The 115,343-nt window shown below is 43.4% G+C and carries 108 protein-coding genes and 1 other RNA gene (1 of these 109 running past the window's edge); 45 read left to right on the top strand and 64 right to left on the bottom strand.

The annotated features are described in order from the left end of the window. Together T360_RS15800 and T360_RS0109230 are read left to right on the top strand one after the other, a co-directional pair. A protein-coding gene (locus tag T360_RS15800; RefSeq protein WP_155949461.1) for a hypothetical protein crosses the window boundary here: on the top strand, nucleotides 1-326 show its 3' portion. Its footprint begins 31 nt before the window's first position; only the last 326 of its 357 coding nucleotides appear in the window; its start codon lies beyond the left edge, outside the window; it ends in the stop codon at nucleotides 324-326. 10 nt (nucleotides 327-336) lie between these two features. Beyond that, nucleotides 337-777 carry a hypothetical protein gene (locus T360_RS0109230; protein ID WP_231488139.1) on the top strand — a complete coding sequence of 147 codons (441 nt, stop codon included), beginning with the start codon at nucleotides 337-339 and terminating at the stop codon, nucleotides 775-777. On the opposite strand, the gene nth is transcribed toward T360_RS0109230, so the two are convergent. Next, entirely contained in the window at nucleotides 767-1,402 is a 636-nt protein-coding gene (nth, locus tag T360_RS0109225; protein ID WP_028912525.1) for an endonuclease III, read from the bottom strand. The genes T360_RS0109230 and nth overlap by 11 nt on opposite strands. A gap of 1 nt (nucleotide 1,403) precedes the next feature. Next, nucleotides 1,404-2,282: a UbiA prenyltransferase family protein gene (locus T360_RS0109220; RefSeq protein WP_028912524.1), complete on the bottom strand. Its 879-nt coding sequence runs from the start codon at nucleotides 2,280-2,282 to the stop codon at nucleotides 1,404-1,406. A gap of 240 nt (nucleotides 2,283-2,522) precedes the next feature. On the opposite strand from T360_RS0109220, the gene T360_RS0109215 reads away from it, so the two are divergent. The 7 genes from T360_RS0109215 (at nucleotide 2,523) to T360_RS15045 (ending at nucleotide 11,951) form a co-directional block, all read left to right on the top strand. Then, a complete protein-coding gene (locus T360_RS0109215) occupies nucleotides 2,523-3,332 on the top strand; it encodes a hypothetical protein (protein ID WP_028912523.1) in 810 nt (269 codons plus the stop codon). A gap of 257 nt (nucleotides 3,333-3,589) precedes the next feature. Continuing rightward, nucleotides 3,590-5,656: a DUF4842 domain-containing protein gene (locus T360_RS0109210; RefSeq protein ID WP_081772761.1), complete on the top strand. Its 2,067-nt coding sequence runs from the start codon at nucleotides 3,590-3,592 to the stop codon at nucleotides 5,654-5,656. An 11-nt stretch (nucleotides 5,657-5,667) separates the two neighbouring features. Next, a complete protein-coding gene (locus T360_RS0109205; protein WP_036929312.1) occupies nucleotides 5,668-7,515 on the top strand; it encodes a DUF4842 domain-containing protein in 1,848 nt (615 codons plus the stop codon). Nucleotides 7,516-7,657: 142 nt separating this feature from the next. Beyond that, nucleotides 7,658-8,899 carry a sialate O-acetylesterase gene (locus T360_RS0109200; RefSeq protein WP_028912520.1) on the top strand — a complete coding sequence of 414 codons (1,242 nt, stop codon included), beginning with the start codon at nucleotides 7,658-7,660 and terminating at the stop codon, nucleotides 8,897-8,899. A gap of 210 nt (nucleotides 8,900-9,109) precedes the next feature. Further along, nucleotides 9,110-9,511: a nucleotidyl transferase AbiEii/AbiGii toxin family protein gene (locus T360_RS15050; protein WP_051523492.1), complete on the top strand. Its 402-nt coding sequence runs from the start codon at nucleotides 9,110-9,112 to the stop codon at nucleotides 9,509-9,511. A 338-nt stretch (nucleotides 9,512-9,849) separates the two neighbouring features. Next, the gene (locus T360_RS0109190; protein ID WP_051523491.1) at nucleotides 9,850-10,833 is read left to right on the top strand and encodes a DUF4422 domain-containing protein; all 984 of its coding nucleotides are present in this window, start codon (nucleotides 9,850-9,852) and stop codon (nucleotides 10,831-10,833) included. Between the two features lie 146 nt (nucleotides 10,834-10,979). Further along, nucleotides 10,980-11,951: a glycosyltransferase gene (locus T360_RS15045; protein WP_051523490.1), complete on the top strand. Its 972-nt coding sequence runs from the start codon at nucleotides 10,980-10,982 to the stop codon at nucleotides 11,949-11,951. A 45-nt stretch (nucleotides 11,952-11,996) separates the two neighbouring features. Here the strand turns inward: T360_RS15045 and T360_RS15795 are convergent, their stop codons facing one another. The 19 genes from T360_RS15795 to T360_RS0109090 form a co-directional block, all read right to left on the bottom strand. After that, nucleotides 11,997-12,905, bottom strand: a complete 909-nt coding sequence (locus T360_RS15795; RefSeq protein ID WP_051523489.1) for a carbohydrate deacetylase — start codon at nucleotides 12,903-12,905, stop codon at nucleotides 11,997-11,999. A gap of 6 nt (nucleotides 12,906-12,911) precedes the next feature. Continuing rightward, the gene (locus T360_RS15790; RefSeq protein ID WP_051523488.1) at nucleotides 12,912-13,892 is read right to left on the bottom strand and encodes a glycosyltransferase; all 981 of its coding nucleotides are present in this window, start codon (nucleotides 13,890-13,892) and stop codon (nucleotides 12,912-12,914) included. A gap of 6 nt (nucleotides 13,893-13,898) precedes the next feature. Further along, a complete protein-coding gene (locus T360_RS15030; RefSeq protein WP_051523487.1) occupies nucleotides 13,899-14,678 on the bottom strand; it encodes a glycosyltransferase family 2 protein in 780 nt (259 codons plus the stop codon). A gap of 8 nt (nucleotides 14,679-14,686) precedes the next feature. Further along, nucleotides 14,687-15,649 carry an alpha-1,2-fucosyltransferase gene (locus tag T360_RS0109165; RefSeq protein WP_051523486.1) on the bottom strand — a complete coding sequence of 321 codons (963 nt, stop codon included), beginning with the start codon at nucleotides 15,647-15,649 and terminating at the stop codon, nucleotides 14,687-14,689. A gap of 154 nt (nucleotides 15,650-15,803) precedes the next feature. Then, entirely contained in the window at nucleotides 15,804-16,952 is a 1,149-nt protein-coding gene (locus T360_RS0109160; RefSeq protein ID WP_028912517.1) for an acyltransferase family protein, read from the bottom strand. A 144-nt stretch (nucleotides 16,953-17,096) separates the two neighbouring features. Further along, nucleotides 17,097-17,570, bottom strand: coding sequence for a hypothetical protein (locus T360_RS15785; RefSeq protein ID WP_051523485.1), 474 nt, complete (start codon nucleotides 17,568-17,570; stop codon nucleotides 17,097-17,099). Between the two features lie 70 nt (nucleotides 17,571-17,640). After that, nucleotides 17,641-18,681, bottom strand: coding sequence for a hypothetical protein (locus T360_RS0109150; RefSeq protein ID WP_028912516.1), 1,041 nt, complete (start codon nucleotides 18,679-18,681; stop codon nucleotides 17,641-17,643). Nucleotides 18,682-18,757: 76 nt separating this feature from the next. Beyond that, nucleotides 18,758-19,507: a hypothetical protein gene (locus T360_RS15020; protein ID WP_051523484.1), complete on the bottom strand. Its 750-nt coding sequence runs from the start codon at nucleotides 19,505-19,507 to the stop codon at nucleotides 18,758-18,760. A gap of 19 nt (nucleotides 19,508-19,526) precedes the next feature. Further along, nucleotides 19,527-20,399 (bottom strand): DUF4422 domain-containing protein, encoded by an 873-nt coding sequence (locus T360_RS15015; protein ID WP_081772760.1) that lies wholly within the window; start codon nucleotides 20,397-20,399, stop codon nucleotides 19,527-19,529. A 6-nt stretch (nucleotides 20,400-20,405) separates the two neighbouring features. Beyond that, nucleotides 20,406-21,674, bottom strand: a complete 1,269-nt coding sequence (locus T360_RS0109135; protein ID WP_028912515.1) for an ABC transporter ATP-binding protein — start codon at nucleotides 21,672-21,674, stop codon at nucleotides 20,406-20,408. A gap of 12 nt (nucleotides 21,675-21,686) precedes the next feature. Continuing rightward, nucleotides 21,687-22,538 carry an ABC transporter permease gene (locus tag T360_RS0109130; RefSeq protein WP_028912514.1) on the bottom strand — a complete coding sequence of 284 codons (852 nt, stop codon included), beginning with the start codon at nucleotides 22,536-22,538 and terminating at the stop codon, nucleotides 21,687-21,689. A 72-nt stretch (nucleotides 22,539-22,610) separates the two neighbouring features. Further along, complete coding sequence (locus tag T360_RS0109125; protein ID WP_028912513.1) at nucleotides 22,611-23,783, bottom strand: glycosyltransferase family 2 protein; 1,173 nt, start codon at nucleotides 23,781-23,783, stop codon at nucleotides 22,611-22,613. A 23-nt stretch (nucleotides 23,784-23,806) separates the two neighbouring features. After that, nucleotides 23,807-24,949, bottom strand: coding sequence for a glycosyltransferase family 2 protein (locus tag T360_RS0109120; protein ID WP_028912512.1), 1,143 nt, complete (start codon nucleotides 24,947-24,949; stop codon nucleotides 23,807-23,809). A gap of 13 nt (nucleotides 24,950-24,962) precedes the next feature. After that, nucleotides 24,963-25,880 (bottom strand): glycosyltransferase family 2 protein, encoded by a 918-nt coding sequence (locus T360_RS0109115; RefSeq protein WP_028912511.1) that lies wholly within the window; start codon nucleotides 25,878-25,880, stop codon nucleotides 24,963-24,965. Next, a complete protein-coding gene (locus tag T360_RS0109110) occupies nucleotides 25,864-27,402 on the bottom strand; it encodes an O-antigen ligase (protein ID WP_028912510.1) in 1,539 nt (512 codons plus the stop codon). Before T360_RS0109110 ends, T360_RS0109115 begins: the two co-directional genes overlap by 17 nt. After that, nucleotides 27,403-29,583, bottom strand: a complete 2,181-nt coding sequence (locus T360_RS0109105) for a hypothetical protein (protein ID WP_028912509.1) — start codon at nucleotides 29,581-29,583, stop codon at nucleotides 27,403-27,405. Nucleotides 29,584-29,594: 11 nt separating this feature from the next. Continuing rightward, nucleotides 29,595-30,605, bottom strand: coding sequence for a TolC family protein (locus T360_RS0109100; protein WP_036929309.1), 1,011 nt, complete (start codon nucleotides 30,603-30,605; stop codon nucleotides 29,595-29,597). A gap of 15 nt (nucleotides 30,606-30,620) precedes the next feature. After that, nucleotides 30,621-31,814 (bottom strand): sugar transferase, encoded by a 1,194-nt coding sequence (locus tag T360_RS16635; protein WP_028912507.1) that lies wholly within the window; start codon nucleotides 31,812-31,814, stop codon nucleotides 30,621-30,623. Between the two features lie 10 nt (nucleotides 31,815-31,824). Continuing rightward, entirely contained in the window at nucleotides 31,825-32,190 is a 366-nt protein-coding gene (locus T360_RS0109090; protein WP_013063705.1) for a response regulator transcription factor, read from the bottom strand. 187 nt (nucleotides 32,191-32,377) lie between these two features. Here T360_RS0109090 and T360_RS0109085 point away from each other — a divergent pair, with 187 nt between their 5' ends. Further along, nucleotides 32,378-33,868: a xylulokinase gene (locus T360_RS0109085; protein ID WP_028912506.1), complete on the top strand. Its 1,491-nt coding sequence runs from the start codon at nucleotides 32,378-32,380 to the stop codon at nucleotides 33,866-33,868. Nucleotides 33,869-33,888: 20 nt separating this feature from the next. Here T360_RS0109085 and T360_RS0109080 read toward each other — a convergent pair whose 3' ends face one another. From T360_RS0109080 to mltG, 7 genes are all read right to left on the bottom strand, one after another. Further along, nucleotides 33,889-35,064 carry a GDP-L-fucose synthase gene (locus tag T360_RS0109080; RefSeq protein ID WP_028912505.1) on the bottom strand — a complete coding sequence of 392 codons (1,176 nt, stop codon included), beginning with the start codon at nucleotides 35,062-35,064 and terminating at the stop codon, nucleotides 33,889-33,891. Beyond that, nucleotides 35,054-36,145, bottom strand: a complete 1,092-nt coding sequence (gene gmd / locus T360_RS0109075) for a GDP-mannose 4,6-dehydratase (protein WP_028912504.1) — start codon at nucleotides 36,143-36,145, stop codon at nucleotides 35,054-35,056. The genes T360_RS0109080 and gmd overlap by 11 nt, the downstream gene beginning before the upstream one ends. A gap of 12 nt (nucleotides 36,146-36,157) precedes the next feature. Further along, a complete protein-coding gene (locus tag T360_RS0109070; RefSeq protein WP_028912503.1) occupies nucleotides 36,158-37,225 on the bottom strand; it encodes a mannose-1-phosphate guanylyltransferase in 1,068 nt (355 codons plus the stop codon). A 95-nt stretch (nucleotides 37,226-37,320) separates the two neighbouring features. Beyond that, nucleotides 37,321-37,944 carry a DedA family protein gene (locus tag T360_RS0109065; protein WP_028912502.1) on the bottom strand — a complete coding sequence of 208 codons (624 nt, stop codon included), beginning with the start codon at nucleotides 37,942-37,944 and terminating at the stop codon, nucleotides 37,321-37,323. A gap of 1 nt (nucleotide 37,945) precedes the next feature. Then, nucleotides 37,946-39,364: a tetratricopeptide repeat protein gene (locus tag T360_RS0109060; RefSeq protein ID WP_028912501.1), complete on the bottom strand. Its 1,419-nt coding sequence runs from the start codon at nucleotides 39,362-39,364 to the stop codon at nucleotides 37,946-37,948. A 10-nt stretch (nucleotides 39,365-39,374) separates the two neighbouring features. After that, on the bottom strand, nucleotides 39,375-41,129 hold the full coding sequence (locus T360_RS0109055; protein ID WP_028912500.1) for a glutamine--tRNA ligase/YqeY domain fusion protein: 1,755 nt from the start codon (nucleotides 41,127-41,129) through the stop codon (nucleotides 39,375-39,377). Nucleotides 41,130-41,179: 50 nt separating this feature from the next. After that, the gene (mltG, locus tag T360_RS0109050) at nucleotides 41,180-42,205 is read right to left on the bottom strand and encodes an endolytic transglycosylase MltG (RefSeq protein ID WP_028912499.1); all 1,026 of its coding nucleotides are present in this window, start codon (nucleotides 42,203-42,205) and stop codon (nucleotides 41,180-41,182) included. A 98-nt stretch (nucleotides 42,206-42,303) separates the two neighbouring features. On the opposite strand from mltG, the gene T360_RS0109045 reads away from it, so the two are divergent. Then, nucleotides 42,304-44,913: a 4-alpha-glucanotransferase gene (locus T360_RS0109045; RefSeq protein ID WP_028912498.1), complete on the top strand. Its 2,610-nt coding sequence runs from the start codon at nucleotides 42,304-42,306 to the stop codon at nucleotides 44,911-44,913. Next, the gene (locus T360_RS0109040; RefSeq protein WP_028912497.1) at nucleotides 44,910-45,551 is read left to right on the top strand and encodes an HAD family hydrolase; all 642 of its coding nucleotides are present in this window, start codon (nucleotides 44,910-44,912) and stop codon (nucleotides 45,549-45,551) included. The genes T360_RS0109045 and T360_RS0109040 overlap by 4 nt, the downstream gene beginning before the upstream one ends. 15 nt (nucleotides 45,552-45,566) lie before the next feature. Here T360_RS0109040 and T360_RS0109035 read toward each other — a convergent pair whose 3' ends face one another. After that, nucleotides 45,567-46,166 (bottom strand): riboflavin synthase, encoded by a 600-nt coding sequence (locus T360_RS0109035; protein WP_028912496.1) that lies wholly within the window; start codon nucleotides 46,164-46,166, stop codon nucleotides 45,567-45,569. A gap of 341 nt (nucleotides 46,167-46,507) precedes the next feature. Between T360_RS0109035 and wecB the strand changes: the two genes are divergently transcribed. After that, a complete protein-coding gene (wecB, locus tag T360_RS0109030; RefSeq protein ID WP_028912495.1) occupies nucleotides 46,508-47,569 on the top strand; it encodes a non-hydrolyzing UDP-N-acetylglucosamine 2-epimerase in 1,062 nt (353 codons plus the stop codon). Nucleotides 47,570-47,577: 8 nt separating this feature from the next. On the opposite strand, the gene rbr is transcribed toward wecB, so the two are convergent. Then, the gene (rbr, locus tag T360_RS0109025) at nucleotides 47,578-48,120 is read right to left on the bottom strand and encodes a rubrerythrin (protein ID WP_028912494.1); all 543 of its coding nucleotides are present in this window, start codon (nucleotides 48,118-48,120) and stop codon (nucleotides 47,578-47,580) included. Between the two features lie 550 nt (nucleotides 48,121-48,670). Here rbr and nrdD point away from each other — a divergent pair. Both nrdD and nrdG read left to right on the top strand, forming a co-directional pair. Then, nucleotides 48,671-50,776 carry an anaerobic ribonucleoside-triphosphate reductase gene (gene nrdD, locus T360_RS0109015; protein ID WP_028912492.1) on the top strand — a complete coding sequence of 702 codons (2,106 nt, stop codon included), beginning with the start codon at nucleotides 48,671-48,673 and terminating at the stop codon, nucleotides 50,774-50,776. Then, nucleotides 50,770-51,237 carry an anaerobic ribonucleoside-triphosphate reductase activating protein gene (gene nrdG, locus T360_RS0109010; protein WP_028912491.1) on the top strand — a complete coding sequence of 156 codons (468 nt, stop codon included), beginning with the start codon at nucleotides 50,770-50,772 and terminating at the stop codon, nucleotides 51,235-51,237. The genes nrdD and nrdG overlap by 7 nt, the downstream gene beginning before the upstream one ends. Before the next feature lie 11 nt (nucleotides 51,238-51,248). Here the strand turns inward: nrdG and T360_RS0109005 are convergent, their stop codons facing one another. After that, entirely contained in the window at nucleotides 51,249-52,286 is a 1,038-nt protein-coding gene (locus T360_RS0109005) for an asparaginase (RefSeq protein ID WP_028912490.1), read from the bottom strand. A gap of 99 nt (nucleotides 52,287-52,385) precedes the next feature. Between T360_RS0109005 and uxaC the strand changes: the two genes are divergently transcribed. The 4 genes from uxaC to T360_RS16375 are packed head-to-tail and all read left to right on the top strand — an operon-like array spanning nucleotide 52,386 to nucleotide 54,920. Further along, nucleotides 52,386-53,792 carry a glucuronate isomerase gene (gene uxaC, locus T360_RS0109000; protein WP_028912489.1) on the top strand — a complete coding sequence of 469 codons (1,407 nt, stop codon included), beginning with the start codon at nucleotides 52,386-52,388 and terminating at the stop codon, nucleotides 53,790-53,792. Next, complete coding sequence (locus T360_RS16730; RefSeq protein ID WP_369793503.1) at nucleotides 53,743-53,856, top strand: hypothetical protein; 114 nt, start codon at nucleotides 53,743-53,745, stop codon at nucleotides 53,854-53,856. The genes uxaC and T360_RS16730 overlap by 50 nt, the downstream gene beginning before the upstream one ends. Before the next feature lie 13 nt (nucleotides 53,857-53,869). After that, nucleotides 53,870-54,766: an RluA family pseudouridine synthase gene (locus T360_RS0108995; protein ID WP_028912488.1), complete on the top strand. Its 897-nt coding sequence runs from the start codon at nucleotides 53,870-53,872 to the stop codon at nucleotides 54,764-54,766. 1 nt (nucleotide 54,767) lies between these two features. Beyond that, a complete protein-coding gene (locus T360_RS16375; protein WP_197019296.1) occupies nucleotides 54,768-54,920 on the top strand; it encodes a hypothetical protein in 153 nt (50 codons plus the stop codon). On the opposite strand, the gene T360_RS0108985 is transcribed toward T360_RS16375, so the two are convergent. Next, nucleotides 54,895-55,551, bottom strand: a complete 657-nt coding sequence (locus T360_RS0108985; RefSeq protein WP_028912487.1) for an HD domain-containing protein — start codon at nucleotides 55,549-55,551, stop codon at nucleotides 54,895-54,897. The genes T360_RS16375 and T360_RS0108985 overlap by 26 nt on opposite strands. Nucleotides 55,552-55,619: 68 nt before the next feature. On the opposite strand from T360_RS0108985, the gene menA reads away from it, so the two are divergent. After that, the gene (menA, locus tag T360_RS0108980) at nucleotides 55,620-56,534 is read left to right on the top strand and encodes a 1,4-dihydroxy-2-naphthoate octaprenyltransferase (RefSeq protein ID WP_028912486.1); all 915 of its coding nucleotides are present in this window, start codon (nucleotides 55,620-55,622) and stop codon (nucleotides 56,532-56,534) included. On the opposite strand, the gene T360_RS0108975 is transcribed toward menA, so the two are convergent. From T360_RS0108975 to uvrB, 3 genes are all read right to left on the bottom strand, one after another. Beyond that, a complete protein-coding gene (locus tag T360_RS0108975) occupies nucleotides 56,531-58,861 on the bottom strand; it encodes a putative porin (RefSeq protein ID WP_028912485.1) in 2,331 nt (776 codons plus the stop codon). The genes menA and T360_RS0108975 overlap by 4 nt on opposite strands. Before the next feature lie 181 nt (nucleotides 58,862-59,042). Continuing rightward, nucleotides 59,043-59,660, bottom strand: coding sequence for a DUF4468 domain-containing protein (locus T360_RS0108965; RefSeq protein WP_028912484.1), 618 nt, complete (start codon nucleotides 59,658-59,660; stop codon nucleotides 59,043-59,045). 108 nt (nucleotides 59,661-59,768) lie between these two features. Then, nucleotides 59,769-61,808 (bottom strand): excinuclease ABC subunit UvrB, encoded by a 2,040-nt coding sequence (uvrB, locus tag T360_RS0108960; protein WP_028912483.1) that lies wholly within the window; start codon nucleotides 61,806-61,808, stop codon nucleotides 59,769-59,771. A 108-nt stretch (nucleotides 61,809-61,916) separates the two neighbouring features. Here uvrB and T360_RS0108955 point away from each other — a divergent pair, with 108 nt between their 5' ends. The 4 genes from T360_RS0108955 to T360_RS0108940 all read left to right on the top strand — a co-directional run bounded on the left by T360_RS0108955 (nucleotide 61,917) and on the right by T360_RS0108940 (nucleotide 64,513). After that, complete coding sequence (locus T360_RS0108955; protein ID WP_028912482.1) at nucleotides 61,917-62,744, top strand: outer membrane protein assembly factor BamD; 828 nt, start codon at nucleotides 61,917-61,919, stop codon at nucleotides 62,742-62,744. A 3-nt stretch (nucleotides 62,745-62,747) separates the two neighbouring features. Continuing rightward, on the top strand, nucleotides 62,748-63,086 hold the full coding sequence (locus tag T360_RS0108950; protein WP_013063820.1) for a DNA-directed RNA polymerase subunit omega: 339 nt from the start codon (nucleotides 62,748-62,750) through the stop codon (nucleotides 63,084-63,086). A gap of 1 nt (nucleotide 63,087) precedes the next feature. Then, a complete protein-coding gene (locus T360_RS0108945; RefSeq protein ID WP_028912481.1) occupies nucleotides 63,088-63,549 on the top strand; it encodes a DUF4293 domain-containing protein in 462 nt (153 codons plus the stop codon). Nucleotides 63,550-63,727: 178 nt separating this feature from the next. Continuing rightward, on the top strand, nucleotides 63,728-64,513 hold the full coding sequence (locus tag T360_RS0108940) for a hypothetical protein (protein WP_028912480.1): 786 nt from the start codon (nucleotides 63,728-63,730) through the stop codon (nucleotides 64,511-64,513). A gap of 67 nt (nucleotides 64,514-64,580) precedes the next feature. Here the strand turns inward: T360_RS0108940 and T360_RS0108935 are convergent, their stop codons facing one another. Continuing rightward, on the bottom strand, nucleotides 64,581-65,939 hold the full coding sequence (locus T360_RS0108935) for a TrpB-like pyridoxal phosphate-dependent enzyme (protein WP_028912479.1): 1,359 nt from the start codon (nucleotides 65,937-65,939) through the stop codon (nucleotides 64,581-64,583). A 141-nt stretch (nucleotides 65,940-66,080) separates the two neighbouring features. Between T360_RS0108935 and T360_RS0108930 the strand changes: the two genes are divergently transcribed. Continuing rightward, nucleotides 66,081-67,514 (top strand): sodium:solute symporter, encoded by a 1,434-nt coding sequence (locus tag T360_RS0108930; RefSeq protein ID WP_028912478.1) that lies wholly within the window; start codon nucleotides 66,081-66,083, stop codon nucleotides 67,512-67,514. On the opposite strand, the gene T360_RS0108925 is transcribed toward T360_RS0108930, so the two are convergent. The 4 genes from T360_RS0108925 to T360_RS0108910 form a co-directional block, all read right to left on the bottom strand. Further along, nucleotides 67,435-69,099: a response regulator gene (locus T360_RS0108925; protein ID WP_197019295.1), complete on the bottom strand. Its 1,665-nt coding sequence runs from the start codon at nucleotides 69,097-69,099 to the stop codon at nucleotides 67,435-67,437. The two genes, T360_RS0108930 and T360_RS0108925, sit on opposite strands and share 80 nt — an antisense overlap. Nucleotides 69,100-69,431: 332 nt before the next feature. Beyond that, on the bottom strand, nucleotides 69,432-70,364 hold the full coding sequence (trxB, locus tag T360_RS0108920) for a thioredoxin-disulfide reductase (RefSeq protein ID WP_028912476.1): 933 nt from the start codon (nucleotides 70,362-70,364) through the stop codon (nucleotides 69,432-69,434). A 3-nt stretch (nucleotides 70,365-70,367) separates the two neighbouring features. After that, nucleotides 70,368-70,919 (bottom strand): glutathione peroxidase, encoded by a 552-nt coding sequence (locus tag T360_RS0108915; protein WP_028912475.1) that lies wholly within the window; start codon nucleotides 70,917-70,919, stop codon nucleotides 70,368-70,370. 86 nt (nucleotides 70,920-71,005) lie between these two features. Next, the gene (locus T360_RS0108910) at nucleotides 71,006-71,260 is read right to left on the bottom strand and encodes a type B 50S ribosomal protein L31 (RefSeq protein ID WP_013064062.1); all 255 of its coding nucleotides are present in this window, start codon (nucleotides 71,258-71,260) and stop codon (nucleotides 71,006-71,008) included. Between the two features lie 150 nt (nucleotides 71,261-71,410). Here T360_RS0108910 and T360_RS0108905 point away from each other — a divergent pair, with 150 nt between their 5' ends. Genes T360_RS0108905 through udk form a run of 3 tightly spaced genes read left to right on the top strand, consistent with a single transcriptional unit; the run spans nucleotide 71,411 to nucleotide 73,643 of the window. Next, nucleotides 71,411-72,454 (top strand): endonuclease/exonuclease/phosphatase family protein, encoded by a 1,044-nt coding sequence (locus T360_RS0108905; RefSeq protein ID WP_028912474.1) that lies wholly within the window; start codon nucleotides 71,411-71,413, stop codon nucleotides 72,452-72,454. Then, the gene (locus T360_RS0108900; RefSeq protein ID WP_028912473.1) at nucleotides 72,454-73,032 is read left to right on the top strand and encodes a uracil-DNA glycosylase family protein; all 579 of its coding nucleotides are present in this window, start codon (nucleotides 72,454-72,456) and stop codon (nucleotides 73,030-73,032) included. The genes T360_RS0108905 and T360_RS0108900 overlap by 1 nt, the downstream gene beginning before the upstream one ends. Then, nucleotides 73,029-73,643, top strand: coding sequence for a uridine kinase (udk, locus tag T360_RS0108895; protein ID WP_013065046.1), 615 nt, complete (start codon nucleotides 73,029-73,031; stop codon nucleotides 73,641-73,643). Before T360_RS0108900 ends, udk begins: the two co-directional genes overlap by 4 nt. Here the strand turns inward: udk and T360_RS0108890 are convergent. Beyond that, nucleotides 73,630-74,277 carry an HdeD family acid-resistance protein gene (locus tag T360_RS0108890; protein WP_028912472.1) on the bottom strand — a complete coding sequence of 216 codons (648 nt, stop codon included), beginning with the start codon at nucleotides 74,275-74,277 and terminating at the stop codon, nucleotides 73,630-73,632. The two genes, udk and T360_RS0108890, sit on opposite strands and share 14 nt — an antisense overlap. Nucleotides 74,278-74,370: 93 nt before the next feature. Between T360_RS0108890 and T360_RS0108885 the strand changes: the two genes are divergently transcribed. Further along, nucleotides 74,371-74,877 (top strand): histidine phosphatase family protein, encoded by a 507-nt coding sequence (locus T360_RS0108885; protein WP_028912471.1) that lies wholly within the window; start codon nucleotides 74,371-74,373, stop codon nucleotides 74,875-74,877. A 2-nt stretch (nucleotides 74,878-74,879) separates the two neighbouring features. Here T360_RS0108885 and T360_RS0108880 read toward each other — a convergent pair whose 3' ends face one another. Further along, entirely contained in the window at nucleotides 74,880-75,713 is an 834-nt protein-coding gene (locus T360_RS0108880) for a hypothetical protein (protein WP_028912470.1), read from the bottom strand. Between the two features lie 157 nt (nucleotides 75,714-75,870). On the opposite strand from T360_RS0108880, the gene T360_RS0108875 reads away from it, so the two are divergent. Continuing rightward, nucleotides 75,871-77,388, top strand: coding sequence for a capsule assembly Wzi family protein (locus T360_RS0108875; protein WP_028912469.1), 1,518 nt, complete (start codon nucleotides 75,871-75,873; stop codon nucleotides 77,386-77,388). Then, the gene (locus tag T360_RS0108870; RefSeq protein ID WP_036929305.1) at nucleotides 77,388-77,828 is read left to right on the top strand and encodes a lipocalin-like domain-containing protein; all 441 of its coding nucleotides are present in this window, start codon (nucleotides 77,388-77,390) and stop codon (nucleotides 77,826-77,828) included. The genes T360_RS0108875 and T360_RS0108870 overlap by 1 nt, the downstream gene beginning before the upstream one ends. A 2-nt stretch (nucleotides 77,829-77,830) precedes the next feature. Here T360_RS0108870 and T360_RS0108865 read toward each other — a convergent pair whose 3' ends face one another. The 9 genes from T360_RS0108865 to T360_RS0108825 form a co-directional block, all read right to left on the bottom strand. Further along, a complete protein-coding gene (locus tag T360_RS0108865; RefSeq protein ID WP_028912467.1) occupies nucleotides 77,831-78,403 on the bottom strand; it encodes a sugar transferase in 573 nt (190 codons plus the stop codon). After that, nucleotides 78,400-78,987: a sugar transferase gene (locus T360_RS0108860; RefSeq protein ID WP_028912466.1), complete on the bottom strand. Its 588-nt coding sequence runs from the start codon at nucleotides 78,985-78,987 to the stop codon at nucleotides 78,400-78,402. Before T360_RS0108860 ends, T360_RS0108865 begins: the two co-directional genes overlap by 4 nt. Next, nucleotides 78,984-80,177 (bottom strand): DegT/DnrJ/EryC1/StrS aminotransferase family protein, encoded by a 1,194-nt coding sequence (locus T360_RS0108855; protein ID WP_028912465.1) that lies wholly within the window; start codon nucleotides 80,175-80,177, stop codon nucleotides 78,984-78,986. The genes T360_RS0108860 and T360_RS0108855 overlap by 4 nt, the downstream gene beginning before the upstream one ends. Nucleotide 80,178: 1 nt before the next feature. After that, the gene (locus T360_RS0108850) at nucleotides 80,179-81,201 is read right to left on the bottom strand and encodes a glycosyltransferase family 2 protein (RefSeq protein WP_028912464.1); all 1,023 of its coding nucleotides are present in this window, start codon (nucleotides 81,199-81,201) and stop codon (nucleotides 80,179-80,181) included. Nucleotides 81,202-81,296: 95 nt separating this feature from the next. Beyond that, on the bottom strand, nucleotides 81,297-82,577 hold the full coding sequence (locus tag T360_RS0108845) for a lipopolysaccharide biosynthesis protein (RefSeq protein ID WP_028912463.1): 1,281 nt from the start codon (nucleotides 82,575-82,577) through the stop codon (nucleotides 81,297-81,299). Next, the gene (locus tag T360_RS0108840) at nucleotides 82,571-83,821 is read right to left on the bottom strand and encodes an O-antigen polymerase (RefSeq protein ID WP_081772758.1); all 1,251 of its coding nucleotides are present in this window, start codon (nucleotides 83,819-83,821) and stop codon (nucleotides 82,571-82,573) included. The genes T360_RS0108845 and T360_RS0108840 overlap by 7 nt, the downstream gene beginning before the upstream one ends. A 16-nt stretch (nucleotides 83,822-83,837) precedes the next feature. Beyond that, the gene (locus T360_RS0108835; protein ID WP_028912461.1) at nucleotides 83,838-85,388 is read right to left on the bottom strand and encodes a Wzz/FepE/Etk N-terminal domain-containing protein; all 1,551 of its coding nucleotides are present in this window, start codon (nucleotides 85,386-85,388) and stop codon (nucleotides 83,838-83,840) included. Between the two features lie 18 nt (nucleotides 85,389-85,406). After that, on the bottom strand, nucleotides 85,407-86,288 hold the full coding sequence (locus tag T360_RS15010) for a hypothetical protein (RefSeq protein WP_051523482.1): 882 nt from the start codon (nucleotides 86,286-86,288) through the stop codon (nucleotides 85,407-85,409). Nucleotides 86,289-86,290: 2 nt separating this feature from the next. After that, complete coding sequence (locus T360_RS0108825; protein ID WP_028912460.1) at nucleotides 86,291-87,091, bottom strand: polysaccharide biosynthesis/export family protein; 801 nt, start codon at nucleotides 87,089-87,091, stop codon at nucleotides 86,291-86,293. Nucleotides 87,092-87,268: 177 nt separating this feature from the next. Here T360_RS0108825 and ssrA point away from each other — a divergent pair. Continuing rightward, nucleotides 87,269-87,668: a transfer-messenger RNA gene (gene ssrA, locus T360_RS16000) on the top strand. Nucleotides 87,669-87,841: 173 nt separating this feature from the next. Here the strand turns inward: ssrA and T360_RS0108815 are convergent. Then, complete coding sequence (locus T360_RS0108815; protein WP_028912458.1) at nucleotides 87,842-90,469, bottom strand: glycoside hydrolase family 3 protein; 2,628 nt, start codon at nucleotides 90,467-90,469, stop codon at nucleotides 87,842-87,844. A gap of 111 nt (nucleotides 90,470-90,580) precedes the next feature. Between T360_RS0108815 and T360_RS0108810 the strand changes: the two genes are divergently transcribed. Together T360_RS0108810 and T360_RS16370 are read left to right on the top strand one after the other, a co-directional pair. Beyond that, entirely contained in the window at nucleotides 90,581-91,252 is a 672-nt protein-coding gene (locus tag T360_RS0108810) for an alpha/beta hydrolase-fold protein (protein ID WP_036929302.1), read from the top strand. Nucleotides 91,253-91,275: 23 nt separating this feature from the next. After that, nucleotides 91,276-91,461, top strand: a complete 186-nt coding sequence (locus tag T360_RS16370; RefSeq protein WP_197019294.1) for a hypothetical protein — start codon at nucleotides 91,276-91,278, stop codon at nucleotides 91,459-91,461. Between the two features lie 31 nt (nucleotides 91,462-91,492). On the opposite strand, the gene T360_RS0108800 is transcribed toward T360_RS16370, so the two are convergent. From T360_RS0108800 to T360_RS0108785, 4 genes are all read right to left on the bottom strand, one after another. Then, nucleotides 91,493-91,753 carry a hypothetical protein gene (locus T360_RS0108800; RefSeq protein ID WP_028912455.1) on the bottom strand — a complete coding sequence of 87 codons (261 nt, stop codon included), beginning with the start codon at nucleotides 91,751-91,753 and terminating at the stop codon, nucleotides 91,493-91,495. A gap of 3 nt (nucleotides 91,754-91,756) precedes the next feature. Then, complete coding sequence (locus T360_RS0108795) at nucleotides 91,757-92,161, bottom strand: ferritin family protein (RefSeq protein WP_028912454.1); 405 nt, start codon at nucleotides 92,159-92,161, stop codon at nucleotides 91,757-91,759. A 135-nt stretch (nucleotides 92,162-92,296) separates the two neighbouring features. Next, on the bottom strand, nucleotides 92,297-92,839 hold the full coding sequence (locus T360_RS0108790) for an FHA domain-containing protein (RefSeq protein ID WP_028912453.1): 543 nt from the start codon (nucleotides 92,837-92,839) through the stop codon (nucleotides 92,297-92,299). Beyond that, nucleotides 92,839-93,936, bottom strand: a complete 1,098-nt coding sequence (locus T360_RS0108785; protein WP_051523480.1) for an SPOR domain-containing protein — start codon at nucleotides 93,934-93,936, stop codon at nucleotides 92,839-92,841. The genes T360_RS0108790 and T360_RS0108785 overlap by 1 nt, the downstream gene beginning before the upstream one ends. A 110-nt stretch (nucleotides 93,937-94,046) precedes the next feature. Here T360_RS0108785 and T360_RS0108780 point away from each other — a divergent pair, with 110 nt between their 5' ends. Together T360_RS0108780 and T360_RS0108775 are read left to right on the top strand one after the other, a co-directional pair. Continuing rightward, nucleotides 94,047-95,366 (top strand): UDP-glucose/GDP-mannose dehydrogenase family protein, encoded by a 1,320-nt coding sequence (locus tag T360_RS0108780; protein ID WP_028912451.1) that lies wholly within the window; start codon nucleotides 94,047-94,049, stop codon nucleotides 95,364-95,366. Further along, the gene (locus tag T360_RS0108775; RefSeq protein ID WP_028912450.1) at nucleotides 95,367-96,140 is read left to right on the top strand and encodes a DUF4738 domain-containing protein; all 774 of its coding nucleotides are present in this window, start codon (nucleotides 95,367-95,369) and stop codon (nucleotides 96,138-96,140) included. Here T360_RS0108775 and nudC read toward each other — a convergent pair. Together nudC and T360_RS0108765 are read right to left on the bottom strand one after the other, a co-directional pair. Beyond that, complete coding sequence (gene nudC, locus T360_RS0108770; RefSeq protein WP_028912449.1) at nucleotides 96,137-96,910, bottom strand: NAD(+) diphosphatase; 774 nt, start codon at nucleotides 96,908-96,910, stop codon at nucleotides 96,137-96,139. The two genes, T360_RS0108775 and nudC, sit on opposite strands and share 4 nt — an antisense overlap. After that, the gene (locus tag T360_RS0108765) at nucleotides 96,907-98,673 is read right to left on the bottom strand and encodes a bifunctional UDP-sugar hydrolase/5'-nucleotidase (protein ID WP_028912448.1); all 1,767 of its coding nucleotides are present in this window, start codon (nucleotides 98,671-98,673) and stop codon (nucleotides 96,907-96,909) included. The genes nudC and T360_RS0108765 overlap by 4 nt, the downstream gene beginning before the upstream one ends. A gap of 132 nt (nucleotides 98,674-98,805) precedes the next feature. Here T360_RS0108765 and T360_RS0108760 point away from each other — a divergent pair, with 132 nt between their 5' ends. Next, nucleotides 98,806-99,489 carry a DnaJ domain-containing protein gene (locus T360_RS0108760; protein ID WP_028912447.1) on the top strand — a complete coding sequence of 228 codons (684 nt, stop codon included), beginning with the start codon at nucleotides 98,806-98,808 and terminating at the stop codon, nucleotides 99,487-99,489. Here the strand turns inward: T360_RS0108760 and kdsB are convergent. Beyond that, on the bottom strand, nucleotides 99,469-100,215 hold the full coding sequence (gene kdsB / locus T360_RS0108755) for a 3-deoxy-manno-octulosonate cytidylyltransferase (RefSeq protein ID WP_028912446.1): 747 nt from the start codon (nucleotides 100,213-100,215) through the stop codon (nucleotides 99,469-99,471). The two genes, T360_RS0108760 and kdsB, sit on opposite strands and share 21 nt — an antisense overlap. A 138-nt stretch (nucleotides 100,216-100,353) precedes the next feature. Here kdsB and T360_RS0108750 point away from each other — a divergent pair, with 138 nt between their 5' ends. Genes T360_RS0108750 through T360_RS0108735 form a run of 4 tightly spaced genes read left to right on the top strand, consistent with a single transcriptional unit; the run spans nucleotide 100,354 to nucleotide 105,186 of the window. Continuing rightward, nucleotides 100,354-101,472 (top strand): phosphatidylinositol-4-phosphate 5-kinase, encoded by a 1,119-nt coding sequence (locus tag T360_RS0108750; protein ID WP_028912445.1) that lies wholly within the window; start codon nucleotides 100,354-100,356, stop codon nucleotides 101,470-101,472. 25 nt (nucleotides 101,473-101,497) lie between these two features. Next, entirely contained in the window at nucleotides 101,498-101,941 is a 444-nt protein-coding gene (locus T360_RS0108745) for a YhcH/YjgK/YiaL family protein (RefSeq protein ID WP_028912444.1), read from the top strand. A gap of 35 nt (nucleotides 101,942-101,976) precedes the next feature. Next, entirely contained in the window at nucleotides 101,977-104,019 is a 2,043-nt protein-coding gene (locus T360_RS0108740; protein WP_036929298.1) for an alpha amylase C-terminal domain-containing protein, read from the top strand. Nucleotides 104,020-104,022: 3 nt separating this feature from the next. Continuing rightward, the gene (locus T360_RS0108735) at nucleotides 104,023-105,186 is read left to right on the top strand and encodes a DUF6057 family protein (protein WP_051523478.1); all 1,164 of its coding nucleotides are present in this window, start codon (nucleotides 104,023-104,025) and stop codon (nucleotides 105,184-105,186) included. A 44-nt stretch (nucleotides 105,187-105,230) separates the two neighbouring features. Here the strand turns inward: T360_RS0108735 and T360_RS0108730 are convergent, their stop codons facing one another. The 4 genes from T360_RS0108730 to T360_RS0108715 form a co-directional block, all read right to left on the bottom strand. Further along, a complete protein-coding gene (locus T360_RS0108730; RefSeq protein WP_028912441.1) occupies nucleotides 105,231-106,892 on the bottom strand; it encodes an AMP-binding protein in 1,662 nt (553 codons plus the stop codon). A 7-nt stretch (nucleotides 106,893-106,899) separates the two neighbouring features. Next, a complete protein-coding gene (locus T360_RS0108725; protein ID WP_028912440.1) occupies nucleotides 106,900-108,558 on the bottom strand; it encodes an AMP-binding protein in 1,659 nt (552 codons plus the stop codon). Between the two features lie 86 nt (nucleotides 108,559-108,644). Continuing rightward, nucleotides 108,645-109,892, bottom strand: a complete 1,248-nt coding sequence (locus tag T360_RS0108720; RefSeq protein WP_028912439.1) for an ABC transporter permease — start codon at nucleotides 109,890-109,892, stop codon at nucleotides 108,645-108,647. A 12-nt stretch (nucleotides 109,893-109,904) separates the two neighbouring features. Continuing rightward, nucleotides 109,905-111,110 carry a pyridoxal phosphate-dependent aminotransferase gene (locus T360_RS0108715; protein WP_028912438.1) on the bottom strand — a complete coding sequence of 402 codons (1,206 nt, stop codon included), beginning with the start codon at nucleotides 111,108-111,110 and terminating at the stop codon, nucleotides 109,905-109,907. A 126-nt stretch (nucleotides 111,111-111,236) separates the two neighbouring features. Here T360_RS0108715 and T360_RS0108710 point away from each other — a divergent pair, with 126 nt between their 5' ends. The 3 genes from T360_RS0108710 to T360_RS0108700 are packed head-to-tail and all read left to right on the top strand — an operon-like array spanning nucleotide 111,237 to nucleotide 113,689. After that, nucleotides 111,237-112,526 carry a hypothetical protein gene (locus T360_RS0108710; protein WP_028912437.1) on the top strand — a complete coding sequence of 430 codons (1,290 nt, stop codon included), beginning with the start codon at nucleotides 111,237-111,239 and terminating at the stop codon, nucleotides 112,524-112,526. Continuing rightward, nucleotides 112,523-112,999 carry a DUF4494 domain-containing protein gene (locus T360_RS0108705; RefSeq protein WP_028912436.1) on the top strand — a complete coding sequence of 159 codons (477 nt, stop codon included), beginning with the start codon at nucleotides 112,523-112,525 and terminating at the stop codon, nucleotides 112,997-112,999. The genes T360_RS0108710 and T360_RS0108705 overlap by 4 nt, the downstream gene beginning before the upstream one ends. Nucleotides 113,000-113,014: 15 nt before the next feature. Further along, nucleotides 113,015-113,689: a YggS family pyridoxal phosphate-dependent enzyme gene (locus tag T360_RS0108700; protein ID WP_028912435.1), complete on the top strand. Its 675-nt coding sequence runs from the start codon at nucleotides 113,015-113,017 to the stop codon at nucleotides 113,687-113,689. Here T360_RS0108700 and T360_RS0108695 read toward each other — a convergent pair. Beyond that, nucleotides 113,661-114,455 (bottom strand): EFR1 family ferrodoxin, encoded by a 795-nt coding sequence (locus T360_RS0108695; protein WP_028912434.1) that lies wholly within the window; start codon nucleotides 114,453-114,455, stop codon nucleotides 113,661-113,663. The genes T360_RS0108700 and T360_RS0108695 overlap by 29 nt on opposite strands. 142 nt (nucleotides 114,456-114,597) lie before the next feature. Between T360_RS0108695 and T360_RS0108690 the strand changes: the two genes are divergently transcribed. Beyond that, nucleotides 114,598-115,203: a DUF4840 domain-containing protein gene (locus T360_RS0108690; RefSeq protein ID WP_028912433.1), complete on the top strand. Its 606-nt coding sequence runs from the start codon at nucleotides 114,598-114,600 to the stop codon at nucleotides 115,201-115,203. Nucleotides 115,204-115,343: the final 140 nt, after the last annotated feature.

Here is a 115,343-nt window from a genome sequence, read left to right as displayed (position 1 = left end):
ATCCGTTCCGTGTTCCAGAAGGGTATTTTGAAAACCTCACTGCTCAGGTTATGCAGAATCTGCCTGAGCAGCCTAAGCGTCGTACAAAGTCTGTATTCATGCGCCCTGTGTTCTATGCGGCGGCCAGCGTTTGTGCTTTGTTAGTGGCTGGTGCTGCTTGGATGTGGCGCCCTGGTGCTGATGCTTCATCGGCTAATGCTACTCAGGCTAATGCTATTTCTCAGTCTCAGCAGCAGGATGCAAGTGGTGAATATTTTGAGGAGGCTGCCGACTACATGATGCTTGATAATCATGAAATCTACAGCTATTTGGCAGAAAGTTACTAAAACGTGTTTAATGATGAAGAAACTACTTATTTCCGCTGTTTTATTGTTGATGTGTGTGATTGGCGTGCGTGCCGAGGAACAGCAGAAGTTCTCGCCTGAAAAGTTTCAGGCCGATTTGGAACAGTATATCACTACCGAGGCAGGGCTTACCAATGATGAGGCTGTCAAGTTCTTTCCGTTGTATCGTGAGATGCAGCAGAAGCAACGTGTTGTATATAACAAGATACACGAGCTGTTTAAGTTGCCGCATGATGAAGCCTCTTGCAAACGTGCCATTCAGCGTCGCGACCAGTTGGAAATTGAGCTGAAGCAGATTGCGCAGACCTATCATAATAAGTTTCTGCGAGTGATACCTGCTTCAAAGGTTATAGGTACGATTATTGCTGAAGACAAGTTCCATCGTCGTGCTTTCCGCAATTTCGGACAGCACAACCGGGCTCCTAAGAAATAATCTTAGCACAATATTGGTTGATTTCGCATTTGTCGCAGTGAGGCTTTCTTGCTGTGCAGACGTATCTACCGTGTAGTAACAACCAGTGGTGCGCATCTGGTATGTCCTTTTCTGGGATATACTTGGTGAGCGCCATTTCTACTTTGTAGGGCGTATTGTCGTTTTTGCTTACCAGTCCTATGCGGTGAGCCACACGATACACATGTGTATCCACTGCCAGTGTAGCCTTACCAAAAGCCACACTTTGAATAACATTTGCCGTTTTGCGCCCAACGCCAGGAAGGGTGAGCAACTCGTCGAGTGTGCTTGGCACTTCACCATTAAACTTCTGCATCAGTACGCGGGCCATCTCTACCAAGTGCTTGGCTTTAGCATTCGGATACGACACGCTTCTAATCCACTCGAATATATCTTCTTCTTCAGCTGCTGCCATCGTCTTGGCGTCAGGGTAGTGGGCAAACAAATCGGGTGTTACTTGATTGATGCGCTTGTCTGTACACTGGGCACTTAGCACCACAGCTACCAACAATTGGAATGTACTGCCAAAGTCGAGTTCGGTAGTAACTATCGGCATTTTCTCACGGAAATGAGCCAATATCTTGTCAAATCTTTCTTGCTTTCTCATTTTACAGGTAGATAATGATGAAGAATGAAGCAATCCATCCCAGAATGCAGAACTGCACGAAGTGGTCTTTTACCAATGATTTTGTTGGACTACCACTCAAGCCAAACACAATCATGTTCTGCAGATAGCGTAGTAAGCCTGCCAATACCCATCCGGATGTCAGATACACATATCGGGTGCCAAGGCGATGAATCACCTCTGGCGACATGGTGTACATGATATAGCAAACTAAGGTGACTGAAGCGATGATGGCTGTTGCCTCGTTGATAAAGGTCTTGTTATAGCCGGTTATCGATACGCGTGGTTTGGTGCCTGTTTGTTCGTATATACGATAGTCGTCGTTACGCTTGGTAAAAGCCAAGAAGAGCGTAACGAGGAAGGTCATCATCACAAGCCAATGTGAAATCCAAATGTCGGTGGCTACACCCCCAACAAGCACTCGCATAACGAATCCTATAGCTATAATCGATACGTCGAGTATCGCAAATTGCTTCAGCTTCAGACAATAGCAAATGTTCATCAGCCAATAGCCTAACACAATCATAAATAAATAGGGCGTATTCGGACTCTGAGCCAATGGTATAAGCGCGAAGGCACCAATCATGCAAAGTATCATCATGGTATAGCCCATCTTTACTGATACAGCACCAGAGGCTATAGGGCGCTTACATTTCTTGGGATGCATGCGGTCTGCCTCTACATCCTTAAGATCATTGAAGCAATAGATAGAACTTGATATCAAACAGAACGATGCAAACACTACCAATGTTGGCCAAAAGAATTCTGGCTTCAGCAGGTTGTTGCTGAAGAAAATAGGCGCAAATACAAACACGTTTTTGAGCCACTGAAGCGGGCGAAGCAACTTGATGTAATGTATCATGGGTACAAAGATAGTGCAATTTTATGAAATGTCCAAATTTACTAAGGTTTTATTTTGTGCGCTCGATATTATTTCGTACCTTTGCAATTGAAAAGATTGTTGTCGGGAAATCCCGAACATTTCTTTAATGCCTATATTTTATAGGCCCTATTCCCTATAAATAGGGCCTTGTATTTATTTAAATATTTAAATTAGGCGTGCCTGTACAGGGCACGCCGATAGAATTAAATTAATTAATTGATGAGACATAAGAATGATATCGCATTAGCCGCTACGAGCGCCCGTAGTTATAATCGTTACTGGCGCGCTCATAAGCTGTCATGGACGGAGATCGGAAAGATAAAATATCTTTTCGATGGTGCTTACGAGTATATGGATGAAGTAACGCTGGCTTATCCCCGTGAGCACTTTAATAAGCTACGAAAAGTGCTCGGCTTTAAACAAGATTCGGAATTATCCGAACTGATAGAGAAGTCGGGGGCCTTTCGTATTGTTCGTCATAAAGAGACTCACCAGATAGAAGCCTTTATGTCGCCTTTTGTGCGCGACCGTTTCGTGCCTTCGGCGAATCAAGAGATTGAGGAACCCGCTATTCCTTATGGCATTTTTTTCTGTAAGTCCAATGCGCTGGCCAATGATAACGATCGCGATAAGATATCTGAGAATCAGCGTCAGCATCGGAATGGCATTGACATGCATGTGCTATTGGCTGGTAATGTGCCAAAGTTTCATGTAGAAGCTAAACCAGAGGCTCATGAGCGGGTGTATGGTATCATCAAAAAAATACTTGACGACAACGTCCAAATGGCTCGCTACTTTGGTGAATGTATTTTTCAGTATACACGGAAGTATAAAGTTGGTTATTCTCAGGCTGATACTGAATTGCGTTTTTTTGTGTTTAACAAATTAGTTGGGCATATGTCTCGCAGGGTAGGAGTTGAGAACTGGCCCGAGGAAAGTATCATCAAATGGCTCGACTATTATTTTGGAGTTAAGCGATTACCACGGGTGATAGCCGAGATACGTGAAGAGTGGCAGAGGAGCGTTTAATTAGGAAACAAGAAACAATTAACTTGTTTCTTTGCAACAATCAAGTTGCAAAATAAATTATTTAAGTTGATTATTCACATTAATCAAGTTGATTATTCACATTATTCAACTTGATTATGATTTCTCAGTGATGTGAGTGTAGGGTATAAAAAATGTTAACGAATGTGCTTTTGTTGGTATTTTCTTTGTGTTTAGGAGAAAAAATAGTTATTTTTGCAAAATAATAACAGTTTAATCGATTAAAATAATAGAAGGAAATGAAAAAGAAACTAACATTTGCGTTTTTTGGATTAGTATTGCTGTCGGGTTGTTCTAAAGGTTTAGATATGCCTGAGCCAGAACCTGCGCCTATACCAGATCCAACACCTGTTGACAATAGAGCAACTCAAGAAGAGATTGATGCCAACGTTAAGAAAGTGTTTGGCACAACCTTTAGTGCCGACCAAAGTTGGAGTTCAACTACTAAGTACACTGTTTCTGTAACAGCTGATGCGCCAATGGCCGACATCGCTAAGGTTCAGATTCTGACAGAGGCTCCCTATTTTAATGAAGATGCCCGTGTGCTAAATGAAATTTCAACAAGTAAAGGTCAGACAGTGCAGCTCACTTACGATTGCCCATCAGATTATACTGATTTGGTGGCTGCGTGTGTTGATAGTAAAGGCATTTACTATGTGGCTCCTTTTAAGGCTGGCGATGCCAGTGTGAAGTTCACTCAGGCCGCTCAGGCTCGTACCAGAGCAGCTTATGATCTGCCAGCTCTGCCAGATACTGCGGGCTTGAAGATGAAGTATAAAAACTCGTATCTCACATATAATGCCATGCGTGCTCAGAAGGCTGGTCAGGAAGATGAAGATACTATCATCAATCCATGGAAAGATAGTCACTGGGATAACGAGCGTATCTGGATGCTGAGCAATGAAGGCGGTAATGGAACCTGGAAGGTGGAGAAATCTGCTATCTATCGTACTGTAACCATGACGGATGCTGAGAAACAGGGTCTTGAAACCATTCTGACTGCATTGGGTGGAAAGAAAGGAAGAGATGGTAATTTTAAGAAAATGAATCTGAACACCATCCGTACATCTCCTGTATATGAGTTGACTAAGAATTATCTCGTTGCTGATGGTAAGGCACCTATCACGGTGGCTCCAGTGCAGATGCTATCTAGCGAGATTAATAATTCCTCTGTTTACTATTATTATTTCAATCCTAATGAGCTGAATGGTAAATCGGAGAAAGAGCAGATTACTTTCTTGAAGAACTTACCAAAATTCAAGTGTATTGATAGTAAACTTACAAAGACGGCTAGTGGCATTGGTTTAGGCGTTGGTGACTATTTTAAGGTTCACGAATATGTCCTTCCTTATTTCGGCGATTTGAAGAGTACTGATACTTTAGATGTTACAGTGAAGAGTTTCGTCATTCCTGAAGGCTACTATGTAGGTTTCATGTTTAGAAAAAATAATGGAAAGGACTGGGCGGATTCGTTCTCTACAGATAACGATGCAATATCTCCAAGTAAAGGTACTGCTTATAGTAAAAAGTCGTATCAGAATGTTGATAATGGAGAAGTTTATGCTGATGGACGTTTGAACAAGGAGATTAATCAGTATCCCCAATTTAGCTCGGCTGTAACAGAGAAGGGCATGAAGTTAGACGATCCTCGTGCAGCCATTTTCGGAGCAAATCAGAGAGCATACTTGATGTTTGAGGAGGGTGTTGATGTTAACTTTGTAGATCTTATAGTTGAAATCAACGGCGGCTTGAAGGAGGTTGATGCTGCACAGCAGATCAATAATAATGTATATACCTTCTGCTTCGAGGACCGCAACTTGGGTGATTATGATATGAATGATGTAGTTATCAAGGCTGAGCGCCTGAACATCACTCAAGTGAAGTATTCAGTTGTGGCCTGCGGCGCACATGATGAACTCTATCTGCGCAATATCAATGGTCAGACACTGAATAGCTCAACCGAGATTCATCAACTTTTTGGTGTTGATAATACCAAGACTTTTATCAATACCCAGAGCAAGAACTATGAGCCTGTTTCAGAGGTGATTACTGTTGACCCATCATTCAGCTTCACCGACTTCTCTAAACAGGTTTATATCTACAACAAGACTCAGAATTATGACGTTAAGATGTCGCAGAAGGGTGAGGATCCTCATGGTATCATGATTCCTAGCGACTTTAAGTATCCTACTGAGTTGACCTGTATTAAGGATGCTTATACACAGTTTAATAGCTGGGGTGAGAATCCTGTAACATCTACAAACTGGTATTTGGATCCTGTAAGTGGAAAGGTATTTGATAAATAATAGAACTAATTATGAAAAAAACTATTTTGTATGCAGTCTTTGGCTCTTTGTTGCTATCTGGCTGCGTTAAAGGTTTTGACGGGACGGAGCCCGAACCAAACCCTGGTGTTACTGACGAAGAAATAAAGAGCCATGCCGAGCAGATCTTGGGCTTCTCGATTCCTGATAATCAGGATTGGAATACCACCACTAGCGGTACGGTAACAATTAATGTTACTTCTGCAGTGACTAAAGTTTCTGTGATGGCTTTGGTGGCTCAGACTGATGGAGAAGGCGAGACCTATAATTCAATGACTATATTGAATCAGGCTGAGACCAATAATCAGTCTTCTGTTTCTTTGAATTACGACGCTCCTTCTAAGAATGAGGGATTGTACGTGGCATTCTATACTAACCAAGGTTGCTATTATAAAAAGGTAGAAGGCAGTAGCGTTTCTTTTGATCAGACTGCTAAAACCAGAGCAGTAACACGCACCGTATCGGCTCCTACCGGTACTTTCGCCATTAGCAAGATTGAGAGTTCTTTTGCCGCAGAAAGGGGATGGATCCCAGAAGAGAAATTGTATATGCTTTCTGATGAAGACTATAATCGTATGCAGATTCCTGTAGACCCATACAGCGCTGAGTATAATGCATTGGTACGAGACTTGGTTTTCGCATATCTGCCCAATAAAGCATATAACAATTTGGATAAGGTGAAAGCTGCTGGTTATACCGATGATAATGCGTATCGTGTTACAACTGGTGAGGATGGGCCGATTGTAATTTCTCCTATCTATAAGAATGATGGTGGTTATGAAGAGGTTATTAATTCTGATTTGTATTATTATTATTTCAAACCAGCAGATTTGGAGAATGCTGCTGATAAAGTTGCTTTCTTGCAGAGCTTGCCAAAATTTAAGTTGATTCCTTTTGGTAATCATTTTGTAGGCGATAAGAATGACGTCGTCGAGAAGACTATTAGCTATGCCTGTCTATATTTTGGTGATAGCAAGACACCTGCTCTCGAAACAAAAGGTACGTTTAAATTCCCAGCTGGATATAAGATCGGTTTTATGGTCCGTGCTAAAACTATTGCGGAAAATAAAAAGAAACAAGGTGAACTTTATTTTGATGGTCGTTTAAATGTCGATATAAATAATTATGATAAGACAAACTTTGCAAGTTCATTCAAAAAGAAAGACCTTCCTCTAGATAGTCCTCGCGCCACATGGCTAAAGATAAATGACCGTAGTATTATGTGCTGGGAGTCTGGTACTGATACAGACTTCAACGATATTCTATTGGAGGTAGAGGGAAGTGTGGAACCTATCTATACAGCCCACGAGTTTGAGTATAATACCTATACATTCTGTTTCGAAGATACTCAGAAGGGTGATTATGATTTGAACGACATCGTGATTAAGGCAAAGCGCATTAATAAAACAACGGTTGAGTATTCTCTTGTTGCTTGTGGAGCTAACGACGAACTGTTTGTTAAGAACGTTAAAGCTGGCGTTATCCAGGATGATGTTGAGATTCATTCTCTCTTTGGAAAGGCACCTGATCAGTTTATTAATACAGATAAAGTGGCAGAGAAACTTCCTGCGATTACGGCTCGCAGAACTGTAAGTGAGTCGTTCAGTTTCTTGGATGCAGAAAACCAGCCGTATATTTACGACGCGACAACAAAGATCACTGTTAAACTAGCAGGAAAGGGCCAGGATCCACATGGTATCATGATTCCATTCGACTTTAAGTATCCTGCAGAGAGAGTATGTATAAAGGATGCTTATAAGGAGTTTAATAACTGGGGCGGTAATCCTGTGCTTTCTACCAATTGGTACACCAAACCGATAGCAGGAAAGGTTTTTGAATAAAGTATAAGCATTCAATAAAAAAGCGTGTGAGGTCCTCCGCCTCACACGTTTTTTATTACGATTTTAATTATTGTATTTGCAATAATCAGAAAAAAGATGTATCTTTGCCCATGTATTTGAACAAAATAATTGTGATTGTTAGATGAATAAGAAGTTTGGACTATATGGTATAATAGGAATAGTGATTTTGGGTATATCCTTATATGTATATAATAAGATGTATCATACTGACTATGGTCATAAGGTCGTAGTTTGTATTCCTGTGTATGGCCAGAGCTATGCCTTGGGTGAGGAAGCCACCCGATTGACGGACTTTGATTCACTCCGTATAAAATACAATGGCAGGATAGTAACAGAGAAGCTTGACTATACGTTTGGCTATTTTGATCATAGTAGTCAATTCAAACAATGGATAAAACGCATTTTGCACTATGACAAAAAGGCTTATGAACTTTCTGTCTATAGTATGGCAGAAGAGTTAGCATCAAAACTTGGAGAAGACACGATTGTTTGTATTTTCCCCGGAGGACATGGTATGAACACCATTCAGCAGCTGATGAAGCCTGCAGAACCATATAATAAGTTTATTGAGGAGATTGCAACTGCTTATGATGAAGCTCAAGACAGGGGCTGGGAGTTTATTGTGCCGGCAGTTTGTTGGATGCAAGGTGAATCCGATATAGTAGAATATCCTGACTATGACTATAAGGAGTATTTCCATCAGATGTATAATAATCTGAAAACGGATATTAAAAACGTTACTCATCAGAAAAATGACATCCGTATCATCTGTTACCAGACGTCAACTATAACAAAGGGCTTACGTTATAAGCCCAACAATTATGATGGAACAGAGGCTAAAGCACCTACAGCCCAGATGGAATTGATTAGAGATGATTCGCTGATTTGGGCGAGTGGCCCTACATATTCTTGCGATTTCGTGAATGAATCTTTGCATATAGATGCGGTTGGTCAACAAACCATAGGCAAGCTCGCAGCAAGATCTGCCTTGGGTATTCTCAGAAATCAGGAACGGAATATAGGCTTGTTGCCGATGGCCTATCATATTGAAGGTAATGACATTCGGATTGATTTTAATGTTCCTTGTCCACCCTTATGTTTTGATACGATTCAAGTAAAGAAGATAGCTAATTATGGCTTTAATGTCATCCGCCGTGATGGAAAGGACATTATTTCTGATGTTGAGATTGATTATAATTCTATTGTTATTCATTGTGCAGAATCCCCCAAGAACTGTAAACTCCGCTATGGTATTAATGGCGAATTCCTCAAAGGTGGCCGTAAGCATGGCTCAAGAGGCAATTTGAGAGATTCTGAGAAGTATATCTCAAATTGGTGTCTGTTATTTGAGTTTATGGTTTGAAATAGCATGGTAAGTCATTTATTTTAAAACATTTATTAATATTTTGCGTTATTCGGTAAAAAATATCGTAAATATTTGCTTTTATTTCTAAAAATCACTATATTTGCAGAGTTTTGGAAACAGAATTGTGATAGATGGACTTTCTGACCTTTAGAGAACGTATGTACCCGATGGGGTGTTTTAACATCAATCAGGTGTTGTTATGGGAAAATGATTTTGACCGTAACAATCTTACTGAAGATTGAAGCTCTGGATCACGGCATAAGATATCAGCAGGAGATTGCAACAGTTAATCGAATGGGCTTCTTTTTCAACATCCAAACACCTCCAACAGATGTTCTCTGTGCAATGAAGTTTACTGCTATTCTGGCGCGCCAGAAGGGGAGGGATTTCTATGATGCGATATTCCTCTTGTCCAAAACAAAACCCAATTTGGAATTTCTACAAGCGCGTGTGGGTATCAACTCCATTGAGCAATTGAAGTCTGTAGTTTGTGATAGATTGAAGGAAATAGACCTGAATCAAAAGAAACGAGATTTCCAGCATTTGCTCTTTAATGAATCTAATGCAGATAGGATCCTATCATTTAGAACTCTAATTGATAGTTTTTGATAGAGTTTCATGTTTTTTAATCGTTGAGGTTAATAATATAGGTGATTCTTTTGAAATGTAGTGAATTTGAATATGGTTCCATTGTTAAGTATTATAACTCCAGTCTTTAATGTTGAGTCATATCTTGATAGATGTGTTCAAAGTATTGTGCTTCATTGCTACTCCTTATTTTCCCTCTCCCTCCCCTTAAAGTGACAACTATTTCTAGCTTAAGTCACGTTTTACGTGAAAAATTTCCTCAAAAAGAGGGAATCACTCTTTTTTTTTTGTACCTTTGCCATGTCATTGATTATTTTGCTTGTTTTGAAATGCAGCGCTAAGGCAAGTGAATAACTGATATGGCAAGGTTTGGGCTAATTTTTAGTTCAGACACTTATAAACAAAGTCAAACTAAAGTGCTGCAGAATTTAGCCCCATTAAAAAAAATATATGATTTGGTGGGGATTATATTGAAAACTTATAAAAAAGTAGGAACAAATTCTATGAATAATAGTAAAATAATTGTATGTTGTCACAAAAATGCTTTATTAAAGCAGTCTGATAGTTATATTCCGGTGCATGTTGGGAAAGCTTTGACTGGCGAAGATTTTGGACTAATTGGAGATAATACAGGTGATAACATAAGTCTTAAAAATTCTAGTTATTGCGAGCTAACAGGAATGTATTGGGCTTGGAAAAATCTTTCTGGCGTCGATTTTATAGGTTTGTGTCATTATAGGCGTTATTTTGACTTTAATCATTATGGAAGAAAAGTCTTTCCAGCAACAACTATTAAAAAAGGCTCTTTAGATGAAGTTAATGTCGAGATAGATGAGTCTAGTATAGATTTTTTGAATAGAGGAGGGGTTATACTGGCAAAGTCTATGCATTTTTATACATCGAACTATTATCAATATTGTGAGTGGCATAATGGAAGTGATATAAGATTATTATTTGATTTGATAAAAAGGACGCAAGAACCTAAATATGTCACGGCTTTTTATAAGTCCATATTTCAGAGCAATATATTTCATCCATATAATATGTTTATTATGAGTTGGCAACAGTTTGATAATTATTGTAATTGGCTCTTCCCTATATTAAGGATGATTGAGGAAGAAATTGATATTACAGAGTACTCGCAATATCAAAAACGTATATATGGATATTTTGCTGAAAGATTACTAAACGTCTATGTAGAAGCTGAGAAATATAAAGTAAAAGAGATCCCGGTATTAATGCTTGATGATGAGACGAATTTGTATGATAAGTCTTACGTTAAGTTCTTTTTAAAAAGGTGTATGCGTGACTTTGCTTTTAGTGTTTTGAGATATACTATTTAATTGTAAGGGTGTAAACTTTTCAGTATACTTTTATTCTATATGTTGAGATTCAGTCATTCAATTGAACGCCTTGTTACTAAGCAGGTTTAGATTCTTAATAATACGGTTATGATCTATTTTATTTTTGAAATGTAGTGAATTTGAATATGGTTCCATTGTTAAGTATTATAACTCCAGTCTATAACGTTGAATCATATCTTGATAGATGTGTTCAGAGTATATTATGTCAGTCTTATTGTAATATTGAGTTAATTTTAATTGATGATGGTTCAACTGATAGCTCATCAAAAAAGTGTGAAGAATGGGCTAGAAAAGATAATCGTATTATTGTTATTCATAAAGATAATGGTGGTGTTAGCTCTGCGAGGAATGCTGGATTGGAAAAGGCTAGTGGGGAATACCTTACTTTCGTAGATCCTGATGATTTTCTTGCTCCAGATACATATAATTTAAATATGGAATATTTATTGGAGCATAGAGATGTCGATATTCTTCAATATCCTTATTGTAACTACATTAGTAATGATGAAATACTTGATTGTCATAAGCCTTTTAGTACATTGTTAGTTGGTTCGGAAAATGTTTTTAGGAATTGGTGGTCTGGAAGTCCTCTGGAATATGTGATATGGAATAAGATTTATAAGCGAAATATCTGGGATGGAATACATTTTAATGTAGGTCATGTGTCGGAAGATACCTGTTTGGTGCCTTTTTTTGTGAATAGGGCCAAGTCTGTTTATATCTCAGAACAAGGCATGTATTATTATCAACGTAACAGGATTAATTCTTATACGTTTGGTGAATATACCTTCGATAAGAATATTGATTTGTTTGAGGCGCATACGGCAATTTTTGAGTGTTTTAAGCAATTTCCTGATATGATTACTGAAAAAGTGTTGGCTTTTACTCGATTATATAGGCGTTTGATAATAGCAAAGCAGACTGAACCGTCTGCAAATATTAATACACAACTGCAATTAATCAGATTGCTATTCCCTTCATGGTTAGATATTCTTAAATCTCGTGATACTGAGAAACTATGGCTTGTGACAGCCAAGATTTTTGGAGCCAAGTTTTTTATTAAAATGTTTCTTAGATACTTAAAATTCATAGAATAATCATTAGTAATAATTTAAAGAAGCATCAACTAATGTTATATATATTTATAAATGGGAGAACGTGGAATTTTTCATTTTTACTAGATCGGCATAGGATATTAGTCTTATGCCATATTTTTCCATCAAAAGATCTTTTGAATAGCATTTTAATGCTTCAAACTCGTTTGTCCTGTCTTTCCATGTCGGATTTCTTTTTCTAAGCTCTTCTGAAAAAGCTGCAGGGTGCACATGAAGTTCACTAACCCCATTCTTGATATTTGAAAATAAAGTATTAAGTAAGTCTTGTTTTTGCTCAACACTTTCGTACAGAGGAGATGCATATGGTATTGTATACACAAATTCAGGACAACGAAGATGGTATAATAAATTCATCCCCCATGCATATGGTTGAATTCTTTTGCCAGGGAAAACACTTCTAACACCATCTATCTCATATTTTCTTGTTGCATGTCTAAAACCAATAATCCTGTTGGGCTTTATGCGATGGAGAGCTTTATAGAAACATTTATATCCTCTAAAACCCAAGTAGTGAATAACACTATACATATGATTGTCGATATGCGTAAATTCAATTCCTGCATTGTTAATCTTCATAATCTGAGAATACATCTCATTGATAATATCTTCATCAGTGGCATTTGATGCAAGATCCCTATATGAACAAAAAAGTATGCCATTCTTATCTTCTAAAGAATGGGCGTGAGTAATACTTGAATAGGTTATTTTGTTGTCATTCTCGAACCCGTCACATGTGAGAGTTAGATGAACTCCGATGTTTTTAATTTTATAATCATGAATGATTCGGATTGCTTCTTCAAATGCTATGCCATTTGCCATTAATGACGTTGATGAAACAATGCCTTGTTTCATTAAACGACATATTGCCTGATTAAATTCTGAAGACATTCCGAAGTCATCAGCATTGATTATTAGATATTTTTTATTGTTCATCATTATTTATTAATTCTTCAGTTTACGATAAAACATGTATAAATATGATGGCAAATACTTTATTAGATAACATCCTAGTTTAGAAAAACCACACTTAGAATGATTTTTTATTAGGATGTTCCAATGCATTCCAATATATTTAATAGCTTCCTTTGTTCTTTTATCATAAAATAAAGAAGGGAATAATGTTATTCTTCCAAGTAGTTCATTAAAATACATGATGTTTTGCAGATATGCCCATTCGATAAGTTCAGGGCATTCTTCATTAACAGTCTTTTCTATTATTTGAGACCGGATAAACCTGTTGTTAATGTATTTATTAATATTCTCTTTAAAGTAGCTGTGGGAAAGGGAGTTTTCTCTATAGTTTATAATATAAAAACATTTGTCAACAACGACACAATGGTTGCATCTCGCAAAAGCCTTGATGTTCATTATGAAATCTTCATCGGTTTTAAGTCCATCATTGTGAGAAATATTGTTTTGAGTTAATAACTCTCTCTTGAATATCTTTGTGACAGATCCTGTATAAATCAAGTCTTTAGAAAGAATATGGCGAAGGGCCTCAACCTTGTCAAATACATAAATGTTTCCACTACAATTGGTATGACTTATTACACCATGAGCATCTGCTTCTTTAAAATTGCAACAGACAATTTCAGAGTTGTATTTTTTTCCAGCACTGATCATCTCATGGAACATAGTTGGTTCTAACTCATCATCACTATCTGTGAATGAAACATAGTCTCCTTTGGCAAGTTTAAGCCCAACATTCTTTGCAGTTGCAGGACCAGAGTTCTTGATATGAACAACATTAATGTTATCATGTATTTTTGCGTAGTTATCACAGATGCTGGAAGATGAATCTGTTGAGCCATCATCAACGAGGATAATCTCCAAAGAAACATTCTCTTGTCGCAATACACTATTGACACAAGCAGCTAAATATTTTTCTGTATTGTATACAGGAATAATAACACTTAAATCCATTGCTTCCTACTTCTTGTTGATTAGATGTAATATTAGATTCGAAAAATGTTTTACCAATTTTCTGGCTCCTACTGTTTGAGTTAATAGGAGAGATTGTTCGAGAAGTTCATCGTCAACGGGGATTAGTTTTTGATAGTCAACAAGTATTCGTGGGGGAAACAATTCTTTAAGAATCTGCTCTCTTTCAATAGGCAAAAGTCCTTTAGAGTTGGAACTGATTCCACCACCCTCATAGTCAGCTACAATAATCTCAACGGTACGAAAGCTACAATTGTCAATTACTAGTGTTTCGAGACAGAATTTCCAGTCGGATAATATCTTGTATTTTTCATCATATGGATGTTTTATTAAGAGCTCTCTTTTTATAAACATTGCTTGATGGGGGAGGCTTATTCTTAATAAGTCTACCAAGGAAATCGTTGGCTTATGATGCCCGCTAGGGAAAGATGATACCTGTCCGCACACAATATCATCTTCATATTTTTCCAATGATTTAAGCACTTTCGAAGAATGGAAACAATCGCCTGAGTTCATGAAGATACAGTAATCACCTTGGGCTTGTGCCACACCTTTATTCATCGCATGATAAACACCATTGTCTTTCTCCGAAATCCAATATGCGACTTGTTTTTCGTATTCTTTGATAATATCAACACTACCGTCTGTTGAGCCACCATCGATAATGATAAACTCGTAGTTGATGCTTGTTTGGTTTATTACACTTTCGATAGTACGTTTAAGTCCTTCTATGTGATTGTAGTTTATTGTTATAATAGAGTATTTCATTTTTGTTGTTATTTTGATGGTTTACCACAGGGAATAGTAATGAAATCATTAGAGATCAGATGTTTTGCATTTTTAGTATGATCATTTGTCCAATGGTCTGGGGATATTACAATTTTATTTGTATTTCTTGATAGATATTGAGCCCACCATGAGAAAGTACTATTTGAAATGATAAAATGTTTACAGCTGTACATCAAACGTAATTTCTCCCATACTGGGTCATTTCCTGATTCATAATAGGAAAGGATGTCTGTATTAATATTCTTTTTTACCCATTCAATGTCATCTGAAAAGAAAATTATAACAGGATTATTAACTAATTGCTTAATCTTATTTAGTGCTAATCTGAAGTAGTTTTCGTCACAAATATAAAATGAGTCAGAATATTGTGTATTGATATAATCCCCTCTTCTTATGGATACACAAACTGAATTGTTACTATTTATGATTTCATATAATTTTTTATTTCTTTCTAATGGGGCGAACTTGGGGGTAAAATCGTTTAATAAGATTGGACGAATGCTATTAAATCGCTCTGGTTCTTCTAAGAAATCGTAGCAAAAGACACATTTAGGAAATAATGCCTTCTTTCTAAGATATTTTATATCCTTTTGAAAGTTATTTTTCTTGTCATTGTAATAATATAACCCTATCCTACAAAATACTAATTGCCACGAATATTTTTCAAACCACCTACGTTTGATATAATGAAGTGAACGGTATAAAAATAACTGTAGTTTGTTGCAAAAATAACTATGAATGTCTCCATTAAAGAGTTCGTAATCATCTACGTTGAAGTATTGCAGTGAGTCTTCAAAACCATCTGTATTCCCGTCCGCTTCCTTCTGTTGATAAACTTTATCAAAGCTAAATGCTAAAGAGCCTCCAACAACTTCCTTGATAGCCCTGCAATAGGCATATTGAAACATCTGGTTCCCGAGTCGTCCTAAAATAGATTTTGCTATAATCATTTTTTTTCTTTTCTGCAAAGGTAGCTATAATTTTGAGATTAGATGCTTTTTTTGCATATTTTATAATTTCAAGGAATAATAGTATTCATTGGTTTAATTAGTATCGTAAATCATACTGTAAAGATTGGCATTTTTGAAATATTGAAAAAATCGTTTATCTATTTCCAATTAATAATCTACAAAAATGTGGCATTATAGAACGTATAAAAGAGTATAGTGAAATACAAATACCTGTTGTAATAATGGGTACAGACAGGTAAAAGAGAAGCCATATGTAAGGATTCCAATCAATATTATGGAATGACTTAAAGGCGAATTTTGCCATATCATTCATAAAGAGACTATGGAATGCGTAAATAAAGAAGCAACTATCTATAAGAATCTGTTTGGGTTTATTATTCCAGTACTCAGCTATATATGATGCAATTATAAAGACAAATGGTATTCCAACTAGTAGACCTAAAGTGTGAATATATAGGCTATAGGTGGATCCTTTTGTAAGAGCATCAGTCATCGCAATAATTAAGTAAAGAATACAAAAAATGTATTTAGCTTCTCGAAATAGGTGTATAAAGTTAATTTGATGTATATTATAAAATGCGCCCCAGGAAAAGAAAAATAGAGCTTGAATAAACATTGGAAAATAATGGGCTTTTGGCAGTAATAAAGGAGTTGTGTACCAAATCAGTGCTAAAACGATGATTGATAGTTTGCCACCTTTCTTAATTATCCAGTATGTCAATGGGCTTAATAATACCATAATCATTAATTCTCGAACATACCATAAAGGTATATTAATCGGGCAGATATCCATTGGTGGGGGAAAATCTGCGGGATACACCAATAAGCCACTATTGTTTGAGTTGTTAAAGAAGGTGCTGAATAATCGTATAAATGAGAATCTAATTTCAATAGGTGGGTAATAATTCGAAACAAAAGGAATGGTACTTTTACACAATATAAAAGCTGCGCCAATTATGTTCCATAGGATAAATGGAATAAATAGGCTTCGTATTCTAGTGCTCAATTTCTGAATGTACAGATCTTTATTGAAATACGCTTCGCGAAAAAAAAGAAATCCAGAAATGAAAAAAAATGAAGGAACACATAATTTTGATAAGACCTCACTTATAAAATTAGTGACAAAGAAAAACCAATCTGGATTATTCAATCCATAGAATATACCGTGTATATTAAGACCTTTAGACAAACTAAAGTGAATGAATACAACACCTACAGTTAGAGGAAAACGTAGGGCCTTTATTGTTTCCGATGTTAAATCTTTGCCTTCTCTTTTATTCATAGGTTATTGATTTAGATTGCAAAATTACAATTCTTTAGTTAAATACGTTTGTTTATTGAGTTAAAAATGGTGAATAATGGTGTCTTCTGTTTTTTAGAGTCTCTATAATAGAGTTATTTCTTGAGGAAGGGAGTCTTTATAGGTTTAAAATTCATTTTCTAGTGTAATAAGCGACAGCGGTAACAAGACAGTCGATAAATGCCAGAGACAGTAAAAAGTGAAGGCGAGTGGCTGCTTGTATAAGATACTGTGATATGGTACGCGATAAATGAGAGACTTATGTAGTTGCTCTGATCTTGTGGCTGTGGTGTTTTCTAGTAACTCAGAGGTTTTTCCGCGTCTATGATAATCTATTATTGCGTAATGCTGATAGAAGTGTCTAGCCTCATGATACATCTGGTATTTCAAATCATAATCTTCATTTTCTGGTAGCATATTCAACCAGTCCAAATTGATAAATAATTTATTGTCTGAAGCTTCGCAGGTAACATCGTTTGTATTAAACCGTTTACCGATACCTTCATATTTAAAAATAATAGACTTGTAATCAATATTAAGTACTTTACTTGCCTCAGTAAAGTAGGTTGTGAGTTTCTTTTTTGCTTTATCTAAATTCATGATTGTATTACTTCTTTATTGTTTGTAATTGTCAGTTATTCGCTATTTGAACTATGGGGATGTTGTATGATTATATGTTTGTTATGTATTGCGTTTTCTCACGACGGATTATATGAATCTTTTGAGCGACGCAAACAGGATATAATTTCTTGATGAAGTTCTTAAGACGGTATTTGTTCTTTTTAGTTACCTGTGTATATGGTGCTTGCGGTAGATTCTGTGAATTTATTTCAACGTACTGCATGGCTTCAATAATATCTTGATATACCTTGTGTTCAGTCGTATCTGCACTCCATTGTTCCTTCAAAAATGAACCATACTTCTCTAGAATGCCTTCTTTGTCTAGATAATCCCTTTGTGTAAAAAACGCGAAATGGGCAACAAGAGCATTAGTATTCCAACAATTAGACTTTCCTTGAGTTGTTGGATAAATGCATGACATATACTCTTCATCATCATTTGGAATGATCCCATCTATTTTTTTTAAATCCTTGCCAAACCATAATATAGAATTTATGGAAAATCTGGTCATTGATACAGGATTCTTCCCATTTCCTAAATGCAGGTGAGAGGTTTTTTGGGGTCTTAAATAATTGTCAATAAACCAGTTATGCAGGTCGGCTGCAAATTTGCCTGATTGCCAAAGGACATCGCTAAATGGATTTGAGTCATGATAATAGTTTAAACGCAATTTTCCATATATTTGTAATAAATATGTGGAAAGAGAGTTGTTGATGACTAATGGTGAAACAAGGAAATAATCCGGATTGTCAATCCTGAATTTAATCATGTTTTTAATCAAATTGTCCTCTAACCAGACGATATCGTCATCAAGTTTAAAATATATAGCATCATCATCAGTGCATTGTTTGTAAAAAGCATTGATAGAGGCATTGCCATTGATTATCCCGTCAGGTTGCCACACAAGATTAATCCTGGAATATTTCTTTGCTAGGATTCTGAAGAACTCAAGGTCTTGTCTGTTCGTTGTATTAAGCCACAAGTCATATCTGTCTACTATATCACATGCAAGAACCTGTGGAATTAAGTACTGCATGTATCTGCGACGTCCTGCAGCTGTATTTACTATTACTTTGTAATTTTTGTACATAGCTATTGATAATTTAAATATTAATAAAATACTTATTGATAATATTGTTTAGAATACATGATTGTGATACACTATATCAGTTTAATCGAGAATTCGATCGGTATCTTTTCTTAAATTTGGACCGAAGAGATGCTGCATATTTTATATATTTAAGAGTATGAGATATGTTATGATTTTGACTTCCGTATAATTTTCCAGTAGTGCCTGACACTCCAACGATGTCTGGCTGTATGAAAAATGGTGAGTAAGAATAATTATTTTCTTTTATGAGAGTATCAAGAAGGGCATGCTCAAAGTAGTAACCTACGGAATCATCTATTGCTTTCTTCAAATTGAGAAGCTTTATATAGAAAGTTGTTGGAGCGATTATGTATCTGCTGTCTGGAAATGATATATCAGAATTAATTGCAAATAAAATTGTGTTTATAGGAAAAAATAAACGGTGTATATTGTTAATTAGTCTGATATTCTTTATAATGAGTCGCCCAGTAATCTTTACTATACGAACTTTTTTGTATCTGTTAATTATAGTTGAATTTTCTAATGCATGTTGAATTATTTCACACTCACCTACACCTTTCCCTCTGTTCTTTTCTTTGTTTCCAGAAAAGGTTAGACATTCAAGCCTTCCAGATTTGATCTCTTTTACAAATAGCGGGCTTATATCGATATTGGAATTCTCAGTAAATACAATTTTGTAATTAGTTTTTGATATATAATAGTTTAGTGCCTTTATATACTGTGCTTTCCGCTCTTCTTGATTGTTAAGAGCAGTAAAAGACGTATTACCAGGATTAATGCATGCTGTTAGAAGTAAGATAATCATAGAATAACTAATTATTAACTTATATTAAATTTGTTAATTTAAATTTATACTCTACTCTCCGAGTAATATTTATTATATTGTTAATGCAACATCCTAATTCGTATTTCCAGGGAGCAATTGTTGACATGTAACTTTCTTCATCAGAGAAAAAAAGCAAAGGATATTCTTTTGTTTTCTTCTTCTCTGCATAAAGCCATACATTGAAGAGACGCTCCGCTAAGAATCCATAAATTCGTTGTTGGTATGGGGAGTAATTTGTTATGTCTATTCTTTTTTCGGCTTCTTCAAGTATATCAAACAACCATGTGCAGTAGGCGTCAAAATTGTCCCAATTCATAATAAACATATTACAGATAGCCATGGTGTTTTCGAGAACCAAAGCTTTCCAAAAAGCTCTAGAGTATTTTTCGTCAAGATTCTTTTTTATGATATCTTTGATTATATACATATCAAAACTCGAGTGTCCATTGCTGTAATGTGTAAAAACCGACATTGGATAATTCTCTTTTCGGGGAATAATAATCGTTCCTTTATTTACTAAGTTAATTATATCATTGGGGATAGAGAGATCGACTTTTGGAAACACTGAAGAGGGGAATGTCGTATATGGTTTGAAATGTTGGCATGCTCGATGAAAATCAAAATAACGGCGATAATGGCATAAACCAATAATATCAGTATTCTTTAGATTTTTCCATGCCCAGTAAATACCTGTTAACTCGCAATAGGAAGGATTTTTATAACTGATATTTTCACCTGTATTATCAACAGTAATACCTAGACTCGTATCTGTGATAGCTTTCCCTAATTGAATTGGGAGATATGGTTCTTGATTTGCCATAATATCGTTTTTATGGCAACAGACCAATATTTTTGTATTTAATCCTTTCATAGTTGTCTATTCTTTTGTGATAAGGCCTAAAAAACCCATTCGATCTTGATGCATAAAATGTCCAAAACCTTCTTGATTTCCTTCGCAATCTAGTATGCAACAATTTGTTGCTAGTAATTGCCATTCTACCATTGGATGGTGCATCATTAAATCGCAATAAAGTTGTCCGTTAGATAAGAATTTTGGAAGAACAATATCCTTATTTATGACAAAACTGCCTTTAGGAATGGTTTGTATCATACCACGATAATGCCCTTCCGCCAATGTGGCAAGAGGTATTCCGTCTTTAGTTCTCATTATAAGCATCACATCTGTTTTTAACTCTTCCTCTGTATATCCTTCTATTCGTAGATTTAAGAGCCCCTGGTTGGAACAAATAGTGCTATGTCGTTCTTCAGTTCCATTTATGAGAATTTTATTAAAATGAATGGAGGGCTTATGTTGCTTTATAGAATTAATAATCGCTCCACTCATATCGGTAGGAATCTCATTTAAATAGAATTTGAGAGCATCATTAATGTTACCTCTAAATGCAATTTCACCATTGTTCATTACTATACCTCTTGTGCAGAGGCTTTTGACAGCAGCCATATTGTGGCTAACGAAAAGTACAGTCCTTCCTTCGTCTTTGCTGACATCTTGCATCTTGCCAATAGCTTTCTTTTGAAACTCGGCGTCGCCAACAGCCAGAACCTCATCTACAACCAGAATCTCAGGCTCCAAATGGGCAGCGATTGCAAAGCCAAGGCGGACCATCATGCCTGAAGAATAGCGCTTGACAGGTGTGTCAACGTATTTTGCTACTCCCGCGAAATCAACAATCTCGTCAAACTTACTTTTGATTTCCGTTTTGGTCATGCCCATGATAGAGCCATTCATAAAGATATTCTCTCGGCCTGTCATTTCTGGATGGAAGCCTGTGCCTACTTCCAGCAGCGAAGCGATGCGACCTTTGATTTTGATATCACCTGTAGTTGGGGAGGTTACGCGAGAGAGAATCTTTAAAAGAGTGGATTTGCCGGCTCCGTTTTTACCAATGATACCAACAACATCGCCTTGTTCAACCTTAAAATTGATGTCACGAAGTGCCCATACAAAGCGGCTGTCGCTCTTCTGAGTGCGATCGTTGGTCTCACCAATTTTTAGATAGGGATCTTCCTTTCCTCGGATATTAGCCCACCAGCGATTGAGATCCTGGCTTAACGTGCCAGTACCGATGGTGCCAAGAATATATTGTTTGCCGACGTTGTTGAATTCGATAACTGTATTGCTCATAAGCCAATTGTATTAGATGACATCCATAAAGTTGCGCTGTACCCGGTTGAAAATGATGATACCAACCATGAGGATAGCGATTGTAAAGAAAAAGCTGTATCCAAAGTAGAACCAATTGAATTCCCCAACGCCTGTGAAGGCATATTTGAAGGTTTCAAGAATGGCTGTCAGTGGATTGGCTACAAGTACCCAAATATACTTAGGATAAGTAACCTTCATAACTGATAGCGGATAGATGACTGGGGAAGCATACATCCAAAGCTGGACACCGAAAGTGATTAGGAATCGTAAATCACGATACTTTGTGGTCATGGAAGATATAATCATTCCAAAGCCTAAACCTAAGCATCCTAACATGATAATAAGAATTGGGACGAGCAGTAGAGCTGCGTTGACTTGGAAGTCTATTCCTGATGCAAAGTAGTAGATGTAAACGACCAAGAATAGTGCAAACTGGATTCCCATCTTAATGAGATTGGAAATAACAATAGACAGAGGTACTACCAGTCTTGGGAAATATACTTTGCCAAAGATGGCTTGGTTTGCATTGAATGTGTCTGAGCATTTACTGAGACAATCCTGGAAATAGTTCCAACATACGAGACCGGCTAGATAGAAAACAGCTTGTGGAATGCCATCTGTAGAAATGCCTGCTATACCACCAAACACAAACATGAACATAATGGTGGTGAACAGGGGCTGAATAATAAACCATAACGGACCAAGGATGGTTTGCTTGTAGAAAGTTACGATATCGCGCTTGACATACATTGTCAGAAGGTCGCGATAACGCCATATTTCACCAAAATCGATGCTCAATAGGTTACTCTTGTTCGTGATTATAATATCCCAGTCTCTTGCCATTTTTTTCTATATTTGTTGCAAAGATAGCAATATATTGTTAGACAACCAAATTTTTTTAAATGTTTTTGTTGCTTATGTTGTATGTTCAGTATGGATGAAGTCTGTGTTCTTACGATCGATGTGGAGAATGTTTTTCAGCATGCGCAGAACAAGTGCAGGGATGGTAAAGACCTTAGAGAAAGAACGGAAACGAATCTCGCTGGGAATAGCTACGAATAGAGATAAGCCCAAGATGATGAGTGTAACCCACCATTTTTCACACCATGCTGGCATCGCGAATGTCATAAAGATAGAGATGGCTGTAACTAACACGATTAGTATAGAGCGAGGAATGAGAGCCTGTTGGATAGTCTTGTCAACGAAGTTGATTTTTCCATGAACCAAAGCTCCTGGTATTTTTGGAAGATTGCTCATCAGGCTTTGAACCTGGGCGGTCATCCAGCGCATACGCTGCTTTTGGAAGTTGTCCTGATTGCTGACCTTTTCGTCGAATACATGGATATCTGGTGCGTATTTTATAAATACTTCCTGGTGGAGGAGGAGAGCTTCCATTTCGCGGTCTTCTCCTGCAGTAGAAAGTTTGAATACATTCTTCCTGAATAGTTCGTAATCGAAGCACATGCCAGATCCGATCAAGGCAGATGACAGGCCAAGACGGTTGTGGGCCTTGCGGAACAGCGTGTTGTTAATCTCTTCGCTGGCACCATCGAGTACAGCCACATCGTTGTTGGCATTCTTTGCGCAGCGATGGCACTGGATGGCGTCATAAATAGAACATAAGATATTCAGTTGTGATAGAAATTCCGGGCGCACCACATTGTCGGCATCAAGCACAACTACATTGTCAAATGTTTCTGGAATTGTATCAATAGCATATTGCATGGCTTTAGCCTTTGAACTCTTTTCAAAGGTGGGCGTCAGTAATGTGATGGGAAGTGAACGGAGATACTCGTTTGTTTCTGGTTGCATGTGGTCAGAGATAACAGCCACTGTATAGAGGTCTGCAGGATAATCCTGTTCCAAAAAACGCTCAACCGCATTGATGATGACACGGTCCTCTTTATAAGCAGGGTATAGAATGAGGAATTTTGTCATACGATTAGTTAGGGCTGCAGCATGTATGGCTACGCGATCTTCTTTTTCATAAAATAACGAGATAATTGCGAAGAATGCCACATAGACTACTGAGCCTAAAATCAGCACCCAAAGTGTAATGTCGATGATGTGTAAAATCTGCCAAATCATAATCTGTAGTTTATTTAGTTGGTTTATTTCTTTTTATGAACTAATTTTGTAGTGATGATTCCCCAAAGCGTAATGAAAGGAGAGCGTAAGAAAGTGCGATCCCACATTTCATCTACCAGATAATCAGGTGTGGCTAAAGCAAAGAAGAACAATGCCAAAGAACCTAATATCCACCATTTGATTGCCATCGTCATATAGATGAAAGGTAATACTAGACTCATTACCATGATGATGCCCATCATGCTAGTACGGGGCATCAGCATCCATTGGACAAGTTTGTCGGCCCAGTCGTATTGCTTACGGAAGACGGCTCCCGGTAGGTATCTGATATTCTTAATCAGATTCTGTATCTGTTGTAATGTCCAACGGCTATGTTGTTCATTCATCTTTGTGGTTGTTCTTTGCTTTTCGCCATATAGCAAAATATTATCAAAATAATCGATAAAGTATCCTTGCTTCAGCAATAACGCTTCAAGTTCTTTATCCTCACCGGATGTCCTCGTCTTCATGACATTGGTTTTAAACCATGTAAAATCATATGCTGTTCCTGAACCGGCTAATGCAGCAGATATACCTAAGTTGATATGGCCTTTGCGGAAGATGTTATTATTGATTTCCTCAAAAATAGAACCCATACGTGCTACAGCTGTATCTCTGTTTCGGGCTATGCGGTGCATTTGGATGGCTTTGGTGGCTGCTGTTTCAAATGCATCATTCACTTTAGTCAGAAAATCTTGCTCTACGATATTGTCGCCATCTAAAATGAGTGCAATATCATAAATCTTAAATTCTGGAAGTTTTATGATTGCATATTGTAAAGACTTCGCTTTCGTGCTTTCTGCAAAATCTGGGGTGAGCAGGGTGATGGGGTATTGCGCTAGGCGCATATTAGTGATTTCTGACTGGTGGTCAGACACTACTACCACATCAAATAAACGCTGTGGATAGTCTTGGCTTAATATAGAAACTACAGTCTGTTCAACAATCTTATCTTGCTTGTAAGATGGAATGATTACAACAATGCGGTTTTGAATCTTAGCTTTGTTTTGGACAGTATCTCTATCGAAAAGAGATGCAATAGAGAAAACACCAAGGTAGAGCACTGTGCCACCTACCATGATGAACAATAACCAATCGATGATATTTAGTATAATCCAGAGATCCATGATCTATTCAAATTTAAAAGTTGAAGATTCTTGCGTCCCGTTGGTAGCAAGCGAGCAAGCTCGAGCGGAAAGATGTGATGCCTTGACAGACGGATTTTACTAGGTCAAATCTGCCTTTGATGGTATATTTTAGAATGTCGCGGGGGGCGACGATACCTATAAGGTATGTATATGATAAGTATTTGTTGATACCTTGATAATTACGTTTTACTAATAATAAGCGATTACGAGTAATGTAATAGGTGCGTAGCGGACTGTTTTGACCCGTTGTTTGGCTTTCTTTGTGAAATACAGTGCATGCAGGCTCATACCAGATCTCATAGCCAGCTCGAGTAAACATCATCGACCAGTCGAGTTCTTCGTAGTACAAGAAAAAACACTCAGGCATCAGTCCCACCTTCTCAATTGCTTCTCGTTTGATCAGCATGGCTGCGCCATGAGCATAAGAGGTGGGATGAGCTGTGTTGTATTGACCATGGTCTTCTTCGCCAAATCCGATGGCCTGGTTCCTAACGGTTATCACAGATAGGGGAGTATAGCCTGCGAACTGGATAGGGTTATTGCCCCATGCAAAACGTAGTTTAGGACAGACAATGCCAACTTTATCCGACGACTCTAATCGTTGAATAAGCGCCTCTATATTATAATCTTTGAAGTATGTATCGTTATTTATAAGAAGAATATATTTTCCCTTAGCTTCTCTAATTCCTAAATTGTTGCCGCCAGCAAAACCTAAGTTCTTGGCGCTTCGGATAACCTTAACTTGTGGAAAACGCTCAGAAATAATGCTGGCTTCATCTATTTTTGAGGCATTATCTACCACTATCACCTCCATGTCATTATTGAAGGGGATGGAATCAATTAGTTCACAGGTATCTTTTACCCCGTTGTAATTGATAGTAATGATAGATAATCTATACTCGTGCTGCACGCTTTCTTTCTAGTTTTAATCGTTTCTTTTCTTCTTGTATTGCTAATCGTTGTTGCTCATATTTAATCCATTCTGGCTCAAGATATGGTAGTAGATATACGATAGCCATTCCTCCATAGAATGTTAATCCGTTAGGATACTGGAATATGACCTGATTAGCATAGCCTCCTAATTGAATGGCGGTAAAAGCTGCACACATGCCAGCTCCAATGCCAATTAATGATGGGCTTTTAAGCTTAAACAATACAATGTATGAGGCACCCATTAGTATTATTATCATACAGAGAGCAAAAATAGATACCCCTATTACACCTGTTCTTACCCAAATGAAAACGTATTCAGAATCTGGAGGAATCTGTGAAACTATTTTGAATTTGTTCCAAGCAGGGATGTCTTTTTCAAACATTCCAATCCCAATGCCCCAGGGTGCATCCTTCATGTATTTTGCAATGGCAGCCTTGTTGATATCACGTACATTCGCTGATGCATCAGACTTATTAAATGCAGATCTCATTCTGCGGATTTGTTGATTTCCATTTCCAATATTTGTAAATATAAGAAATCCTAATAATATTGCCCCCACGATTGCGCTTGGAACCATAATGCGAAATGATTTGGAAAGGACAAGAAATACACCAAACCCTCCCACCATACATAACATGGCTGTACGTGTTCCTGATTGGAACATACCCCATATTACTGCTATCGAAACAATGAAAAAGAAGATCTTATCTTTCCTTATTTTTGTTGTGATTCCAAATATTATAAATGCAAGAGCGGCACTTGCTGCATGACATCCATAGTTGGCTGCATCAGAAAATACTGACCAATATCTGATTAAAGTGCCTGCCTGAAGTAGGTGCGTATTCATGCCTGCGCCATACAAAAAAGAAGTCTCTTCATCTGTTAGTCCAATATTGATCATCTTCCATGTCCAAAATGCAGAAAATAGCGAAAGCCATGCCCATAGTTTTAAGTATCTGATCAGAATTTGTGGAGAGGTCATGTAGAGACTAAATACAACTAATATCCATAATAGTTGAAATGCCATTAGGCGCGCACCTGTAAACCAAGCAGTTAGATTAATGCCAAGACCGCATGTGTTGTTGAAAATTTCTACAATACAGAGTCCAAACCATATTGAGATAGCTAATAACATCATGTTAAATATCCTTCCAAAATGTGCCTCTGTTCGGGTGTCAATGATTGCTATCACAATCAAAAGGAGCTCAATGGCTTCGTCAACAAGTGAAAGTGGTACAGGAATATAGATGTTTACATTTTTAAAAGATACAAAATAATTAGCAATGATGAGTCCCCAAAATGCAGCCATTCTCCATTTGAAAATAGTATAGCCAACAAAGATCAAAATAGGTGATATGCATATAATTGCAAAGGTGTTTAGGCCGCTATGAAGAAATTCATAGATTGCAAGCAAAAATAGGAGAAAGAGCACAATAACTCTTCCTCCGTTTTCATGGGCGTATTCGGATATTCTGTTTGAATAAACTTTATTTACCATTTATTTCGCATGACTATTTTCAACTGCAGTCAGTCCCATCTGCGACATCCTATAGACGAAGTTGTTGAATGATGTGTATGGTGGTAACTGACCTACGAACTCCTCAACGGCGTAACGTTGGCATTCTGTCAGGTACATAAAGAGAGTATTCTTGTTCTCTAAACGTTCATTCAATTCCTTTAACGCTTTCTGATCCACATCTTTCCAGGTGCGGTTAGCACGAGTTACCATTAGGTTGACGGTGCCCATATTGAGCAAGGCTGGAGGAATTGAATTGTCATCCAAGTTTGGATATTCTACGATGGCGATTTCATTAGGGAGCAAGTCAGGGCAGATATCCTTGATATCCTTTGCCATGATAAAGCGGCTATCTTCAGCTAAATAATCTTCGTCGTATGTGATGCGGCGTACCTGCAAACCTATCGAAATCCAATAGTTTTCCAATTCCTGGGCAATATAACTCTTGCCATTGGCTGCATCCGTTGAAATCAAATTGAGCACATTCTGTTTACCTTCTTCGAAGTGAGGAAGCAGTGCCTTGCTTAACTGACGCAAAGCCATGTCGGCGATGGTCTTGTTAAAGCGACGATAACGCAGGTTGCTCTCCTTGGGGAAACAGCCCATGACCGGAATCTTGGTGATATGCTCAGAACGCAAACGATCTCGAAGGGTGCGGTCGAGCAATTCTATAATGAAGAAGTATAATGCAGTGAACATGAAAGTCATTATGAATGCGCCTAATAAGATCATCGATCTATTAGTTGGTTGTGCATTCATTGGGAACATAGGTGGATTGAGTACACGAAGCGTTGCTGTGGACATCTGCAGGTTCTTTTGGCGAAGACGAGCAGAGTTCAGTGCCTTCAACATCTCCATATAGTTTCCCTCAATAAATGCAATATGTCGATCTTTTCTTGCTAATGTAGCACCAATTGGAGCATAATACAGAATCTCATTGTCTAACTTTTCGCGCATGATATCCTGAGCAGATTCTTGCGCTTTGGCTTTTTCCAAAAGTAAAACCTGATCCAACCATCTTCCGACCATATCACTCGCTTTGACACCTGATTCAGTATTGTAATTGCCTGCCTCTATATCTTTTACCAAACTTCTAACATTAGTTGATGCACTCTGAAGCATCCTTTCTGCTTTTGCAAGTTCTAGTTGAGATTCAACTTCATTTCCGCTTCCTCCTTCACTATTCATCAGTCTGAGATTGGAAATACGTGATTGTATGCGGGAAATATCTGTCACTTGGTTGGTGAAATCTTTATTGGCCTTGATGATTTTGGCTCTGTCACCAAGCTGGCGCTCCAGATAGTTCATCAGGGCGCGGGTAGTTGTTTTGTCAATAATAATATTATTGTCTGAAGATTTCTGGCCTGCATCAAGTGATGCCAACTGGCTTGTTTGCTCACCATAATTGATAATTCGTTTCTCGATATTGTAACGAATAAGATCATCTTCTGCATTTGTCAGAATACGATATAGGCGCGCCACTTCGCGCTCGAAGAATTTGATGACATTATTGGTTTCGCCATAGCGGAGTAAGCTGTATTGACGGGCGAAGACTTCGTTCAGAATATCCAACGTATTATAGGCTATACCTGGATCATTACAAGAATAGCCTATATCAATAATATCACTTCTGGATAATTGAACTACCTTTAGTCGGCTGGTAATACTATTTATACCAAAATATTGGTGATAATTAGTCAATCCAAATACATAGTTGTCGGCAGAAGGGCGTTCATAGGCTTTAAGATTGGCGTATGTCGCATTTTCGCTATTGTGATTAATCAATGCTTTTACCTCAGTAGGCACGCTGTTGTATAATTGACGGTAATGCTCGGCTGAAATATAGTTATTATCTTTGTTGGCATTGCCATACATCATACAACGGGCAAACAGGCGCAATGAAACTTCGTGTACTGTGGCGTCTGTCGTGATTAAAAGCATGAGGTTGGTAATGTTTGTTTGCGAATTACCACCCGCTGTACCTGTTCCTCCTTCAAGATTATAGCCAGTAATCATACCGGTATAAATGGTCGTGTTGGTGTCGAAAACACGTTCCATATCACGTGTGGAATACCAAGCAATTACCAATGCAATCATTGGTAAGATGATGAGGTACCATCTTATTTTATTTAAAAATCTGACAATATATCTGAATAGATCCATAGTGGCAATTATTATTTCTTATGTTTTTTTGCTGCTTTGGCAGCAGCTTTGGCAGCTTTGGCCTCGGCTTTAGCTGCTTTTAAATCTGCTTTGGCAGCTTGGGCTTCTGCTTTTGCCAATTTCTTTTCTAAAGCTTCTTCTTTTTCTTTGTCTTCTTTTTCTAATCGTTTGATACGTTTCTCTGTAGCTTTGTTCTCTTTTGCAATTTCCTTGACAGATTTATTGATACTTTTGTCAAGTGTTATTTCTGTTGTTGCATTAGTAATGATTGGGGTGTGAGTTAATATCTCTAATGTTATAATGTCTGTTGTAATTTCTGTCTGAAGTCCTTGATAACCAGACACCTGTCCGCTTTCATACATTTTTGTAGATGCATAAGACGCAATTTCCATATTACCATTTTCGAATTCCTCTTTGTTCAAGGCACCTGCTCCTTGATAAGCGGCAGCTGCTTCGCCTAATGTTTTAAGCGATACTAGGTTGTTGGTGATCTTGACAAATAAAGAAGCAATCTGAAGCTTAAGCTGGTCGTAAGCTATATCTTTTTGAATTACTGCTTGCTCTGCTTCAATTCTTTTACGTTTTACAGCTGCAGTTAAATCCAAGATGTCTTCTACAGGTATAGCTAAGCCAACACCAATATTCCAATAGGATGATTTTGAGCCTTGATATTGATAGATTGTTTGAGAATAGGCTGACTGACTATTACCCCACATGTCTCCAATGCCATAGCTATAGCTGGCATGACCAGTTAAATAAGAGAAAATATGTCTCTTTTGTTTGGCTACCTCAGCTTCTGCTAACTGTCTGGCTTTCTCTAAAGAGAGAATTTGAGGAGTCGATTTCGCATTCTCGAACAATACTGCCAAAGGAGGCAGGTGAAACTCCGAGAAATTGATGTCTTTTTCGTTACTGGAGTCAAAGAATCCCGCACTTATACCGCTCTCGTTGAACTGGGCGAGGGCAGTGGCGCTTGTTGAGGCAATGGCGAGGATAAATATCAATCGTCTGAATCTGTTCATGCCAACAAATTTTAGTTATACATTCTCCTTCTGAACGAAGGCAAAGAAAGTACGGAACAAAATCTTCATATCCAGCCAGAAATTATAAGTCTGACCGTACTTGATATCAAGTTGCTTGCGCTCTTCGGCTGACATCATGCCGCCTTTGCCACGCTCTTCTACCTGCCAAAGACCTGTGAGACCTGCAGGGGCCATGAAACGGTCGATGCTGGTGTCGATGGTGAGTTTCTCAGCTTCGTAGAGTGGGAGAGGACGGTTACCGACAACCGACATGTCGCCTTTGAGAATATTGAAGAGCTGTGGCAGCTCGTCGATACTGAACTTGCGAATGAATTTACCGACTTTTGTAACTCGGGGGTCATTTTCAATCTTGACGAAAGCGTTGGCAATTTCTTCTTTCTTTTCTTTGCTGTAGTCTGTTTCAGAGATGACAAAATCATCACCAACCAGCATGACTTCATCATCTGAAATCATCATGTCGGTATCATCTGAAATCATCATATCGGCTCCCAAACTTGCCATATTTTTAGGTTGCTGTTCGGGTTGTTTGTTCATCTCGGCATACTGATTTCCTGCCTCCTTGGCTACATCTTTCAGACGCTCCTCTGCATCTTGATACATAGAGCGAAATTTCAAGAAATTGAATATGGTGTAGTTGGCACCAACACGCTTTGATTTGAAAATAATCGGTCCTTTGCTCTCCAAACGGATGGCAATAGCCGTGAGTATAAAGATGGGAGAGGTGAGAATGAGCATAATCAATGCAAAGAATACATCAAAAATTCTCTTCCATGCAGGAATCTTGAATCGCAACATGCGATATTTGGCTTGTTGGTCATCAAATAGCATGTTCTCACGGTCGGAGATAAACTGAATCTTCTTGTTAAGCTCTGTGATAGAAGCGTTGCAATCAAGGGTGTCGTTGATGCCGCTCTTCTGATAAACGGAGCGGTCTTCCGGCGTGAAATCCTTGGTGAGCAGAATGATATAAATGTGCTTATTTTTTTTCTTTAAGTAGGTGATAGCATTAATATCAGCGCTTTGCTCACTTTGTTCGTAAAAGACAATAAAATGCTCGTTGCGGACGTGCGTAGAACACGCTGACGCCGCATCTTTGTAGTTTCTTGTGTATTGCACCAGCCGGCCGGGGATGTATCTGAGACGCTCCTCGGTTTTGGGGTTGCTGCCAAGATATACAACACCTATCATATTATTCTATTTAGGGAATAATCTTTTTTACTCGTATCTTTAACTCCATGGGGTTGAAAGGCTTGACAATGTAGTCTTCGGCACCAATCTCCAACAAGCGGATACGCTCACTGGTGGAGTCTTCACTGGAAAGCATGATGACTGGAATCTGCTTAAACAACTCATTCTGCTTAATCCATTCCAAAAAGTCGTCGCCACGCATTCCTGGCATACGAATATCTGAGATGATGAGGTCGGGGGTGTTGCCTGCCTGCAACCACTTTACACCCTGCAAACCATCAGGCAACCACTGCACATCGTAGTCGCTCATCAGATAGATTGAGAGAACCTTTGCAATGGTCTCTTTGTCGTCAAGTATTAATATTTTTTTCTTCATATATGAATTATATTAATTCTGGTAATTATGTTATTCTTTTGTGCAAAGGTAAAAAAAAAAATTAAATTCGATTCAAAAATGCATAAAAAAATCACTTTTTTATCGAAAAAAGTAGTTTTTATTAAATTATTTAGGGAAATTTGCATTTGAAACGTATTATAAATAAAGATTTATAAATCATATAATTATGGCAAATAGATATCTATTAGGTTTTGATGTTGGTAGCTCGTCAGTGAAGGCATCATTGGTAAATGCCGATAGCGGCAAGTGTGTGGCAACTGCTTTTTATCCTGAAAAGGAAGCTCCTATAATGGCTGTTAAGGCAGGTTGGGCAGAACAGGATCCACAGATGTGGTGGGAGAATGCCAAACTGAGTCTTCAGAAGATTATGAAAGAGAGCGGTGCCACTGCTGAAGAAATAAAAGCTGTGGGAATCTCGTATCAGATGCACGGCCTGGTTTGCGTGGATAAGCAGCTTAAAGCTCTGCGCCCTGCTATTATCTGGTGCGACTCGCGTGCAGTGCCATATGGCGAGAAGGCATTTAACGAACTTGGAGCTGATCAATGCTTGAGTCATCTGCTGAATTCACCTGGTAACTTTACTGCTGCTAAATTGGCTTGGGTAAAGGAAAATGAACCGGAAATTTATAGCAAGATCTACAAAGTGATGCTGCCTGGAGATTATATTGCTATGCGACTGAGCGGTGTGGCTAATACTACTGTGAGCGGCCTTTCTGAGGGTATGTTCTGGGACTTTAAAAACAATAAAGTTGCCGACTTCCTGATGAGTTACTATGGATTTGATCATTCACTGATCGCTGACATTGTTCCTACTTTTGCTGAGCAGAGTGTAGTTAGTGCTGAGGCTGCTGCTGAGATTGGATTGAAAGCTGGTACACCAATTACTTACAGAGGTGGCGACCAGCCTAATAATGCATTGTCGCTTAATGTGCTGAATCCTGGTGAGATTGCTGCTACTGCAGGTACTTCGGGGGTGGTTTATGGCGTGTTGGGAGATGTGAACTATGATCCTAAGAGCCGTGTAAATACTTTTGCTCATGTGAATCATACTGCAGAACAGACTCGCTTAGGTGTGTTGCTTTGCATCAATGGAACCGGTATCCTGAATGCGTGGACGCATCGTAATATCACTCCTGAGATTGGCTATGCTGAAATGAATGACTTGGCTGCCAGTGTGCCTATTGGTAGTGAGGGTGTAACTGTTATTCCTTTTGGAAACGGTGCAGAGCGTGTGTTGGAAAATAAGGAGATAGGTTGCTCTATTAATGGATTGAATTTCAATAAGCATAATAAAGCTCATTTGGTGCGTGCTGCACAAGAGGGTATTGTGTTCTCATTCTGCTATGGTATGGAGATTATGAAGCAGATGGGTATGGATATCAAGAAGATTCATGCTGGTAAGGCGAATATGTTCCTGAGCCCATTGTTCCGTAATACACTTGCTGGTGTGAGCGGTGCTACTATTGAACTGTATGATACAGATGGTTCGGTAGGTGCTGCAAAAGGTGCCGGTCTTGGTGCTGGTATCTATGCGAATGCAGCTGAAGCTTTTGCTTCGCTTGATAAGCTTGAGGTGATTGAGCCAGATGCTAAGAATCGCGATGCTTACCGCGCAGCCTACGAGGCTTGGAAAGAAATTCTGAAAAAGAATATGTAAATAAAAAAGTTTGAGCTCGCTTATTGCGGGCTCAAGCTTTTTTTATACCATTCAAACAACTTTTTGACACCATCCTCGATTTCAACTTTGTGCGTCCAACCGAGTGAGTGAAGTTTTGATACATCAATGAGTTTTCGCATGGTGCCATCAGGCTTAGTACTGTCAAATTCAACTGTTCCTTTGAAATCTACAGCCTTAACTACCAGTTCGGATAGCTCGCGAATTGTAAGCTCTTTGCCTGTTCCAACATTGATATGGCAGTTGCGAATCTCGCCAAGTTTTGGAATGGCACCTCCACGCCCAGCAGAGTGGTTGCGATCGACAGCGCCATCTGTTGATGCACCGTAATGAACTGAAGAATATTTCTCGATGCCAATAATGTCGCTGAAATTGACATTAAGAAGCACGTGTATTGAAGCGTCGGCCATATCTTCACTCCACAGGAACTCACGAAGTGGTGTGCCGGTTCCCCAGAGTGTAACCTTGTTGTTCTCAATACCGTATTTGGCCAAAACTGTCAAGATTTCCTGCTGAGAAGCTTCGCCATTAACACCTTCTACGGGGCGCTTGTTTAAATCGATGGCAATTTTGTCCCATGCACCATCATGGATGAGTTTGGCCAGATAAACCTTGCGCATCATTGCTGGCATGACATGACTGTTCTCCAGATGGAAATTATCGTTCGGGCCATATAGATTAGTGGGCATAACGGCGATATAGTTGGTGCCGTATTGCAGATTGTATGACTCACACATCTTTAGACCGGCAATCTTTGCAATGGCGTATTCCTCATTGGTGTACTCCAGTGGTGAGGTTAACAAGCAGTCTTCCTTCATGGGTTGTGGCGCATTCTTGGGATAAATGCAGGTGGAACCTAAGAAGAGTAACTTCTTGACGCCATGTGCATAGGCCTCACTGATGACATTACACTGTATCTTCATGTTCATCATAATGAAGTCGGCGCGGTAGAGTGAATTGGCCATAATACCGCCAACAAATGCTGCAGCCAAAACTACTGCGTCGGGGCGCTCTTCATCAAAAAACTTTTTAACTGCAACTTGGTCAGTCAGATCAAGTTCCTTGTGGCTGCGACCAACCAAATTAGTGTAGCCACGTTGAACCAGGTTATTCCAAATAGCGGAACCCACAAGTCCGTGGTGTCCCGCTACATATATCTTACTTTCTTTACTGAGCATCTTCCATGTGAGCTTTTAGAAATAGTTTCTTGACAAACTTCATGTCGTGCTGAACCATTATCTTAACAAGGTCTTCGAATGAGGTCTTCTGAGGGTTCCAGCCAAGTTTGGCTTTTGCTTTAGCTGGGTTACCTAACAACTGATCAACCTCGGCTGGACGGAAGTACTTGGGGTCAACTTCAACAAGGGCTTTGCCTGTAGCCTTGTCATAGCCTTTCTCATCAACACCATCGCCGCGCCATTCAAGTTCGATGCCTACTTCTTTAAATGCCAGAGTTGCGAACTCGCGAACGGTGTGATACTCACCGGTGGCGATTACAAAGTCATCGGGTTCTGGCTGCTGCAGAATGAGCCACATGCACTCGATATAGTCTTTTGCATATCCCCAGTCGCGCAGTGAATTCAGATTACCTAAATACAATTTGTCCTGATAACCCTGGGCAATACGGGCTGCTGCCAGTGTTATCTTGCGGGTGACGAATGTCTCGCCTCGGCGCTCACTCTCGTGGTTGAATAAGATACCATTGCAGCAGAACATATTGTAGGATTCACGATAGTTCTTCATAATCCAGAAACCATAAAGTTTTGCTACAGCGTATGGAGAACGAGGGTAGAATGGAGTGGTCTCGCTCTGAGGAACCTCTTGCACCTTACCATAGAGTTCAGATGTTGATGCCTGGTAGATACGACATGTGTCGGCCAAGCCGGCAATACGTACTGCTTCCAGCAGGCGAAGCACGCCATTGGCATCGGTGTCTGCAGTATATTCTGGTACGTCAAATGAAACTTTTACATGACTCTGAGCAGCGAGGTTATAAATCTCGGTGGGGCGAATCTTTGAAATGACGCGAATCAGGGAAGAGGAGTCGGTCATGTCTGCCCAATGGAGATTAACAAGGCGGGCTTTCTTCATGTCACGCACCCACTCGTCGAGATACAGGTGCTCAATACGGGCTGTGTTGAATGAAGAAGAACGGCGCATGAGACCATGAACTTCATAACCTTTCTCGATGAGAAATTCTGCCAGGTATGAACCGTCCTGACCGGTAATTCCGGTGATAAGAGCTACTTTTTTATCCATTATTATTCTTTATTAATTATTTCCAGAGAATTGTTTGATGCGTTGCTCCTCTGACAACTTGCAAATGAGCAAAGTGTCGTTATTCTCGGCAACGATATAGCCATCAAGACCTTGAATGACCACTTTCTTTTCCTGCATCGTATGGACAATGCAATTGTGGCTCTCAATCAGGCTGACATCGGGGCCAATGCTTGCATTACCATAGAGATCTTTCTTGCTTTGCTCATGAAGAGATCCCCATGTGCCTAAATCGCTCCAACCGAAATCGGATGGGCATACGAATATTTCTTCGGCTTTCTCCATGATGGCATAATCGACCGAAATGTTCTCGCATTCGGGGAACAAACGATTGATTTCTTCCTGTTCTTTGTCTGTACCGTATATGGGAAGAAGCGACTCGAACAGTTTTGCCATACTTGGCTGATAGATACGGAATGCATTGACAATGGTATTGACATTCCAAATAAAAATGCCTGCATTCCAGAAGTAATAATTCTTCTTGATGTATTCCTGAGCAGTTTCAAGATTGGGCTTTTCACGGAAAGAATCAACTCTAAAAATCTCTTTGTTGCGAAGTGAACTGGTGCTGAGGTCGGCCTGAATATAACCATAACCTGTTTCTGGGCGATTGGGCTTCATTCCCAACGTTACGATAGCATCGGTTTCACTGGTGAACTGCATGCACTCCTTAATAACACGCTGGAACTCTGTCTTGTCGGTTACAATGTGATCGCTTGGTGTTACAATGATGTTGGCTTTTGGATCTTTTGATTTGATGCGCCAACTAACATAAGCAATACATGGGGCTGTGTTTCTGCGGCATGGTTCACAGAGAATGTTTCCTGATGGCATGTCAGGCAGTTGCTTTTTGACAATGTCCTGATAATTCTGATTGGTAACTACCCAGATGTTTTCGGGTTTAACCAAATTGCCGAATCTTTCTACCGTTAACTGAAGTAATGTTTTGCCAACGCCGAGAACATCAATGAATTGTTTGGGGTTCTCGGTAGTACTCATGGGCCAGAAACGGCTACCAACACCGCCTGCCATGATGACCAAATGGTTGTTTGTTCTTGCCATAATCGTTGTTTGCTGATAATATTGCGCAAATATACTAAAAAATGCAGAAAATAAAGCATAATTCGGCAAAAAAATGCTTGTAATGCTGATTTTTCTTAATTTTTCTTAAGTTTTCGCTTTATTACGAAATAGATAACTGCCAGAATCAGTAATCCTAATATCACAAACTTGATGTATTCGGCATATTCGCTGATTTTGTCGTTTAATTGATCCTCTGGTACGATTGCGTGCAAATACCAACCCAACAATGCTAATATGCTATGCCATCCACCTGCACCGATGGTGGTGAACAGAAGGAATTTGCCATAATGCATACGTGCCAAACCTGCAGGGATGGAAATGAGATGACGAATGACAGGGACAAAGCGGCCTGTAAGCGTGGCAGCGATGCCATGGTCATCAAAATATTTCTCACTTTTCTCTACTTTCTCTTGGGTGAGTAGGCACATCTTGCCCCATTTGCTGTTGGCAAATCTATAGATGACAGGGCGTCCCACATATAAGGCTACAAAATAGTTGATGCTAGCACCAATATCGGCTCCTAATGTGGCATACAATATCACTAAGAATACGTTTAATGACCCACTGGCTGCATGATAGGCTGCAGGCGTTACTACAAACTCTGATGGAATGGGTACTACTGTACTCTCTAATAGCATCAGAAAGAAAATGGTTGGATACCAACCAAGCGTGTTGAGAATGTTGGTGATAAATGTCATATTAATCGTCTGGATGTTTTAATGCGTATTCGTAATAATCTTTAGGATTCATATCGTCAGGGAAGAAATCACCTAATACGGCCTTGGCTTCCTCCGGGTTGCAATCGCAGGCCTTCTTCAGATAGTATAGAAACTCATCATTCTTCTTTAATTCATTACAACATAAGGCTAGGTAGGCATAGCCTTCATTGAAATCCTTGTCTACAGTATTATAGAAATCAATGTAGGCATTGTAGGCAGATTCGAAAAACTTGTTGTCGTGGTAAGAGATGATGATTCTGAGTTTAACTCTTGGATTGTTGCCAGAATCTTTCAGTACCTTTGCAAATATTGCCTTTGCTTCTTCATCTTTGTTGTTCATTAGAAGAATGTGACCTTTGGTAATGTCCATTAGAAGATGGTTGCAATCCAATTGATCTGTCATGTCCATGCACCATATGGCTTTATCCATTTGGCCTAATGTGTTATAGGCAAAAGCCATCTCTTGATAAATGTTTGGTAGAAAAACAGAGTCGATTGCTGCTACACTGACGGCTTTTTTGAGTTTTTCTAATCCTTCCTTTACTAAGTGTTTGTTAATCAGACAAGTGGCCTGATGCAAATAACCGGACTCGTCATTAGGGAATTTCTCGGAATATTTTTGGAAATACTTAAGTGCCTCGTCAAGATTCCCCATCGTAAACAGGGTGCTGGCTTTTAATAATATAGCTTCGGCATTTTCTGGATCGATGGCAATGGCATATTCGCTGCTGGTAAGGGCACCCGAGTAGTCTTCTGTCATATACTGAACGCCTGCCAATGCATTCCAGTAATTAGCGGAGTATGGGTTCTTGTCGAGCAGCTCGTTGAAGAGCTTCTCGCTGTCTTTGAATTTTCCTAAGCCGAAAAGTGTGCGAGCCATCAGTTCTTTGACTCCTAAAGAATTGGTGTCGGCGATACGGGTTATCCATTCAAAGGCTTTGGAAAACTGATTGTAATCAAGATACAAATCTACAACGCTTTTCACAAAGTCGGCATATTCTTCCCCTGACAGATCTTTGAGGTATTCTAACAGCAAATTATCGGCGCTATTTATATCTTTTTTCGCAACAAATATTTCGGCGCGTAGATATACGGCTTCTATACTATCTAAAGGGTTTACTTTATCGACATATTCTTCAGCTGTTTTGAAGTCGTTAGCATCTAAGGCCTTACGAGCTTTGTAGAGCATCGGACCAATTGCCTCTGGATTGTATTCTATTGCTAAAGAAATAGCTTCTTCAGCTTCGTCTAAACGGTTATAAAAGCGGTAATAGTCGGCAATGTCAGTCAAGTCATCGGCGTCCATATAGATATGTTCGCCCGACTTGACTGACTCCTCATATTGGCGTAAGATTTCTTTAAAATCCTCGCTTTTGAAATAATCTAAATCTTCTGGCACTATTTAAATTTTATTTTTTCCAAGTGTCCTTGAGCCCTACAGTCTTATTGAAAATTGGCTTCTCGGCTGTAGAATCGGTATCTGGTGTGAAGTAGCCTATGCGCTGGAACTGCATATAGGTAAGCGGTTTCATGTTGGCTGCATATGGCTCGATGTAGCACTTTTTGAGAATATGGAGCGAGTCTGGATTAATAATCTCTTTCATCGCTGTCACTGCATCGCAATTCTTCTCTTCGCGGATAGCTGCCATGTCATCGCGAGGATTCTCTACTTTCCAAAGACGATCGTACAAACGAACTTCTGCCTCTACAGCATGCTTGCAGCTTACCCAGTGCAGAGTCTTGCCTTTAATCTTACGGTTAGAGCCAGGCATGCCGCTGCGGGAATCTGGATCGTAGGTGCAGTAAATGGTGGTTACATTACCATTCTCATCTTCATCGCAAGGATGGTCTTCATTACATTTTATAATATACGCGTTCTTTAAGCGCACTTCCTTGCCTGGGGCAAGGCGCATAAACTTCTTCTCGGCCTCTTTCATGAAGTCGTCACGCTCAATCCAAAGTTCGCGGGTGAACTCAATTGTATGAGTACCGTCGGCTTCGTTTTCGGGGTTGTTGATAGCGGTGAGCTGCTCAATCTGATCCTCTGGGTAATTGGTAATAACAACTTTGACTGGGTCGAGCACAGCGCTGACACGAATGGCACGACTGTTCAGATCATCGCGTACAGCACTCTCTAAGAGAGCCATATCGTTAAGGGCATCAATCTTGGTATAACCAATCTTGTCGATGAACTTAATGATACTCTCTGGACTGTAACCACGACGGCGGAATCCGCATATAGTTGGCATGCGGGGGTCGTCCCAACCGCTAACCATACCATTCTGTACCAATGCCAACAGATTACGCTTTGACATCAGGGTATAATTGAGGTTCAGCTTGTTGAACTCGGTCTGACGTGGACGATTGTCCTCGATGTTATCGGTCTCACCTTTCCACTCCTTCATCCAGGTTACGAACAGATCGTAAAGGGGACGGTGCTCAACAAACTCGAGTGTACACCATGAGTGGGTGACGCCTTCCAGATAGTCGCTCTGACCGTGAGTGAAATCATACATAGGATAAGCGTTCCACTTGTTGCCGGTACGGATATGAGGAATGTTGAGTACACGATAGATAAGGGGATCGCGGAAAAGCATGTTGGGGTGAGCCATGTCGATCTTGGCGCGAAGAACCAGTGTGCCTGGTTCGCACTTACCACTGTTCATAAACTCGAACAGCTTCAGGTTCTCCTCAACAGGACGGTCGCGATACGGACTGTTGGTACCAGGACTGGTGGTGGTGCCCTTCTGCTGAGCTATCACTTCGGCACTCTGCTCGTCAACATAGGCGCGACCCTGCTGAATAAGCCATACAGCAAAGTCCCAGAGCTCTTGGAAATAGTCGCTGGCATAATAAACGTTGGCCCACTTGAAGCCCAGCCATTTAATATCGTTCTCAATGCTTTCAATATATTCTGTATCTTCCTTGATAGGATTCGTGTCATCGAAACGCAGGTTGCACTGGCCGCCATATTTCTTTGCCAAGCCGAAATCAATGGCGATGGCTTTGGCATGTCCAATATGCAGATAGCCGTTGGGCTCAGGAGGGAAACGGGTCTGTAGTCTGCCACCGTTCTTTCCTTCTGCAAGATCATTGATTACTTTCTGCTCAATGAAGCTAACGCTCTTTTTCTCCTCGTTTTCGTTCTTAATAATCTCTTCCATATCTTTAATTCTTCTATTCTTCAATTTTACAATTCTTCAACTTACCAATTCTACTTAATGCCTCGCTCATTCAAGGCTTTGCTATATTTATCGGCATTCTTAAGATGCTCTTGATATGTCTTGGCAAAGTTGTGCGTGCCTGAGAAATCTTCTTTAGCACACATATATAGATAATCGTGGGCTGTACGATTCAGTACAGCATCGATACCTGCAATTGATGCAATCTTTATTGGGCCTGGGGGCAGGCCAGTGTTTTTGTAAGTGTTGTAGGGACTATCAATCTGAAGCATATTGTGGTATATGCGTTTCAAGGCAAAGTCTTTTAATGCAAACTTTATCGTTGGGTCTGCTTGCAGGGGCATGTCAGCTTTCAGTCTGTTCAGGTACATACCTGCAATCATTGGTTTCTCGGCATTGTTGGCCGTCTCTTCATCGATGATGCTGGCAAGTGTGCAGACTTCATTCTTGCTAAGCTTCAATGCTTCTGCCTTGAGGGTTCGTTGCATGTTCCAAAAGTTGTCGTGCTCTTTCTGCATGCGTTTCATCAGATTGTCTATAGAGATGTTCCAATAAACTTCGTAGGTGTTGGGTACAAACAAACATGCGATAGTTGCTGTATCGTAGCCTTGCTGTGCACAAAAAGCGGAATCACTCAGCAGGATGGTTACAGCTAAACTGTCCATCATCAACTTTCGTGAAAGATAACCTGCTAGCCTGTCCATCGTACGACTTTCAGGAATCGTAAGTTTTACAGGCTCTTGATGACCGTTCTTGAGGTTGCGGAATACCTTGATGGTGCTCTGATCGGGCATGATAGCATAGCGTCCGGTACGGATGTTGTCTATATAACCACTATGACGAGATAGCATCTTGAATGCCGATATCCCATGGGCTGATGCTATGGGCTCCAACTTTACGCATACGGAATCAAGATCGTCGTCGTCGTCGATATAAACATATTCAGTGGTGTCGAGTTTTGAAAAACTACCCACAAAATAGTAATATGCAATGCTTAGGATTCCTATTATGCATATAGCAATGGGAACCAGATAGCTTGACTTTTTTATCCAATTCATCTTCATATTCTTGAAAAAACGCTGCAAAGTTACAAAAATCTCTTCACTATTATCGCTAATTTATCATTTTTTTGTAACTTTGCCCTAAAATATGGCTTATGAAACTTAAGTTTTCTATACAATATGGCACTCAATGGGGGCAAAACCTTTATGTGGTTCTGACCTGTTTCGGCATAGACCAGACAAAAAAAACAGAACGGTTGTTGATGACTACCGAAAATGGCTGGGAATGGTCGCTGGAAACAACGGTACTTGAGTCGCGTAAACATCCGATAGCTTCCTTTTCATATCATTACCAGGTGGAAGATGCTGACGGAAATGTACTTAGAAAGGAATGGGATGCAATTCCGAGAACCTATTTCTTTGACTCGGCAAAGAATTATGTGATGGCCGACATGTGGCGGGATGTGCCTTTACAATATCATCTATATAGTAGGGCTTATCTTACTGCCGAGTTTCTTCCTGCTGAAGAGCAGGTGGAGCCTCGTCGTGTGCCTTTGTATAGAAAGACTGTACTGTTTAGGGTTTCTGCACCTCAATTGCAGAAGGGACAGGCGGTTGCTATCATTGGGAGTCATCCTGCGCTTGGTAGCTGGAATGTGGCTCGCTATCTGAGAATGGAGTATATGGGGAGGTTCGAGTGGCAACTTTCCGTGAATGTGGATGCTGTGCTGCTGCCTTTAGAATATAAATATGTTATCATCGAAGATGAGACTCATGCTTTTGTGGCTTGGGAGGAAGGGGATAATCGTACTACAGACGGTTTGTTGCCAGCCGATCAGAGCATGGTGCCTGATGGTACAGTCCTGGTGGCTTATGGTGAGAACTTGAGGGTGAAAGAACGTATCTGGCGAGTGGCAGGTGTTGTAGTACCGGTGTTCTCTCTTCGTAGTACACAGTCGTATGGAGTTGGCGATTTCGGTGATTTGCATAGGCTGGTAGATTGGTGTGTGGCTACAGGAATGAAGGCAATTCAACTGTTGCCTGTTAATGATACGACATGTGTTGGGAACTGGAGTGATTCTTATCCTTATAATATTGTTTCGGCCTTTGCTCTCCATCCTCATTATCTTGATGTAGAGGCTGTTGGTGTGCTAAAAAGTAAGGATAGGATGATTGCGTATCATCGTCAACGCCAGGAACTTAATGCGATTTCTTATAGTGATTATGAGGCAGTAGATCGTGTGAAGCATGCCTATATTGAAGAAGTGTTTGCCGAGAAAGGTAAGCAAACACTTGAGGCTAAAGAGTTTAAAGCATGGCATAACAAAAACCGCCATTGGCTTGAACCGTATGCCAAGTGGCTTGGTGGTAACTATGATTTGGTGTGCTTCACTCAATATCATTTGCATGTGCAACTGAAAAACGTTGCAGATTATGCCCGTTCCAAAGGTGTGTTCTTGAAAGGAGATGTGCCTATTGGGGTGAATGGTGATAGTGTAGAAACTGCGACTCATCCAGACTATTTCCATCTTGATGCGCAAACAGGAGCTCCGCCAGATGCATTTTCGCCGAATGGTCAGAATTGGGGGTTCCCGACATATAACTGGGGGCAGGGGGTCGTTGATTGGTTTCATCAGCGTTTGAAGTGGATGGAGCAGTATTTTGATGCGATTCGTATTGACCATGTACTAGGCTTCTTTCGAGTGTGGGAAATACCAGATAACGCTATCTTTGGCGTGTTGGGGCATTTCTCTCCTTCGTTGCCAATGACTGTTGGAGAGATAGAATACTTCGGACTGCCATTTCGCAAGGATTTGTTTACCCGCGCCTTCATTAATGAGCGGGTCCTGGATAAGCTTTTCGGCGTGCATGCCGGGTATGTTCGAGAGCATTTCTTGATTTCCAAGAGCTATGGACTATATGAATTGAAGTCTGATTATGATACGCAAAAGAAGGTGCGGACAGCTTTTGATGGTCGTACGGACGAGAATAGTCTTTGGATTAGAGATGGCCTCTATCGTCTGATTAGTGACGTGCTCTTCCTTGAAGATTCTCAACAAGCTGGAATGTATCATCCACGTATAGGTGTGATAGGAGAGCCTGTATTTGACGCGCTTAATGCCGAAGAGAAGGATGCTTTTATGCGGCTCTATAATAATTATTATTATCAACGCCATAACTTTTTCTGGGGAGCTGAGGCTATACGAAAGTTGTCTGATGTGTTTGGTACCACTCGGATGCTTTGTTGTGCTGAGGATCTTGGCATGTTGCCGGATTGTGTGGCGCCAGTTCTTGATAAGCTTCGCATTCTCTCTCTCGAAATCCAATCGATGCCCAAGCAGAGTGGTTTTGAATTTGCGCATCTTGATGGTAATCCATATCTTTCGGTTGCAACAATTTCTACACACGACATGTCGCCCTTGCGTCTCTGGTGGTGTGAGAGTCCGGAGCGCACACAACGGTTCTATGTGTCGATGTTGCAGAAACAGGGATGGGCTCCTGAACAGTTACCAGCTCATATTGCTGAAGAAATCATAGCACGGCATTTGTATTGCCCATCAATGCTTTGTATGTTATCATTGCAGGATTGGTTGGCTATGGATGCAGAACTGCGCAATAAGAATCCTCGTGACGAGCGTATTAATGTGCCAAGCGATCCATATAATCGCTGGAAATATCGTATGCATATTACAATAGAGGATTTGTTGAAAGCTGAGAAATATAATAATAAGGTGAAAACCATGATTCAGAGATCTAAAAGATGAAATACAGTACATATATTTTTGACCTTGATGGAACTTTACTTAATACGCTTACTGATTTAGCTGCCTCGTGTAATTATGCTCTTCGTGTGCATGGAATGCCAGAACATTCGGTTGACGATGTTCGACGTTTTGTGGGGAATGGAGTGCGGGTTCTGATGGAAAGGGCTGTGCCAGATGGGGCTGCAAATCCTGGTTTTGAAGCTGTTTTTGCCACTTTTCGTGAGCATTATATGCATCACTCTCTTGACACAACTTGTCCTTATCCTGGAATATCTGAGACCTTGAGCGAATTGAAGAATAGGGGGTGCAGATTAGCTGTTGTAAGTAATAAGATGATGGCCGCAACTGTAGAATTGTGTCATCATTTCTTTCCTGATACAATAGAGGTCGCTATTGGTGAGCATGAAGCTGAAGGCATTCGTAAGAAACCTGCACCAGATACCGTTTTTGCAGCTTTGGCTCAGCTCGGGGTAGAAAAAGAAGGTGCTGTATATGTCGGCGATAGTGATGTGGATGTTCAGACTGCAGCTAATGCAGGTTTGCCTTGCATTTCCGTGTTGTGGGGATTCCGTAATCGTGATTTCTTGGAAAAACATGGAGCGAAGACTTTTATCTCCGCTCCATATGAATTATTGTAATGCTATAATGTGTATTTAAAGTTGCTGCAATCTCGCAATATATTTGCCGAGAATGTCAAACTCGATATTGACGACAGAGCCAATCTGAATGTCACAGAAGTTAGTGTGCTCAAAGGTGTATGGGATGATGGCTACCTGAAAGGTGTTTGATGTGGGGTTGCAAACAGTTAGGCTCACACCATTCACTGTTACACTGCCTTTATCGACGGTGAAATATCCCTTTAATGCCATTTCACGATTCTCGGGATATTCGAATGTGAAATAGGTGGAACCGTTGGCATCTTCGATGGCGATGCAGCGTGCTGTCTCATCCACATGGCCTTGAACGATATGACCGTCTAATCTGCCATTCATTAACATAGAACGCTCTACGTTGACCTTGTCGCCAACTTTGAGCAGACCGAGATTGGTACGGTCTAGCGTCTCTTTCATGGCAGTAACAGTATAGGTGTCATTGTCGATGGCAACTACAGTAAGGCAGACGCCATTATGAGCAACGCTCTGATCAATCTTTAATTCGTTGACAAACGTGCATGTTAATGTGAAATCGATATTCTCGCGATCCTTGTGGATAGCTGTTACTGTGGCAAATTCTTCGATGATTCCGGAAAACATAATTATCTAGTCTTAATTATCAATTGTCAATAATCAATTGGAAAAGAAAGGGTACGTGCCGATGATTTGGTGAAAACTCCTGTTTCACACGATGTGGGGGCTCCCTGCTGTTGTAATCCACCGGCATTGCTGCTCTCCTATAGAGGATAATCGTGGCCCGCCATTGGCAAGAGAAACGATCCCGATTTGTTTTGTTAATGTAGAGTATCCCGATCTATCAGGCACGACCCATTGTTTCTGCTGCAAAGATACAACTATTTTGTGACTTATCCAAACCTTTTGCTGTTTTTCTTGGTAAATAGAAACTTTTTCTATATCTTTGCACACAAAAATAGATGGAAATGGGAAAGACTATATGTATCATTGCAGGGGCTAGACCTAATTTTGTAAAGGTGTCCCCCTTGGTTAGAGCGATTGATAAAAATCCGCAAACAACCTGTTTGCTGGTTTATGCTGGTAGTGAGAATGATCCAACTTTGGAAGCGTCGTTGTTTGATGATTTGCAGATGGCGCGTCCACAATATTATTTAGGTGTAAATTCTACGAGTTTAAATGAGATCACAAGTCAGGTGATGGCCCGGTTTGATGCCTTTCTTGATGAGCACTTGGTTGATGTGGTGATTGTGGTGGATGACCTGGCATCAACAATGGCTGCCGCTATTGTTGCAAAGAAACGAGGTATACGATTGGCTCATCTGGTGGCAGGAACTCGCTCGTTTAACATAAACATGCCCAAAGAAATTAATCGATTGGTAATTGATGCTCTGTCTGACTATCTGTTTACGGCTGGTGTGAAAAGCACCGGAGTGGCAACGCGTGAACAATCTGAAAGTTCGCAGACATATTTGGTTGGAAACATACTGATGGATACGCTGCGCTTTAATTATGACCGAATGAGAAAACCCGTTTCAATCCCGTCGCTAGAAGATAAACAGTATTTGGTGTTTACATTAAACCGTAAAGCACTTCTGGCTGATGTCGAGAACTTGACAAAAATGCTGAAGGTAATGGTGGAATCGGCTGCTGGCATACGTATTATTGCTCCTTTGCGTGGTGAAGCTCGCAAAGTGGTTGAGGCGATGGGCTTGAATATCGAAATCGTTGATCCATTGGGCTATTTGGAATTTGGCTGGTTGACTGCTCATGCTCTAGGTGTTATTACCGACTCGGGTAATGTGGCGGAAGAGGCTACATTTAATAGTGTGCCTTGTATTACATTAAACGATTATACGGAGCATCAGGAAACAGTGAATATCGGTTCGAATGTTCTGGTAGGCGAGGATGCAGACAAACTGAGAGAAGCAATGCAGAAAATGGTTAAGGGAGAGTGGAAAAAAAGCGCTCTGCCTGACCGTTGGGATGGTCGAACAGCAGAGCGCATTGTTCAAATCTTATTAGCTTAATCGTTAGCTTAATAATTTTCGGCTTTTACCTGGAAGTATGCCTGTGGATGATTGCATGCTGGGCAAACTTCTGGGGCTTTCTTGCCGATAACGATATGACCGCAGTTAGAGCACTGCCAAATAACGTCATTGTCTTTTGAGAAAACACACTCTTTCTTGACATTGTCGAGCAACTTGCGATAGCGAGCTTCGTGCTCAGCTTCAATCTTTGCTACAAGCTCGAATTTGATGGCAATCTCATCAAATCCTTCTTCGCGGGCTTCCTTTGCCATGCGAGCATACATGTCTGTCCACTCGTAGTTCTCACCATTGGCGGCTGCTTCCAGATTCTCTGGAGTACTCTTAATAGCGCCACCCTCCAAATACTTGAACCACAATTTGGCATGCTCTTTCTCGTTGTTAGCGGTTTCTTCAAAAATGGCAGCTATCTGTACGTAGCCATCTTTCTTAGCCTTTGATGCCCAGTAACTGTACTTGTTGCGTGCCTGCGACTCACCTGCAAATGCTTCCTGCAGATTCTTCTCGGTTTTTGTTCCTTTAAGATCCTTCATGTTTTTTACTTGTTTAGTTGAATGATAATAATTGTTGGGGCAAAGATACAATAATAAAATGATATCTGCAAATTTTAAATGCTCTTTTTATTTTTATTATAATAAGGTACGCGAGAATAGATTAAAAAGAAGTACCGAAAGTGAACAAAATGGAAAACTTTTGTGGTTTTTAAAAAGGAAAAGTTTTCCAAAAAGAAAACCTCGTGTTTGGATAGGTTTACTTTTTGAGATAATATGTGTGTGATGGCAGCTTTGTTTTTATCGAGAATGTTATGAGTAAGCGGAGTTGTCTTTGAATAATTGTAAATGTATTGTAAATCAGAATGTTACGTTGTGATATTATAGTGTGTTATCTCAATATTAACTTTAATTTAGATAACTTTTATTGGCATTTGGAAACTGATTTTGCGTTTATTTTGTATCTTTGCAATCGCATTCGGTTTTCCTTTTTGGAAAACTTTTCCGAATTAAAAAACAAAAAAGTTTCCCAAAAAGTAAATCTTGAGGATAGATAGAATAACAAAACTTAAATAAAAAAGGAATAATTAAAATGGAAATTAAAAATTTTACCATCACTAAACGAGACGGTTCAAAAGACCTGTTCTCGCTTGACAAAATTATGAATGCTATCGTTAAAGCTTTCGAGAGCGTTCAGGAGCCTGCTGACCTAGCCATCGTATCTAAAATCTTGAATCACCTTGACATGCATGACAACATTACTGTGGAGGATATTCAGAATCAGGTGGAAGAGGCCCTTATGCGTGAAGGCTATTTTAAGGTTGCCAAATCTTTTATTCTCTATCGTCAGTTGCACTCTGAGGATCGTGAGACACTTGAGAAAATGGTGTTCCTTTCAGAATACTGTGAATCGGTGAATGCTGCTACTGGATCAAAGTATGATGCCAATGCCAATGTAGAGCATAAGAATATTGCTACACTGATTGGCGAATTGCCTAAGTCGAATTTTATCCGTTTGAACCGTAGACTCCTGACTGACCGTATTAAGAAAATGTATGGTAAGCAGTTGGCCGATGAGTATATCGACAAACTGACACACCACTTTATATATAAGAACGACGAAACTTCGTTGGCTAACTACTGTGCTTCTATTACCATGTATCCTTGGTTGATTGGCGGAACGCTAGCTATTGGTGGCAACTCTACTGCGCCTACAAATATGAAATCGTTTGCAGGTGGCTTTGTTAACATGGTGTTTATGGTGAGCTCAATGCTTAGTGGGGCTTGTGCCACACCTGAGTTCCTGATGTATATGAACTACTTCATGGGCAAGGAGTATGGTCTTGATTATTACAAACGCGCTGATGAACAGGCTGACCTCAGTCTGAAAAAGCGTACTATTGATAAGATTATCACTGACTATTTCGAACAGATTGTATATACACTGAATCAGCCTACCGGCGCACGTAACTATCAGGCTGTGTTCTGGAATATTGCTTACTATGATCGCTATTATTTTGAGAGCATCTTTGGTGAGTTTTATTTCCCTGATGGTTCGAAACCTGATTGGGATGGATTGTCTTGGTTGCAGAAGCGATTCATGAAGTGGTTCAATCAGGAGCGCACCAAAACCTTACTAACGTTCCCAGTGGAGACTATGGCATTGCTGGTTGACGAGAATGGTGAGTGTAAGGATAAAGAGTGGGGAGAGTTCACTGCTGAAATGTATTCAGAAGGCCACTCGTTCTTTACCTATATGAGTGATAATGCAGACTCTTTGTCTAGTTGCTGCAGATTACGTAATGAAATTACAGATAACGGCTTCAGCTATACACTTGGTGCAGGTGGTGTAAGTACCGGATCTAAGAGTGTACTTACGATTAATCTGAACCGTTGTATTCAGTACGCAGTTAATCATAAACTGGATTATTTGGAATATCTGGGTGGCGTCATTGACCTATGCCATAAGGTGCAGCTTGCCTATAATGAAAACTTGAAGGATCTGCAGAGACAAGGTATGTTGCCTTTGTTTGATGCTGGCTATATTAATATCGCCAGACAGTATCTCACTATTGGAATCAATGGATTGGTAGAAGCTGCCGAGTTTATGGGGCTGAAGATTACGCCTAACGATGAATATCTGCATTTCGTACAGGGTATTCTTGGTTTGGTTGAAAAGTATAACCGTCAGTATCGTTCTAAGGATGTGATGTTTAACTGTGAAATGATTCCAGCGGAAAATGTTGGCGTAAAGCATGCTAAATGGGATCGTGAAGATGGTTATTTTGTACCACGTGATTGCTACAATAGCTATTTCTATGTGGTTGAGGATGATTCCTTGACTATTATAGATAAGTTTAAACTTCACGGAGCACCATACATTGAGCACTTGACTGGTGGTTCTGCTTTGCACATGAATTTGGATGAGCACTTGTCTAAGGAGCAGTATATGCACCTCTTGAAAGTGGCTGCTAAGGAGGGATGTAACTACTTTACATTTAATATCCCCAACACTGTATGTAATGATTGTGGGCATATTGATAAGCGTTATCTGAAGGAATGTCCTCACTGTCATTCAAAGAATGTTGATTACATGACCCGTATCATAGGTTACCTGAAACGTGTCAGCAATTTCTCACAGGCTCGTCAGGAAGAGGCTGCTCGCCGCTATTATGCAGGGGAGAATAAGTTATGCTGAAATACGTTAATACTGGTATAGTTTTTCAAGAAATACCCGACGAAGTGACACTGGCAATTAATATTAGTAATTGCCCGTGTCGCTGTCCTGGGTGTCATAGCTACTATTTGTGGGAAGATGTCGGATTGCCACTTGATGCTGGGGCTATAGACTCTTTTGTGGAGAAGTATGGTACGGATATCACTTGTATTTCTTTTATGGGAGGGGATGCAGAGCCAAAAGCTGTCAACCAGTTGGCACTCTATATTCGGGAGGTTTATCCAGAGTTCAAGGTGGCCTGGTATAGTGGTAAGACTATCATCTCGTCGGCAATCAATAAGCTTGATTTCGATTATATTAAAGTTGGACCATTTATCAAGCATCTAGGACCTCTGAAGAGTAAAACTACTAATCAAAGGCTCTATCGGATAAAGGAAAATGGCGTGATGGAAGATATTACCTCGCGTTTCTGGAAAAAATAGGAGAGATGTCATTAGAAAGACATCTCTCCTCTTATACTCTGTTGCATGTATTTTCGAATAGTCTCCGGGTCATCAGGGTAATGTGCTTGGAGGAACATGAGTTTTGTTACTGCTGCTTCTACGGTTGAATCACGTCCGCTGATAACACCTGCTTCTTGAAGGTGGTAACCGCAGTCATAGCGACTCATCTCAACAGCTCCTTGCATACATTGACTGATGTTTACTATCACCTTGCCATTGCGAGAACCTTCTCGTAGCGCATTCAGTAGCCAAGGTCTCTGTGGAGCATTGCCGCTGCCGAAGGTGCGCATTACAATCGCTTTCAGATTGGGCGTGTGAATGATGTGACGAATCAAATCTTCACGAATGCCGGGGAAAAGCGAGAAGATGATGACATTATTGTCTAATCGGAAGTGAGGTGTCATGGGTTTGTTCCAATCTGGTTTCAGTATGCGGTCGTGATGGTAGGTGATGTTTACACCCGCTTCAACCAGGTGGGGGTAGTTGAATGATTCGAAGGCATTAAACTCTTCTGCGCTCTGCTTGGTTGTACGGTTGCCTCGAAGCAGATGACCGCCAAAATATATGCCTACCTCTGGAACTAGGGCATGACCATTGCTATCTTTGGCTGCGGCTATCTCTACGGCTGTAATCAGATTCTCCTTGCCGTCGGTCCTCAATTGTCCGATTGGAAGTTGTGAACCTGTGAATATAACTGGCTTTGTGAGATTTTCCAACATATAAGATAGGGCCGAAGCAGTGTATGCCATTGTGTCGGTGCCGTGTAATACAACGAAACCATCGTATTGGTCATAATGGTCGGCTATACAATGCGATATGTCTGTCCACATTCGTGGCGACATATCGCTGGAATCGATAGGCGGGTCGAACTGATAGGTCTCGATCGTTATATCAAACTGTTTCAGCTCGGGGACATTATTGAGTAAATGTTCAAAATCAAACGGCTCAAGAGCCCCAGTGTGAGGGTTCCTGTTCATGCCAATGGTGCCTCCTGTATATATGAGGAGTACTTTACTGCGGTACGTCATCGTTTACGTTTTATTTTTCTGCAAAGATAGTGCTTTTATCCGAGATTTTAATTATCTTTGCAGAAAATTTTAATGAAGAACCTATAAATATACAGTGTTATGAAGCAATTCAATGATGATAACTTCGTTCTAGAGACCCAGGTGGCGCAGGACTTGTATCACAATCATGCGGCAAAGATGCCCATTATCGACTATCATTGTCATTTGATTCCAGAGATGGTGGCCAAAGACCATAAGTTTAAGAGTATTACAGAGTTGTGGTTGGGAGGCGATCATTATAAGTGGCGTGCCATGCGTACAAATGGTGTCGATGAAAAGTATTGTACAGGTAAGGACACTAGCGATTGGGAAAAGTTTGAAAAGTGGGCCGAGACTGTTCCTTATACTTTCCGTAATCCTCTTTATCACTGGACTCATCTAGAGCTGAAGACTGCTTTTGGAATTACTAAACAGCTCTCTCCAAAAACTGCTCGTGAGATTTTTGATGAGTGTAATGAAAAACTTCAGCAGCCCGAGTTCTCTGCTCGCGGTTTGATGAAACACTATAATGTAGAGTGTGTATGCACAACCGATGATCCTATTGATGACCTGCATAACCACATTGAGTATGCCAAGTCAAAGGCTAAGGATGATCCTATGATGATTCCTGCATGGCGTCCTGACAAGGCAATGAATATCGAAAAACCAGAATTTCCAAAGTATGTTGAGCAGCTTGCAGAGGTAAGCGGTATTAGCATCGTGAAGTTTGCTGATATGGTAGATGCTTTGCAGAGACGTCATGATTTCTTTGCAGAGAATGGTTGTAAGCTTTCTGATCATGGTATTGAGGAGTTCTATGATGAGGAATACACTGATTCTGAGATAGAAACTATCTTTGAGAAGGCAATGCGTGGCCAGCAGCTTTCTAAACTTGAAATCCGCCAGTTCAAGAACTGCTTCCTGACAGTGATGGCTGAGATGGATGCTGATGCTGATTGGACTCAGCAGTTCCACTATGGTGCTATTCGCGATAATAATACTAAGATGTTTAATCAGCTTGGTCCTGACACTGGTTTCGATTCTATTGGTGAGTTTAATACTGCACGTGCAATGTCGAACTTCCTGAACAAACTCAATATGAAGGATAAGCTTACGCGTACCATATTATATACATTGAATCCATGTGCCAATGAGGTGATTGCCACTATGCTTGGTAACTTCCAGGGTGGTGAGCCTGGCAAGATTCAGTTTGGTTCAGGATGGTGGTTCAATGATCAGATGGATGGTATGGTTCGTCAGATGAATGCCCTTTCTGTTCTTGGATTGCTGAGCCGTTTTGTTGGTATGCTTACTGATAGTCGCTCTTTCCTGAGCTATCCACGTCATGAGTACTTCCGTCGTATCCTTTGTAATATTCTTGGAAACGATGTAGAGAAGGGGCTTCTGCCATGTGATATGGAGATTCTCGGACGTATGGTTGAGGATATTAGCTACAATAACGCTCGACGTTACTTCAAGTTCTATTAATCAGGCACTTGATAAAAACATAAAAAATGCGCAGATTCTTTTGAGTCTGCGTTTTTTTTTGTAATTTTGCCGCCAATATGAGATATAACGCAGGATATAACCGAGAGGGTGATTATGAACACCTGGTGGTCAACGAGTCGATGCCGTTGTTGGAATGGCTGTTGGCCAATGTTCAGCAAAGTCGTTCTAAAATTAAGGCTACTTTGCAGGGTAGAGGAATCAAGGTAAATGGTAAGACTGTGAGTCAGTTTGATTTTCAGTTGGAACCAGGAATGAAGGTCGCTATTAGCAAAACAAAGCGAAATCAGCAATCGTTCAAGAGCCGTTATGTGAAAATCGTTTATGAGGACAAATGGTTGATTGTGATAGAGAAAGCCGAAGGCATCCTCTCGATGGCTGCTGGTCATTCTTCATTGAATGTGAAGACTGTGCTTGACGATTACTTCAAAAAGTCGCGCCAAAAGTGTACTGCTCATGTGGTTCATCGATTGGACCGTGATACCAGCGGTTTGATGGTATATGCCAAGGATATGGAAACTGAGCAGATATTGGAACATAATTGGCACGATATTGTTTACGACCGCCGCTATGTGGCTGTTTGTTCTGGCGAAATGGAGAATGATGAAGGAACCATTGCTAACTGGTTGAAGGATAATAAGGCTTATGTTACTTATTCTTCACCAACAGATAATGGCGGTAAATATGCAGTAACTCATTATCATGTGTTGGATCGTACCACAGAGCATTCACTTGTGGAATTCAAATTGGAGACAGGACGAAAAAATCAGATTCGTGTGCATTCGGCAGATATGGGGCACCCCGTATGTGGCGATTCTAAGTACGGTAATGGTGATGATCCTATACACCGCTTGTGTCTGCATGCATGGCTTTTGTGTTTCCATCACCCCATAACAGGTGAACCTATGGAGTTCGAGACACCTGTTCCAACTGCATTCAAAAAACTATTTAAGTAATATGGGAAACGTGAGTTATTACATATTTGTACTTGTAGCCATCATTGTAGCCTTCTTGGTGATAAAGAAAGTAGCTTCTTGTCTCATCAAGTCGGCTGTACTGATAGTTCTGATGGTACTGCTTGCTGCTATTTATTATCTGTATCTGCGATAGCAGCCTCTTCAGGAAATATTTGATCGAAAGCTGCACGTAATTGTTGTGACTGCTCGATAATGGTTCTCAATTCGTTAAGGCGTTTGGCGTTTGGCGAATTGGGAATCCATAATTTGATATAGCCGTCTTTAGAGTATTTATTACCCATGTGCTCTTTAAAACGCTCCCAGTGTTCCTCAATAGATTTCTCAGGATAGTTGGCTAGACCAAACTGAATACAGCGGCGTATAATTCTCTCTGGGTCAATGTCTCTGTCGGCTTCAGCTACAATTTTGCCATAAATCGAGCGTGGACTGCGACTTGCAGAAGCACGATGATCTTCAACGGCCTCTTTCATGATCTTAATTTGTTCTGGCGAGAACCATTTCTTCAGACGGGCATCTGTAGCCAATATCTTACCACCACGAATATGGTGGTCGGCACGATGACCGCACATGCCCAAGTCGTGATAGGCGGCAATAGTATATACCATGTTTGTATCTGCTCCGGTAGAACGTACAAGTTCAAGGGAATTACGTATAACTCTTGTTACGTGCTCCATGTTATGGGCACGATCAAACTCTGCGTATTTGGGTAGGATCTGTGTCTCGATAAACTCCACTAAATCCAGACTAGGGGTATTGCTTGTCATAAAAAGTTTTGATTTTCTTTGCAAATATACAAAAAAGTAGTTACTTTTGCAAGAAATTTTGTAAAATTATGGAAGAAGAACAGAAAATTGTGACGAATTCGGCTAAGGCTTGGTTGCTGGCGGCACGTCCTAAGACATTGTCGGGAGCTGCCGTTCCTGTGATGATAGGTGTGGCATTAGCCTATTCTGACTCATCTTTATATGGCGAGGGCGCTTTTAGTTGGATTGCTGCTTTGCTTTGCTTCTTGTTTGCGTTCGCTATGCAGATAGATGCTAATTTTATTAACGACTTTTTTGACTATGTGAATGGTACAGATGATGCTGAGACACGATTAGGTCCACGCAGAGCTTGTGCACAAGGTTGGGTGAAGCTGGAGTCAATGAAGAAAGCGATAGCTCTGACTACTTGCATTGCTTGTGTAATTGGTCTGCCTCTTGTGTATTATGGAGGTTGGGAAATGGTGCTGGTAGGTATGCTGTGTGTGGTGTTCGCGTTCCTTTATACTACATGGTTCTCTTATCAGGGACTTGGTGATTTGCTTGTACTTGTGTTTTTTGGATTGGTGCCAGTTTGCTGTACATATTACGTGCAGCTGCATGCTTTTACATGGGAGGTCTTGATGGCTTCGATAGCTTGCGGACTGGTGATTGATGCGCTTTTGATTATTAATAACTTCCGTGATAGGGATAATGATCGGGAGGCTGGTAAGAATACAATTATCGTACTTCTAGGTGCTGAAGCTGGTTTACAATTATATATAGGTGTTGGGATTGGTGCCATTATTCTTGGCGGAGCATTTCTGATGAACGGACATCCATTGGCTTTTTTGCTTCCTATTATTTATCTGGCGCTTCATTTCTTTACTTATTTGAAAATTAAGCGTATATACCAAGGAAAAGCGCTGAATCTCTGCTTAGGAGAAACAGCGCGTAATATATTTATCTATGGTGTATGCGTCAGCCTTGGGATTTTGCTTCTTTAGTTAAAGAAAGGCCAGGAAACGCCAAAATGCAGAACTGATCCGTTGGATGGGTAGTGGGGCGTAAGGAACTTCATGTGGTTGGCACCGCTATTTACGACGTTACTCATTACCAGGAAGAATCTTACACCCTTCAGCGTCATGTTGGCGTAGATATCTACAAAGGGGAACTCACCTAACTCTACACGGCTATCCTCATTCTGCTGAATAGCAAACTGATTGATGGCTGGACAGAAGTCAGGAGCATAATACTTGGTGAAGTATGTTGCATCAGCTCCCAGTTCCACACCAAGCACCTTTGCAATTTTGAATTTCAGATATAGGTTGGTGAAAATGTTCAGGTCGGGCAGGGGTAATACCTCCTGCTTGCTCGATTTCTGATACGTGATAATATTTTCCCAGTTCAGAGGACCCAAACGGAAATTCTGGTGCAACTGTGCTGTTAGTATCTGTATATTCTTGCTTTCTTGATATACACCTGCAGTCATATTTTTGCGAGCACCATTATTTGTCATGTCGTAACTCATGCCGTAGTAGGTGTAGTTCTTAAGGTTTTCAACAGCTATGCGTAGTTTCGTGTCGGTCTTCTGATAGCTGAATACACCTTCTATTCGGCTGCGGGTTTCGCGACTAAAATCATTGTCCCACCAGATATGCTTTGAATGATAAGTGCTCATAAGAAATACGGGATTGCATTGCTGGTAGAATGCTGATGCTGCCAACTGTACCGTATCACCAAATAATGGGAAATTGAGATCGGTGCTGAAGTCGATCATCATGTCGCCCGCATCTGCACCTGATAGCCATCTCTCAGCGGTGAGGTTGAAATGCAGGGCTTTACCCTGAGTCTTGCTGAGTTGTGCACCGAGAGTCAAGTTATATTCGGTCCATTTGTTGAAACGCAATAAGTTGTTGTCGAATTCTGGCATCTGATAGCTATTGTGTTCGTATGACGCAAATACCTTTAATCCGGCTTTTACATATTTATTGAATCCTTCGAGCAGAGCTACGCCAAGTGTATTCTTGACTTGAAGATGCTTAACCTGGTCATAAATAGAGTCGTTGCCAAATCTTAAACCTTTATCATAGTAGGTGTCCTTATAATAATTGGTGGGCGTGACATAGGCCTGATAAATGCGGTCGTAATTGTTGATGTCGAGCGTGTGGATGAAACTGGTAACAGGTACGTACTCGCGTTTCATGGTTGCATCGATAGAGTCCTGAATGGCCTGTAATCGGTTCAGACTGTCAATAGCTGCTAAGCCATCTACCTTAATACGGGTTGTATCAACAACCATGTCGAGTGAGTCCTTTTGAGGTTCCTTGCCCATTATCTTTGCACCTTCAGGTCGGCCTGAAGGTTTCTTCTTGTCCTTTTCTCTGTACGATTTGTTATCGTCTGAATCTTGCTCATCTTTTGCAGCCTCGTGCTCCTTCATGGATTCTCGGGCAAACTGGCGGGCTTTGATTTCCTCGTCGGTCATCTTTACCATACGATAAAAACCAAAATTGTAGCGATGGCTCAAAAAGAGATGCTGGTGGTTGTTGCGATTCCAGTTTCTTGAGAGAACGGTGGGAATTTCGCTTTCGGTATAATTGTCGGTAAATGACTCTGGGTGAGTGACATATTCGTCAGCTGTGATACCACCATTTTCTGAGGCTTTCTGGTGCGCTGCATTGAAGAAAAAGTGCATCTGATAGCGATCGCCAGTGTAAGAAGCAAACAGAGTACCATTAAAGTGTGAGTTGTTCTGGTTGCTATAGTAGCCCCTGGCGTATGCATAGTCTAAGTCGAAACCGACATTGAGGCGTTTGTTGGCATTAACTGCAAACTTCGCATCGATGTGGTCCTCACCATTAGTCTTGTCGCCACAATTGTCGTAAAGAACGGTGGTATAGGGCGATAAGGTGTTCATAAACAAGAATGATTCGGGGGGCTTGTTTACGAAACTGTAAGGCTCAGTAAAAATAAAGTAATCGCCATACGAACGATCGATGAAAATACGACTCTGTCTGGCAGTATAATTGCTTCCTACGGTGTTGTAATCTCCATACATGCCACTGTTGAATGTTGTATTCATAAACAAGTGGGGCAGTGTGTCAGGCTGTGCAGGAATTATATCACCAAATCTTCTGTCTATATTCCAAGTGTAGAAACCTTTGGGTATCTCCTTGTGTGCTGTAGTGTCCTTGCTGTGTTTGTTGAAGTTCTCGTTGCTACGGCTAACGTTTCCGTACTCGTCAATCTGGTTAAACTCACGATCTGTCTGTGCGCTGATTTGTACCAGAGCCAGTAGTGCTACGAAAAGTGTGGATAGTCTTTTGTACATAGATTATTTTATCATTCGCATTGCCGATTCGGCTATTTTGAAGCACATTGAGAATAAGATGATGTACAAACCGAGGTTGTGTCGTTCTTCATTCTTGGAGAGAAAAAGAATCACACCCACGGTTGCGCCGATCATAAAGATAATATTCAGAATATTACGTATCAGGTCTTTGCTCATGCTTTTATTTGTCGTTTAACAGTGAGTTGAATTTTGTGAAGATGAAATCTTTACGGTCTATAGTCTTGCGGCGGAACTTGGCCGAAAGAGGATAGAGCTTAGTGTGCTTTTTGTTAACGGCATACTTGTCGGTAATCCATTCCTCAGCTGTATAGTGAACAGGCTTGCGCTCAATGTTGTAATCATACGAGATATGAGCAATTTTAACCTCGGCTTGTTCGTTGGCGCATTTTACGATGAGCTGGAAGTGGAATTGGGTGCGGTCGAGTGATAAAGAAGAGTTCTTGAATACCAACCACTCATGGAAGATGGCTCCTAATTCAAACTTTTCTGTGTCTTTGATTACAACGGCACTGTTGGCAATCTGGTTGGGCTCATTAACCATTTTCTCCATCTGTTTAAGCAGAATGTCATAAATCTGTTGAGCTGATTTTCCTGGTGCCTTGATGGTGGTTTGCCAGCAAACTCTTCCTTCGATTACAGGCACAGCACCCTCTGCCAGATACTTTGCATCTGGATTCTCTTTCTCTACGGGTTCTTGTTCTATACGCTCCCAAGTGTTGTCCTGAGCCGAAGCTATTACAGGCATTGCCATCAGAATGGCTATCAAAAACTTTTTCATATCAATTTTATTTTTAATAAAAACCATGCAAAAGTACGAAGATTTTTTTATAATCACGCACGAATATCATGTATTTTTTAATTCTTTAATTATTTGAGTATTTAATTTTTATTTTAGTTCCAACTCCTTTTGTAAACGAACTATTTCGTCACGATATTGGGCTGCTTGCAGGAAGTCCAACTGTTTGGCGGCTTCTTTCATTTTTCTCGTAGTTTCTTCTATCAGCTTCTCCATCTGTGGTCTGGTCATACGCTCCTCTATCGGGTCGGCTGCCATCATTGTTCCTGTTTCTCCCTTTTCCGCGGCTGTAGAGAAGTTGCGAATCAGTTCTTTGGTATCAGCGCGATTCTCCTTTTGAAGGGCACTGAATGAAAGATTCTTTACAATCTGCTTGGGCGTAATATGATGCTCTTCATTGTATTTCATCTGCTTCATCCTGCGTCGCAATGTCTCGTCGATAGTGAGTTGCATAGAGGCTGTGATAGTGTCGGCGTACATAATCACCTTTCCATTCACATTTCGAGCAGCACGACCGGCGGTCTGGGTTAGACTGCGATGGCTGCGTAGGAAACCCTCTTTGTCTGCATCTAGGATGGCTACCAATGATACTTCAGGCAGGTCGAGGCCTTCACGTAGCAGGTTGACACCAACAAGTACGTCATAAACACCTTGTCGCAGGTCGCTCAGAATCTTTACACGGTCAAGTGTGGCTACATCGCTATGGATATAAGCGGTGCTGATGTTATGGTTCAGTAGGTACTCTGTCAGCTCCTCCGCCATTCGTTTGGTTAGGGTGGTGATGAGTACACGTTCGCCTCGCTGATTGCGTGCCAGTATTTCGTCAAGTAAGTCGTCAATCTGATTCTCGCTGGGGCGTACTTCTATTTCAGGATCAAGCAGGCCTGTAGGGCGAATCACCTGTTCTACTACCACACCTTCAGCTTCATTCAGTTCGTAGTCGGCTGGTGTAGCACTTACATAGATGACTTGATTCACTTCTTTCTGGAATTCCTCAAACTTCAGAGGGCGGTTGTCAAATGCTGCAGGCAGGCGGAATCCGTATTCTACCAGGTTTTGCTTGCGGCTTCTGTCGCCACCATACATGGCACTGATTTGCGGAACGCTTACATGGCTCTCATCTATGATGAGGAGATAGTCGTCGGGGAAGAAATCCAGAAGGCAATAGGGGCGTTCGCCTGCCTGACGGCCATCGAAATAGCGACTGTAGTTCTCAATTCCAGAACAATGCCCTAATTCTTTGATCATTTCCATATCATACTCCACACGCTCCTTAATACGCTGTGCCTTGATGGTATCGCCAATCTCCTCAAAATAGAGTACTTGTTTCATCAGGTCGTCCTGAATCTGACGGATGGCAATATTGGTTTGCTCCTGTGAAGTCATGAATAGGTTGGCTGGATAGAGACGATATTCGTCAAAACTGGCCAAACGATCGAAGGTTACAGCGTCCATCTCCTCAATGGCATCAATCTCGTCGTCCCAGAAAGTGATTCGAAGAACTACTTCACTATAAGCCATGGCAATATCCACCGTATCGCCTTTCACACGGAAGTTGCCTCGTTGTAAATCAAGGTCGTTGCGAACATATAATGCTTGTACTAACTTTCTTAACAGTGCGTTGCGATCCAGTATCTGTCCTTTCTTCAGTTCGATCACATTTTCTTGTAGGGCGACAGGACTTCCCATACCATAGATACATGAAACTGAAGATACAACAACAACATCGTTTCTGCCTGATAATAAATTAGATACGGCTGACAATCTCAATCTGTCTATTTCTTCGTTGATTGCCAGGTCTTTCTCGATATAAGTGTCTGTGGTAGGAAGGTAAGCTTCTGGTTGGTAATAGTCATAATAGCTAACATAGTACTCTACAGCATTCTGTGGAAAAAAGCCCTTCATCTCCTCATACAACTGAGCTGCTAGGGTCTTGTTATGACTTAGGATGAGGGTGGGGCGATTGTGCTGCGCAATGACGTTTGCCATCGTAAATGTCTTTCCTGAACCTGTTACGCCGAGTAGTACTTGGGCATGGTCGCCACGGTCCAATCCCTCAGTCAACTGACGTATCGCTTCTGGTTGATCGCCAGTTGGTTTATATTCCGATGTAAGTATAAATTTGCTCATTGAGGTGCAAAGATACGAATAAGTTATTAAAAAAACATCAAAAAACGCCAAAAACCTTACATAAAACTTTGTTATTTGACCGAAAAGTGCTAATTTTGCACCCCGAATATGAATAAAGGTATCATTACATTGGCATGTGCAGCTTTACTGCTTAGCAGTTGCGCTTCAGAGTTTAACAGTGTCTACAAGTATGGCGACACTGATTATAAGTATGAGTATGCTAAAGAAGCATTTGCATGTGGAAAATTTCAGCAGGCTGTTTCACTGTTGGAAGAACTGGTGACTATCAAAAAAGGCTCTGACGAAGCTCAGGAATGTCTCTATATGTTGGGTATGGCCCAGTATGGTAACATGGATTATGATGCTGCTTCGGAAACCTTTAAGAAATACACTACTAGTTATCCTCGTGGCACTTATGCCGAGTTGGCTTATTTTTATGTTGGCCAGTCGCTCTATCAAAGTGCTCCAGAGCCACGACTTGATCAGTCGCCAACAAATGGTGCTATTACTGCTTATCAGCAGTTCCTGGATCTCTTTCCAGAGTCAGAACTGCGTCCTCAGGCTCAGTCGCGCCTTTATGAGCTTCATGACAAGTTGATTCAAAAAGAATACCTTTCTGCCGAGCTCTATTATAATCTTGGCGGATATTTTGGTAATATTAACTCTAATGAGGAGAGTAATTACAATGCTTGTATCATTACGGCTCAAAACTGCCTGAAGAACTACCCTTATTGCAGTATTCGTGAGGAGTTGATGCTGCTCATTATGAAGGCAAAGTTCGAATTAGCTGAGAATAGTTCGGAAGAGAAGCGCATGGATCGCTATCGCGATGCCGAGGATGAATGCTATGGATTCCTGAATGAGTTCCCTGAGTCTAAGAATGCTGCTACAGCTGAGAAGTTTATTAATAAGTGCAAAAAAGTTATTAAAGATTAAGATATGGATTACAAGAAGTCAAAAGCACCGGTTAACACCGTTACACGTAACATTATGGATCTGTGTGAAGATACAGGTAATATCTACGAGAGCGTAGCTATCATTGGAAAGCGTGCCAACCAGATTAGCCTTCAGATTAAGGACGATCTCTCAAAGAAGCTGGCAGAGTTCGCTTCGTACAACGATTCACTCGAGGAGGTATTCGAGAATCGTGAGCAGATTGAGATTTCTCGTTACTATGAGAAGCTGCCCAAACCAAGTCTTCTGGCTACTCAGGAGTTTATTGAGGATAAGGTTTACTGGCGTGATCCTTCTCGCGAGAACCAGAATCAGGAAGATTAATATGATACAGCGTAAGCAGACATTATATCTTTTGGCGGCCATTATTATGACCGTCATTTGTCTTTGTATGCAGATTGGTTCATTTAAGTTGGGGGGTGTTACTGTAGCAAAGGTGTTCAACCTTTGGTTTACCGACCCTCTGGGCAAGCATCATTTTGATACTTGGCCCTTGATGGCTGTTCTGCTGCCTACAGCGGTAATTGCTACCTATACCATATTTATATATAACAACCGTAAGATGCAGGCCTTGTTCTGTCTCTTCAATGTGTTGTTTATCATTGGTTGGTATGTGGTATTCTTTGTTGTAGGTCAGATGGTTGGCGATAAGTCATGGGGAGCTGTTGTTTTCCGTCCCTCATGGCCAGCTGTGTTCCCCGCTATCTCGCTGATACTCTACTTGATGGCTCGCCGAGCTATCCTAGCAGATGAAAAGCTGGTTCGCTCGATGGATAGAATCCGATAAAAAACGATAAGTTTTAGGTGTAATTTGCACTCTAGGTACTTTTCAATTGCAAAGTACTTAGAGTGCATTTTTTCTTTAGGTACTTTTTTTAGAGTAAAAATTTGCATTTTAGGAAGAATATATTTATCTTTGCAATTGTTAGGAACATGTTATTACTAAATATCAAACACTTACGAATATGAAAAAACAACTGATTGCATGTTTTGCGTTGTTGATGGGAATAGCTACTGCATCGGCACAAGAGTATTATGAGCGTGGGGTTTTTAACCACGTTGGGGTGAATGTATCGGCAAGCACCGAGGGTATCGGCGTGGGTGTAGCTGCACCTATTACCGACTATCTGGAGCTGAGTGCTGGTGTGAACTTTCTACCTGGTATCAAGGTTAAGGGCGATGTAAACGTCGACTTCAATATTCCTGCAGGATACGACATCCCCACTGAGGATAAGGTGAAAATTACTGGAAACTTTAAGCGAACCACATTTGATGTGAAGCTGAATGTTTATCCTTTTGGCGACAAATCGTCGTTCTTCCTAGCGGGAGGAATGTCTATAGGAGGAAAGAAGATGGCTGAGCTCACTGGTCATAGCGATGTGGTTAGTGCTGCATTTACCAAATATGGTAGCGATCCCGTTATCGGTCCTCAGCTGAAGGACATGTTCATAGCCGAGCTTGACAAATATGACATTAAGTTTGACGAGAAGGGTGATGTTAATGGTGATATCCGTGTAAAGAATTTCCGTCCGTACGTCGGACTGGGTGTGGGACGCCTGGTACCCAAGCATCGCGTAGGTTTTCGTTTCGAGGCTGGCTGCCAGTTTATGGGAAAGCTTAAAGTATATCAAGACAATAAGGAGGTTAAGATAAACGAGTTGAACGATAGCGATGATGACTTATCAAAGATCATTGATAAATGGACCGTTTATCCAGTACTGAAACTTACGATTACTGGTCGCATATTCTAAGCGAAAACAATAATCCCCACTCAAGCGAGTGGGGATTTCTATTGTAGATATAGTATCTAGTAAGCGATTACTTATCAAGCTCGGCCAGGTTAGCGGCAATCATCTCATCAGTAACGGTGTAGTTCTGCAGGTCGCCCTTGATGAATGAGTCGTAGCTTGGCATATCGATAAGTCCGTGACCTGAGAGGTTGAACAGTATCACCTTCTCTTCGCCAGTTGCGATGCACTTCTTAGCCTCGCGGATGGTGGCTGCGATGGCATGACAGCTCTCGGGAGCAGGGATGATACCCTCGGTGCGAGCAAACAGCATACCAGCCTCGAAAGTTTCGAGCTGTGGAATATCGACACCACGCATCAAACCGTCCTTCAGCAACTGACTCACAATCACACCTGCACCATGATAGCGCAAGCCACCAGCATGGATGTTGCTTGGCTTGAAGTTGTGACCCAGTGTGAACATTGGCAGCAATGGGGTGTAACCAGCCTCGTCGCCAAAGTCGTATCGGAACTGTCCGCGTGTCAGCTTAGGACAGCTGTCGGGCTCGGCAGCAATGAACTCAGTCTTCTTACCATCGCACAGGTTATGACGCATGAATGGGAAGGCGATTCCACCGAAGTTAGAGCCTCCACCAAAGCAGGCAATCACGATATCAGGATACTCGCCAGCCATCTCCATCTGCTTCTCGGCCTCAAGACCGATGATGGTTTGATGCAAACCTACGTGGTTCAATACCGAACCCAGCGTGTACTTACAGTTAGGCGTGCTTGTGGCCAATTCTACAGCCTCAGAGATGGCTGTGCCCAGCGAACCTGTGTGATTTGGATCGCGAGTAAGAATATCCTTACCGGCACGTGTTGACATCGAAGGCGAACCCTCAACCACAGCACCAAAGGTGCGCATAATGCTCGAACGGTATGGCTTCTGCTGCATGGTAATCTTTACCTGATACACAGCACAGTCGAGACCGTAGATTTTGGCGGCATACGAAAGAGCTGCACCCCACTGTCCGGCACCAGTTTCTGTGGTCACGTTAGTGGTTCCTTCCTGCTTGGCATAATAGCACTGGGGAATGGCAGAATTGATTTTATGTGAACCTAATGGGTTGGTACTTTCGTTCTTGAAATAAATGTGAGCGGGTGTTCCCAAAGCCTCTTCAAGTGCATAGGCACGAACCAATGGGGTTGAACGATAGAACTTGTACTTCTCAAGTACTTCTTCGGGAATATCAATCCAGCGATGTTCTGTGTCAAGTTCTTGCACACAGCATTCACGAGGGAAGATGTGTGCCAAATCGTCTACACCCAGAGGCTGCTTGGTGGCAGGATGGATGGGAGGCATAGGTTTGGTTGGCATGTCTGCCTGAATGTTGTACCACTGTGTGGGAATCTCACTCTCTTGGAGGATGAATTTCTTTTGTTTGGACATAATAATTAAGTTTTAGAATTTGAAATTCTTGCCTGAGCAAGCGGCAAGGCCGATTACCGACTGCAAAGATAATATTTTTAATTGATAATTGGCGGCTGATAATTGATAATTTTAAAAAAAAGTGTACCTTTGCACACGATTATGTGGATGATTGCAATAATATTGGCATATTTTGCAGTTTTGTTTGCTATCAGCAGACTGACTGCACGGCGTGCGACGAACGAAACGTTCTTTCGTGGTAATCGTCAGTCGCCTTGGTATATGGTGGCATTTGGCATGGTTGGAGCATCCATTTCGGGAGTGACCTTTGTGTCGGTTCCTGGCATGGTTACGCGGATTGATATGACTTACATGCAAACCTGCTTAGGCTTTATTCTGGGTTATTTTGCGGTGGCATTCATCCTGCTGCCACTATATTATCGTTTGAATCTCACAACCATCTATTCTTATCTGGGGCAGCGGTTAGGTCGGCGAGCTTATAAAACGGGTGCTTCGTTTTTCTTATTGTCAAAAATGACGGGAGCGGTAGTGCGTTTTTATGTGGTTTGTATGATATTGCAGCAGTTCGTGTTCGATGAGATGGGCATTCCGTTCGCCGTTACCGTTACAGCAATGGTTACTCTCATCTGGCTCTATACGCGTGGCGGTGGTATTAAAACTTTAGTATGGACAGATACATTTCAAACCCTCTGCTTGTTTTCGGCGCTTCTCCTTATTATATATAAGGTGGTGGGTGAACTTGGCATGACAATACCAGAGGCCATCGGTGCCATTGCTGCCGATGAGCATAGCAGGATGTTTGTGATGGACGATTGGGTGTCGAAACAGAATTTCTGGAAGCAGTTCCTGAGTGGCGTGTTTATCGTGATTGTCATGACCGGACTTGATCAAGACATGATGCAGAAGAATCTGACGTGTAAAACACTTAAAGAGGCTCAGAAAGATATGTGTACCTATGGCGTGGCTTTTGTGCCTGCCAATCTGTTGTTCTTGTCGTTAGGCGTACTGTTGCTGATGCTGGGTGAATCAGGTGTCTCTGATTCTTTGCTGCCAGGATTTGTTCAGCGCAGTGGATTGTCGGTACTGATTCCATTTACGATAGGTATTGTGGCTGCATCGTTCTCGAGTGCTGATTCTGCTTTGACATCATTAACCACCAGCTATTGTGTGGATATACGCGGTAGAGCAGGGGATGAACGATTGCGCAAACGTGCCCATCTATGTATAAGCATATTGTTTGTAGTGATGATTATATTGTTCAGATTGCTGAATTCTACAAGCGTGATTGATGCTATCTATACCATTTGTGGCTATACATACGGTCCGCTGTTGGGGCTTTTCGCTTTTGGTATGCTGACCAAACTGAAGCCTTACGATCGGTATGTACCATATATTTGCATTGCTTCGCCTTTGCTGTGCTACGCCATCGATGAGATAACCTGGCAGTTGGCAGGCTATCGTTTCGGCTACGAATTATTGATGATGAACGGGTTGCTTACTTTTCTTGCCCTCCTTGCTTCAAGTTCTGTAGGCTTTCTAAAAACTCCTTCGGCTGAGTGCCAAACTGTTTCTTGAAACAGGTTGCAAAGTAACGTGGGTCGTGGAATCCAACGCTGTATGCTAAGTCGCTGACGCGAAGGTTGGGATTCTCCATGCCAAGGCGTCTGGCTTCTTTCATTCTGACATCGCGGATAAAGGCTGATACATTCATGCCTGTGATGGATCGCAGCTTGTTATATAGTGTTGAGGCACTTGTTCCCATATCAGCTGCCAAGGCGTCACGATCGTAACTTTCGTCATCAATATGTGCATGAATATGTTCCAATACCTGACTCACAAACTTTTCATCAGGGCTTGGTGCTTTCGAGATGTGCTTAATCTCTTCTTCTGCACTCAGCTGGCTAAACTCCGTCTGCATGCGTTTGCGATTCTCTATGATATTGTCGATGCGTAGTTTTAAATCTACTAGGCGGAAAGGCTTTCTGAGGTATTCGTCGGCACCGCTTTGTAGCGCTTCCTTTTCATCTTCCTCTTGTGTCTTGGCAGTCAGCAGTATGATGGGCAGATGATTGAAGTTGGGATCAGCTTTGATAGTCTTCGTTAACTCTAAGCCATTCATCTCAGGCATCATAATATCTGAGATAATTAAATCAAGCTCTTTCTCCTGTACTACTCTCATGGCTTCAACCCCATTTCTTGCAATATACACATGGTAGTTGGTCTTAAGTAGCTGCTGCATTAGCATCAGCAAATCCAAATTGTCCTCTACTACAAGAACTTTATAACCATCTTCATTAGGTTCTTCTGGTTCGATAATTACATCGGGTACCAGTGTATTAATATCTACGATAGTGTTTTGAGGAATGTTGAAGTCTATCTTATGTTTTTCATCAATCTGATCGGGCTCAAAGGCTTCTTTTTTGATGGGCAGCTTTACTATAAACTCAGTACCTCTGCCCAGTTCACTATGGCATTTGATGGTTCCTCTGTTGAGGCGTACCAAATCGTTAGTGAGTGATAAGCCTAGGCCTGTTCCTATTGTCTGGTGCTGGCGATAGTCACCATCATGGAATCTTTTAAACAGTTGTTTCATCTGTTTAGGAGAGATACCATCGCCGTCATCAGATACTTTTATCTCTACCTCGTCGTAGTTGCTATTGGTTATGGCGCTGATGGATACGGTGCCTCCTTCTTTTCCGTATTTGGCAGCGTTTGATAAAAGATTATATATAATCTTGTCGAGCTTGTCGGTATCAATCCAACCCATCATGCTTTCCGGTTGGCAGTTTATGGAGAACTTCATGTTTTTTTTTGCAATAAGTGGCTCCAGGCATTCTGCTGTCTGGCGGATATATTTCATCACATCGCCTTGTGTTACCAGAAGTCTCAGCTGACCAGCATCAGATTTGCTGGTCTCTAAGATCTGCTGCAGCAATCTAACCATACGTTGGATGTTGAAATGTATTAGATCGTATTCGTGGCTATACTGTGGCTCTGTGTCGCGAAGTTTGTCGATAGAGGCAGAAATGACTGATAATGGTGTAAGGAGTTCGTGTGTGATATTGGTGAAAATAGCACCCATCCGCAGGCGTCTTCGCACTTTCTGGTTTCGCAGGTATAGACGTCTTCCTGCGAGGAAAATAATGGCAATTATTGCCATTGCTATCAGAGTTAATAGAAGATGGGTGTTCATACTTTATAATTATTGGTTGTGCAAAAATAGTTATTTTTTTTGATACTTCATCTTTTTTTCGATAAAAATTGCGTTTTGGAGAGTTAAAATGTTTAAAAATGGTGATTTTATGTTGATTTTGAGTTAAATCACGCATTTTGAACATAAAAAAATTAAAAATAGACATGTATTTAAAAAACTTGCTGTATATTTGCAGCAGAAAAAGATTTTAATGGTTAAGGTTTATGGTTGATTAATTTAGTTTTTTAAGTAATTTTGTTAGAAAAGGTTCGTTGTGAAACGAGCCTTTTCTGTTTTTATTACCTATTCAGCAAATATCTCTCAGCCTCAATTGCTGCCTGGCAACCAGAACCAGCTGCAGATATTGCTTGTCGATATACAGGGTCGGCGCAATCGCCTGCTACGAATACACCAGGAACTTTAGTCTTTGGTGTTCCATCAATCTTCTTGAGATAACCTGTTTCATCCATATCCAGCCAATCCTTAAAGATGTCTGTATTGGGTTTGTGGCCAATAGCCAGGAAGAAACCATCGATGGTAATGTCAACAAGTTCCTCGTCAGGTTCACCCTTGCGCTTGACAAGATGAGCTCCTTCTACACCATTCTCTCCGAAGAGTCCAAGTGTGTTGTGCTCAAACAGAATCTCAATATTCTCATTCTCCTTAACGCGTTGCTGCATAACTTGTGAAGCACGTAAAAATGGTTTGCGAACTATGAGATATACCTTTTTGGCAAGTCCTGCCAGATAGAGGGCATCCTCACAGGCTGTATCTCCACCACCAACTACAGCTACGGTTTTCTTGCGATAGAAGAAACCGTCGCAGGTGGCACAAGCAGAAACGCCTTGTCCGTTATACTTACGTTCGTCATCCAGTCCCAGATACTTGGCTGATGCACCAGTGGCGATAATCACTGTGTCGGCTTCAATTTCCGTGCCATCATCTGCAGTGCAAATGTATGGAGCCTTTGAGAAGTCAACCTTAACAATTTCGCCGCTGCGGATATCAGCACCAAAGCGTTGAGCCTGTTCCAGTAGGTCCATCATCATCTGGTTACCATCCACACCTTGTGGGTATCCAGGAAAGTTCTCGACTTCAGTGGTCTGGGTGAGTTGACCGCCAGGTTGCATGCCGCTATACTCGATAGGAGCTAGGTTGGCACGCGAGGCATAGATGGCTGCAGTGTATCCTGCAGGGCCACTGCCAATGATTAGACATTTTGTATGCTCCATAAATTATTTCAAGAGTTCTTCAATTTGCTTGGCGATGTTCTCAATGTTTTCTGTAGGTTCAAAGCGAGCTACAACCTGACCTTTCTTGTTTATCAGGAACTTTGTGAAATTCCATTTGATGTCTGGCTTTTGCTTGTAGTCAGGATCTTCCTTTGAAAGCATGTCTTCGAGGATTGGGGTGAGATTGTGGTTAGGATCCCAACCAGCGAAGCCTTTCTGATCCTGCAGGAACTTGTAGAGTGGGTCGGCATCATCACCGTTCACCTTTACTTTCTTAAAACGAGGAAATTCTGTGCCAAAGTTTAGCTTACAGAACTCATGGATGCTTTCATCGGTACCGGGAGCCTGCTGTCCGAACTGGTTGCATGGGAAGTCGAGAATCTCAAATCCCTGGCTGTGATACTGTTCGTAGAGTTTTTCTAGTTCATCGTATTGCGGTGTAAATCCACATTTTGTAGCTGTATTTACAATCAGCAATACCTCGTTGGCGTACTCTTTGAGAGATACGTCCTTGCCTTTTCTGTCCTTGACAGTGAAGTCATAAATTGTTTTCATATCGTGTCGTTATAATACAAAAAGATGCGGCCTTGGCATATGCAACTACCATGGACGCATCTTTTAATGTTCTTTGCGGTTTTATCTTACTTCTTCGCAGCCTTACCGTAGCGGCTCATGAACTTATCAACACGTCCTGCGGTGTCAACAAGCTTGCTCTTACCTGTATAGAATGGGTGAGAGGTGCTTGAAATTTCGACTTTTACCACTGGGTAAGTTTCGCCTTCGAACTCTACAGTGTCATTTGTCTTTGCAGTAGACTTCGTAAGGAACATATCGCCGTTGGACATATCCTTGAATACGACGGGGCGATAGTTTTCTGGATGAATACCTTTTTTCATTTTGAATTTAAATATTAATGTTATAAATATAATTTCGCGTAAAGCGGGTGCAAAGTTACGAAGTTTTTTTCTAATTTACAAACTTTTTGTGTTTTTTTCTTTGTTTACTCAATTTTTTGTGGTATTTTTGCAAGCATAAACAATATTAATATGCGTAAATTTCAGTTTTTAACGTTTTTGTTACTCCTTGTTTTGATGGGATGCCATGCCAAGAAGAAAAAGAATTTCCAAGTGTATGGCATTGGTTTTTATAATCTTGAGAATCTTTTTGATACCATTCACGATGAAGGGAAGAACGATTATGAGTTTTTAGCAGACGGATCGTATAAGTGGGATGCTGAGAAGTATAAGAGCAAGTTGCACAACATGGCACGTGTGCTGGCAGATATGGGTACCGATAAGTTGCCTGGCGTTGGTTGTGCTGCTATTGGTGTGGCTGAGGTTGAGAACGCAAAATGTCTGACCGATCTTTGTAACCAGCCTGCTTTGAAGGCTCGCAACTTTCAGTTTGTGCATATCGAAGGTCCCGATCAGCGTGGCATCGATTGCGCTTTGCTTTACAATCCCCAGCTCTTCAAGATTAAGAACGTTAAACTCGTACCTTATATATATAATAGACCGGAGGATGCTAACAGAGCAACCCGTGGTTTCCTGGTTGTAAGTGGTTCTTTGGCAAATGAGCATGTTACGATTATTGTTAATCATCTGCCTTCACGAGGTGCACCTTCGTATGCCCGAGAGGATGGCGGCTCACAGTTGCGTGTCGTTAAAGACTCGTTGCAGAAGGATGATCCCAAGGTTAAACTGTTTATCATGGGTGATATGAATGACGATCCTCAGGATTTGTCGATGTCAAAATGCCTGGGTGCCAAGCGTGAAATCAGCGAAGTAGAGGAGGGTGGTCTTTATAATCCTTGGTGGAATATGCTGGCCTCTGGTCAGGGCACTCTTCAGTTTCAGGGCTCATGGAATCTGTTCGACCAGATTATCGTCTCGTCGAATTTGCTGAATAAGAATGGTAAGAACAACTTCTCTACATTGAAGCTCTTTGATTATCAGGTGTTCCGTCGCGACTATCTGATTCAGCAGGAAGGTCCATACAGAGGTAATACACTGCGTACTACAGCAGGAGGAAAATGGCTGAATGGCTATAGCGACCATTTGCCCACATTGGTTTATTTGAAGAAACGCTGATGAGTGAAAGAATAGAATCGCACCCCTTTGAGCCCTTTCTGCCTGGGCATGCTAAGCTATTGATGCTTGGCACTTTCCCTCCTGCAGAAAAACGGTGGTGTATGCGTTTCTATTACCCTAACTTTATCAATGATATGTGGCGTATCTTTGGCATTTGTTTCTTTGATAACAAAGAGCATTTTGTGTTGCCACAGGAGAAGCGCTTTGATTTGGAGCGTATTATCCCCTTCCTGAATGAAAAAGGAATAGCCATGTATGATACAGCCACCCGTATTCGTCGAACCAAGGATAATGCTTCGGATAAGGATTTGGAGATAGTTGAAGAGACAGATCTGGATGCTATGCTCAGAAGCTTACCTTGTTGCGAGGCTGTGATAACAGCAGGTCAGTTGGCCACCGACGTGTTTTGTAACCATTTTGGCATAAAAGGTCCTAAAGTTGGCGAGTATGCCGAGTTTGCACTTGACGACCGGGTGTTGCGACTCTATCGCATGCCAAGCAGTTCAAGGGCATATCCCATGAAAACAGAACGTAAAGCAGAATTTTATAACATTGTATTTAAATACTTAAGATTATGACAATCATTGGAATTGCAGGCGGTACCGGTTCGGGTAAGACCACCGTTGTTAAGAGAATATCCAAAGCTCTGCCTCCTCATTGTGCAGCAGTTGTACCTCTCGACTCGTATTATAACGATACCACAGGTATGACTCCCGAGGAGCGTAAGGCTATCAACTTCGATCATCCAGATGCTTTCGACTGGAAGTTGCTTACTGAGCATATCAAGAAGTTGAAGAATGGTGAGGCTATCGAGCAGCCTACCTATTCGTATATCGAGAGTAACCGTCAGAAGGAGACCATCCATGTAGAGCCAAAGCCTGTGATTATCATCGAGGGAATCATGGCTTTGCACCACAAGAAGCTGCGTGATATGATGGATTTGAAGATATTCGTAGATACTGATAGCGATGTTCGCCTGATTCGTAATATCCGTCGCGATGTGGTAGAGCGCGGACGTACCGTAGAGATGGTGCTGGATCGTTATGAAAAGGTGCTAAAGCCCATGCACGAACAATTTATCGAGCCAACAAAGAAGTTTGCCGACCTGATTGTTCCCTGGGGTGGAGATAACCGCACGGGTATCCACATCCTCAAAACATATATCGAAGGAATCGTTACGGGAGTGTAGTCACTTCCGTAACTTTTTTATCATCCTCTTTCACCTCCTCGGCAGCAGGAATTTCCTGAGCCTTTTCTGCTTTACGTCTGTTAGAGTGAATCTTCAGCGAGTTGATGATTTCTGTAATACCATAAAGCAGCGAGCACCAACCCAAAATTGTCATAGCTATGCTGGCAGGACTCATGGGCTTAATCATCACATAAAGACCTGTGAGCAGGATAACCGATGGGAAGATCCAGTATCCGAATCCGATGCTGCCCAGTCGGCGTGCTCTTGCCAATGCCATAAACTGATTGACAGCACCCAGCACCAGAATGGCGCCGATGATATACATCAGGGCTGTGATGAATACGGTAGGTGTGATGGCCAGTATCAGCCCAAGGATAATGCTGCCTAAGCCAACAATTGGGAATGTTGGTCTGTCGCCAGCTATTAACTGTCCGTTTTCGTCTGTAATCTTATATTCGGCTACATGCTTAATGGCATTGTAGTAGATTGCCATTGAGATAACGCCTGATAGTAGGAACAGAATGCCGATAGCAACAGTAATCCAGGTGACTGTATTATCGGGATACTTAATCAGCATGATACCGACAGCTATAGCACAAATGGCACGGAAAATGGAACTTTGTAGTATCTTCATTTCAAATAATTCTAAGTTTTACGCTGCAAAAATAATAAAATAAGGTGGAATCAGCAAATAATTCTGTAATTTTGCAGCAAATTTTAATAGATGATGACAACTTTATACTTAGTAAGACATGGCGAGACGGTAGATAACGCCAACCAGATAATGCAGGGGCAGACACAGGGTGAATTGAATGCAAATGGCATCCAGCAGGCTCGTGAGTTCAGCCATCAGTGGAAGGATAAGGAGATAGATGTCATATTGGCCAGCGACTTGAAACGCTCTATAGATACAGCCCGAATCATAGCCGAACCTCATCATTTGGAGGTTCTTACAACCCCTTTGCTGCGTGAGCGTGATTGGGGCAGTTTTACTGGGCGCTTTATTCCTGACTTGAAGGGTGAGGTATGGCCCGATGATATCGAGACATTAGAAAACCTTCTTTCCCGGGCTGGCGAATTCATCGCATATGTCAAGCAAACATTCCCAGAAAAGAAGGTACTGGCCGTAGGCCATGGCATCATCAACAAAGCTATACAATCATATTATTATAATAAACAAATGAGCGAGATTCAAAGGATGCAGAATGCTGAAGTCCGCATCCTTGAGTTGTAATATTATCGTCTGCCTCCCATGCGGCTATCTCCACCGCTGTGATTTGAGTTGCCGATACTTCTGGTATGTCCGATGCTGCTTGAGTGGCTAGTACCTCCACTGCGATGCCCGCTAAATGAGCTGTTATTGCGTCCAGCATCAGAACGGCGGTTCATGCCATTGCTGCGGTTTTCGAAGTGGCGATTACCCGAGCGGTTCTCGAAGTTCCGATTATTGGGCCGACTCTCAATGCGGCGAGTAGATGATCGGTTCTCGAAGCGATGACCATCATGTCTGCCCGTTACTCGTGTTGAACTGTGACGAGGATTGCGGAAGTCGCCACGATTCCAGCGGTCGTGCATGCCGAAGTGCTCTCTGCGAACAGGACGGAAGTGCTCTCTGCGGCTGTAGTAGTATCCATGAGTGCCATGAATATGCCATGCATGTCCACCACGATAGGTAGCGTAGAAGTGAGGACGACCGAAGTAGAAGAAGTCGCGATGCGGATAGCGGCGATAGATTCCGAAGTGCCAGTAGCCTGCCTCCCAGTAGAGTGGACGATAGAAGTAGCTGGCTGCTATATACGATTTCCACTGCCAGTCAAAGAGGATATAGCTCAAATCGAGATTGCGGCGCTCCCAGTAAGTGCCAAATATATCATCGCGTCCGGCTACGCCCATCAGATAGTCGAGGTTTATTTCGTAAGCAGCCTCATACTGATCGTCGGTGAGGTTCAGCTCGTACGCCATCTTATCGGTGAGGAACAGGGCTTCGTTGCGTGCCTGCTCGTAGCTCATTGCACTCGCTGCCAGTGTTGAGGTCAGCATCACCATCAGTGCGAAAAACATCTTCTTCATAATCGTATCATTTAAAATGGTTCGACATCTATTTCTTATTCACAGTGCAAAGAAACAACATTTTTGGCTCATACACAAAGGATTTTCCCTAATTAGGTAGAGGAATTTCCCTAAAATCATTTTTAAGAATGAAAAAAATTGTATCTTTGCCAGCGATATGAAGCATTATGTTACTCTATTATTAATAATGTGTAGCCCGTTGGCTATGTGTGCTCAGCAGCGTTCGCTTACCGATAGTCTTCAGTATCGAGCAGAGATGCAGGCCACCTTGTCAACTGGCGATCACACCCCTTTGTGGTTGAATGCCAACAAATATGGTCTTAGTTCGCTGAAAACATCCAATGGCTATGTGCTGGGTGCGATAGAACGCCCACTTAGTGCCGACGATGGTAGAAAGTGGGGTGTTGGTTATGGTGCCGAAGTAGCTGTTGCTACAGGTTTTACCAGCACTCTGGTGGTTCAGCAGGCTTACGTTGAGGGGCGCTGGCTGAAGGGCACGCTTACTGTGGGGGCCAAGGAGTATCCGATGGAACTGAAGAATCAGGAGCTGAGCTCTGGTTCTCAAGCACTGGGTATCAATGCCCGTCCCGTTCCTCAGGTACGATTAGCACTGCCAGAATACTGGACTATCCCTGGCACCAGGAATTGGTTGGCACTGAAAGGTCACATCGCTTATGGCAAAACCACTGATGATGGCTGGCAAAAGGATTTTGTGGCCCCACAGAACCGTTACACCGAGGGTACGCTCTACCATAGCAAAGCCGGCTATCTGAAGATTGGACCGGGCAAGTTTACTGTCGAGCTAGGATTAGAGATGGCATGCCAGTTTGGTGGCACCTCATATATGAGGTCGGATGATGGTGATAAGGTGTTTCATAATGCTTCTGGTTTGAAGGCATTTCTTCATGCTTTCGTGCCTGGCGGTGGCGAGGTTAACGAGAGTACTTATCAGAACGACGAAGGCAACCAGTTGGGCAGTTGGCTACTACGTTTAAATTACGATGCTAACGACTGGGGTTTGAGTCTCTATGCCGATAAATACTTTGAGGATCATTCTGCGATGTTTATGTTAGAATACGATGGCTATGGCACCGGCAGCGAATGGGAGGTGAAGAAGTCGCATCGTTATCTCTTGTACGATTTCAAGGACATCATGCTTGGTGCCGAATTGCAGTTGCATCATGCCACATGGTTGCAGAATATTGTTGTAGAGTATCTGTATTCGAAATATCAGAGTGGTAGCGTGTATCATGATCATACGCCAGCTTATTCCGATCATATCGGTGGTCTCGATGAATACTATAACCATCATATTTTTATGGGGTGGCAACATTGGGGGCAGGTGATTGGAAATCCGCTCTATCTCTCGCCCATCTATAATAATGATGGTAAGATTGAGGTGAAGAACAATCGCTTTGCTGCATGGCATTTTGGTATTAGTGGTCAGCCGTTGCCCAAGCTGCATTATCGCCTGCTGGCCTCGTGGCAGGATGGGTTAGGGCGCTATAAGAGTCCTTATACCCATATTAAACATAATACGAGTGTGCTAGCCGAGGTGGGGTGGCAGCTGCCACAGGGGTGGAAGGCCGTATTTGCATGGGGAGCCGACTTTGGCTCTATCCGAGGTGACAATAATGGCTTTCAGTTTACAATCAAAAAATCAGGATTATTATAATGAAGCACTTTCTTTTATATATAATAGGTGTAGGCTTGTTGTTCACAAGTTGTGATATAGAGACCTCTGACAATGGCACTCTCGATGGCTATTGGCATTTGGTTCGTGTGGATACGCTGGCCACTGGCGGTTATAGCGATTTGTCGGATACCCGTGTGTTCTGGGGTGTGCAGATGAATCTCATACAGGCTGTTGATCATGATAATGATACGGGCCATTATGGCTACCTGTTTAATTTCGACTATACTGATAAGACGGTACGTTTGTATAACGCCCATAAGCATGATCGTGCTACTGGCGACCCGCAGGTGGATGATGCTGAAGAGTTGTCGCCACTAGGCATAAACAAACTGGACAACTTGTTTACCATAGAAAAACTTGGTGGCGACAGGATGGTGCTGCGCGACGACGTGCTGCGTTTGTGGTTTGAGAAGATGTAAGTTCAGAATTTTTTTCCGAAAACAATGCCTACAAACGTCTGAGCAAGAATCTTTGTGTCGAGCCATAACGACTGATGCTCCAGATAGTCTAGATCCATTTGCAGTCTGATCAGCATCTTCTCCATGGTGTCGGTATATCCGTTATGCAGTGTGGCATAGCTTGTAACACCAGGTCGCAGGGCATACAGTTGTGTATAGCGTTTATCGCGCTCAATAATCATATCGATATAGTATTTTCTTTCCGGGCGTGGTCCAACAAAAGCCATGTCGCCAACCAGCACGTTCCACAACTGTGGCAGTTCGTCCAGATGATGATCCCTCAGAAACCTGCCAATACGGGTCAGGTTGTTGTGGCGCTCGTGTTTTAGCAGCGCGTATTCTTCTTGTTCAGTGTTCGTTTTTAAACTCCTGAATTTCAGGATGTTAAATGGCTTTCCGTTTCTTCCTATTCTTTCCTGTTTAAAGAAAGCAGGTCCACCGTCTTCCATACGTATGGCCACATATATGAGAGCGAACAGTGGCAAGAACAGTATCAGACAGATAAGTGCCAAACAGGTATCGATACTTCTTTTCATGCTACAAGACTTTTAAAAGTTTTGAAGATGATTCTGAAGTATTCGCTAACGGTATAGTGTTCCAGATACTTCATGTTGAGTTTGATTTTGTCGGGCATGATGGTATCGATATATAAACGGTCCGGGTCGTCAGCCTTTTCTAGCAGTTCACTCTCGTTTACATACTCTATCGAGGCATAATCGGTAATGCCTGGTCTTACGTTTAATACCTTGCGCTGTTCGTCAGTATATAGGTCAACGTATTTCCTCACTTCAGGTCTGGGGCCCACTAGGCTCATGTCGCCTTTCAGTACGTTCAGCAGCTGTGGCAGTTCATCAATCTTGGTCCTTCTGAGATAGTAGCCCACGCGGGTTATACGGTTGTCGCGCTTGCCAATGGTCAGTTGTCCATTGGTATCAGCACCTATCCTCATGGTGCGAAATTTGTATAGGCCAAACGGCTTGCCGTTTTTCCCGATGCGTTCTTGTATGTAAAAGCCGTTTCCCTTACTCTCACAGATAATGAGAATATAGATGAGCAGTAGAGCAGGCGAAAGCACTACAAGCCCGATGAGTGAGAATAGGATATCTAATAGTCTTATCAATTTACGATGTCTTTGAAGTTTTTTATGATGTAATCCACTTCTTCGTCAGTAAGACGTGTGTAAAGTGGAAGTGTTATTTCGTTGATGAACTGATGATATGCGTTAGGATAGTCGTTGATGTCGAATCCTAAGTTTTTATACGCAGTCATCATGGGCAGTGGCTTGAAGTGTACGTTACAGGTGATGCCACGCTCTGCCATTTTTGTAATCACTTCATTACGAACCTTATCGTCCTTGCCTAGCAGTCTTACCTGATACAGATGGCCTGATGAGATGTGCTCCGCAGTGTAGTGATCACGCACCTGCAGATTCAGTCCTGCCAGTTCCTGGTCGTAATGTGTGATAAGCTCCTTTCGGCGTGCCAGCATGGCAGGATAGCGTTTCATCTGTACCAGTCCGATGGCAGCTGTCAGGTCTGTCATATTGCTTTTGTAGGCCGGAGTCAGCACGTCGTACTCCCACGAACCAAGTTTTGTCTTGGCCAGTGCATCTTTGCTTTGTCCGTGCAGCGAGTTCAACTGGAACTGGGTGTAGAGCCAGTTGTCGTCGATGCCCTCAATGGGTCGCCACATCAGGGCACCTCCTTCGGCAGTGGTGAAGTTCTTTACGGCATGAAAGGAGAACGATGTGAAATCGCTCACGCTACCAATCTTCTGGTTGTGCCAGCTAGCGCCAAAGGCATGAGCCGCATCGTCAACCACAATAACGCGCCCGATGGCTTCCTGCAGCTCGTTGCTGGGCTTGAATAAGTGGCGTTTGCTTTCTACCACACGACTTACTGCCGTATAGTCGCAAGGCACACCGCCTATATCTACTGGTATTACAACCTTGGTGCGTTCGGTGATAGCCGCTGCCAGCTGCTCGTAATCCATCTCGTAAGAGTCTGGTTTGGTATCTACGAGTACGAGTTTGGCGCCAACATGACAAACCGGACTAGCTGTGGCAGTATAAGTGTAGGCCGAAGTGATAACCTCGTCGCCTGGTCCTATCCCCAATATGCGCAATATGGCTTCGAGACAAGCTGTGGCGCTGCTTTGGCATACAGCAACTCTCGATTCGCAGAACTGGGCTATCTGCTTTTCAAACTCCTTGGTTCTTGGGCCGGTGGTTATCCAGCCTGAGAGTAGTGCAGCTGCAACTTCCTGCGCTTCTTGTTCGGTGATATCTGGTGGTGAAAACGATATTTTCATTTTATCTGGTTGGTTTTACTTGAGCTGTTTTTTTACCTAATACGTTGTATATACCCACAAGGTATCCTATGCCGTAACTCATATGGATGTTGAAGAATACATACGGCATTAGTAATGTGAGTAGGGGCTGATGTGTACGGATGGCTCCCATGCTTCCTACTACAATGCCGATGAAGAGATACAGCAGCAGGACGGTAGTGTAAAGATGCTGTACGACGGGCCAGAAAGCGCTCCCGATTCCTCCGATGATGAGGCCGAGCAGGAATAGCAGTGGGAAAAACTGTCTGACAGTAGCTGGTGCACCAAGCTTTTTGTTAACAAGAGGCTTGTAGAGTCCGTACTGATAATACATCTTTCGCATCTTGCAGATTGTGTCGCGAGCCGTATAGTTGATGATAACCTGGGGTATCAGATAAATCTTTCCCCCCAGATTCAGCAGTCGTCCGTTAAACTCGTCGTCCTGATTTCTCACCAAGTCGGTATCAAACGGACCTGTCTTTTCAAATATTTCCCGTTTGTAGCAGCCGAAAGGCACTGTGTCAGTCTCCATGATTTTCGAGGCGCCGATTTTGTGCATGGATGCACCTACGCCAAAAGGATGACTTGATGCAAAGGCAATAGCCTGGCAGATGGGGGTGTCTTTGGCTGGCTGGGTATTCCACACGCCACCTACATTATCGGCATTCAGCTGGTAGAGGTATCTCACCAACTCTGATATATAGTTTGTGGGGTAGGTGCAGTGTGCATCCAGTCGCATAATCACCTCGCCTGTTGCTGCTGCCAGCCCCTTGTTGAGTGCGTATGGCACAATGCGTTCTGGGTTGTTCATCAGTTTCAGGAAACTGTACTGCTTGGTGTATCGTAGTATGATGTCGGTGCTACTATCAGTACTGTTGCCGTCAACAAATATCACCTCCATGGCCTCTTTGGGATAATCCTGCTCAAGAATGGATATGATACATGCCTCAATGAATTTTTCTTCATTGAATACGGGGCATATAATTGATACTGTATGAATGTTCATTACTTTAATAACGCAGAAATTCCGAAATCAGTGTGCAAAGTTACAACTATTTTTTCAATTATCTGCAAATTATTATTGAATATTAAGCTATCAGCTTATTTCTTTCGCACTATCATCCATGTACCCCATGAGAGTAATCCTTGAAGGGCCGAAACGGCTACGTAGGCCCAGGCAAAGTGGACGGGGCTGACGGATAGCATGAAGCCTGCCACCATAACAGCTAAACAAATGCCTAGGATAATGGCATTATAGGGCACTACGCTCACGGCATCGATGGTGTTGCGAAACAGCATATAGGCTGCTTGTGGCAGTATGGCCAGAATCATAATCCTTGTAAGCTGGCTTGTCACCACGTAGTCGTTCGAAAACAGCAGCGCTGTCAGGAAATCTGTGAACAGCCAGAGTATAGCGATGAAGCAGATAGCAGCTAGCGCATATAGTAATGACAAACGATTGACAAGTCGGTTGGCAGCAGTCATCTCGTGGCGTGCGATAGCTTGCGAGATATAGGGCAGTAGGATGATACCCAGGAACGAGAACAGGGGGATGATCATGGTGATAAAGGTGATGCCAACCGCGAAGTAGGCCGTGGCCTGCAGTCCTTGGGTGTTGCTGATATAGATGAGTGGGAATGCGGCCAGCGAGAACTGAAAGAAATCAGCAATCAGTCGGCCTGAAGCATATTTGACGATGGTGGTGAGATGGGTGCTCAGATGTGAGCATGGATGAGGCTGACAGCTGGTGTTTGCATACTTCCATAGCTCTCTGCCCATCAGGTAAGCCACGAGCAATACCGTGATGATGAGCCACGACCCAAACACATTGCCTACGGTGAGTATGGGCAGTACTATCAGCGGCATGATGATGGCTAGCTGCATGGCTAGTTGGGTGCTGTTATACCACATAAACCTGCCCATACCGCGATAGTAGGCAAACACGTATTGTGCCATCGCCAGTATGAAGGCGTAGCTTAGGGCTATAAGTAGCAGACTGCTGTTGTTGCTCTGGCCTGTAATCACAGGTTGCATCTGCGGTGAGAATAGTAGGCAGATGGCAACTACAGCCACCGAGATACCTATCATATATATGAATGCTGCCGAAAGCAGAGGTGCTACAGGACGTGGCGGGTTGCTATTGCGGTAGATGGGGATATAGCGTGGCAAGGCGATGCCAATGCCAGCCAGCATGACAAACGACAGTACCTGAACCGAGCGCTTGATAACGTTGTATTGGCCGAACTCGTCGATGCTTAGTCGGTTGGCCAACAGTTTGTTGATGGCAAACGAACAGAGCATGATAAGCATCTGGATGGCAAACGTCCATACGATGTCTCGTCCCATGCCCGAATGGAGCTTCTCTTTGATTTCTTTCAGCATGCCGGCTCCTTTCTTTGTAGCAGATATAGCAGCATGAATACCAAGGCAAACATGGCTAGATAGGTGGTATAGGCATAGAATGAGGCCGAGAACGACCACATCAGAAATGCATAGAGAGCTATCAGCACCACTTGGTTGAGCATCACTAGGCGATGCGCCTTCAGGGCTTTTACCGCCATATTGGCTATTACGCCCATCGCAAACATCACCACCATGGCTCCAGCTTCACCGTAATCCTCAACCAGCGGTCGGAATATAGTGAAAGTGTTTGATATGCCGAAGAATCCGTTCTTGCCGATGTTGTTGTATTCCTGATAGATGCCCTGTACGCGATCTTCAAGTCCCAACAGGTTTGAAACGCCCATAAAAGTCTTGCTGCCCCACGTCAGTTCGGTGGGTATATACGATGTGTACCAGAAATCCACGTTGTGCATGTGACCGATGGTGTAGGTGATGAATTTCTCGCCTATTTCCCAGATGGTTTTCTCGCTCACTTCACCCGTACGAAACACCATCGATATAAAGAGCGTTAACAAGAATCCTGCCACTATCAGCACGAATCGCAGTATGATTTTGCCTTTTATACGGATAGGGAGTCCATAGGTGTATGAACACACGATATAGCTGGCAAAAAACAGTATGAACGATGCTATCATACCCATCTTGAGCGATTGAGTAAGGGCGATAAAGGTACAAGGAATCAGTGTGATGATACAGAGCACCTTCTGCCATCTGCCCACAAGTCGGAAGCAGAATCCACCGATGGCTGGGGCTGCATACGAGAAGATGAGGAAAAACTGGCTCACCACGTTGTAAGCTTCGGCACCAGCATAGCGGTCGCTCGATATGTCTTTGTTCATTTCCAGAATCTCGCGCATATCCAGCAATGCCCGCAAACTAAAACCGTGCAGCACGATAGAGTAGAGTGGGGTAACCATAGCAGCTATCAGCATGACGAGCAGTAATGGTGTTACCCATTGCTGCTTGAATTGTATCTGTATGTCCGTAGCAGTTGGTTGGTAGAAAGTGTCGCTGAAGAAGGTGCCCGCCACAAAGAAGGCCACACCTGCCATCACAAACACGCACCCATCGAAACGCAGGTCGATATAATGCTGTAGCAGTAGGGTTAACACGCCAAAGCATACCCACATCGCGGCAAAGATGCCCGCAGGCTCAAGCCTGAGGATATACCTCCACGATATCAGAAGTACTATGACGATTAATACACTGAACAGGTAAACCATGTGGCGAAAGAAATGCTTATCGCTTGTTGCGTTCTCTTATTAAAATGGTGCAGGCAGGTACAAACAGTCCGAAGAGCAGCGCACCTAGCAGTACACTTGCCTTGACAGGCGATGTTTGCTTCTTAACACCCAGTGGTGGCGTCAGCACGCGGATATCCGATTTGAGGGCTTTGGCCATCTGAGCCTCCTCGCGCTTCTGCAGCAGGAAAACGTAAACCTCGTTCAGCACTTTCCAGTCGCGTTCGTCCTGCAGTCCGCCTATCGCTTTCTTGGGTGCCGATGCCAGCATCTGCTTGCCTTCGCTCTCCTTGGCACTTACACTCTTAATCTGCAGCTGAAGCTGCTTGATGGCGTTTTCAGCAGATGAGAGCACAGCATGGTGCATGGCATCCAGTTGCTTGTCGATATCCTTGACCAGCGGACTATGCTGGCTTGAGCTGGCAATGATTTTATTGCGCTGCAGCTGCAGTTTATTGTATTCTCCCACCTGTTCGGCCAGTCCTTTATTGTCTGTAATGAGCAGCGCTGGCAGCAGTTCGTCTTTCTTCGACTCGTCGCGCAGGTAGTCGCGTATAGCTTGGGTCACATACAGTTGGTTGCTCAACTCCATGTGGGCTGTCGAGATGTCCTTGGCGCCCTCGGCATATACCTTGGCCATCACTTCCAGGTCGGGCATCATGGTCTTGCTCTTATAGTCGGCCACGCGGTCGTCCAGCGTTTTTAGGTTGCTCTCCAGAGCAGCCAGTCGCTCCACGATATAGCGCTCCGAAACGGCTGTCTGTGCATCTTTGTCGGCATCTGCCTCCTGGCGATATTCGGCAATGATGGTGTTGATGATATCAGTGGCTCGCTGTTTCGACACATCCTTGCATTTGATGTCGATGATAGAAGCATCGCGACTGCTCACAGCCATAGTGATGGCTTTCTTCTTCAGTCTGTCCACCACAGCCATTGGCTCCGTTCGTTTCACGGTGATGGTTATCTCGTTGTCAGTCAGTCTGCTCAGATAGGGTGTAGCCTTCACCTCGATGTCGCCAATGCTACTCTTGACGGTGCTGCCCACGTGTCCATTCAACTCGTCGCTGTACTTATCGTCGTTCTTTTTTATTTTGTATATCTTGAAATCGCCATTCTTGCTTAGGTCGAGCTTCAGGCTGATGTCATCCTCATCGGAGAGATGCTTAAAGCTGACGCTGACGGGCAGCTGCTCGGCATAGAGATCCTTGTTGCGGATGCCTTTGATGGTATAGGTCATATCCAGGTGCAGCTGGTTTACCACGTTGAGTAGCAGCCAGGGCGACTGCATGGCATAGAGCTCGTTGTACACGTTCGACGATCCGAAGCCGATGATGCCGCCCAGTTCGGCCAATCCGCCCAACTGTCCCATGATGCCGCTCATGCCGCCTTCGTCTCTCACCAGCACCTGTGCCTGGCGAGTGTATTTGGGTGGTGTAATCACCAGATAGGCTATGGCCAGCAGTAGGAATACGGCCACCGATGTGGCATACCATTTCCATTTGTTGAGGCTTACTCGGATAAAATCGCTGAGTGAAAATGTTTCTTTCATATGCTGTGGATGTTGATTTTAAAGTGTTATATTATAATGTGCTAACAGCGCCTGCAGTTGCGTGTCGTTCTCGCCTCCCAGGCGGTTTGCATTCGTCAGCCGGTCGCGGGTCATGCACTGGCGCAGCAGGTCGGTATGATAATAAGTGATGCGTGCGTCGGTGAGTATTCGTTTCTCGGCTTGGCAGCGCAGCCCCATCACATAGAGCCAGATGTCGTCGGCTTTCGGACAGAGCCGGGTGAATACCGACTCGTTTTTAACTTCTTCGTCGAACATGCCGCTAGGATAGAGCACCCCGCCAACGCCAAGCGGCAGCAGTCTGTAGCTGTCGTAGTGCCAGCCGGCTGTGGCATGATAGTATTCGGGCCATTTGGTGTAGGGCTCCAGCTGGTTGCGCCTGTCGGTTGTAGGCACCTTGGCATAGCTGGTGATGATGGCCTGTGGATGCTGTTTGTGGGCCTTGATAAGCTTCTCAACCAGCGTCTTGCCGTAATACACGTCGTCGTCAACGGTAATGATATGCTTATCAGGAAAAGCCGTCAGGGCGTGAATAATCTTGGTGTACGACCTCAGGTCTTTGGCATAGCGCACCTCTAAGCCGTAGTTGCGAAGTAATCGCAGTTGGCTCGGCAGATTTTTGTCGTTATACGTTTGCTGGTCTAGCCATAGCACGATGCGTTCAGGGCGTATGCTCTGTCGTATCAGCGAGTGGATGGTATATACCACGCTGCTCCTAACCCTGCTGCCATAGCTGGTGAGCGATACCACCACCGATGCGTCTTGTTGGGGCGAAACATGGATGGACTTGCGCAGGCGGATATCATACATCACCTTCAGTTTCATGAGATTCCCCATGAAAACGCCCTTCACAATAGCTATCTTATTGCTTAGATACGACATGATTACTTAAATACCAGTACGGCGATGGTAGTAAGAACAGATATTATCGAGAGCCAGAACGATCCGTTGGTGATGTCGGAACTGTTAGATGATTGACGCTTGCGATAGTTGTTGGGCTGAACGTAGATCACATCGTTCTGCTCTACGAAATAGGCAGGCGACTTGGTCAAGGCTTCAGCGTCGAGCATGCTCAGTACGTAAGTGTCCTGCTGCCCTTGAGCATTCATGCGCAGCACTTTCACTTTGTTTCGGTCGCCATAGATAGTCATGTCGCCAGCACGGCTCAGTGCCTGTATCAGCGTAGTGCGGTCGTTCTCGATGGGGTAGAAGCCTGGTGAGTTAACCTCACCGATAACCGAGAATCCCAGGTTCAGGTATTCCACTGTCACCACAGCATCCTTGGCCACATTCATCTCCTCCATGGTTTGTTTCAGATGCTTGGCCAGTTCAGCGCGTGTCAGTCCGGCAGCTTTGGTCCGTCCTATCAATGGAAACTCGATATAGCCATCCTTGTCGATGGTGTAGCCCGATGTGGCTCTGCTCTGGTTTACCGACTGCACCTCGCCGTAGCCGATGATTTGCGATGTGACAGGCATGTTCAGCACGTTGTTCAGTTCTGCCGACTTGGTGTTTACCACAATCGAGAGTTTGTCGGTAGGTTTCAGTACGATGCTTTGAGCCTCGTTTAGCGCCAGAGTCTTCCCGTTTTCAAGTTCAGGAAAGTAGGCTACAGTTTTTGGTGTGAAACACGATGTGAGCATAACTGCTGCACATGCTGCTATGATTAAGTGACTTATTTTCATTTTGTCTGATTGTTATTTTATACTATATAAAAAACGTCTTTTCTGTCTTGTTATTATAGAAATCGGCTACAAAAATACTAAATTTTTGCTTAAAAACATGGTTTGTAGCAGAAAAAGTGCTATCTTTGCAGCCGAAATTGTTAGCGAACAGTTCGTTTCTACGACTATTTGCATCTTGGGGTTGACTGGATTTGACGGCGAGATGAAATGGTACGTAAGCACGCGGAGGCTTCTTGGGTCCCTCCATAATCTGAATCAAGAAAAATTTAATTGGCGAAACAAAGTACGCTCTCGCTGCCTAATCGAAGTACAGTAGATTACTGGCTTTATTCTCTTACAAGGTGAGAGAACGAGACGCCGCTCCGAGGATGTTGTTCCGAATCCAAAGATCAAGTGGCGCAGGTTAAATCGGAAATAGTTTGTGTAGGCTCCGATGCACGAATGAAGTTTTAGGAGATAAGGTTGCGGTTGGTGGCTTGGGTCTTGCCGCAGCTCGAAAATGAAGGCCAAGATAAGCGTGTAGAAAGCGTATGGTTTCCTTGTGCGGACGAGGGTTCGACTCCCTCCAGCTCCACTATGTTACGCCAGAGGGGCCTCACCCTCGTGAGGGTTCTTCGCATGCGAAGCGACTACGTCGATTACGACTCCCCTCCAGCTCCACTAACGTGATAAAACAAAAAACAGGCAGCATCCACGACTGGGGTGCTGCCTGTTGCTGTTTTTACAAGATGCCTCCTGATTGTGGGTCCATTAAGGTCTTGTAACCTCAAGAGTCTTAAGGCTGCTATCATCTGATGAACCGCCGTAAAGAATGTTGTAACGACCACTTAAAGCCATCATACATCCTGTGCGACTATCATACCATGTGAAAGTATCATCATCGATATCCAATTCCACATTTACGGTTTCACCCTTGGCTATATTCACACGCTTGAAACCACGAAGCGTCTTCACAGGACCTTCACTGTCATCCGGACGCTGAACATAGAGCTGGACAACCTCTGCGCCATCACGTGAACCTGTATTGGTAACTGGGATGATGATCTTCTCCTTTGTCATTTTGCCATCTGCTGTGTATGAAGCAGGAACAAGTTGTGCATCTCCATAAGAGAAGGTTGTGTAAGAGAGTCCATGACCGAAGCAGAACTGAGGCTTCTCTTTCATATAGCGATATGTACGCCCCTTCATGCTGTAATCAAGGAAATCTGGCATCTGAAGTGTATCCTTATAGAAAGTGATAGGCAGACGACCTGAGGGATTGTAGTCGCCAAAGAGTGTCTCAGCTACTGCCTGACCCCCCATCTGGCCCGGATAGAACACCTGCATCATTGCATCACAGTTCTCTGCTTCAGGAACCATAGCCATTGCAGATCCTGAGCAGTTGATATATACGATGCGCTTGCCTGCCTTATGAATCTTGGCAATGAGGTCACGCTGCACACGTGGAAGCTGAATATCAGTACGGTCGCCGCCCTTGAAACCTTCAATCTGTACTGGCATCTCCTCACCTTCAAGTCCAGGAGAGATACCACCAACAAAGACTACAACATCAGCAGGACGAAGCTGCTTGAGCAACTGGTCGTCATTGAAATGAGTAGTGTTACCCATATCAAACATCAATGCGTTGATACCCTTACCACCTACATAGCGAAGTTCAAGTTCATAGGTCTTACCTGCCTCTGCTGAGAGAACATATACAGGCTCTTTGCTTTCACGACTACCCAGACGTCCCTCAGCCTCCATGACAACTTTGCCATTCACAAGCAACTGAATCTTAGCACATGCAGCTTTGATGTCGAACTCAATATTACTTGTTTCTGGGGTGTTGATGGTTGTCTTATAAATTGCTGAGAAGTCCTCAAGATTCACACCAGCCCGGAAGGTAGTACCTCCATAGGTATAGAGTTGCATAGGGTTCTTGTAACGGCCGTAAGCAGCTACAGGTCCGCTGAAGTCGGTGGTGTTGTAATAGGCAGCATACCAACCTTGTTCGCCAGCAGAACGACCAACACCCATCCAACTTTTATAGCTGGTGGTTTGTGCAAGACCGCAACCCTGAGAGTAGATGAGCTTGTTGGGCTTCACATACTTGCGGATTCCATCAAGAATGGTAATGGTGGCATCGGGAGTACCGTTATAGTTACCCCAAAGCATGATACTGTCGTTGGCATTAGGGCCTACAACTGCGATTGTTTGACGCGGATTCAGTGGCAACAATGGAGCTTTTTTGCCATCAGCAGAGCGGTCGTTCTTAAGAAGCACGATACCCTCGCGAGCAGCCTGCAGACTCTTTGCCTTATGATCAGCACAAGCTATGACAGATGCAGGAATATCATCGTATGGCGTCTTTTCATCCATCTCGCCGAGTTCGAAGCGAGCCTTGAGCAGACGGAATACTGACTGGTCGATACGGTTTTCGGTGATGAGTCCCTGGCGCACAGCTTCTGGAAGTTCGATGTAAGAACCACCACACTCAAGGTCAGTACCGCTCCATACAGCCTTTGCATCTGCATGGATAGTATCAGGCTCAGTCATGTGAGCACCTGGGGTGTAAAAGTCGTTGATAGCCCAGCAGTCACTTGTAACAAGTCCGTCAAAGCCCCAGTCGTTGCGCAGAATCTGTGTGAGCAGGCGACTTGATCCGCAGCATGGCTCATTCTCATAACGGTTGTAGGCACACATCACCTCCTTTACCTTAGCCTCTGTGACGAGAGCCTTGAAGGCAGGCAGATAGGTTTCCCACAAGTCGCGAAATGATATATTATCTGCATTGAATACGTGGCGGTTCCATTCTGGTCCGCTATGGACGGCATAATGCTTGGCACAGGCATGAGTCTTGTTGCCGTCAGGTCCTTGAAGACCATTGACAACAGCAACGCCCATACGACTTGTGAGATAAGGGTCCTCACCATAGGTCTCCTGACCGCGTCCCCAACGTGGATCACGGAAGATGTTTACGTTAGGAGTCCAGAATGTGAGACCCTGATAGCGACGGATGTTGTCCTTGCTCTCTTCACGTGCCAGACGGTTCTTCACGCGAGCCTCAGTACTCGCAATATCGAAACACTCTTGTACCAGATTAGTATCAAACGTCGCAGCCAGACCAATGGCCTGAGGAAACATTGTGGCTACACCATTTCGGGCAACACCATGCAGCGCTTCATTCCACCATTGATAAGGTTTTACACCAAGGCGTGCCACTGGTTTTGACTGGTCCATCATCAGTCCAACCTTCTCTTCCAAGGTCAGACGTTTCAATAGGTCGTTAGCACGCTCTGTAGCACTCAATTTAGCATCCTGATATGGCAGGAGTGCCTGTGCATTGAGGATTGAGGTTGTTAAACTCAGTCCTAGGGCTATAATAAAAGATTTCTTCATGTTTTAAAAATAGAGTAATATGCTGCAAAGGTACAAAAAATCATTTGAAACGTTACTCATAATTCTCTGATTTTTCGTATATTTGCAACAAATTTGGAATAGTTTAGTAAAATGACTAAGAATGAAATATCCTTAAACGGAAGAGGTTGCTTCCTTTATCGGGATGAAGCAGCCACGCATCTGCTGATTCAGCCGATTGATGAGCATGATTTGGAAGTATTGGAACAGGAAGTTGAAGCAATCAGGAACCTATCCGATAAGCCCTTTTCACTTGTGGCTTTTATGATAGAGGACTGGAATCAGGAACTGACTCCCTGGGCTGCCCCTCCTGTGTTTGGAAAAATTCCCTTTGGTAATGGAGCAGAAAAGACGTTGGAGTTCGTCACAAGTCAGCTGCTGCCGGAGGTTAAAGGTGACATTCCTCACCTCATACTTGGTGGTTATTCCCTTGCTGGACTGTTCGCCTTATGGACAGGGTATCAGACGGACCAATTTGAAGGTATTGTAGCAGCCTCTCCATCTGTGTGGTATCCTCAGTGGATTGATTATGCTGCAGAAAAGAGACCACTTGCACAGTCCGTCTATCTCAGTCTTGGCGACAAGGAGGAGAAGGCCAAGAATCAAGTAATGGCGCAGGTAGGCAATGCTATCCGCAAACAGCATGAGCTGTTGAATGGACAAAAGGTAAACACAACACTTGAATGGAACGTAGGCAATCACTTTGTCGATTCTGAAAAGAGAACGGCGAAAGGTTTTGCTTGGGTATTGAACAACATAGTATAGTGAATCATATAAATAGAACAATCATGAAACCACTCATTATTTATCAAAAATTGACAGAGGATAAAATCGAGACGTTTATTCAGATGCGAATTAATCAGCTTCTTGAAGAGGGAGCTACTGGAGATATCGATCTTGCTCCAGCATTGAGGGACTATTTCGTTAAGAATAAGAATTTTATGCAATGCTCGTTGTGTGGGAAAGATGTGTAAAAACTTTCTAGCTGGCTAAGAAAAAGTTGTTTTATTTCTTGCGGTGGATGAGGCGTTTATAGCCTTCTACGCCTAGTATGGTTAGGCCGCCGTATTGGCAGGTTTTGGCCAGGCCGAATAGGATGGTCCATAAAATGCCCTTTGCCGTGACGCTGATGGGTAATAGCATCTGGGCAAAGGACATGATGTAGAACGGTATGCAACTGAGCAGTACGATGACACCTGTACGAAACGACAGCGATTGCAACCACTGTTTGAGTTTTCTGAACTTCTGTGTCACCGTTTCTTTCATATGCTATTTTCCGTATTTTTCAATCAGGGCGCGCAGGGTAGATCCGTGATGACCTTCTTGCTTGGCAAAGATCTCCATCTCGTCGGCAGCCTCATTCAGACCGGCTGCACGGAATGCTTGTGCAAACTGGTTTACCTGCTCTTCGCCTTTCTCCTCACCTGCAGCAAAATTCTCTGCTATCTTCCAGATATCGGCGTTATACTTGCCAATGAGGGTGGCATAGAATCCAGCATGTACTGCCTCCTGATTGGCCATTTCGATAAATGTGTTGGATACCTCTTCTGGATAACCCTGCTCCTTGGCCATGCGGGCCAGCGCATAATAGGTCATCACTCCTGCGGCTTCAGCCTTAGCGGCACCGTCGCATAATTTCTCAAAATCTGTTCCTTTTGTAAGTCCGTAAATCATATTGTTATTTTTGTTATGCGGATGCAAAGGTACTTAGAAAACCTTATATCGCAAGCGATTAAAGAGCAACTTTAAAGATGTTTAACAATAAATCGCATGCGATATGTTGTATCTCGGAATTGCACGGATTAAGATTTAATCTTCTTCGGCAGACGTACGCAGAATGATGCTGGTGGCGCCGAGGGTGAAGAGGGTACCATCGGTGATAACACGGCGCTCTTTAGGAGTGAGCTCTACGTTATCAATAAAGGTGCCGGTATTGCTGTTGTTATCTTTCAGGGTGTAGCGCAGGCCGCCTTTCTTGTCGCGACTGACGGTGATGGTGCAGTGGTTCAAATCTACACTGGGATCTACAGTCTCAAAAGCGGTGTTGGCAGGATTGCCTTTCTGATAACGACCTATCACGTTATCACCCATGCGGAGGGGGATAACCTGTTTGTAATGGAATACGTTTTCGATAACTACGATAGAGCCGCATTCTGAGTTGAGAGTTGAGAGTTGAGAGTTGAGAGTTTTGTTTTCCTCTTTTTGTGTCTCACGCAGTTTGCTCACACCGATTCGGATGCCAAACTCCTTGCCGCAGTCGGGGCACTTGAATACTAACGACTGACCAGCCTCGTACTTGGTCTCGTCGAAAGTGATATACTGTTCACATTTGGGGCAGCGTACTCTTTTCATTAGTGCTTCTCGTTATATTTGTAAACCCACGACTCGGCCAGATCATCTTCCTTGGTAATTTTCTGGAGCTGCTTGTAAGCATCTGCCTGGTTGTCAAATTGGCCGTACACGATGCGGGTTACATTGTTGTGTACATATATCTCAGCGCCCTTGTAACCGCGCTCTGATAGTTTGTCGATAAAAATCTCTGCATTCTTCTTGTTGACATGACTGGCCAGCACGATGCAATAGCCCTCGTGAGCTGCCGGCTTCAGAGCCACTGGCTTCACTATCTCGGCAGGCTTCTCTGGTTTGATGCTGTCGCGAATAGCCTCTGGCTTGGTAGAGTCGGCGTTATGCACATCCTTGCGCTTAAAAGCAATAGCGCTGGTATTGGTGTCTTGTGAGGTCATCATGCCAAGCAACAGCTGGTTGTTCAGGTTGTTGATGGTGCTCCTCATGAGCTCGGTCTTGCCTGTAGGCATGGCTACAAAGAACACAGCCAGCAGGATGGCGGCTACGGCTACAGCATTGCGAATCCATGAGAATTTGATGCGAACCACATCGGTGTCGTCCTCGCTGATGTCAACCAGATTCTGCTGCAGAACGCTGTTCACCTCTGATTCAACCTTGGGTTCGGGCTTCATCTCTACAACCTTGGCTGCAGGCGCCTCTTCAACCTCAGGCTGGGTGGCAACCTTTATCAGCGGCATCTCGAACGAGTTCAGACCATACAGGCTTGGTGTAAGGATACCAGCCTCGCAAGGAGTAAACACATAGTTGCCATCCTCGTTCAGCTCTAATATTCCTATATTATTAAGCTCGTATCTGCCTTCGTTCTGCAGGTGCTGTGTCAGCTCGTTCACTTCGTCCTCAATGCGCTGAATGGCCTCGGGGTAGCTGATGTCGTAAGCTTCAATATACGACTGGGCCAGCAACGAATCGTTTATCTTGAGTTGAGGGTTAAATCCTAATGTACGGAGAGGGGGGAGGAAAGCTTGTTCGTCTTCCTCGTATCTTGCTTCAATATGGTGCGCCATGAAGCCACCCAGATTGGGCACAATCACGCAGTCATTGTGAAGCAACAGTATTTCAATATGTCTATCTAATTCAATCACGGCTGCAAAATTACTGCAAAAAATCGACATAAACAAATAAAAGAAACTTAAAATGCTTGGGAAATTAAAAATTTAATGTACCTTTGCACAAAAATTAGTAGTTAACAGATATGAATATTGCTATTGTTGGAACTGGATATGTAGGTTTAGTATCTGGTACATGTTTCGCCGATACCGGTGCAAATGTGACATGTGTGGATGTAGATGAAAAGAAAATAGAACGCCTGAAGAACGGTGAAATTCCCATCTACGAGCCTGGATTGGACGAGTTGGTGAAGAAGAATGTGGCTGCAGGCCGCTTGAAGTTTACTACCGACTTGGCTTCGGTGCTGGATGATGTGGAGATTGTGTTCTCTGCTGTGGGAACGCCCCCTGATGAGGATGGATCGGCCGACTTGAAGTACGTGCTGCAGGTGGCTAAGACCATCGGACAGAACCTGAAGAAGTATGTGGTTGTGGTAACCAAGAGTACCGTGCCTGTTGGTACTGCCAAAAAGGTGCGTAAGGCTATCGAAGACGAGCTGCAGAAGCGTGGCGTGGATATTGATTTTGATGTGGCCTCTAACCCTGAGTTTCTGAAAGAGGGTAATGCCATCAAGGACTTTATGAGTCCCGACCGCGTGGTGGTAGGTGTAGAGAGCGAAAAAGCTAAGAAGACCCTTACCAAACTCTACAAGCCTTTCCTTATCAACAACTTCCGTGTTATCTTTATGGATATCCCATCGGCTGAGATGACCAAGTATGCTGCCAACTCGATGCTGGCTACACGCATCTCATTTATGAATGATATTGCCAACCTCTGCGAGCGTGTTGGTGCCGATGTGAATATGGTACGCGCAGGTATCGGTAGTGATACACGTATCGGTCGTAAGTTCCTCTATGCTGGTTGCGGCTATGGTGGCTCTTGTTTCCCCAAGGATGTGAAGGCGCTCATTAAGACTGCCGACCAGAATGGTTACTCGATGGAGGTGCTCAAGGCTGTGGAGCGTGTGAATGAGAAGCAGAAGAGCGTGCTCTTTGAGAAACTGGTGAAGGCTTTCGGCAGCGTGGAGGCTCTGAAGGGTAAGACCATCGCCATGTGGGGACTGTCGTTCAAGCCTGAGACTGATGATATGCGCGAATCTACAGCGCTGGTGATGATAGCCAAGTTGCTTGAGGCTGGATGTAACGTACGTGTTTACGACCCAATCGCTATGGATGAGTGTAAGCGTCGTATTGGCGAAACGGTGACCTATTGCCGCGATATGTATGATGTGGTGCTGGATGCCGATGCCCTGCTGCTGCTCACAGAGTGGAAGGAGTTCCGTCTGCCAGGATGGGGTGTTATCAAGAAGGCTATGAAGCGTCCGCTGGTTATCGATGGTAGAAACATCTTCGATAGCGAGGAGCTCGATGAGAATGGCTTTGAGTATCATTGCATAGGTAAATAAATGAAGAAGATTTTAACGATATCAATGCTGATGGTTGTTCTGGTGGCATGTCGCCAGAACAACTCATCATCGTTGCTCGACGATAAGGAGGCCAAGGAGATGCTCCAGGGTGTATGGGTAGATGAGGAGAGTGGCGACGTGTCGTTCCGTGTAAGCGGCGATACGCTCTACTTTGCTGATGCTACTAGCATGCCTACCTACTTCCGCATCTCTGGTGACTCGCTTTATCTGGCATCGGGCACGGCATATAGTATCGTTAAGCGTACTGAGCACCTCTTCTGGATCAACAATCAGAATGGCGACTTGCTGAAGTTGCAGAAGAGTGACGAGGATACGGAGATAGAACAAGGTTCGCCAAGCGTGCTCACATACACGCATCAGGTGAAAATAGATTCGGTAGTGACATATAATAACCGTCGCTACCATTGGTATATCGCTATCAATCCCACCAAGTATAAAGTCACGAAGCGTTCATATAACGACGACGGACTGGAGGTGGAAAACGTGTATTACGATAACATCATGAACGTGAGTGTTTTTGATGGTGCACGAAAGCTTTTTTCGAGCGATTTCCGTAAGCAGCAGTATCAGGGTTTAGTGCCTGCTGCTTTTCTGGATGAAGCTATACTGGCCAATATGGAGTTCAACCATATTGATAAGGAAGGCTTGCATTTTAACGCCACCCTTTGTATCCCTGATGGCGCTACCTGTTATATGGTAGAGTCAACCATCAGTTATACGGGGGCATTGTCGATGCAGTTGTTAGAGTATTAAGCTTTCTCTTCCAACCAGGCATCAAGCAGCATTCTTGCAATAGATAATTTTTCGGGGATAGTAGGCAGGTTGTCTTTGCGAAACCAGCCGCCCTTGGCTATCTCGCTGGCTTGCAGGTGAATGTCGCCTGATACATAGTCGGCGTTAAAACCTACCATCAGTCCGCAAGGGTAGGGCCAGGGTTGTGAACCAAAGTAGCGTATGTTTGTAATCTTAACGCCTGTCTCCTCGAATGCTTCGCGGGCTACGGCCTCTTCGAGTGTTTCGCCAGTCTCAACAAAACCGGCTACCAGGCCATAAAAATCGGTGCGGAAATTCTTGGCTCGAACCAGCAGCACCTCGTCGCCTTTGTGTATCAGCACGATAACTGCTGTGGCCAGTTGTGGCCATATCTCCTTGCCGCACTCTGTGCATTTTTTCGAGATCTCAGTATCCATTCGCATAGGAGCACCGCACACGCCACAATACTTGGTGTTGGCATCCCAGTATTGCAGCTCCTTGCACTTGCCGGCCGTCTGATACAGCTTGTTGTCAAGTTTATAGTAGCTCTGGCGCAAGCCGCACATCTCGTAGCGTGGGTCGTCGGTGATAGGGCTGTCTATCTTATACGTTTTTACCTCAATGCCATCCAGCGGGGTTACTGTCATCACGTTAGTCCAAGGTTTTACCTCGGTTGGTGGCTCTTCCTGAAAGGGGATGGTATAACCGCCATCTTCGGTCTTTTCTAGTAATAAGTCTTCTTTGCAGAATACAAAATAGTGTTGTTTCATTTTCCAAACAGTTGCTTACGGTCTCTCTCGAGAGCAGGTTTTACCCATGCCTCGGGCACGAATTTCCAGTTGTTATTCTTTTGTGGGTCGATAATGCCCAAACGTTTAATCTCTTCTGTCAGATAGTGGCGCTGGTCCAGTTCGGTATGGAAGAGCACGCGGCTCTCGAGTGAATCCTGTGGGATGCCTGCGCCGCGGGTCAGCAGTTCGCCACCACCATTGGCGCGATAGCTGTTCATCACTACCTTATACCATTTTTTCTCGTCGAATGGCTCACCGTTCGACATGCGCAGAATCCTAACTTTCTGTCCGTCGGGCTTGGTCACATCCACTTCGTAGTCGATACCGCAAGCTGAGTCGAAATTAAAGGTGTAGTATTGGAATCCTGTACGCTGCTGGTCTTCCTTTGAATCATCGTTCAAGCGCAGCGCGTGGTCGTTGGGCGATGTCATAGTGTTACACCACATATCGTACGAGAACTCCAGGTGTTTTCTGATTTCCTCGCCAGTCATCTTGAGTACAAACAGCAGGTTCTCAAAGCGATACAGCTTAAACATATCGGCCTGTGTAACCTCGCCGGCATCAATGGTGGTATCGAATGCCAAGGGGGCGTTGAATGAGATATCGGCTTTCGAGATGCTCATCTGCAGATTGTGAATCAGGTCGGTAAAAGCCGAATTGCCAAAGAAACTCTCGCGGGTGTAGATAGGATTCTTGAAGTAGCCTATCTTCTGACTGACGTATTCCTTAACCTCATCGATGGTTGGCTGGAAGTGCTTTATCATCTGCTTGTCAATCATCTCGTCGCGCACGTTCACAATATTGCCGATAATGTCTTTCTTGGTCAGTTTACCATCCTGGTAAGTCAGCTTAATCTCGGCCTCGGCCACATTGTTTACGTAGCAAGAGGGGTCGATACACAGCACTTTTTCGCCTGCTTTGTTAGTAATCCACATGTTGTGCACCTGATGGTCGTGACCAAAGAAGATGATGTCGAATCCTGGCACCTCGCGAGCTACCGATTCGGTCGCATCTTCCTCGTACTCGGCGGTTTTGATACCACCGCTCAGACCAGCATGGAACAGACCGAAAATCAGGTCGGGCTTTTCTGTCTCCTTCACATATTTCACCCATTTCTTGGCGCAGGCTGTCATCTCCTCAAACTCCATGCCTTTCCAAATCGACTTGTTAAGCCAGTGGGGGATGGCGGGGGTAATCATGCCGATAACCACTATCTTCACACCATCTTTATAATGTACTGAGTATGGTTTCAGTCCTGAATAAATATGATGAGGATTGGCCTCGGCATTCTTGTATTCCTCTTTCACAATGTTGGCACCCAGAAGTGGGCAGCGCACCTCGCGAATCCATTTGTCATACACCTTATGGCCAGGCTCAATGTCGTGGTTGCCCACAGTCTCTGCGTCATATTTCATATAGTTGATGACCGATGCGGCGATGTTCTCATCCTCGGGCATCACATAGTTCGACCAATACACGCAAGGCTGACCTTGCAGGATGTCGCCATTGTCAATCAGCAGAAAATGGTCGTCGCCATACTTCTTGCGCTGCTTCTTGATATAAGTGTTGGCACGCGAAAGGGTACCCTTGATGGGTCTTTGCTCCATAAAATCGTAGGGGAAGAAATGACCATGTACGTCGCTAGTTTCTATGACCTTGATTTTCACGGTCTTATTGCGTTGTGCTTCCATGGGTGATACAAATATGAAAGCCGATATCAGTCCGATTATAATCTTTTTCATTTTTCCTGTTTTTGTAAATTTGGTGCAAAAATACACAAAAAGCCTGATACTTCCAAATTTTATTTATTTTTTTTGAAGACGGTTTGGCATATTTTTTGCTGTCTGATTATCAAAAATAGGAGGATTTTGATTATGGCATTTATTGATTATTACAAGATTTTAGGCGTAGATAAAACAATTGCGCAGAAGGATGTGAAGAAGGCTTATCTGAAGCGTGCCAAGCAGTTTCATCCTGATTTGCATCCCGACGATCCCAAAGCCCAGGCTAAGTTCCAGGCTTTGCAGGAGGCTTATGATGTGATTGGCGACCCTGAGAAGCGTAAAAAATACGACCAGTATGGTGAGCGTTGGCGCGAGGCTGAGCAGTTCCAAGGCTTTGGCGGTGGCGCACAGGGTGGTGGTAATCCGTTTGGTGGTTTCGACTTCAGCAACTTCCAGGGCGGAGGTGGCTTCTCGTCGTTCTTCGAAGATCTGTTCGGACGCAAAGGTCGCCAAGGTGGAGGCTTCGGCGGCTTCCAAGGTTTTGGTGGCAGTAGGCAGGCACGAACCCATAGTGGTGAGATGAATGCTAATGTTACAATAGATCTTTACACCGCCATGCTGGGTGGTGAGGTGATTGTAACCCTGTCGAACGGTCAGAAACTGAAGCTGAAGATAAAACCAGAAACGCAGCCAGGCACTAAGGTCCGACTGCGTGGTAAGGGGTATGATAGGGGAGATGGCACCTTTGGCGATCTCATCATTACCTACCAAGTAAAACTTCCGACAAATCTTACAGAGCGACAGAAGGATCTTCTACGCCAGATGCTTCAGTAGAAATTCTTCGGCACGCGTCAGGTCCTCAGGGGTGTCGATACCAACCGTTTCGATATCGGTCAGGCCCACACGGATGCGATAGCCGTTCTGCAACCAACGTAATTGCTCCAAGCTCTCTGCTTTCTCCAGACTGCTTTGGGGCAATTTTGTTACCTCAGCCAATACTTCGCGGCGATAAGCGTAGATACCTAAGTGCTTCAGGAAAGGATACTGGCCAAACCACTCGTTGCGCTCTACACCTCTGATAAATGGGATTACGCTGCGACTGAAATAGAGAGCAAATCCGCGATTGTCGGTTACAATCTTTGGCGAGTTGGGATTCTCTACAGCCTCGATAGATTCAAACAGTTTGCCTAATGTGCCAATCTGTGTCTCTGGGGCATCAAACAGGTGCATCAAGGTTTCAATCTGCTTGGGCTGGATGAAAGGTTCGTCGCCCTGCACATTGATAATCACATCAGCATCCGAACCAATCTTTTCTGCTGCTTCCTCAATACGATCAGTACCACTCTTGTGGTCGGCACGTGTCATGACTGCCTTTCCGCCAAACGCTGTTACGGCGCCAAAAATACGATCGTCGTCGGTAGCAACATATACTTCGTCGAGCACGCTCTTCACCTGCTCATACACTCTCTGAATCACTGTTTTTCCGCCCAGTATTGCAAGCGGCTTGCCCGGATATCTCGTTGAAGCATAACGGGCAGGAATAATAGCCATAAACTTCATAATGGGTGCAAAATTACGAATAAGTGAGAAGAAAACCAAATTTTAAAAGTGAAAAATTATATTAATAATAGGTGAGTAATTTGCGCACCTCGATTATTTTATTTAAATTTGCACACTAAAACAAGGATAGTATTGCAAATGAATATAAACAAACTTTCGATTATAGCACTCACATTGTTTCTGCCTTTTACTGCAGATGCACAGAAAATAACACTTGGCTCGGCTACCACTAAAGATGGTGGTGAGTATCAGGGCGAGATGGTAATGGGAAAACCTAATGGTAAAGGTAAGGCCGTGTATAAGAACGGTAATTTTTACGAGGGTGAATATGTAAAAGGTAAGCGTCAGGGCTTCGGCATCTTTTCTTTTTTTGATGGCGAGAAATATGAGGGCGAGTGGTTTCAAGACCAGCAGCATGGCAAGGGTACTTATTATTTTGCCAACAACAACCGTTACGATGGTCTTTGGTTCCGCGATTATCAGCAGGGCCATGGTGTGATGTACTATTACAATGGCGATAAGTATGATGGCGAGTGGCGACAGGACAAGCGTTCGGGCTTTGGTACCTACACCTTTGCCAGCGGTGCTTTCTATCGTGGCGAGTGGCTCAATGATAAAAAGAACGGTAAAGGCCTGTACGACTGGGGCGACGGCTCGATTTATGATGGCGATTGGAAAGACAATATGCGCTCTGGTAAGGGCACATTCAAGTATGCCGGTGGCGACGTGTATGTGGGTCCTTGGGCCGACGACGAGATGAACGGACGCGGCATCTATAAGTTCCAGAATGGTGACGTTTACGAGGGCGACTATGTGCGTGGAGAGCGCACTGGTCAGGGCATCTTCCGTTATGCCAATGGCGATGTCTATACTGGCCAGTTTATCCAAGGTGACAAGCAGGGTCAGGGCACACTGGTGTGGCAGAATGGCGACACTTACGTGGGTCAGTGGAAGGCCGACAAGCAGGAAGGTCGCGGCAAACTTACAAAGAAGTGTGGCGACACTGTAGAAGGCACCTTTAAGGCCGGTCAGCCCAATGGCGAGTGCATCGCGCGTTTTGCTGATGGCTCTAAGTTCAAGGGTGTCTTCAAAAACGGCAAGCGCAATGGTGCTGCTATTGAGGAGGATAAGGATGGCAACCGCTTTGAAGGAACCTATATCGACGATGTGCGCGATGGCAATTTTGTAGAAAGAGACCGCAATGGTAAGGTGACTGCTCAAGGCACTTATACACGTGGACATAGACAATTAAAATAACAAAGAACTTAAATATTATCTGATTATGATTATTGATACAATTGAGAATCTTGGCAAATATGTAGCACTTAATCCGCTGTTTGCCGATGTCGTAGCGTTTTTGAAAGACAATGACCTCCAGACTATGGAGGGTGGAAAATATCCCATCAAGGATGGCTTGTTTATGAATCTTCAGGTGGCCAAGCAGCGCACCAAGGATACTGCTGTTCTTGAAACTCATGTAGAGATGATAGATATTCAGCTGCCGCTCACTTGCGACGAAACCTTCGGCTACACACCTCTGTGCGATCTGCCCGAGTTTGAGTATAATGCTGAAAAGGATATCACCAAGTATGGCGAAACCAAGGCTCAGACCTACGTTACTGTTAAGCCCGGACAGTTCGCTATCTTCTTCCCACAGGATGGACATGCACCCTGTATCCTTGATGAGCCCGAGGTGAAAAAGGCCATCTTCAAGGTGAAAAAATAAAAGAATAAAAAATAAAAGAATAAAAGATATCAACTATGGCAACTAAGAAAAAAACTACACCTGCTCAGGCTGAGCATATCGGTTTGGTGCGCAATGATTCGTGGTTGGAGCCTTTTGAGGCAGCTATTCGTGGCAGGCACGATCACGCAGTATGGAAACTGAACCAGTTAACCCGTAATGGTAAGAAAAGTCTGAGCGACTTTGCTTCGGGGCATCTTTACTTTGGTCTGCATAAGTTGGCCAAGGGATGGGTGTTTCGTGAGTGGGCGCCCAATGCTACCGATATCTATCTGATTGGCGATTTCAATAATTGGCAGGAGAACGAGAAATATCGTTGCAAGCGCATTGCTGGCACAAACAACTGGGAGCTCAAGCTCAGCGAGAAAGCCATGAAGCATGGCCAGCTCTATAAGATGAAGGTCAAGTGGAATGGGGGAGAAGGTGAGCGTATCCCTGCTTGGGCACGCCGTGTGGTGCAGGATGAAAACACCAAGATATTCTCTGCTCAGGTATGGAATCCCGACCAGCCTTATGTGTTTAAGAAGAAGAGCTTCAAGCCCAAGAAGAACCCTCTGCTCATCTATGAGTGCCATGTAGGTATGGGACAGGATGCCGAGAAGGTGGGCACCTATAAGGAGTTTAAGGACAATGTGCTGCCGCGCATCATCAAGGATGGCTATAACTGCATTCAGGTGATGGCTATTCAGGAGCATCCTTACTATGGCTCGTTTGGCTATCATGTATCGTCGTTCTTTGCTCCCAGCAGCCGTTTCGGCACCCCCGAGGAGCTGAAGGAACTCATCGATACTGCCCACAAGAATGGAGTGGCTGTTATCATGGATATCGTTCACTCGCATGCTGTGAAGAACGAGATAGAGGGTCTTGGCAATCTGGCTGGCGACCCCAACCAGTATTTCTATCCAGGCGAGCGTCATGAGCATCCCGCATGGGATTCACTCTGCTTCGACTATGGCAAGGACGAGGTGCTGCATTTCCTGTTGTCTAACTGTCGCTACTGGCTCGAGGAGTTTAAGTTTGATGGCTTCCGCTTTGATGGAGTCACCTCTATGCTTTACTACTCGCACGGACTGGGTGAGGCATTTGGTGGATATGGCGATTACTTTAATGGTCATGAGGATGATAATGCCATCTGCTATCTCACACTGGCCAACAAGCTCATCCACGAGGTGAACCCAGCTGCCATCACTATCGCTGAAGAGGTGAGTGGTATGCCAGGATTGGCTGCCAAGTTTGAGGATGGTGGTTATGGATTCGATTATCGCATGGCGATGAATATCCCCGACTACTGGATTAAGACGATTAAAGAAGTGCGCGACGAGGATATCAATGTGTGCAGTATCTTCTGGGAGGTGAAAAACAGGCGTCCTGATGAGAAGACCATCTCGTACTGCGAGAGTCACGACCAGGCCCTGGTGGGTGATAAGACCATCATCTTCCGCTTGATTGATGCTGATATGTATTGGCATTTCGCCAAGAAAGACGTCAACGATATTGCCCAGCGTGGTATCGCACTCCATAAGATGATTCGCTTGGTTACGATTGGCGCCATCAATGGTGGCTATCTGAACTTCATGGGAAATGAGTTTGGACATCCAGAATGGATTGACTTCCCTCGCGAAGGAAACGGATGGAGTTATAAGTACGCACGCCGTCAGTGGAGTCTGGTTGATGATAAGGATTTGTGCTATCATTGGTTGGGCGACTTCGATCGCGAGATGATAAAGACCATCAAGAGTGTGCGCAACTTCCAGAACACCCCTGTGGTGGAGATATGGCATAACGATGCCGATCAGGTGCTGTGCTTCAGACGTGGTGATCTGGTGTTCGTGTTCAACTTCTCACCCACACGCAGTTATACCGACTATGGTTTCCTCGTGCCCACAGGTCAGTATAAGGTGGTGCTCAACACCGATTCGAAAGATTTTGGCGGCAATGGCTTTGCCGACGATACTGTTACCCACTTCACCAACTACGATCCCCTTTATGTGCAGGATCATAAGGAGTGGCTCAAACTCTATATACCGGCTCGCTCAGCCGTTGTGTTGAAGAAAATTTAAAATATGAACTATCGTAAAAAGAAACATACTGGTAGCGCCATGGTCATCCGCATCGTGTGCGCTATCGTTTTTATCCTCTTCTCTTGGTGCTGGTTGTTCTTCTTTCAGAGCGACCTGCTCACTATGGGGCAGCATGTGTTGAGTCATGGTCTTACCCACTACAATCGTTTTGTAGGTGCGTTGGTCATCACCGCTCTGCTCTATCTGCTACAGCATCTTGTGCATAAGTTTACGCATCTCGACAAGAGTTTCTATGCACTCAGCTTCTTCCCGTCGATGTTGGTGCTGGGTGTGCTCACCGATATTGTTCCAGATTCTGATGGTGGCATCACGCGCCAGTTCCCTTGGTGGCTTGTATTCCTTTACGTTGTGTTGTGGAGTGGGGGCATCTTCTTGGCACATAAGTTTCAGGAGATTGATGATGATCCCCATCCTCATGTCTTCTCGCGCTCCATGTGGGTCAACCTGCTTTTCATGTCTGGTCTGATGATGATGACTGCTGGCATCGGAAATACTGATGCAGTATTCCATTATCGCATGCGGGCGGAGCACTGCTTGCTTGAAGGTGATGTGGATGGTGCGCTGGCAGCAGGGCGCAAGTCGCTGGAGACAGACAAGCATCTGGTGATGCTGCGTATGGCGGCATTGGCGCGTCAGGATGCGCTGGGCGAGCGCCTCTTCGAGTATAAGCTCTGTGGCAATAGCAAGAGTATCCTGCCAACAGACGGGCAGTCCACCTTATTATTATATCCGGCTGACAGCATCTATAAGTTCCTGGGCGCTGTGCCTGCCTATCCGATGGAGCCCATGCATTATCTGCAACTGGTGCAGCATCATGTGCTGTGTAAGGATACCGTTCCAAGTAAGGTGGTGGCCGATTATCAGTTGTCGGGCTATCTGATAGACAAGCAGATTGATGCCTTTGCCAAAGAGATTGGTAAGTATTACCAACTGAACGACAGTCTGCCCAAGCACTATCGCGAGGCTATGGTGCTCTATACCCATCTGCGTGCTCGTCCTGTGGCCGTGTATCAGAACACGGTGCTGGATGAAGACTATGCTAACTTCCGCGACCTGCGCAAACAGTATCCTAACAAGATGGAACAGAAGGGTAAGGTTATGGATCAGTATTTCGGCACCTATTGGTATTATTATTTTTACGAATAAAAAAGAAACTCTCACCAGTTACGGTGAGAGTTTTTCTTTTCTATTTATTTGTAGAGATAACGCTTGATACTCTTCTTAGGCGTTTTCTCAAATTCTTCTTCGTGAATTTCTATTTCTGAGATTTTCTCGTAGGCAGGAATCATTTCATTCAGTCCGTTACGGTTCTGCTCCATGATGTTCTTCAGATCCTCTTCTGAGAAGCCCATGTTGTTGGCCTCGTCCATATCAGGATGAACCAGTGCCACCAGCTTGTTGTCGCGCTGCACCACGATACTCTCAACCACCATTGTCATCGAGTTCAGTTTGTCCTCAATTTCCTCTGGATAGATGTTCTGACCATTAGGACCCAGCAGCATGTTCTTCGAACGTCCGTTGATAAACACATTGCCGTCGGCATCCATTGTGCCCAGGTCGCCTGTGTGGTACCAGCCGTCGCGGTCGATGGTCTCAGCTGTAGCTTCAGGGTTCTTATAGTATCCCAGCATCACGTTTGGACCCTTGGTGAGAATCTCACCAGGAATGCGCTGTGGGTCGGGAGATACGATTTTCACCTCCTGATGCAGGGCAGCGCGTCCGCATGATCCTGGCGCAAAGGTGTGCCAGTCGCGATAGCAGATGATTGGTGCACACTCAGTAGCACCATATCCCACAGTGTAGGGGAAGTCGATGCGCTTCAGGAAATGCTCCACCTCCTGATTCAGAGCAGCACCACCGATGATCACCTCGTACATATTTCCACCAAAAGCCTTGAGCACTTCCTGACAGATCATCTCGCGTACCTTCTTTGATATTACGGGCATCTGCAGCAGCAGGCGCATGCGGTTGTTCTGTATCTTTGGGAACACCTTCTTGCGGATAATCTTCTCGATGATGAGAGGTACGGCGATGACGATACGTGGACGAATCTCTGCCAGCGCCTGAGCGATGATGGCGGGAGATGGCACACGGTTGAGGTAGTGCACATGGCAGCCATGCAGGAATTCGAAGATAAACTCGAAGGCCATGCCGTACATGTGTGCCATAGGCAGCATCGAAATCACCTTATCACCTGATTTGATGGTGTTACCCAATACGTCCATTGCAAAGTCGTAGTTCGACCACAAGGCGCGATAAGGAATCATCACACCCTTAGAGAAGCCCGTAGTACCGCTGGTGTAGTTGATAACAGCCAGCTCTTCGGGGCTTTGCTCCAAGTAGTAGCTTACGTGCTCCTTGCGGAAGTATTTGGGGAATTTCTTTCCATAGAGTTCGTTCAGATGTTCGCGTGCATAAGTAAGCTTGTCGGTACGTGAAATCATCAGCGAATAGTCGGGGTTGTTGATAATACCCTCGAGTGTTGGCATGGCTTGGGGATCGATAATTGTAGCCACGTGGTCGCCTACAAAAAGCAGTCGTGCTTCAGAGTGGTTCACGATGTTGTGTACCTGCTCGGCATTAAACTCGTGAAGGATGGGCACTGCTACGGCGCCGTAGGTGAGCGTGGCCAGGAAAGCCACTGCCCATTGTGATGAGTTGCGTCCGCAAAGGGCAATCTTGTCGCCCTTCTTGATACCGCTGTTCTCGAAAAGGATATGCAACTTTTCGATTTTTCTGGCTACGTCATGAAACTGCAGTGTCTGACCCTTAAAGTCGGTCAGCGCGTCGCGATCCCAATTGTCAGTAATACTCTTTTGTATAAGAGCGTTAAAACTAGGTATATGTTCCATAAGCGAATTAGTTATTCTTATAAAGATAACGTTTGATACTCTTCTTTGGTGTCTTGGCAAACTCCTCATCGCGCAGTTCGATAGCCGAGATGCGGCTGTATGCAGGAAGCTGATTGTTCAGTTCCTGTCTGTTCTGCTCCATGATGTGCTCCAGCTCTTCCTGACTGAAGCTTACCACCTCGTCCTTGTCGGGGTGTACCAAAGCCACCAGTTTATCGCCACGCTGAATCACCAGGCTCTCAGATACCATAGCCATCGTGTTCAACTTGTCTTCTATTTCTTCTGGATATATGTTCTGTCCGTTAGCACCCAGCAGCATGTTCTTCGAACGTCCGCGGATAAAGATATGTCCGCTTGGCAGCATGGTGCCCAGGTCGCCTGTGTGATACCAGCCGTCGGCATCGATAGCTTCGCGGGTGGCCTCTTCGTTCAGATAGTAGCCCTGCATCAGGTTGGTGCCTCGGGTCACAATCTCGCCAGGGATGTTCACTGGGTCTGAGCTCAGAATCTTCACCTCCATGCGATCTACAGGCTGTCCGCACGAACCGCCGATAAAGTCCTTGTAGTCGCAATAAGAGATCAGTGGGGCACACTCAGTGGTTCCATAACCCACGGTGATGGGGAATCCGATAGAGAGCAGGAACTCCTCCACCTCCTTTGAGAGGGCAGCACCACCTACGATCACTTCGTAGAGGTTGCCACCAAAGGCATTGTAAACCTCGTGGCAGATGCGCTGCTTCACCTTCTTGCTCACCACAGGCATGTTGAGCAGTAGGCGCATACGGTTGTTCTGTATCTTTGGGAATACCTTCTTGCGGATAATCTTTTCGATGATGAGTGGCACGGTGATGATAATCGCTGGCTTCACGGTAGCAAACGCCTCGGCGATGATGGCCGGACTTGGCAGACGGGTCAGGAAGAAGAGATGACAGCCGTTGCTGAAGCCAAATAAGAACTCGATGGCCATACCATACATGTGGGCCATAGGCAGAATGCTCAGCATGTTGTCGCCAGGCTTCACCTCGCGACCCAGCACGCGGACGATATACTCTACGTTACCCCAAAGTGCACGATAGGGCAGCATTACGCCTTTTGAGAATCCTGTGGTACCACTGGTATAGTTGATGAGTGCCAACTCTTCGGCAGTGTCTTCATGGTAGTGTACATGTTCTGCGCGGAAAGCTTTTGGAAACTTGCTGCCAAACATCATGTTGAGATGTTCGCGCGCATAAGTAATCTTCTCTGAACGCGACACGTAGAGTGAGAAGTCGGGCAGGTTGAAGATAGCCTCAAGCGCTGGCATGGCTTCGGCATCGATGGTCTTCACTGCAAAATCACCAATAAAGAGCAGGCGTGAACCTGAGTGATTCACAATATTCTGAATCTGCTCGCCATTAAACTCATGGAGGATAGGTACGGCTACGGCGCCATAAGTGAGAGTGGCCAGAAAGGCTACAGCCCAATGCGCTGAGTTACGGCCGCAGATGGCAATCTTGTCACCTTTTACTACGCCACTGTTCTCGAATAATATGTGTAATTTTTCTATTTTACGAGCCACATCGTGATACTGAAGTGTAATGCCCTGATAGTCAGTAAGAGCATCCTGATTCCAGTTATCTATTATAGCTTTCTGCAATATTGCATTAAAACTGCTAAATTGTTCCATTAAAACTGCACAAATTTTGAAATTTTGTGCAAAGGTAATGCATTTTTTGCACAATACCAAATGTTTTTGTGCAATTTTTTAAAAAATTACTCGTATCTCATAGATTTCGCTGGGTGGATGTGCGAAATCAGGTAGCTTGGGGCTATAAGAACAAATATACAGATGATGAGTGTGGCTATGTTGATGAGTGCCACCAAAGGGAGATTTAGCTCCATGGGTGCTTCACTCACATAATACGTCTGTGGGTCGAGTGTGATAAAACCTGTATGCTGTTGTAGCAGCACGATGCCCAAGCCAGCGATGTTGCCCCACAGCAGACCTTGGCCGATGATGAATACTGAGAACCACAGGAAAGTGTGGCGAACAGCTTTGTTGCGCGCACCTAAGGCTTTGAGTATGCCTATCATCTGTGTGCGTTCCAATATGATGATGAGCAGACCGCTAATCATTGTGAATCCGGCCACGCAAACCATCAGTATCAGGATAATCCATACGTTGATGTCGAGCAGTTCCAGCCAAGAGAACACCTGTGGGTAGAGCTCGTAGATGGTTTCAGAAGTGAGCGAGTTGCCCTCCTCGTCGCCAGTGCGGTTGATGCGGGTTACGAACTCGTCGGCCGTCTCGTTCAGTCGACTGAAATCCTTCGCGATGACCTCTATACCAGTGGCCTGTTTGTCAGTCCATCCATTCAGTTTGTTGGCCGTATGCAAATCAGTAAAACACAGCGTCTCGTCGAAGCGCGTCATGTTGGTCTGATAGATGCCGCTGATGGTGAATCGGCGGGTGCGTACGTCCTGATTGTCGATGAAATATCCATAGATTTTGTCGCCATCCTTTAGCTTTAGCTTGTCGGCTATCATCTTGGAAACCAGTAAGTTATACTTACTTGTTTTGGCGCTGAATGAAGAGATGCTGCCTGCTATCAGATGCTTGCTCAGAAAGGTGGTATCATACTCTTCGGCGATGCCCTTGATGGCGATACCTAAGAAATCCTCATCTGTTTTCAGGATGCCCTGCGCCATACTGAATCGCTCAGCATGAGCCACACCAGGCACGCGGTTGATGGCCTTCATCAGACTGTCGTCGGCACAGATGGGGTGAGGGGTAGAGCCGCTATAATTCAAGATGTTGTGAACTTGGATATGACTGCCGAATCCCACCACCTTGTCGCGGATGGTATGCTTAAAACCAAGCACCACACTTACCGTTACTATCATAACAGCCAGTCCGATAGCCACACCAATGGTAGCTATACGAATAGCGGGGCGACTCACTTTGCGTTTGTCGCCCTGATCACTATATATTCTCTTAGCTATGTATAACGGTAAATTCAATTCTTGATACTTTTAATCCTCGTCTACGCGGCCTGGGTATTGCTCAAGTGCTTTGCGCAGCACTACGAGGGCACGCTCAAGGTCTTTCTTCTGTAATACGTAGGCTATTCGCACCTGATTGATGCCAGCACCAGGCGTGGTGTAGAAACCAGCGGCAGGCGCCATCATCACAGTCTCGCCTTCGTATTCGAACTCCGACAGGCACCAGCGGCAGAACTTCTCAGCGTCGTCTACTGGCAACTTGGCCACTGTGTAGAAGGCACCCATAGGTATGGGTGAATATACGCCAGGAATACGGTTCAGTCCGTCGATCAGGCATTTACGGCGTTCCACATACTCATCATATACGTCGCGATAGTACTCCTCAGGCGCGTCGAGCGAAGCCTCGGCCACAATCTGTCCGATGAGAGGAGGAGAGAGGCGAGCCTGACAGAACTTCATGACAGCCTTACGCACCTCAGCATTCTTGGTGATCAGCGCGCCAATGCGGATACCACACTCAGAATAGCGCTTAGAAACAGAGTCGATAAGAATCACGTTCTGCTCGATACCCTCCAGATGACAAGCTGAGATGTAAGGTGAACCCGTATAGATATATTCGCGATACACCTCGTCGGAGAAGAGATACAAGTCGTACTTCTTCACCAAGTCGCGAATCTGGTTCATCTCGCGGCGTGTATAGAGATAACCCGTTGGGTTGTTGGGGTTACATATCATAATAGCGCGTGTGCGCTCATTGATCAATTCTTCGAATTTCTCTACCTTTGGCAGTGAGAAACCCTCTTCGATGGTAGTGGCAATAGTGCGGATCTTGGCACCAGCCGAGATAGCAAACGCCATGTAGTTGGCATAAGCAGGCTCTGGCACGATGATCTCATCGCCAGGGTTCAGGCAGCTCAGGAATGCAAACAGTACCGCCTCACTACCACCACTGGTAATAATGATATCGTCGGCTGTTACGTTGATGTTGTATTTGGCGTAATAGCTGACCAACTTTTCGCGATAGCTCTGGTATCCCTGTGAGGGTGAATATTCCAGGATGCTACGGTCTATCTGTTTTAATGCGTCAAGACCAACCTGCGGTGTAGGCAGATCGGGCTGACCTATGTTTAGATGGTACACCTTTGTACCTCTTTTCTTTGCGGCTGCTGCGAGTGGAGCGAGTTTTCTGATTGGCGACTCGGGCATCTCCAGTCCGCGAACTGATATCTCTGGCATCTTTGTAATTTACAGTTTAACAATTTACCATTTAAATATTTGCGGTGCAAAGGTACTAAAATAATTTTAAAACGTGCTTTTTTTCGATTTATTTGTTTACTTTTGCAGCAAATTTGTGAGCAAACAATGAATTTCGAAGAATTATTAGAGACGCGCGACGTCAGGAAAACCACGAAAGTAAGGCTTCCCTATGGCTACTTCTATAAGCGGCTGATAGAGGGTCGTTACTCTAATTTTGTGGAGTTTCATGATGAGGTGGCTGACCATGTGGCCTTCAGCAACTGTGTGCGTACAGAGGCTGCCGACATGGAGAAGATTGCGAATAAGCACCAGCTGCACTTTGTGCCCAACGAGGGCGACGGCGGTGTGTATGCCATCGCTGTGGAGGTGGGCAATTTTGTGACCTTCGAACAGTTGCTTAACGAGAATCCTGCTGTGGTGGCACGCGAGGATTTTGCCAACAACACGCTGCGCGACCTGGCCGACCTGACCGAACAGCTCAATGAGAAGGGCGTGTATCACGTGTGCTTCGCCCCTTGCAATGTGCTGGCACGTAAGAACGATGCCACAGTGCGCTTGCTGTGTCACGGTTCTTTCTACGCCAAACTGGATCAGGAGACGCTCTATGATGGGGTGGAAGACTATGTGGCGCCCGAAGTGCTGGCTGGAGGCGAGATAGATGCCCGTGCCGATGTGTATTCGCTGGCCAAGTTTGTGGTGTGGCTCTATCATTCTTCAGGACTGCCCTTAGAGTGGCGTCTGGTCATCAGCAAGGCTACGGCTCAGGATCCTGCCAGTCGCTATCAGTCGGTGCGCGAGTTTCATCAAGCCCTCATCAATCGTAAGGGCATGCGCCGTACGGCCACTGTGGGTTTTGCCGCTGTTGCCATAGCGCTGGCCATTGTGGGCGGTTATTTCTATATGCTGCCACAACCTGAGGATATAGAATACGTGAAACCAGTAGAAGAGCCCATCCCCGACGAGATGCTCGACGAAGAGAATCTGCTGTATGGGCTTGGTGCTGATGCCGACTCGGCCACCATCGCCAATATCGTGGCCAAGCAGATGCGTGCCAAAGACTCTATCGCCATCGACGATAAAGAGATGAAAGCCTATCAGGCTAAGGCAGAGCAGATATTCCGCAAGCAGTTTACCAAAGAGGCCGACCGAATTCTTTCGAAGGTATATAATAATGAGAAGATGAATCTCTCGGAGAAAGATTTTATGGCCCGCAGTCGCTCGATGACCCAGGAACTGGCTAAGGTAGAGGAGGAGTTGGCCAAGCGTTCCAATCTGGGCAGCGGTCGCTCACAGCGTATAGCAAGTCAGATTATAGACCAGCTAACCACCAAGAAGATGGAGGCGCTGGACAAAGATTATATAGGTATTAAGAAGAATAAAACAGAAAAGAAATGAGAAGTAGAACAGCAATGTGGTTTGAATGCAAGATCCGTTATGAGAAGGTAACAGAAGACGGCTTGCAGAAGAAGGTAAATGAGAGTTATGTAGTAGATGCGCTCAGCTTTAGCGAGGCTGAGACACGTATCACCGAAGAGATGTCGTCATATATCAGTGGAGAGTTTGAGGTGGCCGATATCAAGAAAGCAGCATATAAGGAAGTATTCTTTACCGATGATAATATTGCAGATAAGTGGTACAAGGCAAAGCTTCAGTTTATCACCATCGATGAGAAGACAGAGAAGGAGAAGCGCTCAACCGTTAACTATCTGGTGCAGGCCGGCTCTATGAATGGTGCCATGAAGAACATCGACGAGGTGATGGGTGGCACAATGATCGACTATGTAGTATCTTCAGTGGCCGAGACAACCCTGATGGATGTCTATGAGTACGGTAAGAAGAACGATAAGCCCGAATACGAGCAGCAGTAAAAAAACGCTACGATGATGGATTACGACGTTAAATCCAATCTGCACGAAGTGCTCAATACTTTGCCACAAGGTGTCCGCCTTGTGGCTATCTCTAAGTATCACCCCAACGAGTATATCGAGGCTGCCTATGAGGAAGGTCAGCGTGTGTTTGGTGAGAGTCATGAGCAGGAGTTGCGCCTGAAGCATCAGTCGCTACCCCAGGATATAGAGTGGCATTTTATCGGCCACCTGCAAACCAACAAGGTGAAGTATATCGCTCCCTATGTGACAATGATTGAGGCTGTTGACTCACTCAAGCTGTTGCGCGAGATCAATAAGCAGGCTGAGAAATGCGGTCGCACCATCAAAGTGCTGCTCGAGCTGCACATAGCCGAAGAATCCACCAAATACGGCCTCACTCTCGATGCTTGTCGCGAGCTGTTGGCAGCAGGCGAGTGGCGCGAGCTGCATCATGTACAGATATGTGGCTTGATGATGATGGCCTCGTTTGTAGATGATGCCGCCCAGATCAGGCGCGAGATGCAATCAGCCCGTGATTTCTTCGACGAGGTGAAAGCGCAGTATTTTGCTGCTGACGACGCTTTCTGCGAGCGCTCATGGGGTATGAGCGATGATTATCCCATCGCTCTGGAGACTGGTTCCACCATGATTCGTGTGGGAACTAAGATTTTTGGTCCCCGCGTTTATTAAAATAGTATTGATCGCGCTTGCGTGTGCGTTCGCCACAGTTGATGGCGTGCACAGGGCAGTAATGATAGCAAGCTAAACATGAGGTGCACCGTCCGTTGTGAATCCACTCGGGCGGTGTTCCTTGTATATTATCCACAGGGCACACCTTCTGGCACTTGCCACACTTGATACACACGTCGGCATCAACGGTAAACTTCTTGTCGTTCACCATCTTGGCATTGAAATAGCCACCTATCACGTAAGAGTAGAGTCGGGGAGTGGCGCCCTTCACCAGTTCTACTACGCCTTCCTTTTGCGCGCGTATTGTATTTATAATATGTGGCAGCTGCTGGCGCGCTTGGGCTATCTTGCTCAACTCCTTCTCCACAGGGTCGGTCTTCATGAAGGGCAGACAGATATAGGTCTCAGGCATGATGACAGCAAACTGCGTGGTGGCCGCCAGTCCAATCGTGGCCAAGTCCTTATTGAGTATCGTCATCGCCTCGCCCATGTTGTCGCCACAGGTGGTTATTGCCCAGCAATAATTATTGGAAATGGAAGATGGAAAATTGAAGATTATTTTTTTGATAAAATCGCGTACGATTTTGGGGGGCTGCCAGCCGTGGGTGGGGAAACAGAAACCTATCGTTTCGCCCTCTTTCAGTTCATACTCATACGCCCCTTGGCGGATGGCGTCGGGGATATTTATCAATGATTCGCCGATGGCCTCGCTGATTTGCTGTGCCACCCATTTTGTGTTGCCTGTACCTGAAAAATAGAATATCATGCTGCAAAAGTAAGCATTAAATGCCCAAATTTGTTAGATTTAAACTTTATTAACGGACAGCGATGCAATATTTCGCACATATGTGCATTTAATGAAGTAGAATAATCAATGTAATTCTAAACAAATAAAAAGGAAAGCAAAAATGAAAGTAATGAAACTATTCTCTGTAGCATGCTGCGTGGCAGCTATGAGTTTGACATCTTGTATTGGTGATGACAGCAGCGATTACAAGCCATTGACCAAGAACGACATCGCCATGTGCCTGAATGCAGTTCGTGGCACCCATCAGGGCAAGTGTATCTATCTGGCTCCAACAGCCAAGGACATCAACAACACCGACTCAGTAGATATCAGCTGGACCATCACTACTGATAGCACCATGACCATCCACGACTTCCCAGTAAAGCTGTTGGCGCAGAATATCGACAGCATCAGTGGCAAGGAGGTGAGAAATGCCCTTCTGAATGCTGGCGAGAGCGACATTGAGTGCTATATCGGTTTTACAGCTCTTTCGCCCGTACAGTGGCTCATCAACCCCAAGAGCCCTGAGATTAACATCACCACCAGCGATGGCAATCACAAAATCCAGATTGCTTTCTGGGGCAATCACAGCTATTCAAGCGGTGCCTATAGCACTACCACCAAGGAGATGAGTATGGAAATTATCGAGGGCCGTATCTTCATGGACGGTAAAACCACCTCATATCTTACCAAGGATACACCTTTCTTGTTTAGAAAGAATAAGTAAGATTTGGTATAAAAAGTAAATATTTATTTTGTCCTGTGCGATGCGTGATGTGACCCCGAAAAGTTGGACATTAAATTAAACGTTAATTATTTATCTCTCTATAGTAGTGAGCTCGGTATATAGCCGGGCTCATTCCTTTT

This window comes from Prevotella sp. MA2016, assembly GCF_000619825.1.
In the GTDB taxonomy this organism is placed as follows: Bacteria; Bacteroidota; Bacteroidia; order Bacteroidales; family Bacteroidaceae; genus Prevotella.
The sequence above is the reverse complement of the archived record's forward strand: the minus strand, read 5'-3'. Positions and strand labels throughout refer to the sequence as shown.

What these genes read in the sequence shown, in the direction of transcription:
- wecB (WP_028912495.1), top strand. Translation starts at nt 46,508, where the DNA reads ATGGGAAAGACTATATGTATCATTGCAGGGGCTAGACCTAATTTTGTA.
- T360_RS0109190 (WP_051523491.1), top strand. Translation starts at nt 9,850, where the DNA reads ATGGCAAGGTTTGGGCTAATTTTTAGTTCAGACACTTATAAACAAAGT.
- nth (WP_028912525.1), bottom strand. Translation starts at nt 1,402, where the DNA reads ATGAGAAAGCAAGAAAGATTTGACAAGATATTGGCTCATTTCCGTGAG.
- T360_RS0109130 (WP_028912514.1), bottom strand. Translation starts at nt 22,538, where the DNA reads ATGGCAAGAGACTGGGATATTATAATCACGAACAAGAGTAACCTATTG.
- T360_RS15010 (WP_051523482.1), bottom strand. Translation starts at nt 86,288, where the DNA reads ATGTCGTATCTAAGCAATAAGATAGCTATTGTGAAGGGCGTTTTCATG.
- T360_RS0109040 (WP_028912497.1), top strand. Translation starts at nt 44,910, where the DNA reads ATGAAATACAGTACATATATTTTTGACCTTGATGGAACTTTACTTAAT.
- T360_RS0108810 (WP_036929302.1), top strand. Translation starts at nt 90,581, where the DNA reads ATGACTAAGAATGAAATATCCTTAAACGGAAGAGGTTGCTTCCTTTAT.
- T360_RS0108995 (WP_028912488.1), top strand. Translation starts at nt 53,870, where the DNA reads ATGAGATATAACGCAGGATATAACCGAGAGGGTGATTATGAACACCTG.
- nrdD (WP_028912492.1), top strand. Translation starts at nt 48,671, where the DNA reads ATGGAAATTAAAAATTTTACCATCACTAAACGAGACGGTTCAAAAGAC.
- T360_RS0108715 (WP_028912438.1), bottom strand. Translation starts at nt 111,110, where the DNA reads ATGCCAGAGATATCAGTTCGCGGACTGGAGATGCCCGAGTCGCCAATC.
- kdsB (WP_028912446.1), bottom strand. Translation starts at nt 100,215, where the DNA reads ATGAAGTTTATGGCTATTATTCCTGCCCGTTATGCTTCAACGAGATAT.
- T360_RS15015 (WP_081772760.1), bottom strand. Translation starts at nt 20,399, where the DNA reads ATGAAAGGATTAAATACAAAAATATTGGTCTGTTGCCATAAAAACGAT.
- T360_RS0108975 (WP_028912485.1), bottom strand. Translation starts at nt 58,861, where the DNA reads ATGTACAAAAGACTATCCACACTTTTCGTAGCACTACTGGCTCTGGTA.
- T360_RS0109215 (WP_028912523.1), top strand. Translation starts at nt 2,523, where the DNA reads ATGAGACATAAGAATGATATCGCATTAGCCGCTACGAGCGCCCGTAGT.
- T360_RS0109035 (WP_028912496.1), bottom strand. Translation starts at nt 46,166, where the DNA reads ATGTTTTCCGGAATCATCGAAGAATTTGCCACAGTAACAGCTATCCAC.
- T360_RS0108870 (WP_036929305.1), top strand. Translation starts at nt 77,388, where the DNA reads ATGAAGCACTTTCTTTTATATATAATAGGTGTAGGCTTGTTGTTCACA.
- nudC (WP_028912449.1), bottom strand. Translation starts at nt 96,910, where the DNA reads ATGAAACAACACTATTTTGTATTCTGCAAAGAAGACTTATTACTAGAA.
- T360_RS0108765 (WP_028912448.1), bottom strand. Translation starts at nt 98,673, where the DNA reads ATGAAAAAGATTATAATCGGACTGATATCGGCTTTCATATTTGTATCA.
- gmd (WP_028912504.1), bottom strand. Translation starts at nt 36,145, where the DNA reads ATGGATAAAAAAGTAGCTCTTATCACCGGAATTACCGGTCAGGACGGT.
- T360_RS0108945 (WP_028912481.1), top strand. Translation starts at nt 63,088, where the DNA reads ATGATACAGCGTAAGCAGACATTATATCTTTTGGCGGCCATTATTATG.
- T360_RS15785 (WP_051523485.1), bottom strand. Translation starts at nt 17,570, where the DNA reads ATGAATTTAGATAAAGCAAAAAAGAAACTCACAACCTACTTTACTGAG.
- T360_RS0109210 (WP_081772761.1), top strand. Translation starts at nt 3,590, where the DNA reads ATGAAAAAGAAACTAACATTTGCGTTTTTTGGATTAGTATTGCTGTCG.
- T360_RS0108850 (WP_028912464.1), bottom strand. Translation starts at nt 81,201, where the DNA reads ATGAACATTCATACAGTATCAATTATATGCCCCGTATTCAATGAAGAA.
- T360_RS0108775 (WP_028912450.1), top strand. Translation starts at nt 95,367, where the DNA reads ATGAAGAAGATTTTAACGATATCAATGCTGATGGTTGTTCTGGTGGCA.
- T360_RS0108835 (WP_028912461.1), bottom strand. Translation starts at nt 85,388, where the DNA reads ATGAAAGAAACATTTTCACTCAGCGATTTTATCCGAGTAAGCCTCAAC.
- T360_RS0108705 (WP_028912436.1), top strand. Translation starts at nt 112,523, where the DNA reads ATGAGAAGTAGAACAGCAATGTGGTTTGAATGCAAGATCCGTTATGAG.
- T360_RS0108885 (WP_028912471.1), top strand. Translation starts at nt 74,371, where the DNA reads ATGACAACTTTATACTTAGTAAGACATGGCGAGACGGTAGATAACGCC.
- T360_RS0109045 (WP_028912498.1), top strand. Translation starts at nt 42,304, where the DNA reads ATGAAACTTAAGTTTTCTATACAATATGGCACTCAATGGGGGCAAAAC.
- T360_RS0109105 (WP_028912509.1), bottom strand. Translation starts at nt 29,583, where the DNA reads ATGGATCTATTCAGATATATTGTCAGATTTTTAAATAAAATAAGATGG.
- T360_RS0108845 (WP_028912463.1), bottom strand. Translation starts at nt 82,577, where the DNA reads ATGCTGAAAGAAATCAAAGAGAAGCTCCATTCGGGCATGGGACGAGAC.
- menA (WP_028912486.1), top strand. Translation starts at nt 55,620, where the DNA reads ATGGAAGAAGAACAGAAAATTGTGACGAATTCGGCTAAGGCTTGGTTG.
- T360_RS0108780 (WP_028912451.1), top strand. Translation starts at nt 94,047, where the DNA reads ATGAATATTGCTATTGTTGGAACTGGATATGTAGGTTTAGTATCTGGT.
- T360_RS15795 (WP_051523489.1), bottom strand. Translation starts at nt 12,905, where the DNA reads ATGATGAACAATAAAAAATATCTAATAATCAATGCTGATGACTTCGGA.
- T360_RS15045 (WP_051523490.1), top strand. Translation starts at nt 10,980, where the DNA reads ATGGTTCCATTGTTAAGTATTATAACTCCAGTCTATAACGTTGAATCA.
- T360_RS0108695 (WP_028912434.1), bottom strand. Translation starts at nt 114,455, where the DNA reads ATGATATTCTATTTTTCAGGTACAGGCAACACAAAATGGGTGGCACAG.
- T360_RS16375 (WP_197019296.1), top strand. Translation starts at nt 54,768, where the DNA reads ATGGGAAACGTGAGTTATTACATATTTGTACTTGTAGCCATCATTGTA.
- T360_RS0108965 (WP_028912484.1), bottom strand. Translation starts at nt 59,660, where the DNA reads ATGAAAAAGTTTTTGATAGCCATTCTGATGGCAATGCCTGTAATAGCT.
- T360_RS0108855 (WP_028912465.1), bottom strand. Translation starts at nt 80,177, where the DNA reads ATGAAAATATCGTTTTCACCACCAGATATCACCGAACAAGAAGCGCAG.
- T360_RS0108730 (WP_028912441.1), bottom strand. Translation starts at nt 106,892, where the DNA reads ATGGAACATATACCTAGTTTTAACGCTCTTATACAAAAGAGTATTACT.
- T360_RS0108690 (WP_028912433.1), top strand. Translation starts at nt 114,598, where the DNA reads ATGAAAGTAATGAAACTATTCTCTGTAGCATGCTGCGTGGCAGCTATG.
- T360_RS0108950 (WP_013063820.1), top strand. Translation starts at nt 62,748, where the DNA reads ATGGATTACAAGAAGTCAAAAGCACCGGTTAACACCGTTACACGTAAC.
- T360_RS0109135 (WP_028912515.1), bottom strand. Translation starts at nt 21,674, where the DNA reads ATGAGCAATACAGTTATCGAATTCAACAACGTCGGCAAACAATATATT.
- T360_RS0108795 (WP_028912454.1), bottom strand. Translation starts at nt 92,161, where the DNA reads ATGATTTACGGACTTACAAAAGGAACAGATTTTGAGAAATTATGCGAC.
- T360_RS15050 (WP_051523492.1), top strand. Translation starts at nt 9,110, where the DNA reads ATGATTTTGACCGTAACAATCTTACTGAAGATTGAAGCTCTGGATCAC.
- T360_RS0108915 (WP_028912475.1), bottom strand. Translation starts at nt 70,919, where the DNA reads ATGAAAACAATTTATGACTTCACTGTCAAGGACAGAAAAGGCAAGGAC.
- T360_RS0109230 (WP_231488139.1), top strand. Translation starts at nt 337, where the DNA reads ATGATGAAGAAACTACTTATTTCCGCTGTTTTATTGTTGATGTGTGTG.
- nrdG (WP_028912491.1), top strand. Translation starts at nt 50,770, where the DNA reads ATGCTGAAATACGTTAATACTGGTATAGTTTTTCAAGAAATACCCGAC.
- T360_RS0108880 (WP_028912470.1), bottom strand. Translation starts at nt 75,713, where the DNA reads ATGAAGAAGATGTTTTTCGCACTGATGGTGATGCTGACCTCAACACTG.
- T360_RS0109165 (WP_051523486.1), bottom strand. Translation starts at nt 15,649, where the DNA reads ATGATTATAGCAAAATCTATTTTAGGACGACTCGGGAACCAGATGTTT.
- uxaC (WP_028912489.1), top strand. Translation starts at nt 52,386, where the DNA reads ATGAAGCAATTCAATGATGATAACTTCGTTCTAGAGACCCAGGTGGCG.
- T360_RS0109125 (WP_028912513.1), bottom strand. Translation starts at nt 23,783, where the DNA reads ATGATTTGGCAGATTTTACACATCATCGACATTACACTTTGGGTGCTG.
- T360_RS0108840 (WP_081772758.1), bottom strand. Translation starts at nt 83,821, where the DNA reads ATGGTTTACCTGTTCAGTGTATTAATCGTCATAGTACTTCTGATATCG.
- T360_RS0108700 (WP_028912435.1), top strand. Translation starts at nt 113,015, where the DNA reads ATGGATTACGACGTTAAATCCAATCTGCACGAAGTGCTCAATACTTTG.
- T360_RS15030 (WP_051523487.1), bottom strand. Translation starts at nt 14,678, where the DNA reads ATGAAATACTCTATTATAACAATAAACTACAATCACATAGAAGGACTT.
- T360_RS0108790 (WP_028912453.1), bottom strand. Translation starts at nt 92,839, where the DNA reads ATGAAAAGAGTACGCTGCCCCAAATGTGAACAGTATATCACTTTCGAC.
- T360_RS0109090 (WP_013063705.1), bottom strand. Translation starts at nt 32,190, where the DNA reads ATGAAGAAAAAAATATTAATACTTGACGACAAAGAGACCATTGCAAAG.
- T360_RS0108910 (WP_013064062.1), bottom strand. Translation starts at nt 71,260, where the DNA reads ATGAAAAAAGGTATTCATCCAGAAAACTATCGCCCCGTCGTATTCAAG.
- T360_RS0108900 (WP_028912473.1), top strand. Translation starts at nt 72,454, where the DNA reads ATGAGTGAAAGAATAGAATCGCACCCCTTTGAGCCCTTTCTGCCTGGG.
- T360_RS0109150 (WP_028912516.1), bottom strand. Translation starts at nt 18,681, where the DNA reads ATGTACAAAAATTACAAAGTAATAGTAAATACAGCTGCAGGACGTCGC.
- T360_RS0109100 (WP_036929309.1), bottom strand. Translation starts at nt 30,605, where the DNA reads ATGAACAGATTCAGACGATTGATATTTATCCTCGCCATTGCCTCAACA.
- T360_RS0109110 (WP_028912510.1), bottom strand. Translation starts at nt 27,402, where the DNA reads ATGGTAAATAAAGTTTATTCAAACAGAATATCCGAATACGCCCATGAA.
- T360_RS0108930 (WP_028912478.1), top strand. Translation starts at nt 66,081, where the DNA reads ATGTGGATGATTGCAATAATATTGGCATATTTTGCAGTTTTGTTTGCT.
- T360_RS0109085 (WP_028912506.1), top strand. Translation starts at nt 32,378, where the DNA reads ATGGCAAATAGATATCTATTAGGTTTTGATGTTGGTAGCTCGTCAGTG.
- T360_RS0108745 (WP_028912444.1), top strand. Translation starts at nt 101,498, where the DNA reads ATGATTATTGATACAATTGAGAATCTTGGCAAATATGTAGCACTTAAT.
- T360_RS0108760 (WP_028912447.1), top strand. Translation starts at nt 98,806, where the DNA reads ATGGCATTTATTGATTATTACAAGATTTTAGGCGTAGATAAAACAATT.
- T360_RS0108750 (WP_028912445.1), top strand. Translation starts at nt 100,354, where the DNA reads ATGAATATAAACAAACTTTCGATTATAGCACTCACATTGTTTCTGCCT.
- T360_RS0108815 (WP_028912458.1), bottom strand. Translation starts at nt 90,469, where the DNA reads ATGAAGAAATCTTTTATTATAGCCCTAGGACTGAGTTTAACAACCTCA.
- T360_RS0108800 (WP_028912455.1), bottom strand. Translation starts at nt 91,753, where the DNA reads ATGAAAGAAACGGTGACACAGAAGTTCAGAAAACTCAAACAGTGGTTG.
- T360_RS0109065 (WP_028912502.1), bottom strand. Translation starts at nt 37,944, where the DNA reads ATGACATTTATCACCAACATTCTCAACACGCTTGGTTGGTATCCAACC.
- T360_RS0108985 (WP_028912487.1), bottom strand. Translation starts at nt 55,551, where the DNA reads ATGACAAGCAATACCCCTAGTCTGGATTTAGTGGAGTTTATCGAGACA.
- T360_RS0108935 (WP_028912479.1), bottom strand. Translation starts at nt 65,939, where the DNA reads ATGTCCAAACAAAAGAAATTCATCCTCCAAGAGAGTGAGATTCCCACA.
- uvrB (WP_028912483.1), bottom strand. Translation starts at nt 61,808, where the DNA reads ATGAGCAAATTTATACTTACATCGGAATATAAACCAACTGGCGATCAA.
- T360_RS0109080 (WP_028912505.1), bottom strand. Translation starts at nt 35,064, where the DNA reads ATGCTCAGTAAAGAAAGTAAGATATATGTAGCGGGACACCACGGACTT.
- T360_RS0108740 (WP_036929298.1), top strand. Translation starts at nt 101,977, where the DNA reads ATGGCAACTAAGAAAAAAACTACACCTGCTCAGGCTGAGCATATCGGT.
- T360_RS0108725 (WP_028912440.1), bottom strand. Translation starts at nt 108,558, where the DNA reads ATGGAACAATTTAGCAGTTTTAATGCAATATTGCAGAAAGCTATAATA.
- T360_RS0108925 (WP_197019295.1), bottom strand. Translation starts at nt 69,099, where the DNA reads ATGGCAATAATTGCCATTATTTTCCTCGCAGGAAGACGTCTATACCTG.
- T360_RS0108865 (WP_028912467.1), bottom strand. Translation starts at nt 78,403, where the DNA reads ATGAAAAGAAGTATCGATACCTGTTTGGCACTTATCTGTCTGATACTG.
- trxB (WP_028912476.1), bottom strand. Translation starts at nt 70,364, where the DNA reads ATGGAGCATACAAAATGTCTAATCATTGGCAGTGGCCCTGCAGGATAC.
- T360_RS15020 (WP_051523484.1), bottom strand. Translation starts at nt 19,507, where the DNA reads ATGATTATCTTACTTCTAACAGCATGCATTAATCCTGGTAATACGTCT.
- T360_RS0108905 (WP_028912474.1), top strand. Translation starts at nt 71,411, where the DNA reads ATGCGTAAATTTCAGTTTTTAACGTTTTTGTTACTCCTTGTTTTGATG.
- T360_RS0109055 (WP_028912500.1), bottom strand. Translation starts at nt 41,129, where the DNA reads ATGGAAGAGATTATTAAGAACGAAAACGAGGAGAAAAAGAGCGTTAGC.
- T360_RS16370 (WP_197019294.1), top strand. Translation starts at nt 91,276, where the DNA reads ATGAAACCACTCATTATTTATCAAAAATTGACAGAGGATAAAATCGAG.
- T360_RS0108890 (WP_028912472.1), bottom strand. Translation starts at nt 74,277, where the DNA reads ATGAAGATACTACAAAGTTCCATTTTCCGTGCCATTTGTGCTATAGCT.
- T360_RS0109200 (WP_028912520.1), top strand. Translation starts at nt 7,658, where the DNA reads ATGAATAAGAAGTTTGGACTATATGGTATAATAGGAATAGTGATTTTG.
- T360_RS0109005 (WP_028912490.1), bottom strand. Translation starts at nt 52,286, where the DNA reads ATGACGTACCGCAGTAAAGTACTCCTCATATATACAGGAGGCACCATT.
- T360_RS0108940 (WP_028912480.1), top strand. Translation starts at nt 63,728, where the DNA reads ATGAAAAAACAACTGATTGCATGTTTTGCGTTGTTGATGGGAATAGCT.
- T360_RS0108875 (WP_028912469.1), top strand. Translation starts at nt 75,871, where the DNA reads ATGAAGCATTATGTTACTCTATTATTAATAATGTGTAGCCCGTTGGCT.
- T360_RS16635 (WP_028912507.1), bottom strand. Translation starts at nt 31,814, where the DNA reads ATGATAGGTGTTGTATATCTTGGCAGCAACCCCAAAACCGAGGAGCGT.
- T360_RS0109120 (WP_028912512.1), bottom strand. Translation starts at nt 24,949, where the DNA reads ATGGATCTCTGGATTATACTAAATATCATCGATTGGTTATTGTTCATC.
- T360_RS0108825 (WP_028912460.1), bottom strand. Translation starts at nt 87,091, where the DNA reads ATGAAAATAAGTCACTTAATCATAGCAGCATGTGCAGCAGTTATGCTC.
- T360_RS0108735 (WP_051523478.1), top strand. Translation starts at nt 104,023, where the DNA reads ATGAACTATCGTAAAAAGAAACATACTGGTAGCGCCATGGTCATCCGC.
- T360_RS0108710 (WP_028912437.1), top strand. Translation starts at nt 111,237, where the DNA reads ATGAATTTCGAAGAATTATTAGAGACGCGCGACGTCAGGAAAACCACG.
- T360_RS0109070 (WP_028912503.1), bottom strand. Translation starts at nt 37,225, where the DNA reads ATGGCAAGAACAAACAACCATTTGGTCATCATGGCAGGCGGTGTTGGT.
- udk (WP_013065046.1), top strand. Translation starts at nt 73,029, where the DNA reads ATGACAATCATTGGAATTGCAGGCGGTACCGGTTCGGGTAAGACCACC.
- T360_RS0108955 (WP_028912482.1), top strand. Translation starts at nt 61,917, where the DNA reads ATGAATAAAGGTATCATTACATTGGCATGTGCAGCTTTACTGCTTAGC.
- rbr (WP_028912494.1), bottom strand. Translation starts at nt 48,120, where the DNA reads ATGAAGGATCTTAAAGGAACAAAAACCGAGAAGAATCTGCAGGAAGCA.
- T360_RS15790 (WP_051523488.1), bottom strand. Translation starts at nt 13,892, where the DNA reads ATGGATTTAAGTGTTATTATTCCTGTATACAATACAGAAAAATATTTA.
- T360_RS0109160 (WP_028912517.1), bottom strand. Translation starts at nt 16,952, where the DNA reads ATGAATAAAAGAGAAGGCAAAGATTTAACATCGGAAACAATAAAGGCC.
- mltG (WP_028912499.1), bottom strand. Translation starts at nt 42,205, where the DNA reads ATGAATTGGATAAAAAAGTCAAGCTATCTGGTTCCCATTGCTATATGC.
- T360_RS0109220 (WP_028912524.1), bottom strand. Translation starts at nt 2,282, where the DNA reads ATGATACATTACATCAAGTTGCTTCGCCCGCTTCAGTGGCTCAAAAAC.
- T360_RS0109205 (WP_036929312.1), top strand. Translation starts at nt 5,668, where the DNA reads ATGAAAAAAACTATTTTGTATGCAGTCTTTGGCTCTTTGTTGCTATCT.